This is a genomic window from Candidatus Sulfotelmatobacter sp., assembly GCA_035498555.1.
Classification (GTDB): Bacteria; Eisenbacteria; RBG-16-71-46; order RBG-16-71-46; family RBG-16-71-46; genus DATKAB01.
On the sequence record DATKAB010000081.1, the window covers coordinates 1 to 111,239 of the forward strand.

The 111,239-nt window shown below is 69.6% G+C and carries 83 protein-coding genes, 6 tRNA genes, 1 other RNA gene and 1 other annotated feature; of the genes, 8 read left to right on the forward strand and 82 right to left on the reverse strand.

Translation table 11 applies throughout. From position 1 onward, the window contains the following. Positions 1-236: 236 nt before the first annotated feature. The 29 genes from VMJ70_07070 to VMJ70_07210 form a co-directional block, all read right to left on the reverse strand. Complete coding sequence (locus VMJ70_07070) at positions 237-2,114, reverse strand: tetratricopeptide repeat protein (protein ID HTO90880.1); 1,878 nt, start codon at positions 2,112-2,114, stop codon at positions 237-239. 118 nt (positions 2,115-2,232) lie between these two features. After that, positions 2,233-4,233: a tetratricopeptide repeat protein gene (locus VMJ70_07075; protein ID HTO90881.1), complete on the reverse strand. Its 2,001-nt coding sequence runs from the start codon at positions 4,231-4,233 to the stop codon at positions 2,233-2,235. After that, positions 4,232-4,637, reverse strand: an RNA gene (gene rnpB, locus VMJ70_07080) — RNase P RNA component class A. Before rnpB ends, VMJ70_07075 begins: the two co-directional genes overlap by 2 nt. 467 nt (positions 4,638-5,104) lie before the next feature. Next, positions 5,105-6,520 carry a patatin-like phospholipase family protein gene (locus VMJ70_07085; protein HTO90882.1) on the reverse strand — a complete coding sequence of 472 codons (1,416 nt, stop codon included), beginning with the start codon at positions 6,518-6,520 and terminating at the stop codon, positions 5,105-5,107. A gap of 7 nt (positions 6,521-6,527) precedes the next feature. Further along, complete coding sequence (locus tag VMJ70_07090) at positions 6,528-7,241, reverse strand: C4-type zinc ribbon domain-containing protein (GenBank protein ID HTO90883.1); 714 nt, start codon at positions 7,239-7,241, stop codon at positions 6,528-6,530. Positions 7,242-7,428: 187 nt separating this feature from the next. After that, positions 7,429-7,504 (reverse strand) — tRNA-Val (locus tag VMJ70_07095). A 45-nt stretch (positions 7,505-7,549) separates the two neighbouring features. Continuing rightward, positions 7,550-7,623, reverse strand: a tRNA-Ile gene (locus tag VMJ70_07100). 47 nt (positions 7,624-7,670) lie between these two features. Next, complete coding sequence (locus VMJ70_07105) at positions 7,671-8,876, reverse strand: glycosyltransferase family 39 protein (protein ID HTO90884.1); 1,206 nt, start codon at positions 8,874-8,876, stop codon at positions 7,671-7,673. A gap of 74 nt (positions 8,877-8,950) precedes the next feature. Continuing rightward, positions 8,951-10,753, reverse strand: a complete 1,803-nt coding sequence (gene rpoD, locus VMJ70_07110) for an RNA polymerase sigma factor RpoD (protein HTO90885.1) — start codon at positions 10,751-10,753, stop codon at positions 8,951-8,953. Between the two features lie 57 nt (positions 10,754-10,810). After that, positions 10,811-12,574 (reverse strand): DNA primase, encoded by a 1,764-nt coding sequence (gene dnaG / locus VMJ70_07115; protein HTO90886.1) that lies wholly within the window; start codon positions 12,572-12,574, stop codon positions 10,811-10,813. Then, positions 12,571-14,946 (reverse strand): Smr/MutS family protein, encoded by a 2,376-nt coding sequence (locus tag VMJ70_07120; GenBank protein HTO90887.1) that lies wholly within the window; start codon positions 14,944-14,946, stop codon positions 12,571-12,573. The genes dnaG and VMJ70_07120 overlap by 4 nt, the downstream gene beginning before the upstream one ends. A 29-nt stretch (positions 14,947-14,975) precedes the next feature. Further along, the gene (locus VMJ70_07125) at positions 14,976-15,521 is read right to left on the reverse strand and encodes a CvpA family protein (protein HTO90888.1); all 546 of its coding nucleotides are present in this window, start codon (positions 15,519-15,521) and stop codon (positions 14,976-14,978) included. A 32-nt stretch (positions 15,522-15,553) separates the two neighbouring features. Continuing rightward, a complete protein-coding gene (rpsU, locus tag VMJ70_07130; GenBank protein HTO90889.1) occupies positions 15,554-15,748 on the reverse strand; it encodes a 30S ribosomal protein S21 in 195 nt (64 codons plus the stop codon). Positions 15,749-15,913: 165 nt separating this feature from the next. Continuing rightward, positions 15,914-16,666 carry an RsmE family RNA methyltransferase gene (locus tag VMJ70_07135; GenBank protein HTO90890.1) on the reverse strand — a complete coding sequence of 251 codons (753 nt, stop codon included), beginning with the start codon at positions 16,664-16,666 and terminating at the stop codon, positions 15,914-15,916. Continuing rightward, on the reverse strand, positions 16,650-17,789 hold the full coding sequence (gene dnaJ, locus VMJ70_07140) for a molecular chaperone DnaJ (GenBank protein ID HTO90891.1): 1,140 nt from the start codon (positions 17,787-17,789) through the stop codon (positions 16,650-16,652). The genes VMJ70_07135 and dnaJ overlap by 17 nt, the downstream gene beginning before the upstream one ends. A 2-nt stretch (positions 17,790-17,791) precedes the next feature. Further along, the gene (locus tag VMJ70_07145; protein ID HTO90892.1) at positions 17,792-18,409 is read right to left on the reverse strand and encodes a nucleotide exchange factor GrpE; all 618 of its coding nucleotides are present in this window, start codon (positions 18,407-18,409) and stop codon (positions 17,792-17,794) included. Beyond that, a complete protein-coding gene (gene hrcA / locus VMJ70_07150; protein ID HTO90893.1) occupies positions 18,406-19,452 on the reverse strand; it encodes a heat-inducible transcriptional repressor HrcA in 1,047 nt (348 codons plus the stop codon). The genes VMJ70_07145 and hrcA overlap by 4 nt, the downstream gene beginning before the upstream one ends. Beyond that, the gene (hemW, locus tag VMJ70_07155) at positions 19,422-20,696 is read right to left on the reverse strand and encodes a radical SAM family heme chaperone HemW (GenBank protein HTO90894.1); all 1,275 of its coding nucleotides are present in this window, start codon (positions 20,694-20,696) and stop codon (positions 19,422-19,424) included. Before hemW ends, hrcA begins: the two co-directional genes overlap by 31 nt. 2 nt (positions 20,697-20,698) lie before the next feature. Then, positions 20,699-21,379 (reverse strand): signal peptidase I, encoded by a 681-nt coding sequence (gene lepB, locus VMJ70_07160; GenBank protein ID HTO90895.1) that lies wholly within the window; start codon positions 21,377-21,379, stop codon positions 20,699-20,701. 29 nt (positions 21,380-21,408) lie between these two features. After that, positions 21,409-23,217: a translation elongation factor 4 gene (gene lepA, locus VMJ70_07165; protein ID HTO90896.1), complete on the reverse strand. Its 1,809-nt coding sequence runs from the start codon at positions 23,215-23,217 to the stop codon at positions 21,409-21,411. Then, positions 23,214-23,765: a DUF5683 domain-containing protein gene (locus VMJ70_07170; protein ID HTO90897.1), complete on the reverse strand. Its 552-nt coding sequence runs from the start codon at positions 23,763-23,765 to the stop codon at positions 23,214-23,216. Before VMJ70_07170 ends, lepA begins: the two co-directional genes overlap by 4 nt. 15 nt (positions 23,766-23,780) lie before the next feature. Next, a tRNA-Sec gene (locus VMJ70_07175) sits at positions 23,781-23,878 on the reverse strand. Between the two features lie 71 nt (positions 23,879-23,949). Beyond that, the gene (selD, locus tag VMJ70_07180) at positions 23,950-24,990 is read right to left on the reverse strand and encodes a selenide, water dikinase SelD (GenBank protein ID HTO90898.1); all 1,041 of its coding nucleotides are present in this window, start codon (positions 24,988-24,990) and stop codon (positions 23,950-23,952) included. A 55-nt stretch (positions 24,991-25,045) separates the two neighbouring features. Then, positions 25,046-25,447, reverse strand: coding sequence for a Rid family detoxifying hydrolase (locus tag VMJ70_07185; GenBank protein HTO90899.1), 402 nt, complete (start codon positions 25,445-25,447; stop codon positions 25,046-25,048). 19 nt (positions 25,448-25,466) lie between these two features. Next, positions 25,467-27,299 carry a glutamine--fructose-6-phosphate transaminase (isomerizing) gene (glmS, locus tag VMJ70_07190; protein HTO90900.1) on the reverse strand — a complete coding sequence of 611 codons (1,833 nt, stop codon included), beginning with the start codon at positions 27,297-27,299 and terminating at the stop codon, positions 25,467-25,469. 7 nt (positions 27,300-27,306) lie between these two features. Beyond that, positions 27,307-28,671, reverse strand: a complete 1,365-nt coding sequence (gene glmM, locus VMJ70_07195; GenBank protein HTO90901.1) for a phosphoglucosamine mutase — start codon at positions 28,669-28,671, stop codon at positions 27,307-27,309. A 120-nt stretch (positions 28,672-28,791) separates the two neighbouring features. Continuing rightward, positions 28,792-28,867, reverse strand: a tRNA-Thr gene (locus VMJ70_07200). 89 nt (positions 28,868-28,956) lie between these two features. Continuing rightward, positions 28,957-29,032, reverse strand: a tRNA-Phe gene (locus tag VMJ70_07205). Positions 29,033-29,144: 112 nt separating this feature from the next. After that, positions 29,145-30,989, reverse strand: coding sequence for an ATP-binding protein (locus tag VMJ70_07210; GenBank protein ID HTO90902.1), 1,845 nt, complete (start codon positions 30,987-30,989; stop codon positions 29,145-29,147). A gap of 238 nt (positions 30,990-31,227) precedes the next feature. Between VMJ70_07210 and VMJ70_07215 the strand changes: the two genes are divergently transcribed. Together VMJ70_07215 and VMJ70_07220 are read left to right on the forward strand one after the other, a co-directional pair. Beyond that, on the forward strand, positions 31,228-31,521 hold the full coding sequence (locus VMJ70_07215) for a DUF3467 domain-containing protein (GenBank protein ID HTO90903.1): 294 nt from the start codon (positions 31,228-31,230) through the stop codon (positions 31,519-31,521). Between the two features lie 52 nt (positions 31,522-31,573). After that, positions 31,574-33,244, forward strand: a complete 1,671-nt coding sequence (locus VMJ70_07220; protein HTO90904.1) for a 1,4-alpha-glucan branching protein domain-containing protein — start codon at positions 31,574-31,576, stop codon at positions 33,242-33,244. Here VMJ70_07220 and VMJ70_07225 read toward each other — a convergent pair. The 15 genes from VMJ70_07225 to VMJ70_07295 all read right to left on the reverse strand — a co-directional run bounded on the left by VMJ70_07225 (position 33,241) and on the right by VMJ70_07295 (position 45,453). Continuing rightward, positions 33,241-33,663, reverse strand: coding sequence for a thioesterase family protein (locus VMJ70_07225; protein HTO90905.1), 423 nt, complete (start codon positions 33,661-33,663; stop codon positions 33,241-33,243). The genes VMJ70_07220 and VMJ70_07225 overlap by 4 nt on opposite strands. A 21-nt stretch (positions 33,664-33,684) precedes the next feature. Then, positions 33,685-34,563 carry a lysophospholipid acyltransferase family protein gene (locus VMJ70_07230; GenBank protein ID HTO90906.1) on the reverse strand — a complete coding sequence of 293 codons (879 nt, stop codon included), beginning with the start codon at positions 34,561-34,563 and terminating at the stop codon, positions 33,685-33,687. After that, the gene (gene dprA / locus VMJ70_07235) at positions 34,560-35,477 is read right to left on the reverse strand and encodes a DNA-processing protein DprA (protein HTO90907.1); all 918 of its coding nucleotides are present in this window, start codon (positions 35,475-35,477) and stop codon (positions 34,560-34,562) included. Before dprA ends, VMJ70_07230 begins: the two co-directional genes overlap by 4 nt. Then, positions 35,461-36,123: a HEAT repeat domain-containing protein gene (locus VMJ70_07240; protein HTO90908.1), complete on the reverse strand. Its 663-nt coding sequence runs from the start codon at positions 36,121-36,123 to the stop codon at positions 35,461-35,463. The genes dprA and VMJ70_07240 overlap by 17 nt, the downstream gene beginning before the upstream one ends. Further along, positions 36,123-37,118 carry a GTPase ObgE gene (gene obgE / locus VMJ70_07245; protein HTO90909.1) on the reverse strand — a complete coding sequence of 332 codons (996 nt, stop codon included), beginning with the start codon at positions 37,116-37,118 and terminating at the stop codon, positions 36,123-36,125. Before obgE ends, VMJ70_07240 begins: the two co-directional genes overlap by 1 nt. 46 nt (positions 37,119-37,164) lie before the next feature. Then, positions 37,165-39,009, reverse strand: a complete 1,845-nt coding sequence (locus VMJ70_07250) for an aconitase family protein (protein ID HTO90910.1) — start codon at positions 39,007-39,009, stop codon at positions 37,165-37,167. 9 nt (positions 39,010-39,018) lie between these two features. After that, positions 39,019-39,321: an FmdB family zinc ribbon protein gene (locus tag VMJ70_07255; protein HTO90911.1), complete on the reverse strand. Its 303-nt coding sequence runs from the start codon at positions 39,319-39,321 to the stop codon at positions 39,019-39,021. 39 nt (positions 39,322-39,360) lie between these two features. Next, positions 39,361-40,365, reverse strand: a complete 1,005-nt coding sequence (locus VMJ70_07260) for a phosphate acyltransferase (GenBank protein HTO90912.1) — start codon at positions 40,363-40,365, stop codon at positions 39,361-39,363. A gap of 8 nt (positions 40,366-40,373) precedes the next feature. Then, the gene (gene coaD / locus VMJ70_07265; GenBank protein ID HTO90913.1) at positions 40,374-40,943 is read right to left on the reverse strand and encodes a pantetheine-phosphate adenylyltransferase; all 570 of its coding nucleotides are present in this window, start codon (positions 40,941-40,943) and stop codon (positions 40,374-40,376) included. 22 nt (positions 40,944-40,965) lie between these two features. Further along, positions 40,966-41,526: a 16S rRNA (guanine(966)-N(2))-methyltransferase RsmD gene (gene rsmD, locus VMJ70_07270; GenBank protein ID HTO90914.1), complete on the reverse strand. Its 561-nt coding sequence runs from the start codon at positions 41,524-41,526 to the stop codon at positions 40,966-40,968. An 89-nt stretch (positions 41,527-41,615) separates the two neighbouring features. Continuing rightward, positions 41,616-42,263, reverse strand: a complete 648-nt coding sequence (locus VMJ70_07275; GenBank protein HTO90915.1) for a hypothetical protein — start codon at positions 42,261-42,263, stop codon at positions 41,616-41,618. Further along, complete coding sequence (locus VMJ70_07280; GenBank protein ID HTO90916.1) at positions 42,260-43,060, reverse strand: hypothetical protein; 801 nt, start codon at positions 43,058-43,060, stop codon at positions 42,260-42,262. Before VMJ70_07280 ends, VMJ70_07275 begins: the two co-directional genes overlap by 4 nt. Further along, positions 43,057-43,587: a shikimate kinase gene (locus tag VMJ70_07285; protein ID HTO90917.1), complete on the reverse strand. Its 531-nt coding sequence runs from the start codon at positions 43,585-43,587 to the stop codon at positions 43,057-43,059. Before VMJ70_07285 ends, VMJ70_07280 begins: the two co-directional genes overlap by 4 nt. An 89-nt stretch (positions 43,588-43,676) precedes the next feature. Further along, positions 43,677-44,990, reverse strand: a complete 1,314-nt coding sequence (gene pilQ / locus VMJ70_07290; protein HTO90918.1) for a type IV pilus secretin PilQ — start codon at positions 44,988-44,990, stop codon at positions 43,677-43,679. After that, on the reverse strand, positions 44,977-45,453 hold the full coding sequence (locus tag VMJ70_07295; GenBank protein HTO90919.1) for a hypothetical protein: 477 nt from the start codon (positions 45,451-45,453) through the stop codon (positions 44,977-44,979). Before VMJ70_07295 ends, pilQ begins: the two co-directional genes overlap by 14 nt. On the opposite strand from VMJ70_07295, the gene VMJ70_07300 reads away from it, so the two are divergent. Further along, entirely contained in the window at positions 45,443-45,898 is a 456-nt protein-coding gene (locus tag VMJ70_07300) for a hypothetical protein (protein HTO90920.1), read from the forward strand. The two genes, VMJ70_07295 and VMJ70_07300, sit on opposite strands and share 11 nt — an antisense overlap. 210 nt (positions 45,899-46,108) lie before the next feature. Here VMJ70_07300 and pilO read toward each other — a convergent pair whose 3' ends face one another. The 35 genes from pilO to VMJ70_07475 all read right to left on the reverse strand — a co-directional run bounded on the left by pilO (position 46,109) and on the right by VMJ70_07475 (position 97,498). Then, a complete protein-coding gene (gene pilO, locus VMJ70_07305) occupies positions 46,109-46,756 on the reverse strand; it encodes a type 4a pilus biogenesis protein PilO (protein HTO90921.1) in 648 nt (215 codons plus the stop codon). A 9-nt stretch (positions 46,757-46,765) separates the two neighbouring features. Continuing rightward, complete coding sequence (locus VMJ70_07310; protein HTO90922.1) at positions 46,766-47,332, reverse strand: PilN domain-containing protein; 567 nt, start codon at positions 47,330-47,332, stop codon at positions 46,766-46,768. Continuing rightward, entirely contained in the window at positions 47,329-48,384 is a 1,056-nt protein-coding gene (gene pilM / locus VMJ70_07315; protein ID HTO90923.1) for a type IV pilus assembly protein PilM, read from the reverse strand. The genes VMJ70_07310 and pilM overlap by 4 nt, the downstream gene beginning before the upstream one ends. 228 nt (positions 48,385-48,612) lie before the next feature. Beyond that, entirely contained in the window at positions 48,613-49,359 is a 747-nt protein-coding gene (locus VMJ70_07320) for a hypothetical protein (GenBank protein ID HTO90924.1), read from the reverse strand. Next, a complete protein-coding gene (locus VMJ70_07325) occupies positions 49,356-50,120 on the reverse strand; it encodes an ABC transporter permease (protein ID HTO90925.1) in 765 nt (254 codons plus the stop codon). The genes VMJ70_07320 and VMJ70_07325 overlap by 4 nt, the downstream gene beginning before the upstream one ends. Beyond that, positions 50,117-51,184, reverse strand: a complete 1,068-nt coding sequence (locus VMJ70_07330; GenBank protein ID HTO90926.1) for an ABC transporter ATP-binding protein — start codon at positions 51,182-51,184, stop codon at positions 50,117-50,119. The genes VMJ70_07325 and VMJ70_07330 overlap by 4 nt, the downstream gene beginning before the upstream one ends. Before the next feature lie 114 nt (positions 51,185-51,298). After that, the gene (locus tag VMJ70_07335; GenBank protein HTO90927.1) at positions 51,299-51,736 is read right to left on the reverse strand and encodes a type II secretion system protein; all 438 of its coding nucleotides are present in this window, start codon (positions 51,734-51,736) and stop codon (positions 51,299-51,301) included. 278 nt (positions 51,737-52,014) lie between these two features. Next, on the reverse strand, positions 52,015-52,446 hold the full coding sequence (locus VMJ70_07340; GenBank protein ID HTO90928.1) for a prepilin-type N-terminal cleavage/methylation domain-containing protein: 432 nt from the start codon (positions 52,444-52,446) through the stop codon (positions 52,015-52,017). Positions 52,447-52,728: 282 nt separating this feature from the next. After that, positions 52,729-54,144: a sigma-54 dependent transcriptional regulator gene (locus VMJ70_07345; protein ID HTO90929.1), complete on the reverse strand. Its 1,416-nt coding sequence runs from the start codon at positions 54,142-54,144 to the stop codon at positions 52,729-52,731. Positions 54,145-54,181: 37 nt separating this feature from the next. Further along, positions 54,182-55,915, reverse strand: a complete 1,734-nt coding sequence (locus VMJ70_07350; protein ID HTO90930.1) for an ATP-binding protein — start codon at positions 55,913-55,915, stop codon at positions 54,182-54,184. Then, a complete protein-coding gene (locus tag VMJ70_07355; GenBank protein ID HTO90931.1) occupies positions 55,915-57,132 on the reverse strand; it encodes a type II secretion system F family protein in 1,218 nt (405 codons plus the stop codon). Before VMJ70_07355 ends, VMJ70_07350 begins: the two co-directional genes overlap by 1 nt. A gap of 9 nt (positions 57,133-57,141) precedes the next feature. After that, the gene (locus tag VMJ70_07360; GenBank protein ID HTO90932.1) at positions 57,142-58,218 is read right to left on the reverse strand and encodes a type IV pilus twitching motility protein PilT; all 1,077 of its coding nucleotides are present in this window, start codon (positions 58,216-58,218) and stop codon (positions 57,142-57,144) included. A gap of 26 nt (positions 58,219-58,244) precedes the next feature. Continuing rightward, positions 58,245-59,939 (reverse strand): type IV-A pilus assembly ATPase PilB, encoded by a 1,695-nt coding sequence (pilB, locus tag VMJ70_07365; protein HTO90933.1) that lies wholly within the window; start codon positions 59,937-59,939, stop codon positions 58,245-58,247. A 262-nt stretch (positions 59,940-60,201) separates the two neighbouring features. Next, entirely contained in the window at positions 60,202-60,546 is a 345-nt protein-coding gene (locus VMJ70_07370; protein HTO90934.1) for a ComEA family DNA-binding protein, read from the reverse strand. Positions 60,547-60,605: 59 nt separating this feature from the next. Beyond that, positions 60,606-62,210 carry a hypothetical protein gene (locus VMJ70_07375; protein HTO90935.1) on the reverse strand — a complete coding sequence of 535 codons (1,605 nt, stop codon included), beginning with the start codon at positions 62,208-62,210 and terminating at the stop codon, positions 60,606-60,608. A gap of 92 nt (positions 62,211-62,302) precedes the next feature. Further along, positions 62,303-62,791: a hypothetical protein gene (locus tag VMJ70_07380; GenBank protein HTO90936.1), complete on the reverse strand. Its 489-nt coding sequence runs from the start codon at positions 62,789-62,791 to the stop codon at positions 62,303-62,305. A 184-nt stretch (positions 62,792-62,975) separates the two neighbouring features. After that, positions 62,976-63,815, reverse strand: a complete 840-nt coding sequence (locus tag VMJ70_07385) for a PHP domain-containing protein (protein ID HTO90937.1) — start codon at positions 63,813-63,815, stop codon at positions 62,976-62,978. Next, a complete protein-coding gene (locus tag VMJ70_07390) occupies positions 63,815-65,788 on the reverse strand; it encodes a tetratricopeptide repeat protein (protein ID HTO90938.1) in 1,974 nt (657 codons plus the stop codon). The genes VMJ70_07385 and VMJ70_07390 overlap by 1 nt, the downstream gene beginning before the upstream one ends. 73 nt (positions 65,789-65,861) lie before the next feature. Beyond that, complete coding sequence (gene ftcD / locus VMJ70_07395) at positions 65,862-67,391, reverse strand: glutamate formimidoyltransferase (protein ID HTO90939.1); 1,530 nt, start codon at positions 67,389-67,391, stop codon at positions 65,862-65,864. After that, on the reverse strand, positions 67,388-68,683 hold the full coding sequence (gene hutI / locus VMJ70_07400) for an imidazolonepropionase (protein HTO90940.1): 1,296 nt from the start codon (positions 68,681-68,683) through the stop codon (positions 67,388-67,390). The genes ftcD and hutI overlap by 4 nt, the downstream gene beginning before the upstream one ends. An 8-nt stretch (positions 68,684-68,691) precedes the next feature. Next, on the reverse strand, positions 68,692-70,365 hold the full coding sequence (hutU, locus tag VMJ70_07405; protein ID HTO90941.1) for a urocanate hydratase: 1,674 nt from the start codon (positions 70,363-70,365) through the stop codon (positions 68,692-68,694). Beyond that, the gene (gene hutH / locus VMJ70_07410; protein ID HTO90942.1) at positions 70,362-71,894 is read right to left on the reverse strand and encodes a histidine ammonia-lyase; all 1,533 of its coding nucleotides are present in this window, start codon (positions 71,892-71,894) and stop codon (positions 70,362-70,364) included. The genes hutU and hutH overlap by 4 nt, the downstream gene beginning before the upstream one ends. Beyond that, complete coding sequence (locus tag VMJ70_07415) at positions 71,891-73,945, reverse strand: ATP-dependent DNA helicase (GenBank protein ID HTO90943.1); 2,055 nt, start codon at positions 73,943-73,945, stop codon at positions 71,891-71,893. Before VMJ70_07415 ends, hutH begins: the two co-directional genes overlap by 4 nt. Positions 73,946-73,981: 36 nt before the next feature. After that, complete coding sequence (locus tag VMJ70_07420; protein HTO90944.1) at positions 73,982-75,688, reverse strand: BamA/TamA family outer membrane protein; 1,707 nt, start codon at positions 75,686-75,688, stop codon at positions 73,982-73,984. After that, positions 75,688-79,074, reverse strand: coding sequence for a hypothetical protein (locus tag VMJ70_07425; GenBank protein ID HTO90945.1), 3,387 nt, complete (start codon positions 79,072-79,074; stop codon positions 75,688-75,690). The genes VMJ70_07420 and VMJ70_07425 overlap by 1 nt, the downstream gene beginning before the upstream one ends. A gap of 3 nt (positions 79,075-79,077) precedes the next feature. After that, complete coding sequence (locus VMJ70_07430; GenBank protein ID HTO90946.1) at positions 79,078-80,019, reverse strand: NHL repeat-containing protein; 942 nt, start codon at positions 80,017-80,019, stop codon at positions 79,078-79,080. A 25-nt stretch (positions 80,020-80,044) separates the two neighbouring features. Further along, positions 80,045-80,968, reverse strand: a complete 924-nt coding sequence (locus tag VMJ70_07435; protein HTO90947.1) for a hypothetical protein — start codon at positions 80,966-80,968, stop codon at positions 80,045-80,047. Continuing rightward, the gene (locus tag VMJ70_07440) at positions 80,968-81,771 is read right to left on the reverse strand and encodes a hypothetical protein (GenBank protein HTO90948.1); all 804 of its coding nucleotides are present in this window, start codon (positions 81,769-81,771) and stop codon (positions 80,968-80,970) included. Before VMJ70_07440 ends, VMJ70_07435 begins: the two co-directional genes overlap by 1 nt. After that, positions 81,768-85,178: an FG-GAP-like repeat-containing protein gene (locus VMJ70_07445; protein ID HTO90949.1), complete on the reverse strand. Its 3,411-nt coding sequence runs from the start codon at positions 85,176-85,178 to the stop codon at positions 81,768-81,770. The genes VMJ70_07440 and VMJ70_07445 overlap by 4 nt, the downstream gene beginning before the upstream one ends. 21 nt (positions 85,179-85,199) lie before the next feature. Continuing rightward, a complete protein-coding gene (locus VMJ70_07450) occupies positions 85,200-86,141 on the reverse strand; it encodes a PorV/PorQ family protein (protein HTO90950.1) in 942 nt (313 codons plus the stop codon). A gap of 110 nt (positions 86,142-86,251) precedes the next feature. After that, on the reverse strand, positions 86,252-90,547 hold the full coding sequence (locus VMJ70_07455) for a C25 family cysteine peptidase (protein HTO90951.1): 4,296 nt from the start codon (positions 90,545-90,547) through the stop codon (positions 86,252-86,254). A gap of 44 nt (positions 90,548-90,591) precedes the next feature. Beyond that, positions 90,592-90,759, reverse strand: a complete 168-nt coding sequence (locus tag VMJ70_07460) for a Trm112 family protein (protein HTO90952.1) — start codon at positions 90,757-90,759, stop codon at positions 90,592-90,594. A gap of 107 nt (positions 90,760-90,866) precedes the next feature. Then, on the reverse strand, positions 90,867-91,829 hold the full coding sequence (locus VMJ70_07465) for an acetyl-CoA carboxylase carboxyltransferase subunit alpha (protein HTO90953.1): 963 nt from the start codon (positions 91,827-91,829) through the stop codon (positions 90,867-90,869). Then, a complete protein-coding gene (gene dnaE / locus VMJ70_07470; GenBank protein HTO90954.1) occupies positions 91,826-95,254 on the reverse strand; it encodes a DNA polymerase III subunit alpha in 3,429 nt (1,142 codons plus the stop codon). The genes VMJ70_07465 and dnaE overlap by 4 nt, the downstream gene beginning before the upstream one ends. A gap of 57 nt (positions 95,255-95,311) precedes the next feature. Further along, positions 95,312-97,498 (reverse strand): M23 family metallopeptidase, encoded by a 2,187-nt coding sequence (locus VMJ70_07475; protein HTO90955.1) that lies wholly within the window; start codon positions 97,496-97,498, stop codon positions 95,312-95,314. An 89-nt stretch (positions 97,499-97,587) separates the two neighbouring features. On the opposite strand from VMJ70_07475, the gene VMJ70_07480 reads away from it, so the two are divergent. Next, a complete protein-coding gene (locus tag VMJ70_07480) occupies positions 97,588-98,040 on the forward strand; it encodes a hypothetical protein (protein HTO90956.1) in 453 nt (150 codons plus the stop codon). 21 nt (positions 98,041-98,061) lie between these two features. Here the strand turns inward: VMJ70_07480 and VMJ70_07485 are convergent, their stop codons facing one another. Next, a complete protein-coding gene (locus VMJ70_07485; GenBank protein HTO90957.1) occupies positions 98,062-101,388 on the reverse strand; it encodes a S8 family serine peptidase in 3,327 nt (1,108 codons plus the stop codon). Positions 101,389-101,618: 230 nt separating this feature from the next. On the opposite strand from VMJ70_07485, the gene pyrE reads away from it, so the two are divergent. From pyrE to VMJ70_07500, 3 genes are all read left to right on the forward strand, one after another. Next, positions 101,619-102,176 carry an orotate phosphoribosyltransferase gene (pyrE, locus tag VMJ70_07490; GenBank protein HTO90958.1) on the forward strand — a complete coding sequence of 186 codons (558 nt, stop codon included), beginning with the start codon at positions 101,619-101,621 and terminating at the stop codon, positions 102,174-102,176. 106 nt (positions 102,177-102,282) lie between these two features. After that, on the forward strand, positions 102,283-104,688 hold the full coding sequence (locus VMJ70_07495; protein ID HTO90959.1) for an AAA family ATPase: 2,406 nt from the start codon (positions 102,283-102,285) through the stop codon (positions 104,686-104,688). 105 nt (positions 104,689-104,793) lie between these two features. After that, positions 104,794-104,869: transfer RNA gene (locus VMJ70_07500), tRNA-Glu, on the forward strand. 214 nt (positions 104,870-105,083) lie between these two features. Here the strand turns inward: VMJ70_07500 and VMJ70_07505 are convergent. Beyond that, the gene (locus VMJ70_07505; protein ID HTO90960.1) at positions 105,084-107,669 is read right to left on the reverse strand and encodes a T9SS type A sorting domain-containing protein; all 2,586 of its coding nucleotides are present in this window, start codon (positions 107,667-107,669) and stop codon (positions 105,084-105,086) included. Positions 107,670-108,532: 863 nt separating this feature from the next. Here VMJ70_07505 and VMJ70_07510 point away from each other — a divergent pair. Next, positions 108,533-109,501 carry a hypothetical protein gene (locus VMJ70_07510; protein ID HTO90961.1) on the forward strand — a complete coding sequence of 323 codons (969 nt, stop codon included), beginning with the start codon at positions 108,533-108,535 and terminating at the stop codon, positions 109,499-109,501. 318 nt (positions 109,502-109,819) lie between these two features. On the opposite strand, the gene VMJ70_07515 is transcribed toward VMJ70_07510, so the two are convergent. Further along, a protein-coding gene (locus tag VMJ70_07515; GenBank protein HTO90962.1) for an IS3 family transposase occupies positions 109,820-111,048 on the reverse strand; the annotation gives its coding sequence in 2 pieces (ribosomal slippage) (positions 109,820-110,766 and positions 110,766-111,048; 1,230 coding nt in all). Next, positions 110,654-110,770 (reverse strand) — a sequence feature (AL1L pseudoknot). (Overlaps the previous gene by 117 nt.) Positions 111,049-111,239: the final 191 nt, after the last annotated feature.

Here is a 111,239-nt window from a genome sequence, read left to right on the forward strand (position 1 = left end):
CTCGCGAAGGAGAAGCGTCAGGCAGATCCTCGAGCAGCGCCTCTTCCCCACGCGCATCGAGCTACCGGAGCGATGGGCGCAGTACTACTGGAGAACCATTCGGACGCGAGCCTTCACCCACAACCAGCGCCACACCCTGAAGTACGCGGCGTGAGTCGATCTCCCTCGGGCCCCCATCCCCGGCATCAGCAGGCGCAACTGCAATTTCCGGAGCAGGACCTACGCGAGCCGCCGGTTCATCGCGGATTTCCCACCATCCGTCGCAGCCCCGCCGCTCGCCCATCCACCGCCTCCGGCAAACGCATCGCGCTCTCGAGCGCGCGCGCCGCGCCCGCGCGGTCGCCCATCTCGAGTCGCGCCGCTCCAAGCTGCAGCCAGGCCTCATAGAAACCGGGGCGTTTCTCGACTGCGCGCTCGAATGCCGGGATCGACTCCGAGATGGCGTGCGTGTCGACGCACGCCATGCCGAGCGCGTAGGCGAGGTCGGCATCGTCTGGGAATTGTGACAGCCCGCGTTCGAGAACCGGCCGTGCTTCCGCGGCGTGACCGGTCGCGAGCAGATACTGGCCCCAGAGGGATTCCACCTCGGGATTGCCGGGCATTCGCGCCCGCAACGTGTCGAGCGCCCCGCGTGCCTCCTCGAACCGGCCGAGCGCGGCGAGCGCCGCGGCGCGCGTGAGCCGCGACTCGAGCTGAATCGAGCCACCGGCGATCGCGCGATTCGAGAAATCGAGCGCCGCCGCCGGGTTGCCGGCGCGCAATGCCAGCAGTCCGCGCACCGCGAGCACGTCGGCGCGCTCGGGATCGAGGCGCGACGCGGTCGCCGCGGCGCGCGCCGCCTCTTCCCCACGGCCCCTGGAATCGAGCTCGCGCGCGAGCTGCAGGTAGCCGGTGACATTCCCGGGATGCAGCAGGGTCATGCTGCGAAACAGCGTCTCGTCGTCACGCCAGTCGGGCTGGCGTTGGAGCGTGAACCCGATTCCCGCCAGCAGGGCAAGGGTCGCCACCACGGCGGCGACCCGCCGGCCGGACAGCGGCAGCGCGCAGGCGTGTACGGCGAGCGCCCAGCAGACGCCGGCGCTTGGAAAGTAGAAGAAGCGCTCGGCGAACAGCAGGGTGCCGCGCAGGGCGTTGACCGCCAGCACCGGCGACAGGGTGGCGAGCGCCAGCGACCAGGGCAGTGCGGCCGGCGACCGCCGCGCGACCAGCACGCACAGCCCGATCGCCGCGAGCAGGAGCAGCGCGACACCGCCAGCGATCGCGAGCCCGCCGGGCGGATGGGTCAGATCCAGCATCGCGGCCGGCGAGTGCGGGTACCAGGGCTGCAGGAAGGCGAGGTAGGCGGGCGTCAACAGCCAGAAGCCTCCGGCGGCGCGGGCGCGCGTGGCGGCGACCAACGCCGCTGGCAGCGCTTCGCCGGGGGCGAATCGAAGATGCAAGAGGCCGTAGACGGCGGTGACCGCAGCCGCCGGCAGCCATTCGCGAACCCAGCCGCGGATCGAGAGCCCCGCGGGCGCGCCGGCGACCCACGCCGACACCGCCATCACCGCGAACAACGGCGCCGCCGTCTCTTTGCTGAGCAACGCCGCGCCGAGGGCGAGAAGCATTGCGGCCTCGTCGGTCCAGCTCCGGGTCCGGCGCCAGCGGGACTGGAGCAGCAGCGCCGCGAGCCCGAACGCCGCCGCGAACACGTCGGTGCGGCCCGAAATCCACACCACCGACTCGAGATGCGCAGGCAGGGTCGCGAAGATCAGCCCGGTCAGGGCCGCGGCCGCCCGCGGCAGTCCACCGGCCAGCGCCAGCGCCGCGAGCAGCGCACTCGCGCCGGCGTCCGCCAGCAGATTCACCAGCCTCATCGCCGGCGCGCCGAATCCCAGTCGGTGTTCGATGGCGTAGCTCGCCACCACCACCGGGCGCCAGAAGCCCGAGGCGTGCTGGCCCGCGCCGGCCCAGAAGTCGGCAGTGAGGAGTCTCGCCACTCCCGCGCTCGAACCGAGCAGCCCGTTGTGCTCGATCAGGTAGTGATCGTCCCAGACGAACGCATAGGGCAGCGAGCCGAGATGAACCAGAACCGCGGCGAGGAAGGACAACGCCGCCGGATGGGTGACGAACACGGCCAACGCCGAGGAACGCGGTGCAGAGGTGGCACTCGCTCCGCGCGCCTTCCCCCCGCGCTTCGCCGGCTCGCGAGGGCGCCGGGGATTCAGGCGATCGGGTCCGGGCGTGGCGCGCTCACTTGTCGATGGGCCCCGGCTCGCCGAGCCCGGCCATCTTCTGCCACATCTGTTGAATGCGCGTGGTGTCGGCGCCGGGCAGGCTGGTGGCGTTGGCGAGCGCCTGGTCGCGGGCGGTGAAGTCGCCCTGCAGATGGCAAACGGAGGCGAGCCGCAGCCAGGCCTCGATGTTGCCCGGTTCGAGTCCGGTGGCGCGCTGCAACTCGCGGCGCGCGTCCTCGTAGTTCTTGACCCGCGCGTACGCGTCGCCGAGCAGAATGGCGAGCGTCGCGTCGTCGGGGCTCCAGCCCACCGCGTATTGGAGCGGCTTGATGGCGCGCGCCGGCTTCTTCTCGGCCAGCATCTGCTTGCCGTAGGCGGCCGCGACATCGGGGTCGCTCTTGTGGGTCGCCATCAGCGTGTCGAGCAGCGCGTGGGCCGCCTCGAGGCTGTCCATCGCCTGAAGGGCGTTGACCTCCATCAGCGCGGGATCCGCCTCGGTGGCTCCCCGGGCTCGCGCCAGTCTTCCCCACGCCACCACCTGCGGCCACTGACCGGTGCGCGAGGCGATCGCCGCGTGGTAGGTGGCGATTTCGTAGCGCGTGGAATCGAGCTCCGTCGCACGGCTCAGCGCTTCCAGCGCGAGGTTGTCACGACGGTGGCCGATGCTCACGAGCGCGAGTCCCAGATAGCCGCTGGCGTTGTCGGGCTGAGTCCGGATCATGGCGCGGTACATGGTCTCGTCGGTCCACCAGCCCGACATGGCCACGCCGGTCTGGAAGAGCGAGACGGCCAGAATCGCGGCGTAGATCGCGGCGGGTGTCCAGCGCGGCAGCGAGCTCGGACTCATGCCGCGGCGCCACAACCGGACCCCGGCGACACACACCAGCCAGGTCGCCCCGGCCGAGCCCATATAGAGATGCCGGCCGCCATAGAGCAGCACGCCGCGCGTGAGGGTGAGGCCACCGATCAGGGCCAGCGGCAGCCACAACAGCAGCATGGCCGCCGAGAGACGGCTCTTCTTTCCCCACTCCCGGATCACGAACACGATGGCGACAAGGTGCAGGAGCACGCCGAGGATCACGCGCGGATCGAGCGGCGAGCGCGCCGGCGCGATCAGCCAGTCCGGTCCCTGCGGATGTCCGGGCAGCAGCAGCGCGAGATACGAGGGCAGCGTGGCGACCGAGGTCCACACCCGTTCCATCGGCGTCGAGTGGCGCCAGGCGGCCGCCGGCGTGAGGTCGGCGGGCGCGATGCCCTGATGGACATACGCCCAGACCGCCGTGATGACCAAGTAGGGCGCGGTCTCGACCGCGAATTGCGCCCAGCGCTTCGGCGAGTCGGCGAGGCGCGCCCACGCCAGCGCCGCGAACACCGCCAGCACCGGCGCTGCGCCTTCCTTGCTGAGCAGCCCGGCCAGGAACGCGAGCGCCGCGCCGCTGCGCCACGCCCAGCTCGTTCCGCGCGCGCCGCGCTCGTGCATCCACAGCGCCGCGAAGCAGAACATCGCGCACCACACGTCGGTTCGTCCCGAGATCCATGCCACCGACTCGACGTGCACCGGCATCACCGCGAACCACAACGACGCGAACCACGCCACCGCCGCCCCGGCGCCGATCTCGACCAGCAGCAGCGCGAACAGCGCGGTGGCGGCCGCGTGCGACAGCGCGTTGACGGCGTGGAACCAGCCCGGTTGCCATCCGCCGATCCGGCCGTCGATCCAGTAGGACAGCGTGATGACCGGGCGCCACAGCCCCGATTGGCCGCCCGGCGACGACCAGAAGTCGGTGAGGAGGAGCTGCAGCAGGTAGCGGGGATGCCTCAGGAACTGGTTCTCGGCGATCATCTGGTGATCGTCGCGAACCCATCCGTAGCGAATCGTCGGCAGAAAGAAGAGCAGCGCCAGCAGTCCGGCGCCCAGCGCCGGATGACTCCACCAACGGCGCGCAGGCCTGTGCTCGCGACGCGGCGCCGCCCCGCGCCGGCCACTGCGATCGGCCGGCGCCGGCCGTGACGTCATACCGAGTCTCCCGTAAGCCGAATTCTGTCGGTGTGAACCGTGATGATCATTTGTCTGGGGCGCCCGTTGCCGGAACGCCTCAATGCGACCGACCCTGGGGTGCGAACGCAGCGGGACACACTGCTCCCCCTCTATGCGGTCTTGCTCCGGGTGGGGTTTGCCAAGCCGGCCCCGTCACCGGGACCGCTGGTGCGCTCTTACCGCACCGTTTCACCCTTGCCCGCTGCGCGGCCGAAGCCGCGCCCGCTGGCGGTTTGCTTTCTGTTGCACTTTCCGTGGGCTCGCGCCCCCTGGGAATTACCCAGCACCCTGCCCTGTGGAGTTCGGACTTTCCTCGGACCAGGCCCTGGGCCGCCGCAAAACGGCAGCGTCGGTGCCTCGCCCGCGATCATCTGGGAGACTCGGAACCGAGAATACGATCCAGCGTTTCGTTGACCAGCTGATCGGCGCGGGTGTTCTCCTCGCGCCGAATCGCCGCGAAGCGGAGCCGTGCGATTTTCGTGGCCGCCGCTTTCGCGGCCGCGTGCAATGGCTTCAGCCCCTCGTTCTTGACCCGGTACTCGCCGGTCATCTGGCGAATGACCAGCTCGGAATCCATGCTCACCTCGAGCGACGGAACTCGATGGGCCGCCGCGGCCTCCAGGCCCGCGATCAACCCACGATACTCGGCGACGTTGTTCGTGACCTTGCCGAGATACTCGCCCCGCGCTTCGACTTCGCGCCCGTGATCGTCGAGCAGCACGAACCCGTACGCGCCCGGTCCCGGATTGCCACGGGAGCCTCCGTCACAGCGAAGCCTCCACGGACCGCCGGTGGGAGTGGGCATCGAATGACTCTACCGGTCGCGCGCGCGCGCGCACAAGCCGGGCGCTCAGGCCGGTTTCAGCCAGCCGGCCTGCTCGAGGGCGCGCCATGCGTCGGTCTCGCCGCGATGCATCAGCGTGCTGGCGTGATCGGGTGCGAAACCCAGGACGCCGCCCGGCAGGATGGTGGCGGGCTCGACCACGCAGATGCGGGCCGGGTCGCCGGTCGCGGGGTGCGGCTGGCGCGTCCACTCCGCCGGCAGCGCCAGCAGCTCGCCCTGCAGCTCGCGCCAGCTCGCCAGCTCGAGCAGTCTCCCGCCCAGCTCGAGCAGATTGGGTTCATGAGCGCCCGGGGACGGCCCGGCGCTCGGCGACAGCAGCACCACCAGCACCGCCTCGGCGTCGTCGGCGATCGCGACGTGGATCGGCTGGTTCGAGAACGGGCCGGCGTCCACGAACTCCCTCCCGTAAATCCGCACCGGCTCGTAGAGGATCGGGAGCGCCGACGAGGCGAGCGCCGCGCGCATCACGTCGGCGGCTCGCGCCAGCGGCATCACCTCGCCGAGTACCCGCGCAATGCGCGAGCGGAAGCGCTGGTTCGGCTCCGGCCAGTTCACGAAATGAACGATGCGGCCGCTGGCGAGATCGCAGGCGCTGACGATGAGATGCGTTTCACCGCCGAGCAGACGCTCGGGATCGCCTTCGCCCACCAGGCGCTCGATCAGGCGCCGGCGGGGCTCGGTCCCCCACAGGCCGCGCCCGCGGGTCTCGGGAAACATGCGCATCAGCCACTCGCGCGCCGCTTCATTGGACCGGCCGTGACGGCCGAACAGCCACAGCGCCCCGCCGACCAGCAGCGCGGTGGCGCTGAAGCGATGCGGCCAGGGAACGCCGAAGAACAGGGTGAGCACGTGGATCGCGATGCCGACCAGGAGCACGCGACCGAGCCAGCGATAGGCGCGCGCGCTTTCGATCTTCGAGCTGAGCGCCGCGACCCACTCGTCGGTGGGGCGCGCGAAGAACACCAGCGCAGCGCCGCCGGCCGCGACCAGCACCCAGGCCAGCACGTCGAGCAGGATGGCCTGCACGTCGGCGTGCACCGTGACACGACGATGGAACAGACGTAGCGCGCTCAGCTCTTGCGAGCTCGCCAGCGTCAGCGCCGCCTCGGTGACGCCGACCGCCGCCACCAGGCCGCCAAGCAGTCGCAGCAGCAGCGAAGTCCAGCGGAGCCCGATCTCGGAGCCCCGCAGGCTGCTCCAGACGCGCTCGAGCGAGCGGGCGCGAAAATCGTGAGCGAGCCAGGCGACTGCGTTGATCGCGCCCACCGAGACTCCGGCCAGGATCGCCGGCCGGACGCGAAGCTGCTCGAGTACCCGCAGCACACCGACTTCGTACGCGCCCAGCGCGCCGCCGCCCGACAGCACCACCGCCAGACGGCGACCGCGGAGCGCGGAGGAGAGCACGCGCGGCGTGGAGCTCAACGCCGGCTCACGCCCCCTCCGGCGGCCACACCAGCAGCCGCCCGCAGCCCTCGCAGATGATCAGGCGGTCGCGCCGGCGGGCCTCGGCGACCACCTGCGGCGGCTGGGCGCGATAGCATCCGCCGCAGGCGTTCTTGAGGATCGCCACCACCGCCAGCCCGTTCAGCGACTGGTGCGCGCGCTCGTAGCGGGAGCGCATCGCCGCCGGCAGCGGCGCCATCTGTTCGGCTCGCTGCGCCTGCAACGCGTCGACCTTCTGCTGCGCGGCGCGCTCCTCGGCTTCGATTTCGGCGCGGCGCGTGTTGAGCTCGGCCTCCGCCGATTTCAATGCTTTCTCCGCCACCGGCCGCTCGCGCCCCAGTCCGTCCTCGGTGTCCATCTGCAGCAGCACCTGGGTTTCGATCTCGGAGCGCCGCGTCTTGGCCGCCGAGATTTCCTGCAGCAGCGCCTGGTATTCATCGTTCTTCTTCACCATCGGCAGCTGCGAGGCGAACTTGCGCTCCTGTTCGCCGGCGGTTTCGGCGTCGCGCTCCAGCTCGCGACGTCGCTTCTGAGCCTCGGCGATCCGACCCTGCAGACCCTCGAGCTTCTTCTTCTCGTCGGCGGCGCGCGCCTCGAGCGCCCGCTTCTGCTCCGGATAACGCGCCAGCGCGGCGCGGGCCGCGACCAGCTGCTCGTCCAGACCCTTCAGGGCCCACAGTCGATCGATTTCGTCGCTCACGGCTGCTCCCCCCAAACGAAAGCGGGGATGTCCGAGAGGACATCCCCGCGAGCGGGCGGCGCGACGGTGCCGCGCCGGTGCGCGCCCGATCCCGGGCGAAGCACGGCGGCGCGTCGAAATCCTCGATTCATCGCGATCGACTCCTGCTTCGGGATTCGCGACGTCGCGCGAATCCCGCCGGTGACGATGGTGGGCGAAACAGGACTTGAACCTGTGACCCCCTGGTTGTGATCCAGGTGCTCTGCCAGCTGAGCTATTCGCCCGAATTCGGGTGTGGCGCAACCCTCGCGAGCGTGAGCGACGAACTCTGGGCCCACCTGGATTCGAACCAGGGTCTCGCCGGTTATGAGCCGGCCGCTCTGGACCGCTGAGCTATGGGCCCAGCGCGGGCACGCAGCATCGCTGCGCCTGACAAGGCGTGTGTTTCTATCAACCGTTCGAAAGGGTGTCAAATCGCACCTCGCGCGGCGGCCCCACGCAACCCGGAATGAGCGCGACCAACCCCGCCGCCGTGCAAACGAAGAGCACGGAGTAGAAGGGAACCGCATATCGAACCACGACCACGAACGGCAGGTGGACGGCCGTCCACACCAGCCCGAGCCAGCCGATCAGACGAGCCACTCCACGTCCGGGAGAACCGATTCGCAGACCGGCGGCCGCGAGAGCGACGGCAACCGCCTGGAACGCGGCGAGATCGACCGAGGCCCGCGAAGGCGGCTGGTCGAATCCCAAATTGAACCAGAGCTGGAAGAACTTCCGGAACAGGAGAAATGCGTAGCGACCGGGGTCGGCAGCAATGATCCGTACACCTTCTCGATAGAGCCAGCGGCTTCCCTGGACCTCCCCCATCGCCAGGACCGCGCGCCGCAGGCTGTCGGGGACCGGCGGGTCCGCAAGGCTGCTAATCAGCCGGCCGCCGATGGGCGCGGTTCCTCCCCAGAAGCCGATCCCCCCGTTGGTCACCCCGGGAACGAACGCATGGAACACCATTGCGTTGCGGAGGACCCAGGGAATCGTCACGACGGCGAACGCGAGAGCGAGAATGGCCAGGTCTCGAATCGTTCTCGCGCCCCCCCGTTCAGGCAGCGCGACCAGAGGCAGAAGCACGATCAAAGGAGCGAGTTGCGGCTTGTTGAGCGCGCACAGTGCGAGCGCGACGCCGCTGCCGGCGGCCGCCCTCCAACCCGCGGCCTCGAGGTGGACTTGCCACGCGAGAAGTGCGGCCAGCAGCGTCAGAGTCGTGAACGATTCGGTGAGCAAAGCGCCCGAGTACTGAATGAACGGCGGATAAATTGCGTAGATCGCCGCTGCCGTTACGCCGACTTGCGGCCTTCGAAACCAAAGCCTCCCGAGCTGATAGACCAACCAGCATCCCAGGACGTCGAGCAAGGCCTGCGCCACCAGTGGTCGGGTGAGCGTCCGGCCGAAGATGCGGTAGAACAGCGCGACCTCGAGCACATATGAAGGGCCGCGCATCGCAGTGAGCGTCCCTTCCTCGTTGGACTCTCCCAGCCGGTACCCGTGCCCGCTGACGAGATTGTAGGCAATCGAATCGTACGTGGTTTCGTCGCCGACCAGCGCGCGCGGTGTGGTCGACAGCACGAAGGCGAGGCGAAGCGAGGCCGCGAGCAGCATCGCGACCGCCAGCCATCGCCCGGGTCGCCGCTGGAGCTCCGAACCGATTCCGCTCAGGGCTCCTGCGATTCCGGTCACAGGAGCTCGGTGTAGGCCTTGAGCCGGCGCGAACGCGTCGGGTGGCGCAGCTTGCGCAGCGCCTTGGCTTCGATCTGCCGGATGCGTTCGCGGGTGACGTTGAAGAACGCGCCGACTTCCTCGAGGGTGCGCTGCGCGCCGTCCTCGGTGAGCCCGAAGCGCAGGCGCACGACCTTGGCTTCGCGCGGCGTGAGCGTGCGCAGTACCTCGTTGACTTCGTCGCGCAGCATGGCGCTGGCGGCCGAATGGGCCGGGCTCACCACGCTGGTGTCCTCGATGAAATCGCCGAGGTTCGAGTCGTCGTCCTCGCCGATCGGGCGATCGAGCGAGATCGGCTCCTGCGCCGCCTTGAGGATCGACTTCACCTTGTCGACCGGCAGCTCGAGCCGCTCGGCGATCTCCTCGGGCGTTGGCTCGCGGCCCAGCTCCTGCACCAGCCGGCGCGACACGCGCACCACGCGATTGATGTGCTCGATCATGTGCACCGGGACGCGGATGGTGCGCGCCTGATCGGCGATCGCGCGGGTGATGGCCTGCCGAATCCACCAGGTCGCGTAAGTCGAGAACTTGTAGCCCTTGGTGTAGTCGAACTTGTCGACCGCGCGCATCAGTCCCGAATTGCCTTCCTGGATCAGGTCGAGGAATTCCAGACCGCGATTGGTGTAGCGCTTGGCGATCGAGATCACCAGTCGCACGTTGGCCTCGATCATCTCTTTCTTGGCCTGCGCGGTGGCGCGCTCGCCGTCGCGGATCTGCCGGTGCAGCTCGAGCAGGTGCTCGACCGAGGTCTTCGATTCGACCTCGAGGTCGCGCTGCAGCTTGCGCACGTTCTTGAGTTCGAGCTGGAAATCGGCAATCTGATTGGGCTGGAGCCCCGAGTCACGCTTGACCGCGCGCAGCTCCTTGGGGCCGCGCTTCAGCCGGCGCGAGAACGCGCTCATGTCGTCGGCGCCGTGGCCGTACTTCTTTTCGAGCAGCGCCAGCTGGTCGTCGAGATCCAGCGCGCGCTGAGCCTGCTCTTTCACCGGCGCGGCCAGCCCCTCGACCATGCGCGGATTCATCGAGAGCTTGTGCATCTCCTGGGTCAGCTCGGCCTCGACCTTGGCGAAGTTGGCGTGATAGCTCGAGCGCCGATGATCGGTCATCCGTGCGTTCTGCTTCTCGAGCATGTCGTTGTAGCGCTTCTGGAGCACGAACACGCGCTCGAGGATGCGCACCGCGCGCTGGCGCTCCTTCTTGAGCGCCTGCTCGGTGGCGGCTTCGGCGTCCACCTTGATGAAATCCTCGATCTTGAGCAGCCCCTCCTTGAGCTTCTTCAGGAGTCCGCGGATCTCACGCACCGAGGGCTCGGCGCGGAACAGCGCCGAGACCACCTGGCGCTCGCCGGCCTCGATGCGCCGCGCGATCTCGACCTCACCCTCCCGCGTGAGCAAAGGCACGCGACCCATTTCGCGCAGGTACATCCGCACCGGGTCGTCGTAGCGCACCGGCTGCTGCGGGACCGCCTTCGCCGACAGCGTGCTCTTCTTGTCCTCGATCTTGCGGAGTTTCTTGAGTCGCTCGGCGGCGTCCTCCTCGCTGGCGAAGACCTCGATGTGCATGGTCCCGAGCATGGAGTGGATCTCCTCCATCTGATCCACCTGAACCTCGGGATCCAGCTCGTCGTCGAGCAGCGTCACCACCTGGTCCTCGGTGATGTATCCCTGCCGCAGGGCGAGGGACTTGATCTCTTCCAGCCGCTTGCGCTGCTCCACCTTGAGCTGCTGCTTCGCCACCTTGGTCTTTGCCGTCGCCGCCATTTCGTTCGCCCCCTGTGGAACCTCAGTCGGCCCCGCGCCGCGGAGCCCGCCCCGCTCTTAAAGTGACGCGCTCCAGTCCTTCAAGGACTGTGCGATGTTTCCAATGTCCTGCAGCAGACGCTCCGATTCCTGTGAATCCTGGGCGTGCCGTAGCCGCTGCTGGCGGTCCTTCAGCTCCCCGCGCAGACGGCGCTGAACCAGGATGCGCACGGCGCCCCGAGCCTCTTCCATCCAGTCGAGCGGCCGATCCTCGGCCAGCAGCTCGCGGGCCAGCCCGGCCGCCGGGCCCTCGCCGGGCATTCCCGCCCCTCCCTCCCAGAACCAACGCGCCAGAGCGGCGCAATCGGGATCGCCGAAGTCTTCAAGATGCACCTGATCGCGCGCCGGTGCGAGCGTGTCAGGAGAGTGCAAGAAAGCCGCGAGCAACTGCCGTTCGGCATGGACCTCGCCGTGCCGCCGGGCCTCCAGGGCGGCCCGTACCGGCTTGCGGGCGTCGTGACCACTCTTCCGGAGCTCGAGCGCGCGCGCCAGGAGTGCCGGCGGGAGTCCGAGCACCTGCTCGGCCCGCTCGAACAGCAATCCGCGGCGGATGGGATCGGCGATTCGCGCCGCCAACTCCACCACCGCCTGGAGCGCACGCTCGCGCGGGTCGCCGCTCGCGGCGTTGCGCCCCTCGGTCTGGCGCAAGACGTGGCGCTGCACGAACTCCACCGGATCCGCGGCGGCCGCGCGCCGCTCGGCCCACGCCGACGGCCCGCCCGCCCGCACCAGCGTGTCGGGATCCTCTCCGGTCGGGAGATCGACGATCGCCACCTCCAGTCCCTCCCCGAGCAGCACGCCGAGCGAGCGCATCATCGCCTCGCGCCCCGCGGCGTCGCCGTCGTAGGTCAGCACCACGCGCGGCACCACGCGTCGGAGCAAGGTCGCCTGCTCGGCGGTGAGCGCGGTTCCCGAGGTGGCGACGGTGTGCGGGAGCCCGGCCTGATGGAGAGCGATGGCGTCGAAGTACCCCTCGACCACGATCATCTCCTCCGTCGCTCCGGCCGCTCGCCGTGCCGCGTCCAGTCCGAACAGGAATGCGCCCTTGTGGTACACCGGCGTCTCGGGCGAGTTCAGATACTTGGGTTGATCCTCGTCGGCCAGCGCGCGCGCGCCGAAACCGACCACCGCGCCGCCCGGCGCGACCAGCGGCACCATCAAGCGATTCCGAAAGCGATCGTACAGCCCGCGGCCGCTCTCGCGGCGCGTCGCCAGACCGGCCTGGAGTAGATCCTCCTCGCCGACCTGCGCGCGCAGCCGTTGCAGCAGGGCATCCCAGCCGGCGGGCGCGAGCCCCAGCCGGAATTGCCGGCGCGTCTCGGCCCTGACCCCACGCCGCTCGAGGTAGGCGCGCACCGTCGCGCCATGCTGCGGATCACCGAGCCACTGCTCGTAGGCGCTCGCCGCCAGATCGAGCGCGTGCTGCAGCCGCGTGCGCAGCCCCCGCTCGCCGGGTGCGCCGCGCTCCGGAACCGGAATGCCTGCCCGCCGGCTCAGGATCTCGACCGCCTCGAGAAAGCCGACCTTCTCGGTCTCCTGGACGAACTTGAACACGTCACCGCCCGCCTTGCAGCTGAAGCAGTGGTAGAACTGGCGCTCGGCGTTGACCGAGAACGACGGGGTCTTCTCCTTGTGGAACGGGCACAGGCCCACCCAGTTCCGCCCGACGCGCTTCAGCGCGACCGTCGCGCGGATCACCTCGACGATGTCGGACGCGTCCCGCACCCGCTCCACCCAGTCGTCGGAGCTTCGCGCGCCCGGGAGTCTCGGCGAATCGCTCATCGAAGCCTCGCGATGGTGACGCCCCGTCCGCCTTCGCCCACGCCGCCGAGGCGCTGCGACACGACCTGGGGATGATCCTTGAGATGCCGCTCGACGGCGCCGCGCAGGACGCCGCGGCCCACGCCGTGAACCACCCGCAGCTCGGCGAGGCCGCTGATCACTGCCCGATCCAGCCCCTGATCGAGCGTTCGCATCGCGTCCTCCGAGTCGAGCCCGAGCAGATTCACCTCGAGGGGCAGGCCTTCTTCCGACGCCTCCCAGCTCGCCCGCGGACGGACGTTCGCGTCATGCGTGCCTCGGGGCGACCCCTCGCTGGAGATGGCGGCGAGCCGGTCGACGTGACTCTGGATGCTCCAGCCCCCGCGCTTCAACTGCACCCGACCTTCCGGGTCGGGGCCGCTCACCACCTCGGCCTCGACGCCGAGATCGGTGACGCGGACGCGCATCCCGGGCTTGAGCTCGGCGGGCGCCACGCTCTCGGGGCCCGCGGATTCGCCGGCCACGCTCCGGGCCTCGCGCTGCAGCGACTCGACCTCGCGTTCGACCGCCCCGAGTCGCGACTTGATCTCCTCGGCGCCGGCGCGCGATTTCTCGGCGCGGCGCGCGTCCCGCTGCACGGTCTGCCACAGTTCGCGCGCCTGCGCGAGGATCGCCTCGCTCTCGCGCGTGAGCTTCCGGCCCAGCTCCGAGAGCGTGCGGCGTGTCTCCTGCGTGGCCTCCTGATGTTCGCGGGCGGCGGTCTCGGCCGCGGCGCGGGCCTCGATCAGGCTGCGCGTCTCGGCCTCCCAGCGGCGTCGCGTCTCCTGCAGCTCGGCGATCAGGCGCTCGATCTGCTGCGACTCGGCCGGCGCCAGCGCGCGCGCGCGCGCCAGCACCTCGGCGGGCAGCCCGAGACGCCGCGCCACCGTGAGTGCGTGGCTCGCCCCCGGAACACCGGGCATGAAGCGAAAGCGGGAGCTCATGGTCGGCTCGTCGAACTCGAGCGAGCCGTTGACGACACCCACGACCTCGCCGGCGACGCGCTTGAGACTTCCGAGATGGGTGGTGAGCACTCCCCAGGCGCCGCGCGCGGCGAAGCGTTCGACCAGCGCGCGGCCGAGCGCCGCGCCCTCCTCGGGATCGGTGCCGGCACCCAGCTCGTCCACCAGCAGCAGCGTGCGCGGTCCCGCGCTCTCGGCCATCTCGACCAGCGTCCGAAGGTGCGCGGCGAAGGTCGAGAGTCCCTGATCCACCGACTGAGCGTCGCCGAGGTCCACGCGCACCGCGTCGAGCTCGGGAATCGACGAGCCCTCGCCGGCCGGCACCGGAAACGCGGCGTGCGAGAGCAGCGCCGCGAGCCCGACGGTCTTCAGGAGCACGGTCTTGCCGCCCATGTTCGGGCCCGAGACGAGCAGCAGCTTGCCGCCGGCTTCCAGAGTGAGATCGAGCGGCACCACCTCGCTCTCGGCACGCGTCGCCAGCAACAGGGGATGGCGCGCCGCCAGGAGCCGCAGCCGGTCGCCCCCCGGGGCGAGCGCGATCGCCTGCCGGTCGCGAGCCCAGCGCGCGCGGGCGCGCAGCGTGTCGAACTCGAGCAGCGCGCTCTCGAGCGAGCGGATTTCCGCTTCACGCTCGCGCACATCGTTCGCCAGCTGGAGCAGGATGCGGTGCTCCTCTTCGAGCCGCGCGGCGCGCAGCTCGATCAATCGATTGTTGGCGTCGCAGGCCTCGAACGGCTCGACGAACAGTGATTGACCGCTGCCCGAAACGTCGTGAACCAGCGCTCGCCGGCGCGGGAAGCCGGCGGCCGGCACCAGCACCACGAATCGCTCGGCGTGGCGCGTGACGTAGCTGGTTTCGCCGAACTCCTGTCCCCAGCGCGCGAGCCGGCGCTCGAGATCTCGCTCGCCGCGGTCGATCTCTCCGCGCAGCCGCTTGAGCTCCGGCGACGCGGCGTCGGTGAGCGTGCCGTCCGGCTCCAGCGATTGCTCGAGCCGGCGTTCGAGCACGTCCAGGTCCGGGAGTCGTCCGGCGATCAGGCTCAGAGCCGGCCAGCGGCGGCGGGGCTCCTCCTCGCTCCAGATCGCGCGTGTCCTTCGCCCGGCCGAGAGCCACTCGCGCACCTCGACCAGGCCCGGACCGTCGAGCGGCGTCTCCGACTCGGAGTCGAGCCGCGCCGCAAGGTCCCCGGCGGCAACGTGGCACCACTCGCCAGGCTCCGGCTGTCGCGTCATGGCTTCCGCCAGCGCGGACACCTCGCGCACGCGCGTCTCGGGTTCGAGCAGAGGGCGCCAACCCGCGAGCCGGGCTCGAGCGCGCACACTGTCCGCGCGCTGAGCGATCTCCGCGCGGACTCGATCGAACTCGAGCAGATTCAGGGAACGATCGTCCACGTCACCTCGACCGCGAATGTTGACAGAACCTACGACGCCGTGCGCGGGTTCCGCTCGCGCCGTTCGGCGCTCTGAAGCAGATGATGGAGTTGGGAGCCACCCGGAATGTAGCGATCACCGTGATCCAAGAGGCTCTCTGCGCCGGAGAGCAGCGGCGCCGTGACGCGCGCCTTTCTCACTTCTTCGGACATCCCGCGCGGCCACGGTGTCAGCAGCAATCCAATTAGCGCCGCGCACGAGAGACAAGCCCCCAGCCCGGCTCCGAAAACGAGACCGCCCAGCCGGTCGAGCCAGCCGAGGTCGGTGGTCTTGATCCCTTCGCGCAGTCGGCCTCCCAACCAGGTGAAGAGCGAGGCCACGGCGCAACCGGCGAGAATCGCCACCACCCAGCGCAGTACCCAGAAGACCGCAGCGGGTCGGGCACCGTGCCAATGTGCCGCGACCCACTGGGAAACCACCCACGCCGACCCGAACCCGCCGAACACCCCGGCCAGCGTCATCACCTGCCGAATCGTTCCCTGGCGGGCGCCCTGGATCGCGAACACCAGTGCGACGATCGCGAAGGTCCAATCCAACCAGGAAAGGGAACGCCCGAAGTCCAGAGTCGCTAGTTCTCCTGCTGGCGGCGCGCCAGATTCTTGCGCTTCGCAGCGTTCATCTTCCGCTTCCGCCGCTCACTGGGCTTCTCGAAATGCTGATGCCGTCTCAAATCCGAAAGCACTCCCGCCTTCTCGCACTTCTTCTTGAAACGGCGCAGCGCGCTCTCGAATGATTCGCCTTCTTTTACCCGGATGCCGGGCAAAAACCTCCCCCCTCTCTACCTTGGAACGTTGGGCATGGAACGGGACTCGGCCTCACGCACCAGGGGGAAGCGCGAAGCCAGAATTCGCCGATGGCAATCTAGGGTTGACCCGCATCGGCGTCAAGATCGCAAGCCCGTCATCTTGCCGGACCTCGACGAGCCGAGTCAAGGAGTTGTCGATTCTCGCGAGATTTCGGGTTCAGGGGAGCTTCCGGCGGCCCACAGAGCTGCCCAGGCCACGGCCGCGGTCTCGGTCCTCAGCCTTCCGGGGGCCAGCCTCACCGGCCGAAAACCGGCCTCGCGCAGGGACTCGCGCTCCCCGGCCGCGAATCCCGCCGAGGGCCCCACCGCGCCCCATCCGGGGATCCCCTCACCGAGACCGCGCGCAGGGCCACCCTCCGGGTCGGCGAGCCACCGCCGGGTTCCTGCCGGCAGGCGCTCGAGCCAGTCCCCCACCGAAAGCGGCGACCGGATCTCCAGCAGCCAGGGCTGGCGGGACTGCCGGAGCGCCGCGATCGACAGGCGCTGCCAGCGCTCGATGCGCGAAGCGAAGCGCTCCCACCGGTCGCGACCTCCGTCGAGGGGCTGGACGATGCGCACTCCCAGTTCGGCGAGCTTTTCGAACATCCAGTCGGCGCGCTGGCCCTCGGGTGCCCCGCAGGCCACGCCGGACGCGCCGGGGTCCTGGGCCACCCCTCGCGCCTCGACGCGGGCTCGGACCTCGCCCCGGACCGACAGCAGCGTCAGCCGCGCCAGCGTCCCGCGCCCATCCGTGGCGCTCAAGGCCTGGCCGGCGCCCGCGCGGCAGACGCGGGTGACGTAGTGGGCGTCTTCCGAATCGAGCGCGCACTCCTCGCCCACCGGCGGTAGCTCCGGGAGGTAGAGATACGCCGGAGTCGCGTCAGCCGGTGAAGGCATCCTTCATGCGCTCGAACAGCGACTTCCCGGGGCGCGGCGGCCGGAACCCCTCCTGGCGCTGGAGCTCCTCGAGCACCTTCTTCTCGGCGCCCTGAACGCGGGGCGGCACCCAGATCACCACGCGCGCGACCAGATCGCCGCGCCCGCCGCGGAGCCCCGGCAACCCGCGCCCGCGAAGCCGCAGCGCGCGGCCGCTGGGGGTGCCGGATGGAATCTCGAGTACGGCCGGCTTTCCATCGAGGGTGGGCAGCTCGGCTCGGCCACCCATCACCGCGGTGGGATACGTCACCGGCACGTCGAGCAGCAGATCGCTGCCGTCGCGATCGAAGGTCGGATGTGGCTTCTCTTCGATCAGCACGATCAGGTCGCCGGCCGGACCGCCTCGCGGCCCGATGTCGCCCATCCCGCGCAGCGGGATGAAGTTTCCGTTCGCCACCCCCGCCGGCACCTTGACCGCGATCGTGTCGGTCTCGCTGACGCGACCGTCGCCGCCGCAGGTCGGGCAACGCTCGCGAACGATGCGGCCCTCGCCCTCGCACTGCGGGCAGGTCGAAACGTTGACGAACTGTCCGAAGATGGACTGCTGCACCCGCCGCACCTGGCCGCGGCCCTGGCACTGCGGGCACACCGATTCGCCCTTGCCGCCCTTGCCGTCGCAGGTGCCGCAGGTGCGCAGATGCTTCACCTTGATGCGCTTTTCGACGCCGGTCGCGATCTCTTCGAGGCCGAGCTTCAGACGGACCTGGAGATCGTCGCCACGCTGCTGGCCCGGGCCGGGTCCGCCGAAGAAATCGCCGAAGTTGTCGCCGCCGAAATCGCGCATGAACGCGCGCAGCGCGTCGGCGAGATCGAAGCCGCTGAAGTCGAAGCCCTGAGGCCCGCCTCCCGGACCCGGCATGCCGGGCTCCTGGTGTCCGAACTGGTCGTAGCGCGTCCGCTTCTGCGCATCGCGCAGGACTTCATAGGCCTCGGTCGCCTCCTTGAACTTCTGCTCCGCCTGCTTGTCGCCGGGATTGCGATCGGGGTGAAACTGGAACGCGATCTTGCGATACGCCTTCTTGATGTCCTCCTCGGTCGCGCCGCGCTCGACGCCCAGTACTTCGTAATAGTCACGCCGCGCCACGATCAACCCTCGTCGGCGGCGCGCGCGACCACCACGCGCGCCGGCCGCAACGCACGCCCGTTGCGCGTGTAGCCGCCGGTCACCACCTGCAGCACCGTGCCGGGCGCGGTCCCGGCCGGCGCCGGCAGCTCGGCGAGCGCTTCGTGCAGCGCGGGATCAAAGGTCCTGCCCTGCGCCTCGATCGGCGCCACGCCGTGACGCGCGAGCAGCTCGCGGATCCGCTGGCTGACCAGCTCGACGCCGCGAGTCCAGGAATCGGGCGCGCCGGCCTCCTTCGCGATCTGGCGCGCGCGCGCCACGTCGTCGTCGAGGGCGGCCAGCTCGAGCAGCCAGGCATCCTCCAGCTCGCGGCGCTGCTCGTCGCGCTCGCGAGCGGCGCGACGGCGCACGTTCTGGATCTCGGCCTCGGCGCGCAGCCAGCGCTCGCGCATCTCGACCAGCGCCTGGCCCATCGGCGCGGGCGCCTGCGTGGCCTCGCTGCCCTCCGCCGCTCCGGATTCGACGGATTCCGCGCTCACCGCGTCCGGCGGCGTGCCTTCGTCGACCGCCCGGGCGTCGGCCTCGTTCGCGCCCGGAGCCGTGTCGCCCGGTCGCGGTGACCTCTCGCGATCGGCGTTCACGATCGGATCAGCTCGGCGACCCGGCTGCCGACCGCGTCCACCACCGCCACCGCCAGGCCGTAGTCCATGCGCAGGGGTCCGAGCACTCCCACGGCGCCGTGGACATCGCCCGGCAGCACGTAGCTCACCAGGCTGCAACCGGCCAGCGCGCGATCCTCGTCGAGACCGACGCGAATCGCGGCTACGCCTTCGCCGCTCGCCACCATCAGACGATCGAGCGGGACGCCGGATTCGAGCACCTCGAGCAGCTGCCGGAGCTGCTCGGTGTCGGCGAACTCGGGTTGTCCGGCAATGTGCGCGGCGCCCGAGCTGTAGAGCGGCGTCGAGACCGGATCGGCCCAGCAGGCCGCGGCCGCGCGCGCCACCATGCGTACGGCGCTGTGGCGCACCAGGTCGGGATCCTGATCCAGCCGGGCACGGACCTCGTGGAGCGCACGGCCGAGCAGGCGCTCGCGCAACACCGATTCGACACTGGCCACGTCGGCGTCCTCGAGCGGGCTCTCGAGCTCGAGCGACAGCGTCTTCAGCGCGAGCCCGCCGAGACGAAGCACGAGCAGCAGCCGGCGCTGGTCGAGCGGCGAGAGATCCAGCGCCTGCAGGGTCTCGTGATCGAGCGAAGCGGCCTGCGCCAGTCCGAGCTGGCGGGTGAGCTGGGACAGCAGGCGCGAGGCCTGGCTCAGCAGGTGCTCGACGTCGCGCGCGGCGGCGCGCAAGGTGCGATCGACCTCGGAGAGTTGGTCGGGTGGAAGCGGCGCCGGTGTCAGCAACGTCCGGACGAACAACCGGTAGCCGCGCGAGCTGGGCACGCGGCCCGCCGAGGCGTGCGCGCGTTCGATCAGGCCGAGCCCCTCCAGTTCGGCCAGCGCACCGCGAATGCTGGCCGGAGAAAGCGGGATGCCGGCGCGCGAGCCCAGCGCCTGCGAGCCCACCGGGCGGCCGGTCTCGGCATGCACGGTCAGCAACGAGGCGAACACCCGGCGCTGGCGGTCGCTCAGCGCCGGATCCTCCTGGTTCAGGCGGCCTGGGATCTCGGGTCGGGACATGGCGAGGGAATTATCGGACCCACGGGCCGGCTGTCAAACCGGACGGCGCGCGACTCGATCCAGGCGATGACGTCGTCGGCCACGAACCGGTGCTCGGGCCGGATGCGGAAACCCTCCTCCCGGCGCTCGAGTCGGCCCGCCCGCACCGCCGCGTCCAGCGCAGACCCGCGCGTCCGGAGCACGTCCGACCACGCTTCGGGGGGGTAGTCGGCGGCCACCATTCCGGTCCCGAGCCTCAACGCCAGCATCACGATTTCGCTCGCGCGCGACTCGGGGGTCTCGACCTCGCGCTCCGCCTCGGGATCGAGCCCGCGTTCGAGCGATTCGGCCCAGCGATCGGGCGACCAGTGGTTGGCGTAGCGCTCGCCCTCCAGCAGGCCGTGCGCCGAGGGACCGAGTCCCAGGTACGGCCGGCGCAACCAGTAGCCGAGATTGTGTCGGGATTCGGCGTCGGGTCGAGAGAAGTTCGAAGTCTCGTAGCAGCCCCATCCCGCCCGCTCCGCGCGCTCGCTGAGCAACGCGTAGGCGTCCGCCTCAAGTGCCGCGCCGAGCGGCTCGAGCTCGCCACGCAGTACCCGGTTTCCGAGCGGGGTGCCGGGCTCGACCAGGAAGGCGTAGGCCGAAAGGTGCTCGGGTTCGAGTTCGAGCGCGCGATCGAGGGTGCGCGACCAGCTCGAGAGCGTCTGACCGGGGAAGCCGAACATCAGATCCAGCGACAGGCGCTCGAAGCCCGCCCGGCGGGCTCGCGCGAATGCCAGCGCCGGCCGCTCCGAGTCGTGAAGCCGCCCGAGCGCCTTCAACTCGTGATCGTGAAAGCTCTGCACTCCGAAGGAGAGCCGGTTGACTCCGGCCCCGCGCCAGGCCGCCATCATCCGCTCGCCGGCGTTCTCGGGATTCACCTCGACCGTGAACTCGGCCCGGGGGTGGATCACGAACCGGGCGCGCAGCGCCGCGACGATCCGCTCGAAATGCCGCGCCGGTAGCGCCGAGGGCGTGCCGCCGCCGAAGAAGACGCTCCGAAATTCCAGCGACGCGACGGAAGGAGCGCGCCGCTCGATCTCACGCTCGAGCGCGTCGAGATAGCGGTCGACCGCCGCGGCGGACAATGCGCCGCTCGAGAAGTCGCAATAGCCGCAGCGGGCCGCGCAGAACGGCACGTGCACGTAGAGCCCCGGGCCGGACTCGGCGCGCGCCCGCGCGCCCGGCCCGACCCGAGGGAGGCCCGCCTCCGGCGCCGGAGGCAAATTCACCGAATCGGCTGGAAGATGCGATTCCATCGAGGCCAGTTCTTCTCTCCGTCCCACGACCAGTAGAGGAACATCGCGCGGCCCTTGACCAGGTCCATCTTGAGCGTTCCCCAGTAGCGGCTGTCGTTCGAGTTGTCGCGATTGTCGCCCATCATGAACAGCTCGCCGGGCGGCACGGTGAGCGGTCCGAAGTTGTCGCGGAAGTCGTAGCCTGCCGGACGGATCTGGGGATCGGTATGCTTGGTGTAGGGTTCGGGCAGCGCCACGCCGTCGACGCTCACCTGCTTGTCGCGGATCTGGATGGTCTTGCCGCCGGTCCCGATGCAGCGCTTGATGAAATCCTTGGTTGGATCGAGTGGAAACTGGAACACGATCACGTCCCCGCGCCGAGGCGCTCTCAGCCCGGGCAGCCGGATGTGGGTGAATGGGATCTTCGGTCCGTACTCGAACTTGTTCACGAACAGGAAGTCGCCCACCAGCAGAGTGTCGCGCATGGACTCGGACGGGATGCGGAATGCCTGAATGACGAACGCGCGCAGGAACAGCGTCAGCACCAGCGCCCAAAGCGCGGCCTCGACGTATTCCCGAACGACGGAGCGAGCCGGATGGGCGCCGGAGCCGCCGGAGCGGCCGGACGTCGAGCCGGAGCGGCCGGACGCGAAGTTGGACTTGACGGACATGAGTCTCCTCGTCGGATGCGACGCGGGGTTCAGCGATCGACCTTCAGCACCGCCAGGAACGCCTCCTGCGGCACTTCGACGGTTCCGATCTGCTTCATACGCTTCTTGCCTTCCTTCTGTTTCTCCAGCAGCTTGCGCTTGCGCGTGATGTCGCCACCGTAACACTTCGCGAGCACATTCTTGCGGATCGCCCCCAGAGTCTCGCGGGCGATCACCTTGCCGCCAATGGCCGCCTGGATCGCGACCGCGAACATCTGGCGCGGGATCAGTTCCTTCAGCTTTTCGCACAGCGTGCGACCGTAGTCGTAGGCCTTGTCACGATGGACGATCGCCGACAGCGCGTCCACCACCTCGCCGTTGAGCAGGATCTCGAGTTTGACGACGTCGCCTTCGCGGTAGCCGTCGATCTCGTAGTCGAGCGAGGCGTATCCTCGCGACACCGACTTCAGCCGATCGTAGAAGTCGAGCACGATCTCGGCGAGCGGCAGCCGGTAGGCGACGCGGACCCGCTCGGGCTCGGGATGTTCCAGGGTCACGAACATCCCACGGCGGTCCTGGCACAGCTTCATGACGTTGCCCAGATACTCGCTCGGCGTCAGCACGTGCGCCATGACGTAGGGCTCTTCGATCATCTCGATGTTCTGAGGCGGCGGCATCTGGCTGGGATTGTCGATCTTGATCAGCTCGCCGTCGGTCAGCAGCACCTGATATTCCACGCTCGGGGTGGTCGCGATCAGGTCGATCTGGAACTCGCGGCGCAGGCGTTCCTGCACGATCTCGAGATGCAACAGTCCGAGGAAGCCGGCGCGGAACCCGAAGCCGAGCGCCACGGAAGTCTCGGGCTCGTAGTCCAGCGCCGCGTCGTTGAGTCGCAGCTTGGCCAGCGCCTCCTTCAACGCCTCGTACTGCTCGGCGTCGATCGGATAGAGGCCCGAGAACACCATCGACTGGGTTTCGCGGAAACCGGGAAGCGGGTGGACGGGTTCGCTCCCCGCCGGCCCGACCGTGTCGCCGACGCGCGCGTCGGAGACGCTCTTCACCCCGGCGACGATGTAGCCCACCTGCCCGGCATGGAGCTCGGGCAGCGGCTCGAGCTTCAGCCGGAGTCGCCCGACCTCGGTGACCTCGTGCTCCTTGCTGGTGGAGAGAAAGCGGATGTGATCGCCGGCCTTCACGCGTCCGTCCACCACCCGCACCAGGCACACGACGCCGCGGTACTGGTCGAATTTCGAATCGAAGATCAGCGCCCGCAACCGGCCGTCGGGATTGCCGGACGGGGGCGGCACGTCGGCGATCACGCGTTCCAGCAATTCGGGCACGCCCAGCCCGGTCTTGGCGCTGATCTTCGAGACGCGCTCGGCCGGGACTCCCGAGAGGTGTTCGATCTCGAGCGCGACGTCGTCGGGTCGCGCCGCGGGCAGATCGACCTTGTTGATGGCGCCGACGATCGCCAGGTGCTGGTCGCGGGCCAGGAAGTAATTGGAGAGCGTCTGCGCCTCGACGCCCTGCGAAGCGTCCACCACCAGGATCGCGCCCTCGCAGGCGGCGAGACTGCGCGACACTTCGTAGGTGAAATCCACGTGGCCGGGGGTGTCGATGAGGTTCAGCTCGTAGTCTCGCCCATCGGCGGCGGTGTACTCCATCGCGATCGCGTGCGACTTGATGGTGATGCCCTTCTCGCGCTCGAGATCCATGTCGTCCAGCACCTGAGCCTTCATCTGCTGCGGCGTCAGCGTGTGGGTGATCTCGAGCAGCCGGTCGGCCAGCGTGCTCTTACCGTGATCGATGTGGGCGATGATGCAGAAATTGCGGATCCGCGCCTGGGGCGAGTCGGTCAAAACTTCTTCTCCACCGAGATGCGCGCCCCCGCGGTATGTCCGCGCAGCGCGCGATCGTGCTCGAATTCGAACTTGAAGTTCACGAAATGGGCGTCGACGTAGGCGTCGGCCATGGAGTAGATCACCACGCCGCCCAACCACCACTGATGCGCGACGAAGGTGTTGAGCCGAGCATTATACTGGTCCACCAGCATGTTCTCCGTGTCGAAGTCGCCGGCCGCCTGCGCGGCGTCGATCTGCTCGTTCAGGTCCTTCAGCGCGCGATCGTCCTGAACCAGGCTGGCGATCAAATACCACTCGGCGCCGGCGATGACGACCGCCTTGAACCAGGCGTGATTGTGGGCCTGTCCCCAGCCGGGGAACACCAGTGAGCGCGCCATGACGAAGCGCGGCTGGTCGAACAGCCCGAGCTTGCGATTTCCAGTGGTGTCCGCTTTCTGGGGAATGGTGACGATGCTGTCGCCCCTCGGCACCACCAGCACCGAATCGCTGGGACCGAGATTCTGGGCATGCGCCGAGGCCGGGACGCCCGCTCCGGCGATCGTCACCAGGATGGCGAGAATTGGCGGGAACGCGTGGGAATCGAACCCACCTCGGGCGCTCTTAACGCCCAACCGCAGGATTTGAAGTCCCCGGAGTCCACCAGAACCCATTCGTTCCCGCATCTCACGGAAACCTAGCATCGCCCGCTTCGCCGCCGCCAGTCTCGCGCGGGCGCGTACGGCGCGCCGATCAGGGGCGCTCGAGGAGGATCGCGCGCGCGCCGCGATCGATCGCCGCGCCGATCTCCCGCGTCCACACCCGCCGCCGCCGAAGCGCGCGCGTCATCGCGCCCAGCCTTCGCTCCGGCACGGCCAGCAGCAGGCCGCCCGAAGTCTGCGGATCGTAGAGCGCGTCGAGCACGGCCGCGCTCACGCCGTCGCTCTCGACTCGCGGCCCGTAGAACTCGCGATTCTTGGCGAGCCCTCCGGGCGCCACGCCGGCGGCCGCGAACTCGAGTGCGCGCGGCAGGAACCAGCTCTCGCGCGGATGGAGCCGCAGCGTGACCTGGCTGGCGTCGGCGAGCTGGCTGGCGTGGCCGAGCAGCCCGTAGCCGGTGATGTCGGTGGCGGCGCGCGCGCCGAACTCCACGCCGGCTTCGGCGGCGGCGCGATTCAGGGTGGCCATGCTGCGCGTCAGCCGGCGAAGCGGTCCGGCCTCGAGCTTGCCCTGTTTGAGCGCGGTCGAGAGCACACCGGTTCCGAGCGGCTTGGTGAGCAGCAGCCGGTCGCCGGGCCGCGCGGCGGCGTTGGTCAGGAGGTGACGGCGCTGTACGACTCCGGTCACCGCGTAGCCGAATTTCAGCTCGGGATCGCGCACGGTGTGGCCGCCGAGAATGCTGGCGCCGGCCTCGCGCATCTTGTCCTGCCCGCCCTCGAGAATCGCCCGCACCACCTCGGAACCGACGCCGAAATCCGGCAGGCAGAGCAGCGCGAGCGCGGTGATCGGCCGGCCGCCCATCGCGTAAACGTCCGACAGGGCATTGGCCGCGGCGATCTGGCCGAAATCGTAGGGATCGTCGACCACCGGCGTGAAGAAGTCCGCGGTCTGCACCAGGGCTTCGCCCCGGCCCCAGGCGAAAACGCCGGCGTCATCGAGCGTGCTGTGATCCACCAGCACCCGCCGGTCACGCCGCGGATGCTTCAGCCCGCTCAAAGCTGAGCGCAGGTCCCCCGGACCCACTTTCGAGGCTCAACCGGCGCAGCTCACGAGCTGCGTGAGCAGCACCTCGATTCGTCGGCGTTCGGTCACTTCGACTTCCTGTCGGCCGGAGGGAAACGTTCGAGGACTAGAGATCCCGGCCCACCGCGACCGCCTCGATCTCCACTCGCGCGTTGCGCGGCAATCCCGCCACCGCCACGGTGGTGCGGGCGGGCGGCGAGTCGGAGAATTGTGCGCCGTAGGCCTGGTTCATGGCCTGGAAGTCGGCCATGTCGACCAGGAAGACCGTGGTCTTGACCACGTCGGCGAGCGACAGCCCCGCGCCGCGCAGCACCGCGGCGAGGTTCTTCATCACCTGGGTGGTCTGCGCCGCGACGTCGCCGGGCACCAGTTCGCCGGAGACGGGATCGAGCCCCACCTGGCCGGCGGTGTAAACGATCCGCTGGCCGCCGTGCAGGCGCACCACCTGCGCCTGACTGTAGGGACCGATCGCTCCGGGAGCATCCGCCACGCGAATCGCCGTCCTCACGCCGCCGCCTCGCCCGCGCTCACTCGACCGTCACGCTCTTGGCCAGGTTGCGGGGCTGATCCACGTCGCAGCCGCGCTGCACCGCCACCTCGTAAGCGAGGAGCTGGAGCGGAATCACCGACAGCAGCGGCTGGAGCATGGGCAGGGTCTGAGGCACGTACACCACGTGATCCGCACGCTCGGCCACTTCCTCGTCGCCCTCGGTGGCGATGGCGATGATCCGGCCGCGGCGCGCGCGAACCTCCGACATGTTGCTCATCACCTTGTCGTACGCGCTGTCGCGGGTGCAGATGAACACCACCGGCATGCTCTCGTCGATCAGGGCGATCGGCCCGTGCTTCATCTCGGCGGCCGGATAGCCCTCGGCGTGAATGTAGGAGATCTCCTTCAGCTTGAGCGCGCCCTCGAGGGCCACCGGGAAATTGTAGCCGCGCCCCAGATAGATGAAGTTGTTGTGAGCGTTGTAGGCGCGCGCGATGTCCTGAATCACCGAACGGCGCCTGAGAATCGCCTCGATCTTGGAGGGAATCGCGTCCAGCTCACGAGCCAGCTCGATGCCGGCCTCGCTCGACATTTCGCGCTGACGGCCGAACACCAGCGTGATCAGCGCCAGCACCGTCACCTGACTGGTGAAGGCCTTGGTGGACGCCACGCCGATCTCCGGGCCGGCGTGCAGGTAGACGCCGCCGTCCGATTCGCGGGCGATCGTCGAGCCCACCACGTTGACGATGCCGAGCGCGCGTGCGCCCTTGCGCTTGGCCTCGCGCATCGCCGCCAGGGTGTCGGCGGTCTCGCCCGATTGCGAGATCACCAGCACCAGCGTGCCGGGGCTCAGGATCGGATTGCGGTAGCGGAACTCCGAGGCGTACTCGACTTCCACCGGAATGCGCGCATGCTCCTCGATCATGTACTCGCCGATTAGGCCGGCGTGCCACGAGGTCCCACAGCCGAGGATGATGATGCGTTGCACCGCGAGCATCTCCTCGGGCGTCATGTTGAGCCCGCCGAGACGCGCCAGGCCTTCGTTCAGATCGAGGTGGCCGCGGAGCGAATTGCGCACCGACTCGGGCTGCTCGCAGATCTCCTTGAGCATGAAATGGTCGTAGCCGCCCTTCTCGATCTGGGCGAGGTCCCAGTCCACTTCGTGCACCGCCTTGTCGACCGGCTCGTGGGCGATGGTCGCGGTATGGAAGCCGTCGGGCGACAGCACTGCCATTTCGCCATCGTCGAGATACACCACCTGCCGGGTGTGCTCGACGATCGGCGCCACGTCGGAGGCGAGGAAATACTCGCCATCGGCAACCCCCACCACCAGCGGGCTGCCCTTGCGCGCGCCCACCACCGTGCCGGGCTCGCCGTCGTACATCACGGCAATGCCATAGGTGCCTTCGACCTGCCGCAGCGCTTCGCCGACCGAGCGCTCGAGATTGAGGCCGCGCTTGATGTACTTCTCGATCAGATGCGCGAGCACCTCGGTGTCGGTCTGGGTGCGGAAGCGATGCCCTTCGCTTTCGAGCGCCGACTTGATGACGCGGTAGTTCTCGATGATGCCGTTGTGCACCAGCGCCACGTGGCCGCCGCCGTCGGTGTGAGGATGAGCGTTGACGTCGTTGGGCTCGCCGTGCGTCGCCCAGCGCGTGTGCGCGATGCCGGCGGTGCCGGCGGGCGGATGAGCGCCGAGCCGGCGCTCGAGCTCGCGAATCTTGCCGGCCGCCTTGACCACCACGAGATGACCGTTCTCCTGAATCGCGACGCCGGCCGAATCGTACCCGCGGTATTCGAGACGCTTCAGCCCCTCGACCAGGATCGGCAGACAGGTGCGATGACCTACGTAGCCGACGATGCCGCACATGTGGGGATCAGACCTCCGCGCGCTGCGCCGTCAGGGCGCGCTGCGCCGTTTCGATGAGCTGTCGAGTCCGTTCGAGCTGTGGAGACTCCGCGATCACCCGCACCACCGGTTCGGTGCCCGAAGGCCGGACGTGGATCCATTCCTCGTTCCGGCTGAACCGGAGTCCATCTTCGGCATTCACCTCGTGAGAGGCGAACACCCTGCGCAGCCGTTCGGCCGCGCGCTCCCAGGGTTCCTCGCCCCGATCGAGCTTGGCCTTGACCATATGGCCGGCCGGCAGCTCGTCGGCCAGCTCGCGAAGGCTTCGCCCGCTCGCCGCCATCGCCTCGGCCACCAGGGCCGTGGCCACCAGCCCGTCGCGCCCGAAGTGCGCCTCGGGAAGAATCATCCCGCCGTTGCCTTCACCCCCTGCGACCGCGCCGACCTCTCGCATGCGGGCCACGACGTGCGCCTCGCCGACCGGAGTGCGGTGGAGCGGCACGCCCGCATCGCGACAGATCGATTCGAGCATACGGGAGGTGGAAAGGTTTGTCACCACCGGGCCGCGCTTTCGCTCCAGAACCACGCGGGTTCCGAGCGCGAGCGTGTACTCCTCGCCGAGTGGCGTTCCCGACCCATCCACCAGGGCCGCGCGATCGGCGTCGGGGTCGAGCGCGATGCCGAAGTCGGCGCCGCTCGTCCGGACGCGCTCCCCGAGCGCGCCGAGATGTTCGGGCAGCGGCTCGAGCTCGCGAGTGAACTCGCCGTTCGGCACGCAATCCAGCTCGGTGACGCTCGCACCCAGCTCGCGCAGCAGGCGCGGCACGGCCACGCCGCCGACGCTCGCGCAGCCGTCCACGACCACGCGCAGCTGGCGGCGGCGAATGCGCGCCACGTCGATGACGCCGAGGCTCAGAATGCGCTCGAGGTGCCAGTCGAGCGCGCCCGACTCGGAGCGCGCCGATCCCACCCGATCGCTCTTCACCCACAGCTCACGATCGGCCTCGAATCGGATCCGCACCGCGCGACCCGCCTCGGGGCCGAGGAACTCGCCGCGCGCGGAGAGGAACTTGAGCGCGTTCCAGGGCGCGGGATTGTGACTGGCGGTGAGGATGAGGCCGCCGGCGGCACCCAGGTGCTCGACCGCGACCTGAGTCGCGGGCGTGGTGGCGAGCCCGATGTCGACCAGATCGCGGCCGGCGGCCGTGACGCCGGCGGTGACGGCCGCTGCCAGCATCGGCCCCGAGCGCCTCGCGTCGCGCCCCATCACCACCGCGCCGCCGGGCAGTTCACGGGCGAACGCCGCGGCGAACCGCGCGATCACCGGCGGCGTGAGCGAGTCGCCGACGATGCCGCGCACTCCCGCGACCGAGATCATGAGCGGTGAGTTCATGCGCGGTACGTTACGCGAGCGGGTGCAGACCGACAACGCGAACCGTCGCTTCGGAGCAACCGATCTGCCCGATCAACGATCGAAGCCGCGAGCCCGGCGGGCCCGCGGCCTCGAGGAGAATGGAGCTGGTGACCGGAATCGAACCGGTGACCCCGTCATTACGAGTGACGTGCTCTACCAGCTGAGCTACACCAGCCCGGACAGCTTCTGCGTCCGCTCGCCGGCGGAGCAGATCCCTCGTCACGAGGCGATCGCTCCACCCGCCGAGTCTCAGCGACAAAATAATGGTGCGACCCCCCAGAATCGAACTGGGGACACCGTGATTTTCAGTCACGTGCTCTACCAACTGAGCTAGGGTCGCACCGAAACCGGCGTCGAGAGAAGTAGCACGCGGGCGGAATGGGCGTCAACGCGTTGCCGGCGGGTGAGATGCGGCCGCCGGGTTGGCCGAGCCCGGGGCGCCACGTTCGGCGTCAGGCCTCGACGCCCCGATGGCGGCGATCCCGCGCGCTTCCCCGCCGGTCGGGTCCGGCCTGTCGCCGGTCGCCATTCTCCAGGACCGGCAGCGTCAGCATGACGGTCGCGCCCCACTCGGAGTCCGAGCGCACCCGGATCTCGCCGCCGTGACGCCTCACGATCTGATCGGCGACGTGGAGCGCGGGGCCGCCGGGCGCACCTGCGGCCGGACGAAACGGCACGAACAGCGGCTCGATGAGACCGCCCGGCTCGCGCCGGGCGTCGTAGGAGATCTCGACCACGACGTGGTCGCGCGCCAGCCGCGATTCGACGCGCACGCGCCCGCCGACCGGCACCGCTTCCACCGCGTGCTCGAGCAGATTGGCCAGCACCTGCCGCATGCGGGGTGCGTCGAGCAGCAGGATCGGGGATTCGGGGTCGAGGCGCTTGAGCAGTCGCACCCGCCGGCGCACCAGTTGCTCTCCCACCCCCGGCAGCACCTCCTGAATCACGGCGTTGACGCTCTCGAGCTGGAGCGTACCGGGCTCGGCGGCGGCCAGTTCGAGCGGCTCGCCCAGCATCTTCTCGAGACGCTCGGTCTCGCGAATCACCACTTCGATGTACTCGCGATTGGGATCCGCTCCCGGCAGCTCGCGGTGCGCGCGCCGCGCGAACGCGCCGATCGAAGCCAGCGGATGTCGCGCCTCGCGCGCCAGCCTTCCGGCGATTTCCCCGAGGGTCGCGAGCCGCTCACGCCGGCGGAGCCGAGCCCGCGCCTCGGCCAGCTGCGCCTCCATCCGGCGGAGCGCGTCCCCGCATTCGGCCTGCTCGAGCAGCGCCCCGAGTCCCTCGGCCAGCGCCCGGATCAGCTCGTGATCGCTGCTGGCGAAGCGCGCATGGCGCGCGCCGGGAGTGTCGAACAGCGCCAGCACGCCGAGCGCGCGTTCGCGTCCCAGCACCGGCACGCAGGCGATCCGCGCGAATCGCCCGGCCGATTCAGCCGCCAGCCCGGAGTCCTCGAGCGGCTCGTCGAAATAGCGAGCCCGACCCTGATCGACCATCCGCTCCACCAGCGGATCGAGCGCGCGCGCCAGGCTCTCGCGCTCGGCCAGCGCCCCGGCGGTGAGTTCGAGACGCGGCGACCCGCCGGGAGTCGCGCGCCAGAAGGCGGCGCCTTCGGCGAGCGTGCCCTGGAGCGCGGCGTTGAGGCTCGAGCGAAGCGCATCGACCAGGTGCGGGCTCCCGAGCGCCAGGCGCGACTGCGCGATCAGCGCGGCGCGCTGGCGGGCGCCGCGACGCGCGGCCTCACGCGACTCGAGCTCGCGCGCGGCGACCTGCGCGACGCCGGCCAGCGACGCGAACGCCACCGGTTGCGGCTCGGCCTCGGACGCGCCGAGCGCCGCGACCAGCAACCAGGCCTCGGCGCCGATTCGGTAGTGGAACGCGCCGATGCGCTCCGCTCCCGACCAGGGCATGCGTTCCCCGCTCGCGCCGAATGCGGTGCCGCGATCGCGCCAGGCCGCCAGTGGCACGGCATCGAGCACCGCGAGCGGAATCGCGATTCGCTCGGAAGGCGCCTCTCGTGCGGGGTGCGCGCGCGCGCCGGCGAGTCGCTCCGCGGCGCCGGTGGCGTGCTCGACTTCGAAGGAGTCGGTGTCGTCGGTCAGCCGGAGCAGCCACGCACCCTGGGCGATCGGCGAACTCGAATGTGCGGCCAGGTCCGCCAGCCGCGCGCCCAGCTCGTCGGCATCGGCGCACTCGGCGAGCCGATCGAGCCAATCGAGCGCACGCGCCAGCTCGGGCGACCGCTCCACGGCCTCGATCGCTCCCGGCGGAGTGGGTCCGTCGAAGGAAGAATGCACGGGGGCCTTTCGAAAGGGGGAATCCGTCGCAGAGGGCCGCAACCCCCATGCCACGCGCGGCGGGATCTTCGCGCCCAGCTCTCGGGCCCCGAGACCGCGCCAATCGCGGCTCTAACTCGGCTTTGGGCTTGACGCTAGCGCGAGCCGACCCTACCGTGCCGGGCGTGCCGGTCCCCTTTCGGCGAGCGGGCGGAGGCCCCGCGGGCTCGCGCGGCTGGGTGAGAATGGGAGAAAGCCCGTGGAAAAGCCCCAACCGCAGATGCAGGTCGAGCTGAGCGAGCGCGAAGCCGAGGGCATCTATTCGAACGTGGTGTTCATCGCGCATTCGGCGTCCGAGGTCATCCTGGATTTCGCGCGCGCCCTGCCCGGCCTGCCCAAGGCCAAGGTCTATGCCCGCATCATCGTGACCCCACAGCACGCGAAGTCGCTGCTCATGGCGCTCGAACAGAACCTCAAGAACTACGAGACCCAGTTCGGCGCCATCAAGCTCCCCGGCGAACCGCGCACCAAGGAGATGGGCTTCAAGCCGTGACGGAGCGCCGGGCGGCCGCGCCGTGAGACGGCCCGGGAGATCGCTCCTGCTGGTGCTCCACAGCCACCTGCCCTGGGTACTGCACCACGGGCGCTGGCCACACGGCAGCGACTGGCTGTGCGAGGCGGTCGCCGAGAGCTATCTACCGCTGTGGCGAGTGTTGAGCGCGCGGGCCCGGCGTTCCCGCCCGGTCCGGGTGACGCTCAGCCTGAGCCCGGTGCTCTGCGAGCAGCTCGCCCACCCCGACTTCGCCGGCGAGTTCCGCGCCTACCTCGACATCAAGCATTCGGCCGCCCGCGAGGACCGGCTGCGCTTCGCCGCCGGGCGCCGCACCGAAGAAGCCGGACTCGCGCGGCGCTGGGAGAGGTTTTACCGCGCGACGCTCGAGGAGTTCTTCGGTCCGCACGGCACCAATCTGGTCGCTCGTTTTCGGCGACTCGAAGAGCAGGGCGCGATCGAGATCATCACCTCGGCCGCGACCCACGGCTATCTGCCGCTGCTCGGCACCGCGGCGTCCGTCGAGCGCCAGATCGGGATCGCGCGCGTCACCCATCGTCGCCATTTCGGGCGCGATCCGCGCGGCATGTGGATCCCCGAGTGCGCGTATCGCCCGGGAGGGCCGTGGCGCTCGCCGGTCGAGTCGGACCGCGACGAACCGTGGCGACCGGGCGTCGACGAACCGCTGGCAGGGAGCGGCTTCGAATATTTCTTCGTCGACGAACACCTGGTCGCCGGCGGCGAACCGATTGGCGTCGCGTCGGAATTCGCGACGGCGAGAGTGGGCCCGGCGAGTTTCGCGCGCACCGGATTCACTCCCTCGGGCGCCTTTCGGGTCGAGCCCTCGGGGCTCGCCTGCTTCGCCCGCGACCGTCGAACCGCCGAGCAAGTCTGGAGCCGCATCGGCGGCTATCCCGGCGATGCCGAATACCTCGAGTTCCACAAGCGGAACCATCCGGGGGGACTGCGATACTGGGCGGTGACCGACCCTCACTCGGATCTGGCCGGGAAGCGCCTCTATCGCCCGCGCGTGGCTCGCGACCGCGTGGCCGAACATGCCCGGCATCTGCTCGAGAGCCTGCGCCCCGGCCCGGATGACCACCGCGCCGACTCGCACTCCCCGGTGTGCGCGCTCTATGACACCGAGCTGTTTGGCCACTGGTGGTTCGAGGGTCCCGAGTTCCTCGGCGCCCTGCTCGATCGTGCGCCCGGCCAGGGGCTCACCCCCGAAACCGCCGGCCAGTTCCTCGACCGGAAGGGAACCCACGGCCGCGCGCGCCTGTTCGAGGGCTCGTGGGGAGAAGGCGGGGACCATCGGGTCTGGCTCCAGCCCTCGACACACGAAGCGTGGCGGTCGATCCACGATCTCGAGCGCCGCTTCGAGCGGCTCGCGATCGAGGTGGCGCGCGCCTCGTCGCCGCTGGCCGGACGCGCGATGGCGCAGGCGCTGCGCGAGCTGCTGCTGCTCGAGAGCTCGGACTGGACGTTCCTGATCACGCGCGGCACCGCCGCCGACTACGCCGAGGCCCGCTGGCGCGGGCACGCGCGCGACGCGGCCGAGCTGCTCAAGCTGGCCTCTCGCTCACACGCCGGAGCCCCCGTGACCGCCGTCGAGATGGAGCGCCTGGCGGCGTGCGAAGCCCGCGACTCGCTGTTCCAGGGCCTCGACTGGCGAGCCGGGCTTTCCCCGGCGTCCATCCTCGGCGAGGGGGTGCCCGCCGGCTAGACTCCGCTCCCGGCCTCGGCGCGCGGGGCCGCCTCGAGCAGCTTCTGCAGCGCCTCCGGCGGCCGGCCGGCACGACCCTCGCGGCCGAGAAAGCAGTGGAGCGTCGAGCCGTTAGCCAGCAGTTCGCCGTCGTTCTCCCGCACGATCCGGTAGCCGAACCGCACCGACGCGCGATGGAGCTCCGCCACACCGGTTTCGATCACCACGCGCTCGTCGTAGCGCGCCCCCTCGTGATAGCGGCAGTGCGCTTCCAGCACCGGGAGCAGCGTGCCACCCCGCTCGACGTCGCGGTAGGTCGTGCCCAGCGAGCGGAGCATCTCGGCGCGGCCGATCTCGAACCAGCGGAGATAGTTCGCGTAATAGACCCAGCCCATCTGATCGATGTCGGCGTAACGAACGCGCACTTCGAAACGATGCATCCGCCCTCCCGGTTCGGGTGGTCAGACCGCCAGCGGCGGTCGAGTCTTCCATCGGCGATGGAGCCAGAACCACATCGCCGGGTACCGTCGCACCCAGAATTCCAGCCGCTCGACGTGCCGGCGCGTGAGATCGAGCGCCGCATCCTCGCCGCGCGCGGGGTCGCCCAGCATCGGTGGCTCGACCTCGAGATCGAGCCGGCCGTCGTGCCGCCGGGTCGGGAACCCCATCACGATCGGCACGCGCGCCGCGAGCGCGATCCGGGCCGGCCCGAGCGTCGTGCTCGCCGGACGGCCGAGGAACGGGATGAAGCTGCCGTTCCGGCCGGCGTCCTGGTCGGCGACCAGCGCGATCCAGCGGCCCCGTCGCAAGGCTTCGAGGATGCGCCGAATCTCCGCCTCGGCCCGGAGCGTCCCCAGCCCGGCGTCGGCGCGAAGCCGCGCGATGCGCGCGTCGACCTCCTGATTGCGCTGCGTTCGCACCACCACGTCGACCGGATTGAGGCGCGCCAGACGCGCGGCCAGCAGCTCGAAACTGCTGAAGTGGCCGGTCATCAGGATCGCGCCCTTTCCGATCACGCCGTGCAGGTGCTCGATGCCGGGCGTCTCGCCCACCACCTCGACCTCGGGCGCCGAGGCGAGCCGGGGGAGTTGCGTGTACTCGAGAAACACCCGACCCAGCTCCCGATAGTGCTCGGCGAGGATCGCTTCGCGCTCCGGGTTCGAGCGTTCGGGAAACGACCGGGCGAGGTTGTCGCGCGCCACGCGCGCGCGAATCCCCGCCCACCCCACCAGCGAACCGAGCGCCGCCCCGAGTCGCCGGAGGCCGGGCGTCGGCAGTGGACGCGCGAACGCCGCGGCCGCATCCACGCCCAGCGCCTCGGCGCGATGACGCAGACTCACGCCCGGCCCCCGCGGCGCCAGCGCGCACCCGGTTCGCGGGTCGCGAGTCCCGCCCACTCGAGCTGAATCAGTTCGTTCAGCGTGCTCGCCACATCGAGCCCGGCGGCCGAAGCGCAACTCTCGACCGTGGTCGCGCGTACGGTGAGCGCCGCCAGCACCCGCTGCTGCGGCGATGCGCCGGTCGCGACCGGCGCCGGCGCCTGAATCGAGGCGCGGCGCCCCCGAACCGCCCGCGGCGCATCCTCTCCCAGCGCCGCCAGCACGTCGGCCGCGTCCTCGCACAGGCGCGCCCCGGCGCGAAGCAGCGCGTGACAGCCGCGCGAGGTCGGGCGGTCCACGTCGCCCGGCACCGCCAGCAGCGGGCGCCGCAATCGCCGCGCGAATTCCGCGGTGTGGAGCGCCCCGCTGCCCTCGGCCGCCTCCACCACCACCACCGCGCTCGCCAGCGCGGCGATCAGCCGGTTGCGCTCGATGAACGAACGGCGCCGAACGGGGAACCCGGCCTCGCGCTCGCTGATCAACGCCCCTTGAACCATGATCCGTCGGGCGAGCGCCTGGTGTTGGGGCGGCACGATCTCGTCGAGACTCCCGGGCAGCACGGCAAGGGTGACGCCGCCCGCCTCGAGCGCGCCCTCGTGCGCGGCGGCGTCGATGCCGCGCGCGAGCCCGCTCACCACCGGATGCGAGAGGCGCGCCAGATCGAAGCTCAGCCGTCGTGCGAACTCGCGACCATAGGGAGTCGCGGCACGCGCTCCGACGATGGCCACCGATGGGTTCGCAGGCGGCCACGCTCCCGCGACGAGCACGCGTTCGGGCGGGTCGCCGAGCGCGAGGAGTCGGGCGGGATATTCGGGATCGCCGCGCTCGATGCGGCGTTGCGCGAGAGGCGTCCGGAGCTCAGCGCGGCTCGCCACCGGGACTCCCGCCGGCGTGGGGCGAGCGATCCTTCGGAGGGCCGGTCAGCACTTCCCATTCGAGGCCTTCCTCGCTGGCGCGCACCACCGCGCTCTCGTCGTGGAGGGTGTCCGCCTCTTCGATCGACATGATCTCCTCGCGACGCAGCAGGCGCTGTATGCGCTCTCCGGCCGCGTGGTCCAGGCGTTGGAGCTCCTCGATCCTCTGGCGCTGGACCTCGGCAGGCAGGCGATGGATCGCGTGCGCGATTCGGCTCGCTCCACCCCTGCCGGCGATCGCGATCAACGCCTCGCGCGCCGATTGCGCCACCGTGGCGTTGGCGTCCTCCGCCAGGCGCACCAGCCCCGGCACCGCGGCGCGATGGCCCATGCGGCCGAGCACGCGCGCGGTGCTCGAGCGCGTGTACCACAGCCCGTCTTCGAGCAGCGGCAGCAGCACCGCGGCGCCGGCGTCGCCGAGGCGCAGGAACGCCTGCTCGGCCAGATCCCGCAGGTACCACGACTCGTCGCACAGGCATTCGACCAGCAGCGAGAGCGCCTCGTCATCGTGTCGCTGTTCGAGCCCGCGCACGTATTCGCGCTTGGCGGTGAGCCCGCGCGCATTGAGCACGTCGAGCGGGCGGTTCTGGGCCGAGCGATCGTCCATCACGACACGCCCTCTGCGGCCGGCGGCTGCACCAGCGCCCAGCAGGCCTCGAGCAGCTCCCTCAACCCCTCCCCGGCGTGGGCACTGATCAGCCGCGCATCCGGGAGTCCCGCACGCGCCGGAGCGCCGGCGCGCTCCGCCGGCGGCAGCAGGTCGGACTTGCTGAGCACCACCAGGCGCCGGCGCGATGCCAGCGCCGCGCTGTGACTGCGAAGCTCGTTCTCGAGCACCTCGAGGTCACGCATCGGATCGAGGCTGGTCACGTCGATCAGGAACACCAGCACGCGCGTGCGCTCGACATGGCGCAGGAAGCGATGGCCGAGGCCCTTGCCCAGATGCGCGCCCTCGATCAGCCCGGGCAGATCCGCGATCACCAGCTGGCGCTCCTCGTCGAGCGAGGCGATGCCGAGGTTCGGCTCGAGCGTGGTGAATGGAAAATCCGCGATGCGCGGGCGGGCGCGAGAGACGCGCGACAGCAGCGTGGACTTGCCGGCGTTGGGAAGTCCCACCAGGCCGACGTCGGCGATGAGCTTGAGCTCGAGCTCGAGCCGGCGCTGCTCGCCCGCCTCGCCGGGATCGGCGCGCCGTGGCGCCTGATGGGTGGAGGTGGCGAAGCGCGCGTTCCCTCGGCCGCCGCGCCCGCCGCGCGCGGCGACGAACGATTCCCCGGCCCTGACCAGATCCGCGAGCACCGTGCCGTCCTCGTCCTTGATCACCGTTCCCCGGGGCACGCGCACCACCAGATCCTCGCCGTCGCGGCCCGAGCGCTGGTTGCCGGAGCCCGCGCGGCCCGAAGTCGCACGGTATCGGGGGCGTTCGCGGCAGTCAAGAAGCGTGCGCACGTGCTCGTCGGCCTCGAAACGCACATCGCCACCCCGGCCGCCATCGCCCCCGTCGGGTCCGCCCTTCGGCACGTATTTCTCGCGCCGGAAGCTCACGCAGCCGTCACCGCCCTTGCCGGCGATCACCTCGACCCGCGCCTGATCGATCAGCATTTCGCCTCGTGCGCGACGTTCGCGCTCCGCGTCTCGTCCGGTCGGGTCACCAGGGTTCCCCTGCGCCCGGCCTTCCCCCGTCCCGAACCCATTTCCACTCGGTCTCGTCGTGCTCGGGCAGCACCACCAGCACGCAGGCGCGGGTGAGATTGCGCACCACGCGCGAACGCTCGAGCGCCACGAGATCGAGTCCGCCGACCAGCTCGAGCTCGTCACCACGCCGGATCTCGGCCAGGTCGGCGGCGCGCTCCGCGCGCATCGCCAGGATGCCGGCCTCCGCGCAGCGGCGCCGCGCGCCCGATTCCACGTCTTCGGCGAGCACCGCCCGCACTCCGAGCGCGCGAAGCGCGAGCAACCCGGCCTCGGCGCCCTCGAGCTCGCGCAGAGCGCCGCGCACGATCAACCATCCCGGCGCCCCGTTCGATCCGGGTTCGCGAATCGCTCCGGGAAGCACTTCGCGGACCAGTCTCGCCGGCTGATCGAGCCAGGCTCGAACACGCGGCCCGAGCGGCAGCAGGCGCGCGCCGTCCAGATCGTCCTCCCAGCGCGCCAGCGAAAGCCCGCGCAGCCAGGCCGCGGGCGCCGGCGCCGGGCGCGCCGGGCTCGCCCGCCAGGGGGAGGCGACCGGCAGCGAACCGGCCGGCTCGATCGCGGCGCCGTTCACGGCCGGCGCCGGCACGCTTCGGACACGACGCTGCGGTTCCTCGAGCGCGCCGGCACAGGCCGCCGCCACGCACACCTGAAGACCGGCGCTCCAATCCCCGGCGCGTTCCGGACAACTCCGCGGACTTCCGAAGCGGAGCGCGCGCCAGCCGCGACGCGCGACCGCGCGATCCGGCTCGTCGTCGGCAAGCCAGTGCGCTCCGGCGTCGGCCAGCGCCGCGGTGATGCCGAGGCGCTTCGCCGCCCGCGCGGTCCGCGCGTTCCCGCAACGAACCGTGAACCGCACGCTCGACGCGACGCGCTGGCCGTCCAACAGCTCCACCAGCCGCACCAGGTCCTCGAGCATGGCGTTCGCGCCGACGTGCACCTCGCCCACCGCCGCACCCGGCGCCCAGGCGATCGCGACCGGCCCAAACGGAGCGCCGTCGGGAATCGCGTGCGGCACCACCGAACCGAGGTCGAGCACCAGCGCCGCCACGTCCGGCGGCCCGGGATCGGTGCGTCGCCAGTCCGCTTCACGCCCGCGCGCGCGCAGGAACTCGCGCGTCCGCTCGTCGCTCGGAAACAGCACAGTGCGAGCGCCGGCCGCCGCCAGCGTCTCGGCCAGCAGCTTGCGATCCGAAACGGTCAGAGAATCGAGCGCCGAGTCCTCGATCTCGACATCGGCGCCCCGCCAGGCGTGGGGCCATCGCAGCAGCAACGTGGCCGCAACGTCCGCGCCCTCGCAGCGCGGCGAGAGTTCCCCGATCAGGCGCAGTCGGCGCACCGCGGGCGCCTCGCGCTCGAGAGGCTCGCCACACAGGACGCTGACCGCCTCGAGTTCGCCGAGGCGGCAGGCGATGGCTCCCAGCGCGCCAACGCCGGCGAGGCCCCGCACCGAGGCGAGCAGGCGCCCCGGAGCGGCGAGCGAATCCATCGCGACGCTCTCCACGTCGCCGCTCCTCGCCCGCAGCACGCGGGCGCCGCACTCGCGCGCCAGCGAGAGGAAGCGATCGGCTTCGGGATCGCCGCCGCTCCAACCGGGAAATCCGGCGCGATCCGCGGCCACGATCAGATCCACCGCGGGCGCCGCGGCGCCGACGCGCGCGAATCGCCCCAGCGCCAGCCGGCCGGCTTCCGCGTCGCCGAGCAGCGCATCGGGCCGCGCGAGCCAGCGGGCGCGGCCCACGCTCGCGCGCGCGCTCGAGCGCGGGGCATGTTCTTCGAGGATGGCGAGGATGCCGGGCACGTGCCGCTCTCAGTCGCTGCCGGCGCTCTTGCCGCCGGCCGACGTCCCTCCGCCGTCGGACTTCTTCTTCTTCTCGCCCGACGAGGCGCCTCCGGACGGAGATTCCTTGCTCGCCTTCTCCTGGTAGTCCTTGCTCCGATAGTCGGTGATGTAGAAACCCGAACCCTTGAAGAGCAGGCCCGCTCCTCCGGCCGGCACCCGATCGGCGCGGCCCTTGCACTTCGGGCACCGGCGCGGCCTGGTATCGCGGATCGAGTGGAACTCCTCGAATTCATGGCCGCACTTGCGGCACCGATAGGCATAGGTCGGCATTTGAGTCTCGCGATCTCCTGCGTGTTCCTGGTGAGAAGTCTACTCGCGGCTGGCGCCGGCGGCGGTGGTGGCCAGCGCGCAGGCGATGGTGGCGACCTCGACCACGTCCTCGGCGGTGCAGCCGCGCGAGAGGTCGTTCGACTGCCGCGCGAGCCCCTGCAGGATCGGCCCGTAGGCCTGAGCACCCGCCAGCCGCTGAGTCAGCTTGTAGCCGATGTTGCCGGAGTCGAGGTCGGGAAAGATCAGCACGTTGGCGTGCCCGGCGACCACGCTGTCGGGCGCCTTCCGGCGCGCGACCCCCGGCTCGAGCGCGGCGTCGGCCTGCAGCTCGCCGTCGAAGTGGAGATCGGGGCGGCGCTCCCGGGCCAGCGCCAGCGCGCGCCGCACCTTGTCCACCTTCGGGTGCTCGGCGCTGCCGCGCGTCGAGAAGCTGAGGAACGCGACGTGCGGCACCTGGCGCGTGAGCCGCGCGCACTGGTCGGCCGTGAGACAGGCGATCTCGGCGAGCTGCTCCGGCGTCGGATCGGGAATCACCGCGCAGTCGGCGAAGAACAGCGCGCGCTCGGGATGTCCGGCGACCGGCGGCACCACCATCAGGAAGAAGGACGACACCGAGCGCACGCCGGGCGCGAGCCCGATCAGCCACAGCGCCGCGCGCAGCACGTCGGAAGTGTTTCGCACCGCGCCGCCGACGAAGCAGTCGGCGTCCCCGCGGGCCACGCGCAGCGCCGCCTGGAACAGCGGGTCCCGCGCGTGCTTCGCGAGATCGACGGCCGGGAGCCGGTCGCCGCGCGCCGCCTTCAACGCCTCGGCGGTGCGGTTCAAGGCCGTCGCGTCGGTCGGATCGAGGATCTCGACCCCCGAAGCGTTGACGCCCGCCTGCCGCATCGCCGCACGCACCTCGTCGCGCGCGCCGATCAGCGCCACCTCGGCCCAGCCGTCGCGCGCGATCCGATCGGCGGCGCGCACGATCCGCTCGTCGCCGCCCTCGGGCAGCACCAGCCGCCGCCGCGGCTGGCGCGCAAGCTGGCGGATGCGATCCATCACCGCGCTCAACGAGACTTGCCTTTCGCCGAGGCGACCCGGCCGCGCGCGCGCGTCCGAACCGCCGCGCCCTGCGATTTCGCGGCGGCGGCGTTCGGCCGCAGCCGGCGGCGCAGTCGTTCCTCGACCTCGCGCGGCACCAGACCCCGCACCTTGCCGCCCAGTCGCGCGACTTCCTTCACCAGCGTCGAGTTGAGATAGGTGTACTGCTGGCTCGGCATCAGGAAGGCGACCTCGAGCCCGGCGGAGAGCCGGCGATTCATGAGCGCCATCTGGAACTCGAATTCGAAGTCGCTCACCGCGCGCAGTCCCCGGATCATCACCTGAGCGCCGACTCGGCGCGCGCAATCCACCACCAGATCGTCGAAGCTCACCACCTCGACGCGGCGCAGCGAGCGGGTCGCGGCCACGATCATCTCGACGCGCTCCTCGATCGAGAACAGGGTGCCCTTGGCGGTGCTCTGCGCCACCGCCACCACCACCCGGTCGAAGAGCCGCGAGGCGCGGCGGGTGAGATCGAGATGCCCGTTGGTGAACGGATCGAAGGTGCCTGGAAACAGCGCGGTGGTCTCGCTCATGGCCTCTCCTCTCACCCCCACATTAGATAGATGTGGCGCCCGACCGATAGGCGGTCACGGCGGTCTGACCGTAGCGGCGCTCGCGCTCCTTGACCAGCGTCCCGCTGGTCTCGGGCATCGCTTCGCGCGCGTGATGCTCCAGCACCACCCGCGCCCCCGCCTTCAGCACGCCCGCCTGGCCGAGCTGCTCGAGCGTGTTCCGCGCCAGCTCTCCCCCGTAGGGCGGATCGGCGAACACCACGTCGGCCGCCCCAAGCGGCGCCCGAATCCGCCCGAGACCCCGCGGCAGCTCGAGCCTCCATACCGTGCACTCGGCCTCGAGCTCGAGCGCCCGGAGGTTCTCGCGCAGCGCGGCCAGCGCGAATGAATCGTTCTCGACGAAATCGGCGCGCGAAGCGCCTCGCGACAGCGCCTCGATCCCGAGTCCCCCCGAACCGGCGAACAGGTCCACCACCCGCAGACCGGCGAGAGGCTCGAGCGACATGATCAGCGCCTCGCGGACCCGATCGGACGTGGGCCGCGTGTGCCGGCCGCGCGGAGCCGAGAGACGCCGTCCACCGAGCCGGCCCGCGATCACCCGCATGACGAGCGGCGCAGTCTCATCAAGCCCGCGCTCGGTGTCAAGATCGGCGGCCTGCCTTCCGCGGCGCGCGTGCGCTCCATCTCAGCGCCTCACGGAAGATCCACGACGTCGAATCCCGGCGGCGCCGACAGCGCGTAGGCCGTGCGCCCGCGCGCGGCGACGAATCGCCAGTTGGAAAGATGATACGCCGTGCGGCTCGAGTCGGGCGCGAGCACGGTGAGCTGCCGCGGCAACCCGTGCGCGTCGAGCTCCACCAACACCTCCATGCCCTGGGCCTCGGCAGCCAGCGGGGTCAGCCGAAATCGCCGGGGCGCGAGCGAATCCTCACGGAAGCTCGCCCCGCTCGTGGGCAGCAGGGTTCGACCCCACGACAGCACCGCGAGCGCGCGATCGGCCGGGATGCGCACCAGCTGGCGGTTGGCGGGCTGCAGCCACTCGCCCCCGTCGGCGCGCAGCGTCACCGACTCGCCGGTGGTCGCGAAGTCGAGTCGCACCCGATCGGGTGACTCGAGCGCCAGCCGGCCGCGGATCGAGCGCGCCGGCCCGCCCAGTGGATCGGGCAGCGCATAGGCGACGTCGGCTTCGGCGCGGTGACCGCCGCCGAGTTTCGCGGCCAGCGCGCGAGCGCTCGCCGGGATCGGAGCGTTGGCGGCCGCGCACGCCATCGGCCGGGCGGCCAGCACGCCCAGCATGGCGAGCATCGCGGCTTGCGCGCCGCGCCGCGCGGACCGATTCATCGCGCCTCTCTCATCCGTTCGAGGGCGCGCCTCAGCCGGCTCCAGTCCACCCGTTCGACGCCCGACGGGATCGAGAGCGCCAGCCAGCGCGGATCGGGGCGATCCGCGAACTGGAATCGCTCGATGCGGCAGCTCACGCGCCAGTGCCTGTCGCCCTCGACCACCTCGATGCGTTCGGGCCAGGCCTGTCCTGATTGCCAGCCCCAGTCGGGGTACCGCACCTCGAGCGAGCGCCCGGGGTCGTCCCAGAGCCGAACTCGCTGCGGCAATCCGTCGGTTCCGACCCCCATCGCCAGCGAGTCGCCGCTCTCGCTCCAGCGTGCCCACCACAGCGTGTCGCGCGAAGGCGGAGTCCACTCCGCGTTGCTGGCCGTCCAGTCGGCGGCGAACACCCGACAGGCCCAGGCTCCCGGTTCGCGGACGCCGAGCGAATCGCCGAGACTTCCGGTCTCGATCGCGATCCGGCGCGGCGGCACCCAGGCGCGCAGCGTGTCGTCGCGCACGGTGAGATCGAGGGCGGTGCCGAACAGCGACGCCATCCGCGCTCGGATCGCGTCGGGCCCGGCCAGCGCGACGTCGAGGTCGATCGCCGGCCAGCGGCCCACCGCCTCCCCTTCCACCCACAGCGTTCCGTCGAGCCGCGTGGCGCGCGCCCGCGCCGCGCGGGTCTCGCGCAGCCGTTCGTAGCGATCGGCGAGCGTGGCCAGATCGAGCGGCGCCGGCCGGCGTGCGTTCGGCGCGCACGAGGCCGCGAGCAGCGCCAGCGTCAGCAACGCGCGGGTCCGACGCGCGCTCACCTCGCCGCCCCGACCACGGCCAGCACCTGCTTCGCCACGGCGTCGGGATCGAGGCCCTCGGTATCGACCAGATGATGGGCGGTCTCGCGGTAGAAGGATTCGCGCTCGCCGAGGAGCCGCTCGAGTCGGCGCACCGGAGCGTCTCCCTGGAGGAGCGGTCGCGCAGCGGTCTCGCCGGCCAGCCGCTGTGCCGCCCGACCCGGGCTCACGCCCAGCCAGATCACGTCGCAGCGCCCGCGCAGCAGCTCGCGATGGCGGGGATCGACCACGATCCCGCCGCCACAGGCGATCACCTTCACCCCGTCGGCCAGCACGCGTTCGAGGAGCTGGCCCTCGCGCTGCCGGAACACCGCCTCGCCCTCACGCTCGAAAAGCTCGGCAATGGTGCGGCCGGTCTCGGCTTCGAGCAGGGAATCGAGATCGGCGACGCTCACTCCGAGCCGTTCTCCCAGACAGCGCGCCACCGCGGTCTTGCCGGCGCCCATCAGGCCGATCAGAGCGATGGGCCGAGAGTCCCGCACATTCATGAACGCAGCCTAGCACAGCGTTCGCGCGCCAACGCGATGGGCCGCCGGCGCGAGGCGCCGGCGGCCCGGAGAGACAGTTGCAGCGACTGCTAGTTGTTGGCGAGCGCGTTCAAGAGGCGCGGAGTCACGAAGATGATCAGCTCGCGATTCTCGCGCGTCACGTTGCTCGACCGGAACAGGATGCCGACGATCGGGAAGTCCTTGAGGAACGGGATGCCCTGACGCGTCGAAGAGTCGTTGGTGCGGATCAGGCCGCCGATCACCGCGGTCTGACCGTCGTCCACCATCACGCGCGTGTCGGCCTCGCTGGTGTTGATGATGACGCCGCCCTGCACCGTGCTTCCGCTGGCCAGGTCGCTGACCTCGGGATGCAGGTCCATGATGACTTTCTTGTCGGAGGTCAGGTGCGGGGTCACCTTGAGCTGGATGCCGATGGTCTGCAGCTGCGAGACCGGGTTGCCGGCCACGTCCTGCACGATCAACGGAATCTTCTGGCCCACCAGGATGCGCGCCTCGCGGTTGTCCACCGTGGTGATGCGCGGGTTCGAGATGATGTTGGCCTTGTTGTTCAGCTCGAGCGCTTCCAGCTTGGCGTCGAGATTGCCCCAGTTCTTGGTGATGCCGTAGTGCAGCACCACCGAGGCCGGGTTCTTGGGTTCGCTGACGCTCACGTCGCCGGTTCCGTTCGCCGGATTGTTGCCCGGGCTCAGGCCGCCGACGCTCCACTCGACGCCCAGATCCCGCAGCGCCTTGACCGAGACGTCCACCAGCTTGGCGGTGATCTCGATCTGCGGCGTGGTGGAATCCAGCTGCAGCGCCATCTCCTCGACGCGCTCGACGTTGTCGGAGAGGTCGGAGACGATCATCGAGTTGGTGCGCTTCTCGGTCTGGATGCTCCCGCGCTTGGTGAGCGACGGCGCCAGTGCCGAGGCCAGCTCGGAAGCGTTGGCGTAGTTCAGATGAACGATGCGCGTTTCGAGCGGCGCCAGGTCCATCTGCTTGGCGCGCGCCGCGTCACGCTCGACGCTCTCGGACTGCAGCTTGCCCATGTCGTCGACACGCAGGATGCCGTTTTCGTCGACGTAGTCGAGGCCGGCGCTGCGAAGAATCGTGCGCAGCGCTTCCTTCCAGCCCACGTTGTGGAGATTGACCTTCACGGTGCCGTGGACGTCGTTCGCGACCATGATGTTCCGGCCGCTGAACTCGCCGATCGCGCGCAGCACCGTCCGGATGTCCGCGCCTTCCACGTCCAGGCTGAAGGTCTCGGTGCCGGTACGCACCAGACCCACGTGCTCGGTTGCCTTGGGCTGGTCGTCCTGCGCCGAAGCCGGCTTCACGGCCAGAAGCGCGAGGCAAACGCCCACCATCGTCAAGAGGCCCGCCAGGACCCTACCGGTTCGCATTGCTGTCTCCCTTTCGCGTCAGCGGAATGGTGACCGTCTCCGTCTGACCATCCACTGAGAGTTTGACGACCACTGCATCTCGCTGAAGCGACTCCACGTATCCGTTCATCACCTTGTCGCCCGTGCGCAGCACGCCGCTGTTGCCGCGGGGATCCTCGATGAGAGCGAACTTGTCGTCGGCTCCCCAGACGATGCCGACCACCTTGATTCCGCCGACGTCGGGCGGAGCGTCACCGCCGACGTCCTGGCCGATGAAGCCGCCACCCACCATGGGCTGGAACGGATCCCGACGGCCGAGGGCGTTGTACTGATAGGTGACCTGTTCATCGATCTGCGGAAGCATCGAGGTCGGAACCGGCTTCGGAGCGGGCTTGGCCGGAACCACGACCGGACCATTCGTGGGAGTGGAGGCGGGCTTCACCACCGAGTTCGGCTGCGCCGGAGGCGTTCCCTTGGTCGCCATGCTCGGCGCCGGCAGCTTCACCGACGAGGGTGGCGCGGTCGCGGGCGCGGCATGTGTCGGCGCCGCCGGTTTGGCCGGCGAGCCGGGCGCCGCCGCGTTCGGAGCCATGCCGGGTTTCGCCGCGTTGCTCGCCGCGTTCGGCGCCGTCGTGTGCGGCGGCGCGGGGGCCGGCGTGGCGCGCACGGCCGGGCTCGCCGTGGCCGGGGCCGCCGTCGTCCTGGGCGGGACCGACGCGGACGGAGTCATCGGCTTCGCCGCCGGCATGGAGGCGGCGGGAACCGCCGGCTTCGCCGAGGCGGTCGCCGGAGTCGTTGCCGCCTTGGCCACCGGCTTCGCCGGGGTCGCAGCCGGCTGGCTCGCGGTCGCCGGAGAAGGCATCGACGGCCTGGATGGGGCCGACGCCGGAGCCGCGGGCTTCGCGGTGCTCGGCGTGATCAGGGTGTGATTCGGCGGCACGACCGGGTGCGCCGGCGTCTTCGCCGGAGCGCTGGTCAGGGGCGCGGTGGCAGCTGGCGCGGCCGGAGTCGGCGCAGGCTTCACCGAGTCCGGAGCCGAGGCCGGCGGAGCGTCAGCGGCGAGCGCATGGACCGCCATGCCCGCCATGAGCAGCGCCGCCAGAGCGGACGCCGTGATGAGGCGCGGCCGCGGTGCGGGATCAGGACGACTTGTGCGCATTCGCGGCTCCCCCCTTCTTGCCGGTCGGCGCGGGCGCTGCCGGCGCCGGTGAGGAATTGAGGCTGTAGGCCGAGGCGACGCAATCGGCCGTGGTGGTCAGGCCATCGTCGCCCTTGGTCTGCGCATTCTGGCGCAGGTGCAGATTGCCGACGGTGATGATGCGGCGCATGTTGGCCAGCTCGGCGAGGAACGAGCCGACCTGGTGATAGCCGCCGTTGACCTGAAGCTGCAACGGCATTTCGGTGTAATAGGTCTCGGTGCGCGGGCTGCTCGGGCGGAACACCACGAACTGGCAGCCCGTCTCCTGAGCCGAGAGCGTGATCTTGCGCAGCAGCGCCGCCATTTGCCGGTCGGTCGGCAGCAGCTCGGCCGCCGTCGTCCAGCGCTCGTGCAGCTGGTCGTACTCGGCCTCGAAGCGCGGCAGGTCAGCGACCGTGGCGCGAGCCCGCGCCAGCTCGGCCGCCTTCTTCTCGTAGTCGGCTTTGAGAGCGTCGATCCGCTCGCTCTGGGCCGGATATCCGAACGGCAGGAGATGCGTGAAGTAGAAGACGCCCAGCACCCCGGCCGCAACCAGCAAGCTCAGGAGGGCCTTCTGAACTACCGGATTTCTCAGGTCGACGTTGGCCATCTCGCTCTCCTAGTTCGCCGGCTCGTCAGGCGTGAGCTGACAGGAAACCTTGAACTTCACGACTTCGGCGTCCGAGACCTTCCCGCGCTCGGCGACTTCGAGGTTCACGTTGGCGAACATCGGCGACCGCTCGAGGCGCGACATGAAGTCGGACACCACCAGATTCGAGAACGTCATGCCGTCCAGGTTGAGCGTGCCGCCGTCCTGGGTCGCGCCGACCAGCCACAGGTGATCGGGGATGCAGCGCGCCAGCTCGTCCATCAGGCGCACGGTCTGGGTGCGGCCCTTCTCGAGCTTGTTGATGATGCCGAGCCGGAGATCCAGCTCGGCGCGCTCCTGCGCCAGCCGATTGACCCGCTCGATCTGCGGCGCCAGCGCGCGTGACTGCGCTTCGACGTCGGCGATCGACTTCTCGAGCGCGGCGGCCCGCGAGCGCTGCGCGAGCACGGTCGCGGTCACGATCAGCCCCGAGCCGGCCAGCAGCACCAGCGGCAGCACCAGGTCGTTGACCTTGAGGCTGACGGCGGGCTTCCGCTGAGCCTTTTCCTCACGCGGCAGCAGGTTGATCCGGATCATTTCTTGTCTCCCAGGCGGCGCAGTCCCAGTCCGATCCCGACCGTGAGCAGCGGCGCCACCTTCATGACGTCCTGCCCCGCGAACAGCGACGGGTCGTAGTGGATCCGGGCCAGCGGGTTGGCGATTTCGGACGGCACGCCGAAGCGGCGATTCAGGTATTCGCTCAGCCCCGGTGTCAGGGCCGCTCCACCGCACAACATGATCCGCGAGATTGCGCCGGCCTCTCCGGCGGTGCGCAGGTAGGCCTGCGCGCGCTCGAGCGCGGTCGCGAGGCCTTCGCAGCTCTGCTCGATCACCGGCGTCATCTCCAGATTGGCGCCGGACTCGCCGCGCACCGCGGCCGAGGCCTCGGACTGGCTGAGGTTGAACTTGCGCTGGGCGGCCTCGATGAAGGTGTTGCCGCCGACCTGGAGGTCCTTGGTGAAGTAGGGAACGCCGCCCTGGGTGATGTTGATGTTGGTGATCTCGGATCCGATGTTGAGGATCGCGACCACCTCTTCGGGCGTGAATTCATAGTTGTTGGCGAGCGCGTTCTGCGCTGCGAACGAGTCGACGTCCACGATCAGCGGGTTGAGCCCGGCCTCGCGGATCAGGTCGCTGAACGACATCACCATGTCCCGCTTGGCGGCGACCAGCAGCACCTGCATCTGCTTGGGGTCGGCGGGCGAGGGCCCGAGGATCTCGAAGTCGAGCGACACGTCGTTGATGTCGTAGGGGACGTGCTGCTCGGCCTCCCAGTAGACGGCCTGCTGCGCATCCTCGGCCGAGAGCTTGTTCATGGTGATCTTCTTCACGATCACCGCGCGGCCGCTCACCGCCGCCACCACGCTGCGCGACTTGATGCCGCGCGACTCGAGCAGATTGCTGATGGCGTCGGTCACCATCTGGCGGTCCATGATTTCCCCGTCGACGATCGCTTCGGCGAGCGGCGCGGAGATGCCCCAGTTGGTGAGCCGGTAGCTCTTGTTGGTCTGGCCTTCGAGCTCGACCGCTTTGATCGTGTGACTGCCGATGTCCAGTCCCACCAGGGACTGCTTCTTTCCGAAGAGCATGGCTTCACTCCCTAGACGCGGTGCGAGTTGAGGCCGTCGCGTGCGTGCGGTGCGGTTGACGCGCCGATCGCTCTCCGAGCGTGAGCCCGCGAGGCGCCGCCTCCTGCAGCGTTACGCCCTAGTGATCGGAAGGAGCCTTGCCGCGCTTGAGCGCAATCTTGCGTGGTCCGGACGCCGGGGGGCCGGGGGGGGCCGCGCCGGGCGGAGCCCGGTGTCCCCGGAGGGGCGCTAGCGCCTGATGAGCACCCGCGGGGTGCTCAGACGATGAACCGCCGCCTCCCGGCGGCCGGTCTCGATTGCGGATTCGATCTCGTTCATCTTTTCCTGGGCCATTTCCCGCAGATAGACGTTCGGGGAGTGCAGGCGCACGTTCGACCACAGCTCGTAGGCCACCGCCAGGTCCCCGGACTGCTGCCGGGAAAAGGCGGCGAAGCGAGCCGCCTCGGCAGGTGCATCCGGTTGCCGCGAGGCCTGTTCGAAGTAGCGGGCGGCGTTCCGAAGGTCGCGCTCGCCCGGCTTCACGTAGTAGAGGAAGCCGAGCTCGAAGGCCAGCTCGCCGCTGGTCGGATTGCTGTCGAGTCCGGCGAGCATCAGTCGCTCGGCGGCCGGGAAGTCCCGCCCCTCCTGGGCGAGCGCGAAGCCCCCGAACACGTAGGCCGGGATGAAATGCGGCGAGAGCGACGTGAGGATGGTGAAGACGTGCTCCATTTTCGCGAACTGATTGTCCCCGAGCCGGTGACCGCCGTAGTACTGGACGGCCCGGAGCCAGGCGAGATCCGCCGCGCTCTCGGCGTGCCCGAGGGTCGCCGGTCGCAGCGCCACGCCCGACGGGTAGTACGAGAGTTCGGCGAGGGGCTGCGGGCGGGGCAGATCGCGATAGGCGAAGTGCGCGAGCTGCATCGCCATGGCCCCGCTGAACAGCGCGACGCTCCAGGCCGCCCAGACGCGGGACGAGGGCAGCGGCCTCAGGCTCATTTGAACTCGCGCCGCTCGAGCGCCGCCGAAGCGAGCGCCAGCGCGCAGGCGACGTAGAGCGCGGCGTAGCCGACGGCGGTCAGCACGTGGAGCGCCGGCGCCACCCGACCTTCGGCGGCCAGCGTGCGCAGGTTGAAGAGCGGCAGGTTGGGGGCGAGGTCGGCCACCATCCGGATCAGCCCCTTCAGCCCTGCCGGAAACCTGTCGGCGAACCCGCGCAGATCGTAGGTCCACTGGCCGACCAGCCAGACGCCGAGGGTGTAGAGCGCCGACAGCACCGGAGTCGAGAGCGCCGAGAACAGCACCGCGATCGCGGTCACCACCGAGAGTTCGAGCGCCGAGAAGAAGCCCGCCTGCAGCACCGCCGGCACGTCGGATCCATAACCGCGCACCATCAGCACCGCGCACAGCGCCATCGTCAGCAGCGCGGTGGTCGCCCACAGCGCGCCGCTCAACCCCGCCCACTTGCCGACCAGATAGACTCCGCGCGCGATCGGACGCGACAGCAGGTTGAAGATGGTGCGGCGCTCGATCTCCTTCGCGACCAGCGAAGTGCCGACCAGCAGGATCACGAGCAGACCGAGGAGGGAAATGCTCGACAACCCCAGATCCACGGTCAGACGCCTGGCTTCGCCGAGCGCGAGCGGACTGATGGCCTGAGTGATCAGCATCATCAGCGCGCCGGCCACCAGCACGCCGGCCATCAGGCGGTCGCGCATCGCTTCGCGAAAGGTGTTGTGGGCGATCAGGAGCGATTTCATGCGCTCCTCCGATCGGTCTGGTCCGAAGCGCCTGCCGCCGTCGCCAGGAACAGCGCCTCGAGCGTGGCGCGCTCGGGGGTCACCGCATGCACCGCTTTCCCACGCTGGATCAGCCAGTCCAGCACGCGATTGACGTCGTCGGATGCGCCGAGGTGCAGCTCGGTCTCGCCGCCGCGGTCCTCGCGCTTCACGCGGCTCCCCCACTCCGCCGGCAGCTCGACAATGCCGAGCGGCTCGCAGCGCACGAGGACGCGGCGCACGCCCTGGTCCACCAGCTCGCCGACCGGCGCGATGCGCCGCAGGCGACCATCGAGGATGATCGCGGCGCGGTCGCACAGCGCTTCCACGTCCGGCAGGATGTGGGAGGAGAACAGCACCGTGGTGCCGCGCGCCTTCTGCTCGAGGATCAGCTCGCGCACATCACGACGGCCGAGCGGATCGAGGCCGCTCATTGGCTCGTCGAGGATCAGCAGCTTGGGCTCGTGGACCAGCGCCGCGGCGAGACCGAGCCGCTGCAGCATCCCCTTCGAATACTTGCGGAGCCTGAGCTTCGGCCGCGCGCCAAGGCCGACGCGATCCAGCCAGTGCGAGGCGCGCGCGCGAATCTCGCGAGGCTCGACGCCCGAGAGCCCGGCGGCCAGCTCGAGATACTCGAGCCCGCCGAGGTAGTCGTAGAAATAGGGCTGCTCGGGAAGGAAGCCGAGCGAGCGACGGCACGCGGTCTCGTCGATCGAGACCCCCAGCAGCCAGGCCTGTCCGGCGCTGGGTGTCAGGAGCCCGGTGAGCAGCTTGAGCGTGGTGGTCTTGCCGGCGCCATTGGGCCCCAGCAGTCCGAGCACCTCGCCCCGCTCGACCTCGAGGTCCAGGCTCTCCAGCCCGCGCGTGACCTTGAAGGTCCAGTTGCTGCGGTAGAACTTGCACAGCCCGACCGCCCGGATCGCCGGCGCTGCGACGCGGGAATGGCCGATCTCCCGGTCGCGAACTGGCCGGAGTCCGCTGTTGCTGGTCGAGCTGCCCACCGCCGCTCCCTCCATCTTCCCCTGAAGCCGGTTCAGGACTCTCACTTGGCCCCGGGAGTCCGCTTCGCGGGCCGAGCACCGGGCGCCGCTCCGAGCCGAAACGCAAACGATGTGCCGGCCCCGGGTGGAGCCGGCAGGCAGAAATCGAAGCGTGTGGGCCTATTGACCGGTGGAGAGGACCAGGTTCAGGGAATCGCCCAGCGGGCCATTGCCCTTGATCTGGTAGGTGCTGATCTGCGCCGGATTGATGCCCAGCTCCCCGGGGTGGCCGCTGGTCGGATTGGCGTTGAACATGACCACCGAGGCTGCGTGGGTAAAGGGATTGAGCGGGTAGGTCCCGGTCGGGCAGAGTTGAGCGAGGGTCCGTCCATCGGGGACCGTCGAAGCCGCCGAGGTGGGGTAGAAGCCGTCGTTCAGAACCGAGAAGTCTTCCATGATCAACTGCATCGTGTGCATGTTGCTCTTGACGCTGGCCTCATCGGCCCGGTGCCGCATCGAGATGAAGTTGGGGATCGCGATCGCCGCCAGGATCCCGATGATCACCACTACGATCATCAGCTCGATCAGCGTGAAGCCCCGATTGTCTTGCGTTCTCATGATCGGACTCCGTTCACATGCCACCACGGCATTCGATCCAGAAATAGCGCAACTGGTGTGCCACGCGCCGGTGAAGCGAATCAATGAGTTGCGCGAGCGGAGCTGAACAATTTCCCGCGCATTCCGCATCGGCGATGCAAATTGAGAGACCACCAGGATGACCAGGCGGACCTCCCCATCGCGCGCTGCCCCGGAGTTTGCCCCGCACCTGGGAACGGCGCCCGGAAACACGAAGGGGCGGGACTTTCGTCCCGCCCCGGCGTGAGACTGCTTCGAGCTTACTGACCGGCGGTGAGCACCAGGGTCAGCGCGGCGCTCTTGCCATAGCCCTTGATCGAGTAGGTGTTCAGCGACGAGTCCGCGTACGACACGATGCCCGAAGGACCGGTGTTCGCGGTCAGCGTGCTGCCCAGGTCTTCCCACGCCTGGTTGGGGCCGACGGTCTGGTCGAACGGGTTCTTGAAGTTCGCGCCCGCCGAAGGCAGCAGGGTCGCGACGCTGTCCGCCACGTCGGCGTAGGCGCCGTCGTGCTGCACGCCCCAGTCCTCAGCCGAGAGCTGGAAGGTGTGCATGTTGGCCTTGGTCGAGCCTTCCTTCGCGCGGTTCTGCATCGCGATGAAGTTCGGGATCGCGATCGCCGCGAGAATACCGATGATGACCACGACGATCATCAGCTCGATCAGCGTGAAGCCCTTCTGATTCCGGAACATTGCTGACTCCTCCTGTTGGGTTTCCGGGGTCGCCTCGACTTGATGATCGCCCCTCGGAATCCGCATGCTGCAGAGCGCATGCCAACGAGCATTCTCGCGTCTCTCGGCTCTGCTAACCGCCTGCCCGGTCTGTGATTGCGCCCCCGGTCCGAGTCTTTGCATCTCAACGAGGTGCTCGATTCTGCGGGCAAACTTCAACCATCCCGGGACTGCTGCTTGCACTTTGCGCAGGCCGCGCGAATTGCACGCTTCGAGGGAAAGGCCCCCTCCGCGATCGAGCCGCTACGCCGCGTGTTCCTCGCCCTCGGCGCCGTCGGGCATCCCGAGCTCGGGATCCCGCGCGCCCGGCTTCTCCACTCCGTAAGCGATCAGCTTGCGGTAGAGCGTCGAAGCGTTGATGCCGAGGATCTCGCTGGCCTTCTTCTTCTGCCAGCGCGTCGAGTGGAGCACCTTGAGGATGTACTCGCGCTCCAGCTCCTCGAGCGTCAGGGTTGGCGATTCGATGATCAGGCTGCCCCGCTGGCTGGGGCCCAGTCGGATCTTGTCGGGGAGATCCTCGGGCTCGAGCCTTCCGCTCTCGTCCAGGATCACGGCGCGTTCGATGACGTTCTCCAGCTCGCGCACGTTGCCCGGCCAGTCATACTTCATGAGAATCTCGGTGGCTTCCTTGCTGATGGTCTTGGCGGCGCCGTTCTCGGCGTGCCGCTTGAGGAAGTGCTCGATCAGCAATGGAATGTCCTCCCGGCGCTGGCGCAGCGAGGGCAGCTTGATCGGGATCACGTTCAGCCGGTAGAAGAGGTCGGCACGGAAGCGGCCCTCCGCGACTTCGCGCTCGAGGTCGGCGTTGGTCGCCGCCACCAGTCGGCAGTCGATCTTGACCGGCTGCGTCCCGCCGACCGGGATGATCTCGCGCTCCTGCAGCGCACGCAGCAGCTTGACCTGGGTCGCGAGCGGCATCTCCCCCACCTCGTCGAGGAAGAAGGTTCCGCCCTCGGCGACCTGGAACAGTCCCGCCGAATCGCGCACCGCTCCGGTGAAGGATCCCTTCACGTGGCCGAACAGGTTGCTCTCGAGCAGGTCGCGCGGAATCGCGCCGCAGTTGATGCTCACGAACGGACCACTGGCCCGGCGGCTGCCGTAGTGGACTTCCTTGGCGATCAGCTCCTTGCCGGTGCCGCTCTCACCCTGGATCATGATGGTGGCGTCGCTGTCCGCCACCTTCTCCACCAGCCGGAACACGCGCACGATCTCTTCGGACGAACCGATGATCTCCTTCTCGTCGTGACCCTTCTTGAGTTCGCGCTTGAGGTACTGGTTCTCCTGCCGGACCTTGCGCATCTCGAGCGCGTTCCGAACCACCAGCTTGATCTCGTCGTTCTTGGCGTTCTTGATCATGTACTGGAACGCGCCCATGTTCACGGCATCGATCGCCGACTGCTGCGACGCATACGCCGTCATGATCACGACCGGAAGCGCGGGCTCGTGCTTCTTGATGGCCTGGAGCAGCTGGATGCCGTCCATTCCCGGCATCTTGATGTCGGTGATGACCACGTCGGGCGCGTCGTTCTTCACGCGCTCGAACGCCTCGCGGCCGTTCCCCGCCGTGATCACCTCGAAGCCTTCCTTGCGGAGCACGATGCCCAGGTACTGCGTCATGCTCTGCTCGTCGTCCACCACCAGGATCTTTTCCCCGGCCATCGCCTTCACCTCGTTCCGGTCGTGAACAGGCGTCGCGTCACGCCGCCTGCAATGCGTGCACACCCGCGGCGGGCAGCGTCACCCGAGCGGTCGTCCCTTTTCCCAGTTCGCTCTCCAGCACCAGCGTGCCGCCATGGCGCTCGACGATGCGCTGCGCGATCGCGAGCCCCAACCCGGTGCCTCCCTGCTTGGTGGTGAAGAACGGCTGCGCCACCTGCGCGAGATCTCCGGGTGCAATGCCACTGCCCTGATCCTCGAACTCCACGAACACTCCTTCGCCGGCGGTGGGACGCCAGCGCACCGTGAGCTGACCGCGCGGGCCCATGGACTCGAACGCGTTGGCCGCCAGATTCAGCCATACCTGCCGGAGCTGTTCGCGGTCCACCCGCACCACGGCGTCCGCATCCGGCCGGTCCAGCTTCACCGCCACCTCCTGACCGCGCCGCGGATCGCGCCGCAGATCGTCACAGAGTGCGCCCAGGTGCTCGTCGAGCGAGAGCGGCTCCTTCACCAGATCGCGCTCCTTGGTGTAGGTGAGCAGATCGGTCACGAAGCGATGCAACCTCGTGCATTCGCGACTGATCAGATCCATGAGCACCGCGTGCTCGGAGTCCAGCGTCAAATCCCTCTGCAGCAGTTCCACCGAACCGCTGATCGGGTTGAGGCCGTTGCGCAGTTCGTGGGCGATGCCGGCCGCCAGCGCGCCGACCTCGGCCAGCGTCTGGTTGCGGCGGGCCAGCCGCTCCATCTCGCGCACCTCGCTCAGGTCCTGGAACACCACCACCACTCCGGAGACCACCCCGTCGTGCTCCAGCATGTTGGTGCTGGCGCCGACCGGCAGCGGCCGCCCGGACACCCCGCGCATCATCAGCTCGACGCGCACGCGCTGGGCGCCCTCCTCCAGCGTCTTTTGCACCAGGTCACGCAGGGCCGACAGCCGCTCGGGAAGCGCCTCGGCCGCCGAACGGCCGCGCAGCTCGAGGCCCCGCAGCCCGAGCACCTGCTCGGCGGCCGGATTCAGGAAGGTGATGGTGCCGCGCTCGTCCACCGTCAGCACCCCGCTGGCGAGATGGCGCAGGATCACGTCGTTGTCCACCCTCACGCGATTCAGCTCGCGGGCGGTGCGATGCAGGGCGTCGCGGGTCTTCTGGACGCGCTCGCCGAGCAGCCCCGAGAGCACGCCGACGATCGCCAGGAACGCCACCACCATGCTCGGGCGGAGAATCGCCGGCGTCCCCGCGTCGGGCAGCGGCGCGCCGCAGATCCGCACCACCCAGGGCAGCGCAACGAAAGAGAGGCACGTCGCGACCGCGGTGAGCACCCCTCCCGGCATCCGGCCCATCAGGCCGCCGGTGATCACCACCAGCACGTAGAACAGCACGAACTGGCTGTCGCGGCCGCCGGTCCAGGTCGAGAGCGCGGTGACCAGCAGCACGTCGCCGGCGAGCTGCAGCGACAGCTGCGCCGACAGCCCCTTCTGCATGCGCACGCCGATCCCGTAGGCGGCGGACAGCAGCCCCACCGCCAGCAGCGACCACCACAGCACCCACCAGCTCGACTCGGTGGCCTCGGGACGCAACAGTACCCCCACCGGCAGCGCCAGCGTCGCGACCAGCAGGCGCGCGCGCACCAGCGAGGCGAGCCCCGCCCAGCGGTCCGAGGCCCGCCGGCCGCCGGAAGGCGTCGCCTCGGCCGCGGCGGGCTTGGCACCCGCTGCAGCCAGAGCGTGCTCGCCCGCCGCGCCGACCGGTTGGAGTTGCGGCTTCGACATCAGTGGTTGCCTCCGGAGACCACCGAGATCAGCTTGAACATCGGCAGGTACATGGCGACCACCATGCCGCCGACGATGCCGCCCATGACCACGATCATGACCGGCTCGATGATCGAGGTCAGGGTGTCCACGGCGGTGTCCACCTCGGCCTCGTAGAAGACCGCGATCTTGGTGAGCATCTCGTCGAGCGCGCCGGTCTGCTCACCCACCGAGATCATCTGCACCACCATCGGCGGGAACACGCCCGAGGTCTTGAGCGGCGCCGACACCGTCTCGCCCTCTCGGATAGAGGCGCGCGCCGTCATGATGGCCTCGGCGATGATCTTGTTGCCCGCGGTGCGGGCGGTGATCTCGAGGCCAGCCAGAATCGGCACGCCCGAGGCGATCAGCGTTCCCAGCGTACGCGTGAAGCGGGCCACCGCGCCCTTCAGGAGCACGTCGCCCAGCACCGGGAACTTGAGCATGGCGCCGTCCACGATGCGCTTGCCGTTCTCGGTGGCGTAGTACCGCTGGAACGCAATGAATCCGGCCACCAGGATCAACAGGCCAACCCACCAGAAATGCTGCAGCAGGTTCGAGAGGGTGAGCACGATCTTGGTGGGAAGCGGCAGCTCGCCGCCGAAGTCGCTGAACATCTTGGCAAAGGTCGGGATGATGAAGATCAGCATGAACGAGGTGGCGCCCAGCGCGACCGTCAACACCACCGCCGGATACACCATGGCGCTCTGGATCTTGCGCTTGAGGGCGTCGGCCTTCTCGATATAGGTCGCGAGACGCATGAGGATCTCGTCGAGCACGCCGCCCGCTTCGCCGGCCGCCACCATGTTGCGGAACAGGTCGTCGAAGACCTGCCTGTGCTTGCCGAGCGCGTCGGAGAGGGTCGAGCCCGATTCCACCTCGCGGGTCACCTCGCCGATCACCCGGCCGAACGACGGCTTGCTCGACTGCTTGGCGAGAATGTCCAGGCACTGGACCAACGGCAGACCGGCCGAGATCATGGTCGCGAACTGCCGGGTGAAGATCGCCAGGTCCTTGGTGGACACGCCGGCCCCGCCGAATTTCGGCAGGTTGAAGCCGCCGGTCTTCGGCCGCAGCGACGTGATGAGGATTTTCTTCTTGCGGAGGATGTCGAGGGCCTCTTCCTGACGGCCGACCTCGATCTCACCCGTCTGGGCTTCGCCGGCGAGCGTGCGCCCCTTCCAAACAAAGACCGCCATCGTGTCCTCCTATGCCGCAGCGCGCAGGACCTTGCTGAGCATCGTGTCGAGCTCGACTCGGTCCGTGCTGCGATCCAGCGCATCCTCGGGCGTGAGCTGCTTGTCGAGCACCGCCTGCATCAGCGACTGATTCATGGTCTGCATCCCGAACTTCTGGCCCGCCTGCATCAGGCTGTAGATCTGGTGGGTCTTGCCCTCGCGGATCACGGCCTTGATCGCCGGCGTGCACACCAGCACCTCGGCCACCATGATTCGGCCGCCACCGCGGCTCCGCGGAACCAGCTGCTGAGTCATGACCCCTTCGAGCGTGAACGCCAGCTGGGTGAGGATCTGCTTCTGCTGATCGGCCGGGAACACGTCGACGATGCGGTTCACCGCTTCGTACGTGCTGTTGGTGTGCAGGGTCGCGAACACCAGGTGGCCGGTCTCGGCGATGGTCAGGGCCGCCTCGATGGTCTCGAGATCGCGCATTTCACCGATCAGAATGATGTCGGGGTCCTGCCGGAGCACGTACTTGAGCGCGGTCGGGAACGAATTGGTGTCGGCGCCGATTTCGCGCTGATTGACGATGCACTTCTTGTGGTGATGGATGTACTCGATCGGGTCCTCGATCGTGATGATGTGGCTCTGTCGCGTCGAGTTGATGCGGTCGAGCATCGCCGCGAGGGTGGTCGACTTGCCGCTGCCGGTCGGACCGGTGATCAGGATCATGCCCTTCTGCCGGGTGGTGAACTCCTTCACGATCGGCGGCAGTCCGAGCTTCTCCATCGGCAGGATCTCGTAGGGAATCTGGCGGATCGCCATGGTCACCACGCCGCGCTGCAAGTAGACGTTGGCGCGATAGCGCGACAGCCCCTTCACCCCGAACGAGAAGTCGAGCTCCTTGGTGGTCTCGAATCGCTTGCGCTGTTCGTCGGACAGCACGCTGTACGCGATCTGCGCGCACATCTCGGGGGTCAGCACCTCCGACTCCGACGGCACCACCGAACCGTCCACGCGGAACTCGGGCGGGACTCCGGCGGTGATGTGCAGGTCGGAAGCTTTGCGCTGCACCATGTCCTCGAGCAGCTGGCGAAGGGTGACCACGACGTTCTCCTTTGTTGGGCTGCGGCCTAGAGCTTGTCGGCCGCGGTCTCCTTGAGCACTTCCTCGGTGGACGTGATGCCGCGCTTCAACTTCTCGAGAGCGTCGCGGCGCAACGTGAGCATTCCCTCCTCGATCGCGAGCTTCTTGATCTCCCCCGCCGACGAGCGTTCCAGCACCAGCTCGCGCAGCTTGGAAGACATCGGCATGACCTCGTAGACGCCGGCGCGACCGCGATAGCCGGTGTTGTTGCACTCGATGCAGCCCTCGCCTTCGAAGAACGTGGCCTTGGCGGCCTCCTTGGGGTCGAGCTGCAACTCGTTCAGCACCTCCTCGCTCAGCTTGATCTGCTTGCGGCACTGGAGGCACACCTTGCGCACCAGACGCTGGGCGAGCACCAGGTTGATCGATGAGGCGACCAGGAAGGGCTCGATGCCCATGTCCACCATGCGGCCAATCGCGCTGGGCGCGTCGTTGGTGTGGAGGGTCGAGAGCACCAGGTGACCGGTGAGCGCGGCTTTGACGGCAATCGAAGCGGTGTCGAGGTCACGGATCTCGCCGACCATGATGATGTTCGGGTCTTGCCGCAGGAATGCCTTGAGCGCCGCGGCGAAAGTGAGCCCGATGTCCTCGTGCACCAGCACCTGGTTGATGCCGTCGAGGTTGTACTCGACAGGGTCCTCGGCGGTCATCACGTTCACCTCGGGCGTGTTGACGCGCGAGAGCGCCGAGTAGAGCGTGGTCGTCTTTCCCGATCCCGTCGGTCCGGTGACCAGCACCATGCCGTAGGGATTGGCGATGGCGCCGGTGAATTCCTTCATCGCCATGGGCTCGAAGCCGAGCTTCTCCAGATCGATGTTGAGGTTGCCCTTGTCGAGAATTCGCATCACGATCTTCTCGCCGAAGATCGTGGGCAGCGACGAGACGCGCAGATCGATGGTGCGGTTCAGGACCTTGATCTTGATGCGGCCGTCCTGCGGCACGCGGCGCTCGGCGATGTCGAGTTCGGCCATGATCTTGAGGCGGGAAATGATCGCGGCCTTGAACTTGAAGGGCGGCGCCATCATCTCCTGCATGACGCCGTCGATGCGGAAGCGCACGCGCATCGTCTTCTCGTAGGGCTCGATGTGGATGTCCGAGGCGCCCTTGCGCACCGCATCGGCGATCAGCGAGTTGACCAGTTTGACGATCGGCGCCTCGTCGGCGGCGCTGAGCCCCGAATCGGCTTCGGAGGTGTCCTCCTCCTCGACGACCGACAGGTCCTCCTCGAAGCCCTTCATCACGTCGGCCATGGTTCCGGCCGAGTCGTAGGCCTTGTCGAGGGCCTTCTTGATCATGGTCTCGGAACCGACGCGCGCTTCGACGTCGTAGCCGGTGATGAACTTGATGTCGTCGATGGCGAAGATGTTGTTGGGATTGGCGAGCGCGACCACCAGCCGGCGGCCGCTGCGTGCCACCGGCAGCGCCATGAAGCGGGTCGCGACGTCGGCCGGCAGCAGCTTGGTGAGCGTGGGATCCGGCTCCACCGTGCGCAGATCGACGGACGGCACGCCGTAGTGGCGCGACAGGAACTCGAGCAGCGCCTCTTCGGAAATGGCGCCGCTCTTGACCAGATTGGCGCTCAGGGTCCCACCGGTCTGCTTCTGCTGCTGCTGGGCCTTGAGCAGTGCGGCCTCGTCGATGAGGCGCGCTTCCATCAAGTGCTGGGCGAGTTCTTCTTGCACCGTGGCATTCCGCAGGCAGTGGCGGGCGCGCGGACCACACCCGGTCGGGCCGGGCCACTCCACGCGCACGCCGGTCGAGGGCCCATCGGGACGAAGCGATCCGTCCCGCGTTCCATGACGGCGGCTCCGCACCTGGAATGGTTCACGCGGAGCGTGAGCACCCGGGGGTACGGAGTCGTCTCCGGTATCGGAACGACGCGTGCTCGACTGAACAGGAAACTGCACGGCGCGTGGCGGAAGAGTCGTGCAAGATGCACGACGATCAGCCCGAGGAGACCCTCAGACGATCGCGAATCCGTGCCAGCAGCCGCGGCCCGATGCCCCGCACGGCACGAAGCTCCTCGACGCTTCGAAACGGCCCTTCGCGCTGGCGGTGATCACAGATCCGTCGCGCCAGCACCGGCCCAATGCCCGGCAGCGACTCGAGTTCCTGGGCCGAGGCACGATTGAGATCGAGCGTGTCCGCGGGCTCGGCGGCCTGGGCCCGCGCCTCGATCGGTGCGCCGGAGGGCGCGGCGGGCGGCGCGGTCGCGGGTGTCTCGGGCCATCGCGCGCGCCCGAGATCCCAGGCCAGACCGGCCATTGCGATCACCAGCAGGAGTCGCACCCCCCGCCGCTCATCCGGGGTCAGCACATCCGGAACTCCCCAGCGGGGACGGTGACGCGCTAGTTGAAGATCTTACAGGCGACCGACATCATGATCTCGCGCCCGAGGCCGCGTGCCGGCCGGCCGGTGGTGGGATCGATCCAGACGTCCTCGTAGATCCGGTTCTCGAGATCCCGCGCCCGAATCGTCACCACGAACTCCGAAATCGCGAGACCCAGCGTCATCCCGAAGGTCGTGATGGCGCTGAGATCTTGCGGGACAGCCTCGTCGGTCTGGCGCGGACCGATTCCATCGAGCTGGGCGCCCACCCGCACGGCGAGATCGCCCTTGAAGGCCTTGAACAGGTAATCGGCCTCGAGCCGTCCGGTGAGCGCGGGGTCGACGCGGGCCTGAACGGAGCTGTCGTCGCGAATCGTCGCCGAGCCCTCGCCGATCGCGAGCCAGCGGCCCATCGTGCGCCGCACCCGCGCCACCACCACCCCGAACTCCCACGGATCGGGATCGCGGCCCTGGCCCTCGCGCAGCCACTCCTCCTCGAGCGGCAGGCGCGCGAGCAGGATGCGATCCTGGGTGCGCCCCGCGATCAACGACAGCGAGGCGTTCGACGTGTTCGATCCCGCCTGCGCATCCGCGCCCAGCGCCCAGGTGCTCTGGAGGAAGGGCCTCTGCCCCGGCGCCAGGTCCGCCCAGGCCGGGGTCAGCACCCGGGCGCCCCACACCGACAGTCGCGAGCGATCGAGGGTCCATTCCACGCGCGCGCGCGGCGCGGCGCCGTACTCGTCCGAACCACCGCTGTGACCCCAGCCCACCTCGACTTCGTCGTGGCGTCGCGCGGTCTGGCGATTCCACCACGCCTTGACCCACGCATCCTCGCTGGTGGCTTCGAATGCGTCGCCGCCCGAACGCACCACGCGCGATCGGCTCCAGTCGACGCCGGCGCCGAACCGCTGCTCGCCGCTCGCATGCTCGAGCGTGCCAAACGCGCGCACGTCCTGCGCGTCGCGGTGCGAAAGCGGATCGAGCGTGCCGCCGTAGCTCTCGTGTTCGTCCCACTGGCGCGAGAGCCGCGCGCTGCTGCTCCAGGCCGAGCCCTTCCACTGCCAGCCGAGCACTCCCGAGGCACCACGCCCCGACTGATGCTCGCCGGCCAGCATTTCGGCGGCCAGCCCGGTCTGACGGAAGATGATGCTGAACTCGTTCGCCCCGAAACCTTTGGCGAGTCCGACGCTCCACAGATGCCTCGCGGCCAGGCCGTAGGGACCGGCGGCGGCGCGATTGCCGTCGCGCACCTCGATATGGACGTGTCCGCGCGCATCGCCGCGATCGGCGCTGAGCAGGGACTCGTTGACGCCGAAATCGCCGAGCCCGGCGCCGAACACCGAGCGCGGCTTGCCGCCCGGGTAGACGAGCGGCGCGGGCTCCACCTGCGTGAGCCCGTCACGAAGATCAGAGTGCGGGCTGATGATCCCCGGCGAAATCGTGAGCGAGTCGTAGGCGGCCAGCGCGCGGCGCGACGCGAACAAGCCCGGGAACGGAAGTCCCTCCGCGGTGCCGTCGCCCTCGCCCAGGCTCCAGCCACCTCGCACCAGTCCGCCGAGCGGCAGCGGGCGCGCGATCCCGATTTCGAGCGGCGGCGTCCAGCCGGCGCGCCCCGGCTCGCTCACCCAGGCAACCGCGTCAGGCAGCGCGCTGTCGAGCAGGTCGGGCCGACTCGCGGATGGAGCCTGCGCGCGGGAGGGCGCCGCCAGGACCAGGGTCAGGAGAGCCGCGCGCGATAGCGCGAGAACACCGCCACCAGCGGTGTACCGAGAATCGCGAACAGCACGACGTTCCAGAACAGATGCCATAGGGCGAACGGCACCCCTCCGATCAGAGTGGGAACCAGCTGGCCGAAGATCACGGCAGTCGCCAGATTCGTGATCAGGTCGAAGAAGATCGTCACGACTGCGCCAATTCCAATCAGCGATGCGACCCGCAACCCCACCGGCAGGCCGGGCAGGCCGACCCGCGCCGCCAGCCCGCCGGCGAGTCCCGCAGCCATCATGCCCAGCACCTGCGAGACCGTCACCAGCGGGTGAACCGCGCCATAGGGATTGAGCAGGGAGTAGATCACCTCGGTGACCGCCGCCACCAGCATGCCGTCGCGCACGCCGAGCAATACCCCGGCGCAGAACATGATGAGTGTCAGCAGCTCGAAGTTGGGGATGGATTCGGCGTAGACCCCGGTGAGTCCGGCCGCCACCATCAGTGCGGCGTAGGACAGACGCGTGGAGCTGGAACGGTCGATCGTCGCTCTCCAGCCGGAGTGGAATGGGGAGCCAGGGCCGCGGCAGGTTATCGTCGCGAGGCGCGGAGCGTCAACGAGGTGGGCCGGCGGCGGCGAGGAGCGAACCGGCAAGCAGGCGCTGGGCGCTTCAGACGCCGCCGGATCAGCCGCTGACTCCGGCCGCTTCCTTGAGCTGCGCGAGCACCGAGAGCGGCACCCACACATCGCCCAGTTCCACGCTGCGCCCGCTGCCATGGAAATCGGAGCCTCCGGTTTCGATCAGGCCGAGGCGCCGCGCCAGCGCCTGCAGCCTTCGCACCGTCGCAACTCCGTGCTGCGGATGCCAGACCTCGATGCCGCCGAGCCCGGCTTCCGCGAGGCGCTCGATGGTGGATTCCGCAACCGCGGCGCCGGGATGCGCGATCACGCTGATGCCGCCCGCGGAGTGGATCAGGCGAATCGCTTCGGCCGGACTGAACGCCGGTCGCGCCACGTAGGCGGGAGCGCCCATCGCCAGGAACCTGCGAAAAGCGTCCTCCATGTCGGTCGCGTGCCCCGCCTCGATCAGGGCCCCGGCAACGTGCGGCCGCCCCACCACGCCGCGCGCGGCGCGCTCCCAAACCCGCTGCTCGTCGAGCGGCGCGCCGAGCTCGGCGAGCCGCGCGATGATGCGGCGGGCGCGCTCGGTGCGGTCGGTCCGGAACTGCGCGAGGCGCTCGCGCAGCTCGGGATGCTCGGAATCCACGAAGTAGCCGAGGAGGTGCAGATCCATCCCCTGATGCGAGGTGGACATCTCGAGACCCGGCACCAGCTCGACCGGCGAGCGGGTCGCGCGCGCCAGCGGCAACGCGTCCAGCGTGTCGTGGTCGGTGATCGCGATCGCGGCGAGCCCACGCTCGGCGGCCAGCGACATCAGCTCTTCGGGAGTGAGCCGGCCGTCGCTCAGCGTCGTGTGGGTGTGGAGATCGGCCCGGCGTGCGCTGCGCGAAGCCGGGCGATTCATCAGCTGCTCTCCAACGCCTTGCGCAACATGCGGATCTTCTGCGCGACGTCGGGATAGCTCGGCATCGCGGTGTAGACGCGCTCGAACTCGGCGAGCGCCGCCTCGATGCGCCCGGCCGCCTCGTGGGCGAGGCCGAGCTGGAAACGCAGGTCGAGCGCACCCTCGGAGGTGACGCCGGGCAGCTCGAGCGCCACCATGAACTCCTGCGCGGCCTCGTCGAAGCTTCCCTGATCGAGCAGGCAGCGGCCCACCATCTCGGCGCAGCGCTGCGCGAACGCCGGATCGTGCCCGGCGGCGCGGAACGCCTCCACCGCCTGCTCCAGGAGTCCCATCTCCCGATACGCCATGCCCAGATCATAGTGCCCCTGCGGGTCGCCGGAAATCTGCGACTCGACCCCGCGCTGGAACTCCGACACCAGCGAGCCGAGATCGAAGGTCACCGCGGCGCCCCGTCCCACCGCCACCTCGACGCGTCCACCCTCGGCCGGCGGCTCGGGTTCCGGTGCCGCCTCGCTGGTGGTGACCCCGGCCCCGCGGCCCTCGGACAGCTTCTGCAGCCGGCGCTTCGCGGTCTCGTTGTTGACGTCGAACGCGCTGGCGCGGCGGAACCAGTCGCGCGCCGTCCCCATGTCGCCGTCGTTCAGCGCCCGATCGCCGAGCTCGCAGGCGACCTGCGCCGCTTCCAGGCGATCGTTGCGCGACTCGCAGTTGCGCAGCCAGAGATGCATGACCTCGGGCGTGGCGTGCGAGCTCCGCGAAAGGTTGCGATAGATGGTGGCGGCGCTGTCGAATTGTCCCATCTCGTCGTAGAGCTGCGCCGCGCGCACCAGATCGGCGCTGGCGGCGTCGCGCTCGCCATTGCGGAAGTGCTCGCGCGCCTCGCGCAACAGCTGCTCGACCTGCGCCACCGGGCTGTCGGCGTCCGCCCCTTGAGCGGCCGGCTCGGGCGCCGGCTGGAGCGACTCTTCGTTTTCGAGGGTCGCCGGTTCGGGATCCGCCGGGCTCTCGAAGCGAAGCCCCGGCGAGCGCAGTTCGACCGGAGCCGCCGGTGTCGCGCTCGGCGGAGAGGTGCGCGGATGCAGCGCGGGTGGTCCGAGCCGCGCGTCGTCGCCTTCGTTCGCCAGCTCCATCGAATGCGTGATGTCGGCGGCCAGCTGTGCGTCGGAGGCGAGCTTCAACTCGTCGGTCGCGAACGGGTGCTCGATGTCGAGCCGCGAGCCGTTCTCTTCGATCGGCGCCGCCTCCGGGAGGTCGTCGGAGAGCGACGAGAGATGCGTCGACTCCACGACCAGCGTGCCGTCGCTCGAGGGCTCGAAATCGCCGAGGCCGGGAGTCGCGGCCGGCGACGCTTCGGTCAGCGAATCCATGACCGGCACGGACCCGTTGTTGAGCCCGGCGGCGCGGTTGCGGCAGCGATCCGCGTCCTGCAAGAGCCCGGCGGACTGATAGTGCACCGCGGCCTCGGCGAGCGTGCGCGCGGCGGATTCCTTGTCGCCCTCGAGCACCAGCACCTCGGCCAGACGTTCGAGCGCCCTGATGTTTTCGGAGCTGGCCTCGAACGCCTTGCGGAACGCTTCGGCCGCTTCGGGACCGCGCTTGTCCCGCATCAGATGCTCGGCGTACTGCTGATAGTAGAGCGCGGCTTCGGTCCCGAGTCCGTCGAGCGCGTGGAGCTTGGCGAGCTTGCTCAGCACCAGCGTGGGCGACAGCGACAGCCTCATCATCTTCTTGCCGACCGCGATCGCGTTCTTGTAGAGCGCGGCCTGCTCGTAGGCGTCGATCGACGCGACGTAGCGCTGCGCGGCGCCGATCATGTCGCCCTTCTTGTAGAGCAGATCGGCGAGCAGAACGAAATTGTACGGGTCGGAGTCCTGGACCGCGATCAGCTTCTCGTACTCTTTGAGAGCGCCATCCAGATCTCCGTTCTGGACGCAGCGCTGGGCTCGACGCTTGATGTCGATCGCCTTTTCCAAGTTGGCTGTCCCCCCCAGGACGCCGAATCGGCCCGCTGCACGTGGGCCCGGCGCCGGGCTCGTCACATCCCTATCAAGCGGTCATGGCAGCACGCACGGAATCCCGGCAGGAAGCTCCGGCTCGAGCCAGCGCTTCCTGGAGATCCCGCATCTGCCTCTCCACATCCTCCTTATCGGCCGTGGAATCAAGGCCCTTCAGGTTGATTTCGACGTTCAGCAAGGCCCCTCGCGCCCCGGCCTCGGCCAGCAATCCGGCCACCCCGGCGTCGCTGGCGGCGGCGGGGTTGCCGAGCCGGGCGGCCTCGCCGGCCAGCTCGAGTACCCGAAGGCAGGCGGCGGCGGTGGCGAGCGGAACCCGGGTGGCCTCCAGCTCGGCCCGTTTCAGCTCGCCCGATCGCGCCCCGATCTCTTCGGCCGACGCCTGGGGCAGGCGCCGCGCCCTGAGCACTGCCTCGAACGCCTCGCTGTCGCGACGCCCGAGTCCAAATAGCGTGGCGCGAAGGGATTCCGCCTCGCCCTTCAAGTGAAGCAGCGCCGCTTCGCGATCCGCGAACTTCTTCTTTCCCAGCGTGAGGTTGGCCACCATGGTGGCGAGCGCGGAGGCGATGGCCCCGGCCACGGCCGAGACCGTACCGCCGCCCGGCGTCGGGGTGGGTGAGGCAATCTGCTCGAGCAGGGCGTTCAACGTGACCGCCTCGGACAGCGGGGGCCGCTTCAGGCGCAGCTCCAGCACCTGATCGCGCCGGAAATTCTCGAGTCGCAGGGCGTGCTCGGCCGCGTCCAGCATCGCCGCTTCCGGAATCAGGCCGACCACTTCGCATCCCGACACCATCGCGCCGCGGCGCGCGGCCTCTTCGTGGATCAGGGCGAGCACGCGATGGATCGGCGTCGCCTCGGTGTTGACCAGATTCATGCTGACCTGGGCGCGCCGGCCGCCCTCGATCGAGAAGCCGAGCGCCCGCACGTGCTTCAAGCCCCCGCTCTGCTCGCGGATCGCGGCCGCCACCGCCTTCGCCACCCGCACGTCGGCAGTATTGAGGTTGGCGTTGAACGCGACCAGGAATCTTCTTGCGCCTACGGCGGTTGCCCCGGCAGTGGGATGGATGCGGGAAGGCCCGAAATCCGGCACGCGCTCGGGATCGCTGCCCATCCGTTCCCGAAGCCCCTCGAACTCGCCGCGGCGGACGTCCGCGAGGCTCACCCGGTCCGGGCGCGAGGCCGCCGCCTCGTAGAGGAACACCGGAATGCCGAGCTCGCCGATCCGCTTCCCCACCACGCGAGCCAGTTGCGCGCAATCGTCCAGCGTCATGCCCTCGATCGGCACGAACGGCACCACGTCGGTGGCGCCCATGCGCGGGTGCTGTCCCCGATGGTGATTGAGATCGATGCGCGCGGCGGCGCGTTCGGCGACGCGGACGGCGGCCTCGCCGACCGCCTCCGGATCGCCCGCGAACGTGAGCACCGAGCGGTTGTGATCGGGATCCATCTCGCTGTCGAGCAGCGTGACACCTGGCACCGACGCCACCACCTGGATCAGCTCCTCCACCACCTCTCGGCGGCGTCCTTCGCTGAAGTTGGGAACGCATTCCACCAGTCGGCTCACGGCCACACTCTCCGTTCGATCGAGGGCAGCGCCAGATCCGCGCCACGCATGAACACGGTGTCGGGTCGCACCGCCGGCATCCAGTAGGGCAGCTCCTCCACCGATTCGCACTCCCAGATCACCGCGTCTCCCCACGCGCCGGGATTCAGGTGCCCGACCTCCTGCTCCACTCCCAGCGCCTTCGCGCCGTTGTAGGTGATGGCGAGCAGCATCTCCTCGGCGTTGAAGCCGCACAGCCTGGTCGCCAGCGCTGCGCACTCGAGCAGGGACTGAGCCGGCGCCGTGCCGGGGTTGAAATCGGTGGCGATGGCGACGCGCGCGCCCGAAGCGCGCAGCAGCTTCGCCTCGGGCAGCGTCTGGCGCAGCGTGAGCGCGGCCGCCGGCAGCAGCACGCCCACCACGCCGGCCTCGGCCAGCGCCTTCCAGTCCGAGGCATTGGCGAACTCGAGATGATCGGCCGAGCGCGTGCGCAGCTCCGCCGCCAGCATCGTGCCGCCGATCCGGGCGGTCTGGTCGGCGTGAATGGTCAGCGCGAAGCCCAGCTCGCGCGCGCGGGTGAGCACCGCGCGGCATTCCTCGACCGTGAATCCGGCCGGGTCGCAGAACACGTCCACCGCGCTGGCCAGATCGCGCCGGCGGATCTCGGGCAGCGTGTGCTCGAGGATTTCGTCGATCAATCGCGGGCGCCGCTCGCGATAACTCTCGGGCAGGTGGTGGAGCAGCAGCGCGGTGCGATGGAGCCGCGACGGCACGCGCATGCCGGCGCCGCGAATCAGCTCGAGCAGGCGCAGCTCGCCGCCGGGATTCGGCGCGTAGCCGCTCTTCACCTCGACGGTGGTGCAGCCGGCGGCTCGCCAGCGCTCGAGCCGGTTGGCGAGCGACTTCTCGAGGGTGTCGTCGCGCTCGTTGGCGGTGACCTGCACGGTGGAGCGGATGCCGCCGCCGGCCGCGGCAATCGCGCCGTAGTCCTCGCCCGCCAGCCGGCGCTGGAATTCGAGCGCGCGATGTCCCGCGAAGATCATGTGCGTGTGGCAGTCCACCAGTCCGGGCGTCACCAGCTTGCCGCCGGCATTGAGCGGCCGCGCCTCGCCGTGGCGCTTGAACAGCTCGGTGGCGTTGCCGACCTCGAGCACGCGCCCGTCCTGGAACACGATGGCGCCCTTCGGGTAGCGCAGCAGGCCTCGGCCCGCCGGATCGGGCGTCACCACCTCGGAGGTATTGTGCAGGATCAGGTAGGCGGTGCGTCCCGCCACCACCTTGCCGGTGGGATTGGTGATCGGTCCGAGCGCCACGCGCGTCCCTATGAAGTGATGCCCGGCAGATTCATGCCGCGGGCCCGCGCGAAGGCGATCGCCTCCGGATATCCGGCGTCGGCGTGACGCATCACGCCGGTGCCGGGATCGTTGGTCAGCACGCGCTCGAGCCGCGCATCGGTCGCGGCGCTTCCGTCGCACACGATCACGACGCCGGCATGCAGCGAGTTGCCGATGCCCACGCCTCCGCCGTGATGAAAGCTCACCCACGACGCTCCCGAGGCGGTGTTGAGCAGCGCGTTCAGGATCGGCCAGTCGGCCACCGCGTCGCTGCCGTCTCTCATCGCCTCGGTCTCCCGGTAGGGCGAGGCGACCGATCCGGCGTCGAGATGATCGCGGCCGATGACGATCGGGGCCTTGAGCTGTCCCTCGCGCACCATGCGATTGAAGCGCAGGCCGAGGCGCGCGCGCTCGCCGTAGCCGAGCCAGCAGATCCGCGCCGGCAGTCCCTGGAAGGCGACGTGCTTCTCGGCCAGCGGAATCCAGCGATGGAGCCGCGCATCGTCGGGGAATTCGGCGAGCGCCGCCTGGTCGGTGGCCAGGATGTCCGAGGATTCGCCGGAGAGCGCCGCCCAGCGGAACGGTCCCTTGCCGACGCAGAACAGCGGCCGAATGTACTCGGGGACGAAGCCCGGATACGAGAACGCCTGCTCGTGCGCGAGGCCGCCGCGTTCCGCCTCGCCGCGCAGGTTGTTGCCGTAGTCGAACAGCACCGTCCCGCGCGCCTTCATCCCGAGCAGCGCGCGCACCTGGACCGCCATCGACGCGCGCGCCCGGCGGACGTGGTCATCCGGATCCGAGCGGCGGAGCTCCCCGGCCTGATCGAGCGTGAGCCCGGCCGGAACGTAGCCGGCGAGCGGATCGTGCGCCGAGGTCTGATCGGTGGCGGCGTCCGGGATCACCCCGCGCTTCAGGAGCTCGGGCTCGAGGTCGGCGGCATTGCCGACCAGCGCCACCGACAGTGGCCGGCGCGAGGCCATGCTTTCTCGGCACCAGGCCAGCGCCTCGTCCACCGAATGCGTGATGCGATCGCAGTAACGCGTCTCGACGCGCCGGCGCGCGCGCGACTCGTCGACTTCGACCGCCAGGCACACGCCGCCGTTCATGGTGATCGCGAGCGGCTGGGCGCCGCCCATGCCGCCGAGCCCGGCGGTGAGCACCAGCCGGCCGGCGAGCGTGCCGCTGAAGTGGCGCGCGGCGCACTCACCGAAGGTCTCGAAGGTGCCCTGCACGATGCCCTGCGAGCCGATGTAGATCCACGAGCCCGCGGTCATCTGGCCGAACATCATCAGGCCCTTCTTCTCGAGCTCCCAGAAGTGTTCCCACGTCGCCCACCGTCCGACCAGGTTCGAATTGGCGATCAGCACGCGAGGCGAATGCGGATGGGTGCGGAACACGCCGACGGGCTTGCCCGATTGGACCAGCAGGGTCTCGTCGTTCTCGAGCGCGCGCAGTGCCGCGACGATGTGGTCGAACGCCTCCCACGAGCGCGCGGCGCGCCCGGTGCCGCCGTAGACCACCAGCTCGTCGGGGCGTTCGGCCACTTCCGGATCGAGATTGTTCATCAGCATGCGCAGCGCCGCTTCCTGCACCCAGCCCTTGCACGAGAGCGTGGTGCCGCGCGGCGCGCGCACCGAGCGCGCTCCGGAAACCAGGGTCATGTCTCCAGCACCTCCTCGGCCAGCCGGCCCGGCGCCGGCGACAGCACCCAGCGCGCCACGGCCTCGCACGATTCACTCAGCGGCCGGTCGCCCTCGGGCGCAGGCACGATCCGCCGAATCGCCCCGTAGAGTCGCTCCGATCCCGAGCCGGCCAGCAGCGGGCGCCGGAATTCCAGCGCGCGACAGGCGCACAGCAGCTCGAGCGCCACCACGCGCGCGGCATTCTCCACCACCGCGCGCGCGTGCCGGCCGGCGATCGGCGCCATGCTGACGTGATCTTCCCAGCCGTCGCCGGTGGGAATCGAGTCGACGCTCGCCGGGTGCGCCAGCACCTTATTCTCGGACACCAGAGAGGCCGCGGTGTACTGCGCCAGCATGAAGCCCGACTCGAGTCCCGGCCGCTTCGCCAGCGACGCCGGCAGGCCCTCGGAGGCGTGCGAGGACAGCAGCCGGTCGATGCGCCGCTCGCTCAGCGAGGCGATCTCGGCGACCGCGATCTTCAGGTAGTCGGCGACCAGCGCCACCGGCTGGGCGTGGAAATGGCCGGCTGAAACCACTTCGCCGGCACTGGCGAACACCAGGGGATTGTCGTTGGTGGCGTTGATCTCGATCGAGAGCTGCTTGCCGACGTGCTCGATCGCGTCCCAGGACGCCCCCAGCACCTGCGGCACGCACCGCAGGCTGTAGGCGTCCTGCACCCGGCCGCAATCGGCATGCGAGGCGACCAGCCCGCTTTCGTCCGAGTAGGCGCGCAGCCGCCGCGCCGCTTCGAGCGCGCCAGGGTAGGGCCGGAGCGCCTGGACGTCCTCGCGCGCCGGCTTGAACGAGCCGAGCAGCACCTCGATCGACAATGCCGCGGCTCCGACCGCGGCCTCCCACAGCTCGATCGCGTCGCACCACGCCAGCAGCGCCAGCGCGGTCGAGAGCTGGGTGCCGTTGATCAGCGCCAGTCCCTCCTTGGCCTCGAGCGTGAGGGGCTGGAGTCCGGCGCCTCGCAGCGCCAGCGCCGCCGGCATGCGCCGGTCCCCGAGCCATGCCTCGCCCTCGCCGATCAGGACCTGCCCGAGATGAGCGAGCGGGGCGAGATCGCCCGACGCCCCGACCGATCCCTGCAGCGGGACGTGCGGCGTGACGTCGGACGCGAGCAGCGCGAGCAGCGCCTCGATGACCGCCGGGCGCACCCCGGAGTGCCCGTTGGCGAGCGAGGCGGCGCGCAGCAGGAGCATCGCGCGCACCACGTCGCGCGGCGCCGCCGGACCCACCCCGGCGGCGTGCGAGCGAATCAGGTTGACTTGCAGCTGGCGCACGTCGTCGGGCGAAATCGACTGGTCCTTGAGCGGCCCGAAGCCGGTGGTGACGCCGTAGACGGTGCGGTTCTCGGCCACCGCCCGTTCCACCACCGCGCGGCTGGCCGCGATGCGTGCCGCCGCGGCGCCCGAGATCCGGATCGGCGGGCTCGCTCCGAGCGGGGCACGCGCCACGTCGATCACGTCTTCCAATTCGAGCGGGCGACCGCCCAGTTCGATCACGTCCCGTCCTCCACCACCTGTGCGGCGAGGAAACGCGCGGCCTCGCGAGCGACCGCTTCCGGGTCGCGGAGGCGCTGCGGCTCCACCGGCAGCGCGGCCAGGAACGCCTTCCGATACGAAGCCGTCGCCAGCCGCGGATCACAGACCACCAGCACGCCCCGGTCGTCCGAGCGCCGGATCAGTCGGCCCACCCCCTGTCGGAACCTCAACACGGCTTCGGGCAGGGCATCGTCGCGAAACGGATCGAGCCCGCGCTCCGCCAGCCGCTCGCCACGGGCCTCGACCAGGGGATCGTCGGGCACCGCGAACGGCAGCCGCGCCACGACCACGATCTCCAGGCTCGGCCCAGGGAAGTCGACACCTTCCCACAGGCTCTGCACGCCGAGCAAGATCGCGCCGCGCGCGCTACGGAATCGCTCGGACAGCACGCTCACCGGACCGTCCCACTCCTGCGCCAGCAGCAGCGCCGCGTCGGGCAGCCGTTCGCGCAGGTGCTCGCGGACGCGCCGCAACCGCTCGTGGGCGGTGAGCAGCACCAGCTGATTCCGGTGCGCGGCGTGATGGAGCGCGGCCACCACCTCGGCAAGCGAGCGCTCCTCGTCGCGCGAGGGCTCCGCGATCAGCACTCGCATCTGCTCGGCGAGCGGAAAGGGCGACGGCACGCTCAGCGCCTCGTAGGGCGCGGCCCGCTCCGCGCCGAGACCCAGCCGCTCGGCGAGAAAACCGAATTCCCCGGCCGCCGACAGGGTGGCCGAGGTCAGGATCGCGGCGCGCGCGCGCCCCAGCACGCGCTCGCGCGCGTGCTCGCCGACGCTGATCGGCGAGCCGCGCAGCTCCACGGCGCGAGTGCCGGCGCTCCGCCAGTAGACCCAGCCGGGATCGCGCGCCTCGGTGAGCCGGTCGAGATCGAGGATCAGGGAAGTGAGCCGGCCGGCGAGCTGATCGCATTCCGCGGCCAGCTCGACCGCAGCGCCTCCCTCGGCGGAGAGCTTCGCGGCGGCCTGCGCCAGGGCGCGCGACAGGCCGGCGCCGCCCGCCAGCACCGCCTCCAGCCGGTCGTAGCCGTCGCCGAGCAGCTCGCCGCCCCGGCGATAGCGCTGCCGGAAGCCGTAGACGGCGTGCCGCTCGCCGCCGGGGTCAAGCTGCTCGAAGAGCCTCTCGACGTCGCGGCGCAGCGACTCGACCCCCTCTCCCAGCCGCTCGAGCCCATCGAGTGCGCCGCTGGCGTCGAACGCGCCCGCGCGCCAGCCCTTGACGCGCCCGAGCAAACCGCCGCCGCGACCGCCGCGGCGCGCGCCGGTGCCGATCAGCCGGAGCGTCTCCTCGAAGCGCCCGCGCGAGACCGCGCATTCGAGCTGGCCGAGCAGCACGCTCTCCAGCCGATGGGCTTCGTCCACGATCAGCACGTCGCAGGGCGGAAGCAGGCCCTCGATCTCGCCGGCCAGCGCGAGCAGCGCGTGGTTGACGATCAGCAGGCCGGCCTCACCGGCCTCACGGCGCGCACGCATCCAGAAGCACTCGCGTCCGCGGCGGCAAATCGCCGGCAAGCAGCCGGCCGCGTCGGTGGCGATGCGTGGCCGAACGCGCCGGAACGCCTCGGCATCCTCGGCAGGAAAGCGGTCGAGATCGCCGTCCGAGCCCGCCGACCAGCGGCGCAGCGATTCCAGGATCTCGGTCTCCTCCGGACCGCGGCCCTCGGCCACGTCGAGCGCGCGCGGACAGAGGTAGTTCTGCTTGCCCTTGAGCCGCGCGGCGGGCAGCGCCAGTCCGAGTGCCGCGCGCAGCATCGGCAGGTCGCGCTCGAAGAGCTGGTCCTGGAGCGAGCGCGTCGCCGTCGCCACCATCACGCGCTGGCCGCTCCGGGCGATCAGCGCCGCCGGCAGCAGATAGGCGAGCGACTTGCCGACGCCGGTCGGCGCTTCGGCGAGCAGGATGCCGCCAGCTTCCATCACCCGCGCGATGGCGACCGCCAGCTCGCGCTGCCCGGCGCGCGCTTCGAAACGCGGCCAGCGACGCGCGAGGGCGCCGCCCTCGTCCAGCAGGTCGCGCACCTGCCCGGCGAGCGATGCGTCCAGAAGGAACTCCCGTCAGAAAGTGGTGACGAGCTGCAGGTGGATCTTGCCTTCGAGGGCCGGCCGTCCCGGCTCGAGGCCGTAGTCTACGCCGACCAGCCCTCCGGCCGCTTCGAGCCGCAGGCCGAAGCCGACGCCGTCTCGCTGCGCCGACTGCAGGTGCGCAACGCCCAGCGGATCGAGCGCGCTGGTCTGCATGAAGGCGTGGTCCCAGAACAACGCCAGGCGCTGCCCGCGTCCGCCGAGGAACCAGCGCCATTCGGCGCGCGACAGCGCGTAACGATCCACCATGAACTGCTGCTCGTCGTAGCCGCGCAGGCTGGCGGCGCCGCCCAGCGGATACTTCTCGTAGATCGGGATCACCGACTCCGAGCTGAACCGCCCCGCCAGCGATAGCTCGAGGGACAATCCCGTCGCGCCGCGCAACGGATGATTGAGGCCCAGTCGCCCCTCGACCGCGCTCTCGTGCGCGGTGCCGGTGCCGCTCGGTCTCAGCGTCTCGCGCTTGAAGATCTGGGCCGCCGAGATGCGCGTGAAGGTGCCGCGGCGCGGCGAGAGCGGGTCGTTGAGCGTCGAGCGCTGCAGGCTGAAGGTCGTGTTCTGGATCCATGCCGACTGGACGTCGCCCGCGGGCTGAACCACCTGTTCGGCGTCGTAGGCCAGCTCGATCCGCTCCTGGGCCGAGAGCATGTATCCGGCGCGAGCTCCCCAGCGCGTGCGCGTGTACAGGGTGTCCTGCAGCTGCTGGCTGACGGCGCCCTCGAGCTGGAGCGGCCAGCCGAGGAGCAGCGGCTCGAGATAGCGCGCGTCGAACTGCGCGAGCCCGCGCCCGCGCGACTCCCAGTGGAGTCCCAGCTCGCGACCGGTGCCGAGCAGGTTGCCGAGGTCGAGCCGGGCGAGGCCGGCGGTGCCGGCCGCGCCTTGCACTCCGACCGCGCCTTCGAACTGATTGTAGTGCGGCTCCTCGACGCGGTAGACCAGCCGGCCGTATCGCCAGTCGCCGTCGCCCTGGAGTCCGAGGTATTCCACCTGGCGGAACAATCCGAGCTGCTGGAGCCGGTCGCGCGCCGCTTCGGCGGTGGACCGCTGGTACGGGAGTCCCACCAGCCGCCCCATCGCGCGCCGCGCGAAATCCGGGCGCGTCACCTGAAGCCCGTCGATCTGCACGTGCGCGATCGAGACCTGCGGCCCCCGCACCGCCTCGAGCGAGAGACGAACTCCGGTCGAATCGGCGTCCCAGCCGCTCACCGACAGCTCGGCGTAGGGATAGCCGTGATCCGCGATCTCGCGCAGCGCCGCGGCGATCGCGTCGTCCACCGCGCGCGGCGAAGCCCACCCGCCGGGCTCGAGATCGAGCGCCGAGCGCAGCGACGCCGAGTCCTCCGACGACGCGCCGTGGACCGTGACTTCGCGCAGCCGGAAGCGCGCGCCCTCGCGCACGTCGAGGATCAGCCGATCGCCCGACAGCGAATCGCGCCAGCCACGCGCGCGGGCCTGCAGGTAGCCGAGATCCTCGAGCCGCGCCACGATCGCGCCCAGGGTCTGCGCGGCGGCGGCGCTGTCGCGCGGTGAACGCAGCCAGGGCGCCGCCAGCGCCTGGACCTGGCCGGCGGGCAGCACCCGCCCGCGGTAGTCGAGACGAGTTGCGGCGGTCGCGTGGGGGGCGAGCGCCGAACCGGCGAGCAGCGCCAACAGGGCGAAGGTTCCAACCGGCCGCCTCATCAGAAGAACGCCCTCAGCTCGACGCGCCCCTGGGCGCGGGTGGGAATGCCGGGCCACTGGTTGACCACGTAGGAGCCACCCATGGTGGTGCTGTCGTGGACGCGCACGTCGAGGTGCGCGGTCGCGTTCCAGGCCGGCGCCCCGGCCGGATCCGCGCTCGGCAGCAGCCCGACCGCCGGCGGTCCGCTCACGAATCCGCGCCGCACCGAGACATCGGCGCGGCCGCGCGAGCCGACCGCGAACGAGGCGTCCGGGCCGATCTGCAGCGCGCGCGTGAACAGCGGCTGGCCCTCGGGCCGGCTCCATGACGCGTCCACCACCGCGGCGGCGCGCAGACGGGAGCCCGGCTGATAGATCCACTGCCCGCTTCCTCCCTGCTCGACCAGGTTCCGGCTGTACTGCGCTCCTTCGAAAAGCTGCTGCGCGGCTTCGCGGCGGCGCACGCGCGACTCGATCTCGGCGCTCCACTGCGACCCGACTCGGGCTCGCCAGCGCAGCTGCGCGGTGCGCTCGTCCTGCGCCTGACTGAAGTTCTGATACGAGCGATCGGCGCTCACCCGCCGCTCGAACAGCACGTGCATGTTGCTCACCCGCGCGCCGGGAGCGAGGTCGCTCTCCACCCGCTGCACCACGCTGGCTCGCACCAGGTCGGGATCGCCCAGGGCCGCCCCCGGACTGATCACGAGGTCGCTGCCCTTGAGCTCGCCGAGCCGGCGGGCGTCGCTCTCGAAGGTCACCTCGATGCGCGACCCATGCCAGATTTCGGACTGGCCGAAGCTCCAGGTGGCATGAGCGCTCATCGCCGCACGCGCGATGTGCTGCAGTCCGGGCAGGAGGGTGATGCCCAGCGTGTAGTCCCCGCGCCCGACGAAATTGCCGAGCGCGTCGTAGGCCCCGAGACCGGGGCCGGCGTAGACCAGAGAGCGCGACTGCTGAGTCTGGCCCTCGGTGGTCACCTCGAGATTGTCGCTGCCGGACAGCCCTCGCTTCGGATCTTCGAGCGCGAGGCGCAGGCTGGCCAGGTCGCTGCGCTGGTCGGGCCCCGAGATCAGTGGATGGAGGTCGCGGCGCTGCCAGGTGCCACCCACACCCAGCATTCGCGCCGCCGGACTGTCGAGCTGGAGCCTCACCGTGCGCGCCTCGGTCTGATCGGCCAGCGAGTCGAGCGTGCCGCTGGCGTCGCGCCGCAGGGTGAAGCCCGCCGCCGCGCGCAGCGGCAGGCGGGTCCCGCTCTGCAGGTCCACCCCGGCCTCGCGCGCGCGTGTCACGATCTGCGCCGAGTCGCTCGGCGTCCGCTGCCGATCGAGGAGCGCGCGCACGCCGGGAATCACCCAACCGGTGCGGAGGCGCAGCTCGCCCTGGGCGCGCTCCCGCCCTCCGGCCGAGAAGCGCAGCCCCTGCTGCTCGCCGTCCGAGCGCTCGTAGGAGGCGCGCGTCATCAGCCGGCCGTCGCTGCTCCAGTCGGCGGTGCGGCGCAGGCCCGAGAAACGATCGGGGGTGCGCAGCGCCGCCACCATCCAGCGGAGCTGTCCGCCGGGCGCGGGGCGCAGGAACCCGTTGGCCTCGACGCGGCGCTGGTGTTCCAGATCGCCGCCCAGGGGCAGTCCCCAGTCCTCGTTCGAGAACGGCTGCTCGAGACGACCGAAGGAGGCGAAGCGCGGATCGACGTCGCGCGCGAGCAACGTCATGCCGGCACGTCCCAGGCCGGCGGGTGCCGCGCCCTCGAGCGACATCGCCAGCTTGCCGGCGACGCCGTTGTTGTTCTGATCGTCGAACGGCGAATCGGTGTTGAGATCGTGCTTGGAGACCGCGCCTTCGCTCTCGATCGTGAGCGGGCCGCCCTGCCAGCGACCGCCGAGCGTCCAGAGCTGATGGCTCTCGGGCATGGGCAGCGCGTGACCGATCTGCCAGTCGCCCTGGCCCTGGCCGACGTAGCGATACGCGAGGTGTCCGGCCACGCCCGCCGAATCCACGTAGTCGCCGTGCCCCGCCCCCACCTGAACGAAGCGCACCGCGAAGTGCCCGGAATCCGGGCCCGCGAACGCATAGAAGAACCGGCCCGCGACCCGGACCGAGTCGTAGTCACCCACTCCCACGGTGACGCCCGGCCCGATCGCGCGATCGAGCGAGTCTCCGGCCATCGCCAGCGCCAGCCGATCGCTGGGATCGAGCGGGGCATCCAGGGGACGGCCGGCGTCGTCGTTCTCGGACAGCACCTCGGTGTAGAGCTTGAGCGGGCCGCGGTCCCACTGGCCGCCGGCCGCCGCGAAATTCCGGCGGTAGCGATTGAGGGTGTACTGGTAGTCCACCGTGATGCGCGAAGCCGAGGTGATCGGCCGCCGATTCGAGAAGGTGATCTGGGCGCGGTCGTACTCGATCGAGTAGTCGGCCGCCTCGCCGCGCGTCATGCGCACCCCGTCCACCGTGACGATCTCGCTGCCGGCGACGATGGTGATGCCGGTGCCGCCGTCGCGATCGGTGAGCTGGTAGGGGCCCTGCTGTCCGTCGACACCGTAGAGCTGGAGCCGATTGAACTCGCCCTGCGCGCTGGCCGCGGCCACCGTGCCGCTGAAGCCGCGTGCGTTCCAGTCGGCGCGCATGCCCTGCAGCCGCCGCTCGACCTGTCCGAACTCGCCCTGACGCACGTCGAGCGCGACGTCGCCGAACGCGGCGCCGCCGGCCGGCGCCTTGAGCTCGAGCAGCACCTGATCGAGCGACTGGAGATCCTGCGTGCTGCCGGCGGCGGTCAGCGGCGTACTTCGGTCCGAGAGCACGCCGGTCAGCTGCACTCCGGGGGCGAGGCTTCCGCTCACCGAGAGATCGAGCGACTGGCGGAGGAACGCATCCTGCGAGGTGCCGAAGTCCACTGCGATGGTCTTGTTGCCGTTGACGGTGAGCGAGGCACCGCTTGGCGCGGTGCTGGGATCGCGGGCCGTCACCGGTCGCGTCGCGGCCGGCGCGGTCGCCACCACCGCCGAATCGGCGGCGGCGCGACGCGCCGGCACGTAGCTCTGGCGCTGGTAGTCGAGCGAGGGCGGCGCGATCAGCCAGCAGGCCTCCACCCACAGGGTCTCGCCCGGAACCGGCGCGCGCAGCAGGCGCAACTCGCCGCGCAGGCGATCCACCACGTAGTCGTGCGGCGAGTGGAGCGTCCCGCTTCGGGCCAGGGCCGAATCGGAAACCGAGGTGAGAAAGGTTCGCGGCAGTCGGTAGACCACGGTCCCGTCGGTCTCGACCACCGCGAGCCTCCCGCAGCCCGGGTCGCTGCTGACCGTCGCCGGGCCTCCGTGCGGCGTCGGCTCCGCGGCCCGCGCCGGCGCCACCAGCCCACCCATGAGCAGGACGGCCGCGACGCGAGCCGTGAGGATTCGAGCGCGAACCCCCACTCCCTACTCTCCCGCCGCGGTCGTCGAATCCGTTCGAGCCGCCAGCATCAGGCGCCGCACGCGACCGCCGGACGCCTCCGCCACCCACAGCGCGCCGTCGGGAGCGAACGCCAGCGCCCGAGGTCCGGCCAGGTCGCGGCGCAGCGCTCGCACGCGGCCGCCGCGATCGAACACCCAGAGCGTTCCGCTCAGCTCGTCGGCGACCGCGACGCGCGACGAATCATCGACCGCCACCGGGACGAGCCCGCGCCCCGGCCGCAACGGGAGCTCCCAGGCGGTCACTACCCGTCCGCCGGCATCGAGGGCCTGGAAGCGAGCCCCTCCGCGCTCGGTCACCAGCAGCTGACCGCGCGGCGCGGTGCTGAGGCCGGCGATGCCGCGGAACGAGCCGGGCTTGCTTCCGTATCCGCCGAGCGCGCGCAGGTAGCGCCCCGAGAAATCGAACACCAGGATGCGATCGCGACCGGCCTCGGCCACGTACAGGGCCCCGCCTCGGTCCGAGGCGATCGAGATCGCGTCGATGCGCCCGCCGACCTGATCCTCGAGCGCCGGCGCCGACAGGTCCACCAGCGTCGAATTCAATCGACCGAACAGGTCGTAGACCACGATGCGCCGGTTCTCGCCGTCCAGTACCGCGGTTCCCTGGGTGCCGAGGGTCGCGGCCGAAGACGGGCGCCGCAGCTCGCCGAGATCGCTGCCGAGCGCGCCGGTCTCGTCGAGCCACGCGCCGTCGGCCGAATAGCGGGAGATGCGTGGCGCGCCCGCATCCACCACCGTGAGCCGGCCGAAGGCGTCGACCGCGAGACCGCTCGGCTCGATCAGCTGCGGTCCCACTCCGGCGGCCAGGCCGCGCCGCTCGAGGAGCGTGTCGGGCGGAGGCCGGGTCGCGAGCGAGTCGGGCGCACCGGCTCGAGCCACGCCCGCCAGCAGCATGGCCGCGACCATCAGGAAGCCCGCGGGGAATCCCCGCTCAGAAGCTGGTGCGAAGCGCACAGCGCATCGCCGTCGGGTCATTGCCACCCGCCGGCGCCCACTCGAGATTCCATCCGCTGTGGCCGTCGCCGGCCTTGGCGGATCTTCCCGACACGATGACCACGTGCAGAACGCTCGCCAGCCGGTTCGCGACCATCAGCGCGAGCGAGGTGTTGGCGCGCAGCTCGGCGCGTTGCATGTCCTTTCGCTGCGCGCTGTATCGATCGAAGCTCGCCTGGTCCTGCCAGGACCAGGCCATGTCCCCGGTCAGCGAATGGTCGGCGATGTACTTTCGATACTGCGCGGGATCGTCGTAATAGAGGTTGGCGGCATCGCGATAGACGACCAGTCGGTTGTATTCGTCGCTGCTCGAGTAGGCGCCGACGATCTTCTGGAACTCGTCGTCCCTCCCCTTGAGGTCGACGCCGGCGAAAAGTCTGGCCGTGAGGATCGCCGAGTCGTGCCGCATCTGCTCCTGGATGTTGAATGCCACGAACGAGGCGAGAATCCCGACTTCGATGCCGGCGAAGACCGCGCCCGCCGTCGGGTGTCCGAGCGTTGCCTGACCCCAGCCCGGATAGGTGGCCGAGCGGAGCAGCGCCTGCGCGCGCTCGGGCGTCAGCATCGAGGTCGAGGGGTGCGACGAATTGCTCTTCGGCTTCTTGCCGTGACTCGACGATCCCGAGATGCTGACGCCGAGCTCGGGCGGCCGGACGAATGGAATCGCGAGCGCCAGCGGCGCCTGGTCGCTCTCCACGCTCGAGGAGGCGTCGAGCACGCCGTGCGCCACCGGTGCGGCGGCGGGCGCGAGAAGCAAGGATTCGGTCGCACGCGGGAGCTCGAGCACTTCGGCAGACGCAGTTCGTCCCGCCAGCGCGATCCCGAGCGCCAGCGCCAGGCCCGACCTTGCCGGCGCGCGCATCAGAAGCGGCCCTCCAGCGCCAGACGCAGATTCGCCCCGCGCGGCGTCAGTCCCCCGCCCATCCTCAGCCGGAGGTTCTGGGTGAGCGGCAGATTGTGCGTGCGCGCCGCGTGCAGGGCGTCGATCGCCGACACCACGTGGTTCAGGATGATCGCGCCGGCCGCGTAGCGGGACTTCTTGACCGAGCTCTGGTAGTCGTCCTCGAGCGACTGATATTGCGAACGATTGGCGTCGTAGCTGTTGCTCCACCCCGCGGAGTAGAGATCGTTGAAACCGATCTGATGGTAGAACGCGTCACGATCGCCGGCATAAAGCTGGGCGAGCGCCAGGGTGTCCTGGCCGGTGACGCGGTTGTAGCGGTTGAAGTTCCAGGCGCTGGTCGAGTCGTACGGAGATCCGGCGTAGGTCTGGGAGTCCTGCTTCTGCTGATCGGCGCGATCGCGCAGCACGACCAGCGAAGCCCAGCCCACCACCTCGACCAGCAGGTAGACGAATCCGCTGTGCTCGCCCACGTACAGCTGTCCGGTGCCCGGCACGGCCGCCGACATCATCATCGCCCACCCCTCGGACTTGTATCCGGGCACGTCGACCGACCGGTAGCTCGAGTCCTCCGACTCGCCCCACTCGCGGGTGATGACGCGTTGCGCGAGCAACGGCGAGTCGGAGCTCCCCGCGGTGATCAGGCGAGGCGCGAGCAACGAGCTCTGAATCGAGGAGGCACCGGTCGAACTCCAGGCGCGGCCGCTGCTCAGCGCCAGCAGCGCCGCTCCCGCGAGCGCGAGCCACCGCAGGTCGCGGGTCACTTGAGCACTCCCACGCGCAGCGTCTCGTCGTGCTCGCTCTTCGCGCCGTGAATCCTCACCTGCACCACGTAGAGCCCCGCCGGCAGCGAGCCCGGATCCCAGCTCTCGAGGTTCTCGGCCAGACGCGCGTCGCGCGAGAACGAAGCCACCTCCCGTCCGGCGGTGTTGAGCACGTGGAATTCGACGTGCGCGGGCTCGGTGAGCGTATAAGCGATCGAGATCGGCCGGCGGCGCGCCGGGTTCGGGAACGCCTTGAGCGAGCCCGACACCAGCGGTCCGGCAGCCGGTGCGAGCGCGACCGAAGTGCGCGCGGCCGGCAGGCGACAGGTGCGCTCGGGATCGCCGCCCAGCATGGTCCAGGCGTCGGCCGGGCCGGCGCTCGGCGCCACCGGCAGCGTGTAGGCGTAGAGCGTGCCGAAGCGATCGGGCGCCACCAGATCGAGGTGGCCGTCGCGATCGAGATCGGCCGCCAGCGGCGCGCCGGCGACTCCGGATCCGCTGGCGAGCGGCCAGCCGTCGGGCGTATGGCCATCGGCGCGAAGCGCGGCGATCACCCCGCTGGTGTTGAGCGCCACCACCGAGGGACGGCCGTTGCCGTCGAGATCGATCGCCAGCGGCGGGCTCAGGGAGGGAAAGCGATGATTCTCGTGCTTGCCGGTGAGCAGCGTGTCGTCCTCGAGCACGCCCTCCGGCGAGCCCGGCTTGGGCCATCCCGGCGAGGGCGCGCCGGTGAGGTTCACGAACGCGATCTTCGAGCTCTGGGTCTGGATCAGCACCTCGGGAAGTCCATCGCCGTCGGGATCGCCGGCCCCGAGGCCCGGCGAGAGTGTGTCTCCGAACGAGCGGCCCCAACCGGGAAGCGCTCGTCCCAGCAGGCAATAGCCCCACAGCCGGTCGGCGTCGTGAACGATGAGCTCGGGGCTTCCGGCACCACAGCCACTCGGGTCGCCGGACGCGCCCCCCGCACCATCGAGATCGAGCCACAGGAAATCGGGCGTGAACTCGGCGCGCGCCGCGACCTGCACCGGCCAGCCCTGAACGCGGGTCACCGAGCCCGTCCCTGGCGAACCGGCAGCGGTGAGCTGATAGACGGCGACCGCGCCGGCGGAGTCTCCGGCGCTCACCACCCAGTCGCCCTGCGGGCCGATCGTCGCCGCCAGCCGTCCCGCGACCGGCGCCGACAGCGGCACATCGCCCCGCCCCCACAACGTGCCGTCGAGATTGTAGGCGTAGACGTAGCCGTCGCGCGCTCCCACCAGCACCTGGGCGTTCGGGTAGGCGCCGACGAAAACCGGCGGCGTGGAGAGCCTGCTGTTGGCCGGCGCCACCGGCCAGTTGCTGCCGCTGGTGAGCCCGAAGTGATCCACTACCCAGAGCTGCCCGCCCGCGGCGCTCGGGCCGGGTCCATCGGCGATCGTGGTCGCCGCGAACAGCGCCGGTCCCTGTTCGGGATTGGGACCGCCGGTGGGAATCGCCGCCATCACCGGGTAGGGCCGCCGGTCGAGGCTGGCGAAGACCGGCGAGGTTCCAAGCGGCGTGCCGTCGGCGCGGAGCGCGAACAGGCTGGTGCTGTCGGGGCTGATCGAATCGGCGCCGGCCCAGCACACTTCGAGCTTGCCGTCGCCGTCGGCGTCCACGGCGAGGAGCTGAGGTCCGCCGATCGGGAACTCGTGACCCGGGAACTGCACCGGCCAGCCGGGCAACTGCCAGGTCCGATCGGTCCGGAAGCGCATGGTGGCGAGCAGCGTGTCCGATACGGTGACGCGCAGGTGGGGTCGCGTGCCGATGTGCGGCCGCAGATTGGGCGCGGTGTTGTCGTCGAGCAGCACGTTGTTGCCGACGTAGTAGGGATCGCGATAGCTGCCGAAGATGAAAGGCGAGCCGGGATCGCCGATGTCGGCGAGCCCGTCGGCTTCGACCACTCCCACTCCCAGGCGATTCGGGTTGGTGTTGATCCCGAAGTCGGGATTGGGTCGCAGCGAGTTCTCGAAGGTGATCACGCTGTCGTCGAAGTGCCAGACCAGAATGCCCCCGCCCGGCGCCAGGGCGTCGTACTCGTAACGGTCGGGGAACTTGGGGCCCAGCACGACGCCGGTGGTGTCATCGATGTCGAAGTGGACGGTGTCGCTGTAGGCGTAGGCCTGATGGCGGTTCTCGAGCACCAGGAATTCATCGCTCGAAAGCGTGATGCGCCGGAAGTCGGGATGACGCTCGGAATCCATCAGGCTGTCGGGGGCGCCGTAGGGAGCCTCGGTGTAGTCGACGACGTCCGAGGCGAAGAAGCGATGGAACGGGTCGATGCTCGGCGGCAGCATGCCGGTGGCGAAGATTTCCTCCCCATCCGCCTGCTTGACCAGCGCCCCGACCAGGTTGCCGCTGTCCATCAGGCTCCAGAAACCGACCGCCGGGAAGCCGGTGTCCACGTTGTAGAGATCGACGAACCCGAAGAAGTTGTGGCCGCTCTCGTGGGCGATCACGCCGTTGATGGCGCCGAAGTAGCCGTCCTGGTTCTCGGTCTCGGGAACGAAGCTGGCGCGCGTCACGGGATGGAAGCGATTGCTCGAATCGGGGAACACCACGACGTCGGTGTCGACGACGCCGAGCGTGAACGAGGGGATGTCCTCCTTGCTGTCCTGCTTGACGTCGCTCTGCAGGTCGCTCCCCGCGTGGATCAGGATCACGCGATCGATCGAGTTCCAGGGAATCGTGTCGTTCATCGCGTGGGCCTGGGAGTCGGCCGCGAATAGGAAGGTGCGGAACATGTGGACCGCGGCCGCCTCGATAGCCTGGCTGAAGGTCCAGGGCCCGAAGTCCGCCATGTCGGTCACCGAATAGGCCAGATTCTCGCTGCGCGGCCAGACCTCGCCGCGCACCACCACGCGCCCGTAGGTCATGACGTCGTAGTAGCGGCTCAGGGCCTCGAGATGCTTCCGGTAGAAGGTGCGGTTGTGTGGAGGGCGATCCACCGGATTGTTGATCGTGTCGGCGGGATCGAGATTGAAGCGCCCGTCACCCGTCGAGGCCGCGCCACCGCGATCGTGGAGGAAGTCGATGCGAATCACCGCCACCGTGAGGGTGTCGGGCGGGCCCAGCGCCGCCCGCGAAGCGCTCGGGCTCGCGCCGGTCTTGCGGATGTCGCGCATCATCGCGGCCGGTGGCCGCCAGCCGAGCCGGCGCGACGCGAACGGCGACCAGTCCACGCCCGGCTCGGAGATGACGTGCGGCACCGCGTGCGACCGCTTGAGCAACGCGGACTCGGACTCGCGAGCGCGCTGATCGAGCGCCCGCGGCACGCGCGGATCGCCCGGGGTCCAGCGGCGAATCGTGAGGGGCTGGTCCGCCCGCACGGAGGGCGCGGCCAGCAACCCCAGAGCGGCGGCGAGAACGAACCGTTTGAGGCCGCGCAAGGACGATTCCGGTGTTTGGAACTAGAAGCGGTAGCCCAAAGTGATCTTCTTCACGTAGTCCAGCCCGGAATTCTTCGCCTGGGGGATCGCGCCGAAATCGAGTGCCAGGCTGTGCCAGTTGACTCCGATCCCGTAGGTCAGGTCGCTGATGTCGCCCAGCGGATCGGAATACCAGCCGATGCGTCCGGAGAGCTGCTCGACGATGCGCAGCTCGGCACCGTAGTCATAGGTGCGGAACTTGGTCGTCACCAGCGATTGATTGAAGTCGGTGACGAACAGCATGCCGATCGGCCCCTTGTTGTACGCCTCCCACGCGCCGCCGATCTTCAGATTGCGGCTCAGGGGACTGGCCTGATCCTCGTTGATGAACGTCACGCTCGGCCCGAGGTTCTGCACATTGAGCCCGAAGCTCAGGTGTGCCGAGGGGATCCGGTAGAGGCTGGCAAGGTCGAGACCGAAGGTCGAGCCCACGCCCTGCTGACTGCTGGGAGCGAGCTGGATGCGGATGTACTTGAGCGCGAGTCCCACCGACAGGTCGGGAAGCACGCGGGTGCCGAAATAGATCGAGGGTGAGAACTCGTTGGAGCCGAACTGCCCGGTCGAGACGCCGTTCTCGTCGGAACCTTCGCTTTGCCCGTAGGAGAGGAAGATGATGCCGACGCCGTAGGCGCCCCACCCCTCGATCGGGTGCACGAAGGTGAGATAGTTGTAGTTGACGTCGCTGGCGAGCCCGGGGACCAGCTGCGCGTAGGTCAGCTCGACCGCAGAGTGCTCGACGAAGCCGAGCCCTGCCGGGTTCCACCAGGTAACGCCGGTGGCGTCGTCAGCCAGCGCAACTCCTGCGGCGCCAAGGCCGTTTTGCCTCGCCCCCGGCTGAATATCGAGGGATCGGCCGGTCCCTTGCGCCATGGCCGAACTGGCGATCAGCAATCCCGCCAGGGCTGCCAAAGTCAAGCGTAGCATGTGCATAGAAACAAACTCCTCCTCAACCAGTCGGGGCAAGAGACCTGCCATTCAAGGCTCCTACACCTGAGTTCCACCCTCGGGTCCGATTTTCTTTCGGCCACCACGCCTCAACGGTTGAGGATCACGAATCGGCCCTCCGCCGAGGCCTTCCGCTGGGCGCTGCTCCGGCCCTGATCGTCCCTGCCATTCACGTAGACCTTGAAGAGGTAGGTGCCATTGGCCAGGGGCCCGCCCTCGGCATCGAGCCCGTTCCAGGGGATCTGCACCTGGCCGAAGTCGCCGAAGCTCTCGAGCTCGCGGATCAGCCGGCCCGAAACCGTGAAGATCTTAACCAGCACGTTGACGGAGTCGCCGGGGCCGACGATCACGAATTCTCCGCCGCTCGTCAGCCGGCCCGACTCGGTCGGATTCGGGAACAGGTAGGCGCGGTTGATGACCACCGGGGGCGCGCTCGCCACCTGGAAGCTCAGTGAACTGCTCGAGCGGTGCTCGAACGCGGTGAGCCCGGCGGCCAGATTGTCGGCGGCCGAGACACTCACTGTGTGCGATCCCGGCGACAGATTCGGGAGCTGGAACTGCGCGGTGCCGGTGCTGTACGAGCCCGCGGCGTAGCGGAATGTCGAGGTGATGTCGCTCCGCTGCGTGGTGTTGTTGTCGACCGTCACGATGATCCCGTTCTGGAGCGTGTGGCCGGTGGTGAGAATGCCGCTCGGATCCGACAGGTCGACGTTGAGCGTGGCGTCGGGCCGCACGCTGGTCGCGCCGCCCGGGAACGACAGCGCGATCGAGGGCCCGGCCTGGTCGCCGGCCGGAATGCTTCCCGGCGAGATCTGCATGCGGATGCTCCCGACCGCGTCGGGAATTCCCCTCGTACCCGCGAGCCCGGCGAGGTAGGCGCGCACCTTGCCGCGCGGTCCGCCCAGGGCCTCGAGCGGCACGATGAATTTGCCCTGGAATACGCCACCCGAGACCAGCACCGAGCCACGGAAGATCGCGCCGGCCTTGAAGTCATACTGGGTCCGCGCGCACAGCGAGTCGTAGACGCACGCGGGCGAGGTGGGTCGTGGCTGCGAGTCCTCGATCAACAGATCGCCAACGCCGCTGTAGCCGACCGCGCTGCCGCCGGGCCGATCCAACACGCGACCCTTGAACAGAATCGCGTCGCCGCCGTGGATCTGGGTGACCGGCGTGGTGCCGGTCGCGTCGTACAGCCCGACGTCCACCCACAACTTCGGCAGGTCGAGACGGAGCGCGGCATCGCCCATCAGTCCGTACTTCTCGTTGTTCTGCATCTGGATCAGGTCGCTCGAAGTCTGGAGCTTCGCCGACAGCAACGCCGGCACCACCCCTTCCTGGTACTGGCCAGTGGTGGCATCGCGGCTGTAGAGAAGCGTGTAGAGCCGGTAGGCGAGGTCGACGTTGAAGTCGCTGTAGGCCAGCTCGGTCGCCGAAATCACGCCCACCGAACCCCCGGTCGGCGACATGAGCAGTCGCTCGCCGAGACTCTGCACCCGCGGGTCGTTGAACTTGCCGACGTCGCACGAGGCCGCGATGAACAGGGGCAGCCGGGTGGAGTTGGTGAACGAGCCGGCATCGGTATCGATCAGCACGTTCTCGTCGCTGAGCTTGAACGGGCTGCCGTGGCCGATGAAGTTGAAGATCGCCACCCCTTCCCCGTTGATGTTGTTCTTGATGTCGGCCTTGGCGCCCGGTTTGGTGCGCCCGGGCCCGTCGGGATAGGTGTGCAGATAGACGTAGACCCGATCGAAGTGATCGGGCGTGTAGACGGTATCGAGCACCGCGGTCTGGCGCAGATGCGTCCATTCGAGGTAGTCGGGCGACTCGCCCTGCTGGTCGTCGTCCGCGATCAGCATGACGCGATTGCGGAACGTGCCGGTCGGCGCGGATCGCTCGTAGAAGAACAGCTTCTTCTGCAGATAGTCGAGGGCGCTGCCGGGATCGTCGGCGGGAATGCGCCCGGCGAAGAAATCCGGCAGCACGGTGGTGGTGCCGATCGTGTCCACGTTCATGAGCCAGTCATCGCTCGCGAATTGGCTGGGCGAGGTGTAGTTGTTCTCGAAAGCCGGCATCAGGCATCCCGGCTGACCGGGGAGCGCGAGCCCCAGCAGGTTCTTGAAGTCGAACGAGGCGTCGCCGAGCAGGGTCACGAAGGCCGGCGGCGAGTGGCCGCCCGGACGCCAGTTGAAGAACGCGAAGCGCAGGAAATTGCGGATCGCGTCGGGATCGGTGCGCCCCCCCGAGAACTGGTCGTAGACCGCCGAGATTGGAACGCTCCTCACGTCGTAAGGGCCGGGATTGCCCGGCAGCGGCAGGCGCACGCGACGCCAGTTGAGCAGCGAGTCGGCCGCCTGCTTGAAGCCGTCGTAGTAGATGAGCAGGTAGTCCGCCTGCTGGTTGCTCGACCGCAGATTGAACCGGCTCTCATCCGAGGCCTCGGTGATGTCGTTGGCGGACGGCTTGGCAAACGACGCGCTCGGCAGCATCGCGTAGCGGCGCGGCCCGGTCTCCACGACCTCGAATGACAGCGTCCACTGACTGGTCTGCCCGGAGACCAGTGAATAGTCGAAGCCGATCAGTTCCACCGGCGAGAATGGATCGGTGACATCGAACAACCGCGGCGGCGCCGCGGTGTCAAACGGACCAATCTGATAGATGGCGTTGCCGTTACCCGGTGACTCGAACGAGAGCTGATCGCCGTCGGGCATGAACTGGCGCCGGTACTTGACCTCGATGAAGGACAGCGCGCTCTGATCGATGCGGTTCCCGCTGCAGGTGAGGTTCGGCACCTGCAGCCGGATGACGTCGAGCGTGTCGAGCAACGGGAAGATGCGCGCGGTGACCGGTCGCAGATCGGTGAAGCTCACCTGGGTCGAGTCATTCCCCGCCGCCAGGCTCAACAGGTGCTGGGGATACAATCCGCATGGACCGGGCTGATCCACCTGGACGCCCCACGAGCGAGCGCGCACCTGCGCCGGCAACGTGGGGTCGATTCCTGGCAGCCGCACCTGCACCGCGAAGTTCGCGCCCGTGGTCATGGTGCGCCAGAAGAACTTGTCCCAGTAGAGCGTGGGATCGAGCAGCGCGAAATGGGGCGAGAAGCTCGGGTAGTACTCGGAGCCCACGTCCTGCTCCAGGTGAAGTCGAGTCAGCGACGTGGTGGGACGGTTCTCGGTTCCATTGTTGACCAGGGTCACTCCCTGCAGGCGGATCCGCTGCGGCGAGCCCGGAAACGCCGGCTCGGCGTAAGGCAGGTCGGGCCGGCCGTAGGAGAGATACACGTAGGAGTGCAGGTCGTAGGGGTTGTAGGCGAACACCGAGTCGGCGGCGGTCGGGTCGTAGAGATTGGCCCAGTCCTGCGGCCCGAGGGCGTAGAAGTAAATGGCGTCGGCGTTCACGCTCATGCGGCCGTCGCCGCCCGCATCCTCGACACCAAAGGCGATCTCGCGATAGTCACAGGTGTCACAGGGTGTGTTCTCGGGCAGCACCGGGAGTCCGGGCCAGCCGAACAGGCGCACGTTTCCAAACGCCACGCTCACGCTGTCGGTAAAGGGCACCAGGGTCTTGATCTGGCTGAAGCTCACGCGATAGAAGCCGGTCTGCGGAATCGCGATCTTGAGCCAGCGGTGCCCCGCGAACACGCTCGAGCTGTCGAGGGTGGCGCTCTGGATTCCGGCGCCGAGCCCGAGCAGCGAGCCCACGCCGGCGCGCGCGGAGATCGCCGGCCGCCGCCAGCCCTTTCCCTGCTCGTAGTTGACGAGCGCCGAGCGATACACGCTCTCGAAGGGGTCGGAACGCTCGGCCGGGCTCGAGACCGGCGCCGAGGGCGTCACGTCCACTTCCACTTCGATCCGGCTCCAGGTCGTCAGCCGGCCTGCGCGCGGCTGGTAGTCGACCGGCAGTACGGCAATGCTCGCCACCCGCTGATTGCGAAGCCACGACACGCCCACCAGACGCGCGCGCTCCGGCGCGGCAGAAGCCGGCGACTCGTAGGCCGAGCGATCCCGCCGGTACTCGAGGATGGGCTCGGCGCCGGGGCGCGAGGCGCCACCCGGCGCAACCGGAACCGGCTCGAGCACCACCCCCGATTGGCTGGCCTCGCCGCTCCCGAACCCGCGCACCGTCACCCCCCCGGTCGGCGGCACCGCCACCTGAACGATGCGCGCGGGGATGGCGGGCGCGCCCGGCAGGCCATTGCGGCCCCAGCCCGGAATCACCGGGATCATGGAGCCGGGGCTGTTGGAGGAGGGGATCAGTTGAACCGGCTCGAGCGCGACGCCGAAGCGGATGGTGCCCGGTCCCGCGGAGAGCAGGTCCACGCCTTCGGGCCCGGCCTCTGCGCCGGCCGCGAAGCTGGCGGCGAGCAGCAGCAGCGCGAGCGGCATCAGCCGCCCGCGGTGCAGGTGAGAGGTTTCCGAACGACCTGGGATCAGATCTTCTCCGCTTCGTCCACCAGCATCACCGGGATGTCGTCCACCACGCGATACCGAAGCCGGCAGCGCGGGCAGGTCAGCGACGGCGCGGACGCGTCGTAGTCGAGATCCCCCTTGCATGCGGGGCAGACCAGAATGCGGAGCAGGTCAGGGCTCAGCGCCATCGATGTCCTCGGGATGGGGTCGGAAGAGTAAGGGCGGGGGCCGGGGAGACCCTGCCAAAGTGACGCGGCCCTTCGATGATGGGGGCTCTCCCCCGAGATTTCAAGCCTCAGGCCTGGGTTTCCACGAATACGCCCATGCGCCGGAATTTCTCTCGACGCCCGCGGATTCGCTGTTCGGGTGTTACCCCGCTCAGGGTCGCGAGGTGCCCGGAAACCGCCGCCTTGAGCGTCGCGGCGGCCGCGTCGGGGTCGCGATGCGCCCCGCCCACCGGCTCGGGCAGCACTCCATCCACGATGCCCAGCGACTCGAGGCGATCGGCGGTCAGCTTCAGGGCCTCGGCCGCCTGCGGCGCCTGCTTGCCGTCGCGCCACAGGATCGAGGCGCAGCCCTCGGGCGAAATCACCGAGTAGACCGAGTTCTCGAACATCAGCACCACGTCCGCCACTGCGATGGCCAGGGCGCCACCCGACCCGCCCTCGCCGATCACCACCGTGACGATCGGGACGCCGAGTTTCGCCATCTCGCGCAGATTGAAGGCGATCGCCTCCGCCTGACCGCGCTCCTCCGCGCCCAGGCCGGGATAGGCGCCGGCGGTGTCCACCAGGGTCAGGATCGGGACCCGGAAGCGATCGGCGAGCTGCATCAGGCGGAGCGCCTTCCGGTAGCCCTCGGGATTGGGCATGCCGAAGCGGCGCATCAGATTTTCCTTGGTGTCCCGGCCCTTCTGTTGGCCGATCACCATCAGCGGCCGGCCGTCGAGGCGCGCGAGACCGGCCACGATCGCCGGATCGTCGGCGAAGTGGCGGTCGCCGTGGAGTTCGGTCCAGTCGGTCAGGCACTTCTGAACGTAGTCCAGCGAGTACGGCCGGCGCGGATGCCGCGCGAGCTGGACGCGCTGATAGGCGGTGAGCTTCGCGTACACCTCGCGGCGCAGGCTGTCGGCCTTGAGCTCGAGGTCGCGCAACTCGTCCTGGACCTCGAGACCCTTGGCGGTGGCCTCGGCCCGCAGCTCCTGGATCTTCTGCTCCAGCTCGATCACCGGCTTCTCGAAGTCGAGCCAGGTGGTCACGGTGCCCCCCTGCGGAAGGCGACTCGCACGAACGGAAACTTCTCGCGCAACACCCTGGCGACCGCGCCGTCTTCGGTGACGCGATAGCGCCTCGAACGGCTCGCCTTGCGCGAGTGATCCGGCATGACGATGTGCAGGTAGACCTCGGCCTCGCCGGGATGCGACGACAATACCGTATCCACTTCCTCCAGCCACTGGAGCGAGAGATCCTCCGAGCGCACCTCGACGTGCAGACTCGAGCGGAATTGCCGCAGCGCGTCCTCGAGCGGCAACACCTGGGCCGCGAGCAGCTTGATGCCGCGGTCTTCGCGCACCTCGATGCGCCCCGAGACGCTGACCAGCCGCTCGGGCGCGAGCAACGGCCGCGCGACGTCGTAGACATCGGGGAACAGCGTGCACTCGATCCGGCCGGAGAGATCCTCGAGCGTCAGCACCGCCATGCGCCGGCCCGCGCGCGTCGACAGCGGCTTCACCTCGCTCACCAGCCCCGCCAGCCGCGCCTCGGCGCCATCCTCGAGCTGCAGCGCGTCGGCCACGCGGTGCGTGGCGAGCTTCTCGAGCTGATCACGGAGCGGTGTCAACGGATGCTCGGAGAAATAGAAGCCGAGCACTTCCTTTTCGTGCTGGCTGCGCTCGCGCCCGGTCCACGGCGGGACCTGGGGCGGCGGCGGTGCCACCACCGCGACGCCGCCGTCGGCGTCGCCGCCGAACAGCGAGGACTGTCCGCTCTGGCGCTCGCGCTGGAGCGCCGAGGCCTGCTCGAGCGCGCGGGCGGCGCCCGCGAACAGCGCACCGCGCTCGGCGCCCAGCGCGTCGCAGGCGCCCGACATGATCAGGCTCTCCAGCACGCGCCGATTGATGGCCTGGCCGCCCAGCCGGCAGGCGAGATCGAAGAGATCCCGGAACGGCTGGTCGCCGCGAACCGCCACGATCGATTCCACCGCGCTCTGTCCGACGTTGCGCACCGCGCCGAGTCCGAACCGGATCTTTCCGTCTTCGATCGTGAACCGCCACTCGGAGCGATTGACGTCGGGCGGAAGGACATCGAGCCGCATCCGGCGGCATTCCTCGATGAGCGTGACGATGCGCGCGCTGTCGGACATTTCGCTGGTCAACGTCGCCGCCATGAACTCGGCCGGGTAGTGGGCCTTGAGCCACGCGCACTGATAGGCGACCAGCGCGTAGGCGGCGCTGTGGCTCTTGTTGAAGCCGTAGCCGGCGAACTTCTCCATGGTGGCGAAGATCTTCTCGGCCTTGGCCTGGGCGATGTGGTTGCGCTTGCAGCCGCCGACGAACTCGGCGCGCTTCGCCTCCATCTCTTCGGGCCGCTTCTTCCCCATCGCGCGTCGCAATTCGTCGGCCTGGCCCATGGTGAAACCGGCCAGCACGTTGGCGGCCTGCATCACCTGCTCCTGATAGACGAACACGCCGTAGGTGCCCTTGAGGATCGGCTCGAGCGCCGGATGCTCGTACTTCGCCTGGGCGCGGCCGTGCTTGCAGTCGATGAAGTAGGGAATGTTCTCCATCGGCCCCGGCCGGAACAGCGCGTTCATCGCCACCAGATCCTCGAAGACGGTCGGCTTGAGCCTGCGCAAGTAGTCGCGCATGCCGCTCGATTCGAACTGGAAGATCGCGACCGTGTCGGCGTCCTGGAACACCTGGTAGGCGGCGGCATCGTCGAGCGGGATGGCGGCCAGGTCGGGCCGCGGCTCGCCGCGGCGCTCGACCAGCCGCGCGGCTTCCTCGAGCACCGAGAGCGTGCGCAGCCCGAGGAAGTCCATCTTGAGCAGGCCGGCCTTCTCGACCGACTTCATGTCCCACTGGGTGGTGACGCTCTCGTCCTTCTGCCGGTAGAGCGGCACGTAGTCGAGCAACGGGCCCGGCGTAATGAGCACGCCGGCGGCGTGAGTCGAAGCGTGGCGCGCCAGCCCCTCGAGCACGCGCGCGGAGCGCATCAGCTTGTCGAACGGAGCGCCGCGCTGCGGCAGGCTCTTCAGCTCGGGCGACAGCTCGAGCGCGCGCTCGAGCGTCATGCCGAGCCCGTCGGGCACCAGCTTGGCGATCTTGTCGACGTCGGCGAACGCGATCCCGAGTGCGCGGCCCACGTCGCGCACCACACCCTTCGCACCCATGGTGCCGAAGGTGATGATCTGGGTGACGTTGCCCTCGCCGTATTTCCGGCGCACGTACTCGATCACCTCGCCGCGCCGCACATCGTCGAAGTCGATGTCGATGTCGGGCATCGACACCCGCTCGGGATTGAGGAAACGCTCGAAGATCAGGCTGTGCTCGATGGGATCGACGTCGGTGATGCGCAGCGCGTAGGCGACCAGCGAGCCGGCCACCGACCCGCGCCCGGGCCCGACGCCGATGCCGCGCGTCTTCGCGAAGTGAATGAAGTCGCGAACGATCAGGAAGTACGAGGCGAAGCCCATCTGGCAGATGACGTCGAGCTCGTAGGCGCAGCGCTTGCGGAGCTCCTCGGTCGGCCCGGAGGGGAAGCGCGCGTTCAGCTCCTTCCACGTGAGGTCGCGCAGGTACTCGTCGGCGCTCGCCCAGCCCTCGGGAAGTGGGAACTCCGGCAGCAGCGGCTTGCCGAACTCGAGCTGAAGGTTGCAGCGCTCGGCCACCTCGAGCGTGTTGCGCAGCGCCTCGGGACACTCGGCGAATGCCACGCGCATCTCGTCCGGGTCGCGGAAATGGAGCCCCTCCACCGCGCGCATGCGGTTCGGCTCGTCCACCGTCTTCCCGGTCTGGATGCAGATCAGCACGTCCTGGGCTTCGAACTGGTCCTTCTCGAGATAGTGGCAATCGTTGGTCGCCACCACCGGGATGCCGAGTCGCCTGCCCATCTCGAGCACCTTGCCGCGGATCTTGTGCTCGATCTCGATCCCGTGGTTCTGGACCTCGAGGAAGAAATGATCGGGCCCGAAGATCTCGCGATAGAGGCTGGCGGAGCGGGCCGCGTCCTGGTCGCGATCCTCGAGCAGATCGCTGGCGATCTCGCCCTTGGGACAGGCCGACAGCGCCACCAACCCCGCGCTGTGCGCGGCCAGCAGCTCGTGGTCGACGCGCGGCTTGTAGTAGAAGCCCTCGAGGAAGGCGAGCGACGACAGCTTCATCAGGTTGCGGAACCCCTGCTCGTCGCGCGCCAGCAACACCAGGTGGTAGGTGTTCTCGCGGATGCGATCGCGGCGCTTCCCGCGCGTGACGTAGGCCTCCATGCCCACCAGCGGCTTGACCCCGGCGCGCCGCGCCTCCTGATAGAACTCGACGGCCCCGAACATCGAGCCGTGGTCGGTGAGCGCCAGCGCCGGCATCTTCATGGCCGCGGCCTTCGCGACCATGCCGGAAATCGGGCTGGCCCCGTCGAGCAGGGAGTAATCGCTGTGATTGTGGAGGTGAACGAAGTCGGCGTGCTTCATGGCGCGTCCTGCGCAGAGGTGGAGCCGAAGCGGAGCCGCTCTGGGAAGCGGCGCGACTCAATCTAGCACAAAGCTTCCCTCGAGACGCCGCAGGTTCCCGGCGTGGTCGCGTACCTCCAGCAGGTAGCGGTGCGTCCCGGCGCCGGGCGGCGCGATCGGGCGCCAGACCAGGAGATCGCGCGGCTCGTCCCACTCGGTGGGCACGCGCCGGCCGTCGACGCGGAAGAACGATTCCTTCCCGTCCACCCCGCTGCCGTTCTCGGTGACGCGCGCGCGCAGTCCCCAGGTGGAATACGCCCCGGGAGCGCGATGCCGGGCGACGTCGAGCATCTCGACTCGCGGCGCGAGCGTGTCGGCGAAGGCGGCGAACTCTCCGAGCTGCCGCGAGTCGCCGGCGACTCCGTTCCCGCCGCTCGGCTGCGGCCCTCCCAGCCATTCCCAGCCGTTGCCGAAGTCACCATAGGCGCCGGCGCGCGCTCCCCAGCCCTCGTCGCTCGGCAGCTGGATCGTGGCGGCGTTGCGAAGCGGCAGCGAAGCCGGCTCGATCTCGAGCGCCTCTCCGATCGGCACCAGCTCGAGATCGCCGGCCGCCGGTCGCGGCGCGGGCGCCAGCCCGAGCGTCGCCGGCTCGAACACCGCATCGCGATCGAGCCGCCAGCGCAGGTCCATCAGCGCGCCACGCGCACCCGCCGCGCCCACCCGTCGCAGCTCGAGGCTCGAGCCGCTGTCGGCCCACGCCTCGCCGGCGCCGAGCGCTCCCCGGATCACACGCTCGAGACGCGACCCGGACGAGTCGCGATCGAGCACCACGCTCCACACCCGATTGCGGCGGGTGGCCGGCCGCCCGGCGATCGTGACCTCGCGAAGGCTCTCGGGAGCGCCGCGGAAGGAGAGCCGCAGCGCGTCGTCGGGAAGCCCGGTCAGCTCGAACGCCCGCTCGGGGAGCGACGCGCGAGGGGCAGCAGCCTGGCGCCGGGCGGGCGCCTGCTCGTAGCGCCCCGTGCCGTGTGGCAGGGGGCCCTCCTCGTTCGGACGCGGGCCGCGAAGCCAGACCGTGCGCGAGCTCTTCCTGCCGATCGTGTCCTCGGCTTCCAGGCGAAGCGGCCGCGGCGGAGCGCCGTTCGCGACCTCGATGACGCCGGCCTCGAGCGAGTCCGCGACGTTGGTCCGCAGCACGCGCGGCCGCCAGGAGCGCGGGCTCCACATTTGTATGTAGGGCGCGCCGGGGGGCGACGCGCGTCCCACGTCGTAGACGTAGTCCACGTCATCCATGTCGGTCGCCCACGACGCGCTGTCGGCCCGCCACTCGATCCAGTCGGAGCCCCAGCTCTCGCGCAGCCGCCACGGGGCGAGGCGCGCGCCGCGATCCCCCGGTTGGTCGGCTCGCACCATGGCGCGAACCCGGCCCTCGACCAGCAGGGTCTCGGCTCGGGCGAGCGCGAGCGAAATCGTGAGCGGGCCTGCCGCCCGCTCCACCCAGGAGCGGCCATCGAGCGGTTCGAGCGTGAGCGCGCGAATCTGAGTCGCGAGCGGAATGCGAACCGGGAGGCCGGCGAGTTGCGGATTGAGCGACACGTCGCCGCGACGGATCTCGATGTGGAGGTGAGGCGCGCCGGTGCCGCTCGCTCCGCTCCAGGCCAGCAGTTGCCCGGCGCGCACCGGGAATCGCTCGCGCTCCAGCCACAGATCCTGTTCGTAGCGCGCGGTCGAGTCCTGCGCCGATTGCACGTACGCGGCGAGCGGCGGGGCGAACGCGTCGAGATGGGCGAGCACCACCAGCCGGCCGTCGCGCGCGTGCAGATAGATCGCTCGTCCATAGCCGTTCCCCGCGGTCCGCAGGCGCTCGATCCACCCGTCGAGCGGGGCGCGCACCGGGCGGCCGACTCCGCCCCCGGTCGAGAGGTCGAGCCCGGCATGAAAGTGCCGCGGCCGTCGCTCGCCGAATCCGCCGGTCACGGTGAGCGGCGGCGCCAGCGGCGTGGCGGTGAACTTCGCGAACCACGAGCGCGGCGCCGGCCCCTCGGCTCGCGCCGGCGCGGCGATCAGGCCCGAAGCGACGATGCAGGCGGCGATCAGCGGATGCCTCGCAACTCGCAACAGATCGTGCGCGGCCCGATGCAACGCGCATGGAATCGTGTCCCACGCTCGCAACATCGCGCGCTCACGAGCCGGCAAGAGTGCGAGGGATCGCGTGATCTCGCGCGAATCGCGCACTGGCGTGCGATTGGCACTCGCATTGCTCACTGCCCACCCTCCGTGGCGGATCGCTGGAACTCGCCTCGCGCGTACCCCGGCGCAGCAGAATATCGAAATCTTCTCTTGGAGGTCCGGTCGTGATGAAGCTGATGAAGCTTTCTCTGGTCCTGCTCCCTGCGGCCCTGCTCGCGCTTTCGGGCTGCAACAGCAGCTCGGCCGTGAGTCCTGCGGCGGTGATCGACACCGCGCCGCCGGCGGCCCCCGCGGGCCTGGGCGTCGCGCTCGACGGCTCGGGCAAGCGTGTGCTCGACTGGTCGGCGAACAGCGAGGCCGATCTCGCCAGCTATCAGGTGTACCAGTCCACCACCAGCTCGAGCAACGGTTTCGTGCTGGTCGCGAGCGTGCCGGCCGGCAGCACCGACTGGACGCTGCCCGACGTGAGCGGCACCGTCAACGCCTGGTTCCAGGTGTCGGCGGTGGATCAATCGGGCAACCACAGCGCTCAGTCCAGCTCGCTCAACGTGACGCTGCTGCCGGCGGGCATGAGCGGCGAGGAACCGGTCGAGATCGGCAACGCCAAGCGTCACTGATTCGCGGCGAAACGAGGTGCTTCAAGGAAGGAGCACCACGCGCGACTGAGCGTGGAGGGATCCCGAAACCAGGCGCGCGAAATACAATCCGGCCGGGACGACGCGACCCGCGTGGTCCTGGCCGTTCCATTGGAGCGTCCCCTCGGTGCCGGACGGCAGCGGGAGCCGCGCGATGCGACGGCCGAGCACGTCGTATACGAACACGTCGCGCGCAACACCGGCCGGCTCCCCGGCGAGCTGCCAGTGCCAGCCGACCGGCAGGCGTGAAGGCTGCCGGTCGAGGTGGAGCTGGGCGACCGGGCCCACGATCGGCGGCTGCGTCGAGACCTGCACCACGTTCGAGCTGGCGCCGGCGTTGCCGGTCGAATCCACCGCCCGCACCGCCACGAACAGCGTGGTGTCGGGAGACAGGGCGACCAGGCGGTAGACGTCGTGGGCGCCGGCGGCGCCGGGTGCCGGGCCGTCGGCCCGCACGTAGCCCGGCTTGAACAGGCCGGCCTCGCCCGCGACCGGCGTCACGTTGATGTCGTAGCGCGCCGCGCGCCCGATCGCGCCGTCACCGCCCGGCGCGCTCCACGCGAGCCGCGCTCCGGTCGCACCCAGCGAATCCACCGAGAGATTCGCGATCGTTCCTGGCGGGGTGAGGTCGAGAACCGGGAGCGCGAGCGGCGCGACGCGACTCCCGGTGCGCGCGTAGTCACCGCGCGGCGTGGGCCAGGGAGCGCCGGGCGAAAAGCTGCCGGCGCCGGCGTCATAGATGTAGTAGAGCGAATCCGGCCCGGTGCCGGCCGCGACCTCGGTGCGGCCGTCGCCATCCAGATCGTCCAGCGACGCGCCGACTCCCGCGCCGCCCGGCTTCGGGAACGTGTGCATGATCCGGGCGCTGTCACTCAGAGCGATGAGCGCGGAATTCAGCATGGCGAGGACGCCGTGCGGCACTCCGGCCGCCAGTGGCCCCACCACCGGCGCCGACACCGGACCCCACAGCGCGCGCGGCCAGCCGCGCGCGCTGAGCGGCGCGCCGGTCGAATCGAACGCCGCCAGCTGATTCGGCGTGTTGAGCGGCAGCACGATCTCGTCGGCACCATCGCCGTCGAAGTCGGCGAGCGCGGGGTCGTCGACGACGGTGCCGCCGGTCGCGGCATCCCAGCGCAGCGAACCGTCGCCGCGGTACGCGTGCAGCCAGCCTCCGCCCGCCACCAGGATCGCCGCCGAGCTGCCGAAGCGCGCGATCACCGGAGAAACCGTCGGCACCGCAGAAGCCACCGTCACGGGCCAGCCGGGAGCTTCACTCCCGTCATGGCGCAGCGCGTGCACCTGTCCGTCGCGAGCCGCGACGATGATCTCTTCGCCCGGAACTCCATCCACGTCGGCGAGCGCCACCGCGCCGGCCACGCCAAAGGTGCTGGTCATCACCGGGAAGCCCGAAAGCAGCGTCCCGTCCGCGCTCCACGCCCAGACGTTGCCATCCCCCGAGGCGGCGGCGATTTCGAGCACGCCGTCACCGTCCAGATCTCCGATCGCGGGCCCGACGATGAACTGGCTGAAGTTGCTGGGCGCCGCAAACGGCCAGCCCGGCAGCACCTGGCCGGTGAGATCGAACCCGCACATCCGCGCGTTTCCGGTGCCGATGAACAGCCCCACGCCGTGCCCTCCGCCGAGGTCGGCAGCCGCCAGCTGCCGTCCGGGCGGACCGGGAAGCGCGACGTTGACGAGCGTGTCGCCGGTCACGGCGTCGGTTCCCAGCAGACGCCGGTTGGACGACACCCAGTAGAGGCGCGTGCCGCTCCGCTCGTGCACCACGACGCACGGACCGGATGAGGTCGAACCGGCCCGGTGGGCGTGCGAGACCGGCGGGTCGAGCAGCAGCCGCTCGAGATTCAGCCGCCCGCCGCCGTAGAGCGAGTCGCCCGGGTTGAGCGCGGTGATGTCGTCGGCCGTGTCCCAGAGCCGCAGCGCGAGGTTGATCGGGGACAGCGGGCGCTGCCCGAGCGAGCGGCGCCGCGATTCGAACAGCGCCACGCCGCCCGAGACCAGCGGTGCAGCGAACGAAGTGCCGTCTTCCTGGCCGTAGGTGGGCTGGCGCTCGCCGATGCTGTCGAGCGCCGCGTGGATCAGCGCGGTCGAAAGGATGCCCACCCCGGGCGCCGCCACGTCCACCTCGGGCCCGCGGTTCGAGAAGCGCGCCACCATGTCGCTCCCGTCAACCGCCGAGACCGAGACCACGTCCTCGCGCAATTGAATGTCGTGGACCTGGCCGTTGTTCCCGGCCGCGAACACGATGAACACGCCGGCGCGGGTCGCGGCGGTGACCGCGGCTTCGAGCGGCATCGTGCTGATGGTGGCGAAGGAACAATTGAGGACCCTGGCTCCCATGCGGCGCGCGTAGTCGATGGCTTCGGCGACGTAGCCCATGTCCACCTGGCCGCCGAGCGCCGCATTGGTGGACCAGCCCACGCGCAGCGGCATCAGCCGCACCTGCGGAACCGTGCCGGTGACACCGATCGTGTTGTTGCCGATCGCGCCGATCACGCCGGCCACCATGGTGCCGTGGCCGGCGTAGTCGTTGGGATCGTTGTCCTCGGTGTCGACGTCCTCCGCATTCGGGAACGGACCGCCGCTCGCCGCGTCCACGAAGTCCCAGCCGCCGAAGTCGTCGACGAAGCCGTTGCCGTCGTCGTCGACGCCGGGGAGCCCGCCCCGCTCCGCCCAGTTGGTCCACAGCTGACCGCGCAGGCCGGCGATCGTGCCGCCGAGATCGGGGTGATACGGAATGACGCCGGTGTCGAGGATCGCGACCACCAGCGAGGTGTCGCCGGGCCACACGTCCCAGGCTTCCGGCGCATGGATGTCGTGCCGGGAAGGCTGGTAGAACCAGGTCGAGACGCTGAACAGCGAGTCGTCGGGCATCAGCGAGACCGGCGTTACACCGATCGGCTCGGCCTTCTCGACCTCGGCGAGCGATGAGAAGCGCCCGAGCGCATCTTCGAGGTCGACTCCCGCGGGGAGCTGGACCCGGAAAAAGCCCTGCAGAATCTCGTCTTCCGCGCTCGGCACCGCGCCCGGCCGCGCTCCCGCGAACATGCGCGCGAACGTGACGCCGCCGAGGCTCGCGCCCACCGCGTCGATTCCGGCGAGGCCGAGCGAGGTGCGCGCGGCGCGGAAGTCCCGGGCGGCGCCGCCGCGCAGGGCGGCCCGTGTCGCGTCGGGGCGCAATTTCAGGGTGAGCGCGTCCGGGCGGTAGCCGCCGCCGGCCGGGACTGCCTGGCCCGCCGACAACACCGGCCGATCGAGGGCCGATGCGGGCGCCGCAAGCAGGATGAGGAGGAGCGTGAACCTTACGATCAAGACGGTGTTCCGGTTGGGAGCGCTGACCGTGCACGGGCGGAGAGCGGTCGCCGACGAGTTTAGCCCGCCGGGAAGGGCAGTGACCAGACGCGATTTGCCCGATTTCCGGGCCCGCGGAGGGATCCCGCGAGGCCCCTCCCTTGACTTGCCTTGCGGCCGGTGGGCAAACTCGATCCGCGAATTGCAGTCCGGTTTCGCGCCGCTCGCGCCCCTGATGCTCATGGAGGATCATGGAAAACACCGAAAAGGATCGCCTGCGGCAGATGCTGCTCGATCGCTCGATGCGCTTCGGTGAGTTCGTCTTGAGCTCGGGGGCCACATCGAGTTACTACATCGATGTACGCAAGACCAGCCTGCATCCCGAGGGACTGCGGCTGATCGCTCGCGCGTTCTGGGACGTGCTGTCGCATGACAACATCACCGCGGTCGGAGGATTGACGCTCGGCGCCGATCCGCTGGTGGCGGGCGTGATGCTGCACAGCGCCGAGGTCGGCAAGCCCATCGAGGGCTTCCTGGTGCGGCGCACATCCAAGGAGCACGGCCTCAAGTCGCAGGTCGAGGGCAACCTGGCCGGCCACAAGCGGGTGGCGATCCTCGACGACGTGATCACCAGCGGCGAAAGTTCGCTGATCGCGGCCGAAGCCGCCGAGTCGTACAAGGCCGAGGTGGTGCGCGTGCTGGCGGTGGTGGACCGTGGCCAGGGCGCGGCCCAGATCTTTCAACAGCGCGGAGTTCCTTTCACGGCCCTGTTCTCGATTGGCGAGCTTCTTCCGGCAGAGCGCGGCTAAACCCCTTCCGCGGCTTCCGGAAAGCCCGCAAGCCCGGCCCGCCCCCGGCCGATAACCCTGCCGGGCGTCCGTCGCGAAGGACGCCACGACTCAGGGACGAACCGATATGTTCGAACGACAGTTCGGCCTGCGCGAAAATCCTTTCGCCGCCGGCCATCAATCCAAGTACGTCTATCCGAGCCGCGAGCATCAGGAAGCGCTCGCGCACCTCCGCTTTGGCATCGAGAACCGGGAGCCCTTCGTTCTCATTACCGGCGAGGTCGGCACCGGCAAGACCACCGCGCTCTACGACGCCCTGAGCGAGTGGAAGTCGCGCGCGGTCGTCGCGCTGATCACCAACTCCGCGCTCACCCGCAGCGAGCTCTACGAAGAGATCTGCCTGCGCTTCGGCGTCCAGCTGGTGCCGCCCATCAGCAAGCCCATGCTGATGGGTCAGCTCGAGCGCCATTTGCTAGTAGTGCGCGGGCGCGGCGACTTCGGCATCCTGCTGGTGGACGAAGCGCAGAATCTCGACCGTGGCCTGCTCGAGGAAGTGCGACTGTTGTCGAACCTCGAGACCCAGGGCGAGAAGCTGCTGCAGATCTTCCTGGTCGGCCAGCCCGAGCTGGAGGAGAAGCTGATGCAGCCCGAGCTGCGACAGCTCCGCCAGCGGATCGGCGTCCACTACCGACTGCGACCGTTGAACCTCGACGATACGGAACGCTACATCCATCACCGCATCACGGTGGCGGGCGGCCACGCGCTCACCGTGTTCCCGCCGGAAGCCTGCGCGGAGGTGTTCCGCATGACGCACGGCATCCCGCGCGAGATCAACACCGTCGCCGCGCAGGCGCTGCTGAACGCGTTCGTCGAGGATTCGCCGAGCGTGCGGCCCGAGCACGTGCTGGCCGTCAAGCGCGACACCGAGTTCAAGAGTGTGCTCGACGGTCAGGTGGCGGTCGGCGCGCCGAGCACCGCGACCGCCCCGGCGATGGTGCCGCCTGCGACCGCCGCGCCGACGACGCCGCAGCCGGTCGCCGCGGCGCCGCCGCTTGCCGCGCCGCCGATCGTGGCGCAGGCGCCGCCCGCCCCGCCGATCGCGCCGCGGCCGGTGATGACGCCGCCCGCTCCGCAGCCGCCGCCGGCGCCCGAGCCGGCCATCGCGCAGGCCGAGCCGCCTGCGGCGCCGCCCGAGGATGGCGCGCCGCTGCCGCCCGTGGCGGTGCGCCCAGCCGGATCGGCCGAGACCTGGCAGTCGTGGATGGCGTCGCTGTCGCAGTTTCCCGAGGCCGGAGCGCCACCCGCCGAGGAAAACTTCCGCGAGATGTCGTGGGAGAACGCGCTCGCCGAAGAGCGCGCGACGAGCGCCGCGCAGCGGGCGGCAGCCGAGCCTCCGCCCATGGCGGAGCCCGAGGCCATCGTGGTTCCGGTGGGCGATTCGATCGACGAGCAGCCCGCGGCTCAGCCTCCCGAGCTTCCGAGCTTCGAGGATCTCGAGCCGCCGAAGATGTCCGCACCTCCGGCGGCGGCTCCTGCAGCGCGTCCTGCGCCCGCGCCCGAGCCGGTGGTCGAGCAGCCTCAGAAGTTCGAACTGGAATCGATCTCGATGGCCCCCGCTCCCGCCGAACCTGCTCCGGCACCGGCGCGCGGCGCGCCGCCAATGCCGCCGGCCGAGTCACGGCCGCCGAGGGCGGCGAGCGCGCCCGCGCGCACGCCGCCGCTCAAGCCGACTGCGGCACCGTATTCGCTGCCGCCGCGACTGCGCGAGCGGCTCGAAGCCGGGGATTCGGGCGAGAAGATTCGCGCCAGCCGCGCGACCGGCTGGCTGATCGGACTCGGAGCGCTGGCCGCGGTGGTGATCGCGGTGGTGCTCACGCTGCGCTTCAAGGCGCTGTCGAACGAGCCCGAGCCACGCAGCACTCCCGCGCGCGCGGCGAGCAGCTCGGCGAGGACCGTAACGCCGCCGAGTGCGCCAACCGGTGCTCCCGGCGCCGCGACTTCCGCTCCGACGAGCGAAAAGCCCGCGGCTCCGCCCTCGTCGCCGGCACCAGTCGCGGCTGCGACCGAGAAGCCGGGCGGCGCGAGCGCCGGCACCAGTGAGCCGTCGACTGCGAGCGAGAAGCCGGGTGGATCGGGAGCGGCGAAGGCCGCAGCTGTCGCCGCGGTGCCGGTTGGAGCATCGGTCGCGAGCGGCGCGAACGCTTCCGGTGGAGCGATGACTGGCTCCGGCGCCGCGACGCAGTCGGCCGCGCCCGCCGAGCCCGCGGTGCCGAAGACGCTCTACGGCGTCGCGGTTGGCACCTACATCAACGAGGCGAAAGCCAACACCGAGAAAGCGCGGCTTGCGACCGCGACCAGCCTGCCGGGGCGCGTGGTCGCGTCGAAGGCCGGCGACTTCACCGTGGTGCTGGGCGCGTTCGCGGTGAAGTCGAACGCCGAGAACCAGGCCGGCGAGCTGATCGACAAGAGCATGGTCGAGGAAGCGCGCGTCGTCAGCTTCGCCAATCCCGCCTACAAGCCCGCGTCGAAGTAGCCGAGCGCGGCTGCCGCGCGCGGCGAGCCCGCGAGTCGAGCGAATGTTCGTGGCGCAACTTGCCGCGCCACTTCCCCGCCGCTACCTTGTCCCGCCTCTCTAAGCGTCCCCATCGTCTAGAGGCCTAGGACATCGCCCTTTCACGGCGGTAACACGGGTTCGAATCCCGTTGGGGACGCCACCTTCCTCCATTGTGTTGCAGGCAGTTGCGGGCACTTCGAGGGCTCGTTGTCCCTCGATTGTCCCCGAACTGTCCCTCTTCTCCGCGCCGACGCCTCGCCGATGGCGACGACCCTGCGCGGTCGGGCGCTTGGGGCCGACGGGATACTGCTTCCTCCTTCTCAGAACGCGACAACCACAGTGCCTGATTCTGCTCGACTCGTTCTGGCCTGCTCTCACCTCACGACGACCACGCGCTGCCCAAGATCGACGCCCGGCGCTCGAAGTCGGGCGAAATACAATCCTGGTCGAAGCGCGGAGGCATCGACGTCTGACGAGTGGCGCCCGGCCGGCAGATCGCTGTCGACAATCCTGCGAACGACGCGTCCCTGAATATCGACGAGGCTTAACTCGACTCGGCCGCCACGCGGTAAAGCGTACTTGAGCAGCGCGTGGGATTGGACCGGGTTCGGGAGCGGGGGCGAGAGCGAACCGTTCGGACTGGCAGCCACCAGGGAGGATGCGATGCTGAACGCGGACGCGCCGACCGCGCTCCCGAGTAGACCGGCGTAGTTGCGCGCGACCACCTGCAGCCAAGCCGAGCGATCCGCTTCTGGACCGGCCACCTTCCAGTCATACGCACCCGTGTTGGCCGCGCCGGCTGCCAGCAGCGTCCACGGTCCGGTGGGCCCGGTGCGAGACAGGTAGACGTCGACACTCTGCACCGCGATCGCGTCACTTGCCGACCAGGTGAGTGTGCGAGTCGTGCCGATCGCGAGAACCTCGTCACCGGCAGGACCCAGCACCGTGACGTTCGGAGAGGTCGTCTCTGCCGGCAGCAATCGAACGATGCCGTTTCGAAGCCGACCCGCGATCGACGTGAATTCGCCACCCGCGAGGACTCCCTCGTCGTCCGCGCGGAGAGCGCGCACGGATCCGTCTGCGTTCGGGTTCCACGGCAGGAGAGCTCCAGTGGTTGCATCGAATGCAGCGGCGTTCGCGCGAGACGTCCCATCGATGCTGTTGAACTCACCTCCGACGTAGACGGCCGAACCTGCGGGTGCGATCGTCCACACGTCGAGCCCCACCACGTCAGGTACCCAGGTCGCGGGCGCTCCGGTGGCGAGATCGATCTGAGCCAGCATGCTGCGAGGCTGTCCGCCTACCGATTGGAATCTCCCGCCGAGCCACATCCGATTCGAATCGATCGACATCACATCGACCTCTCCACCGATCGAAGGATTCCAGGCGGTCGGCTGGCCCGTTCTCATGCTGAGCGCCGCGGCCCCCGAGCGAGGCTGGCCTCCGATCGTGGTGAACTGGCCGATGCAGTAGACGGTCGTGTCCCGGAAGAAGAATCCACGCACCAGATTGTCGGCATCCGGCGCCCAGCTCGTGGGCGCGCCGCTCCCGGCGTGGATCGCCCCGACGTATCGACGCGGCACGCCCCCCACCTCGGTGAACGCGCCGCCGACATAGACGGACGAGTCCTGGACAGCGACCGTCGACAGCTCTGTGTTCGGGAACGGTCTCCAGTCGGTCACGAGCCCCGTGGCGAGATCGAGGGATCCGACCTCGGGCCGCGAGGCGCCGCCCACCGTGTCGAACCAGCCGCCGACGTAGAGCTTGCCCCCGCCGATCGCCATCGTATAAACGGTCGGCTCGAGTCCGGTGGTGCGAGGATTCCAGTCGAGCACTTCGTTCGTGCGAAGGTCGATTGCGGCAAGGTTCTCGCAGGCCGGCGCGCGTCCCGGACCGAAGATCCCCGACGCGGCGAGACTGCTCGAGCTCGCGGCGAGCAGCGCGGGGATCGGTGCCGTGGCGCCGGGATCCCACGGCCGCAGCGCTCCGGTCCGCGCATCGAGAGCGGCGATCCCGCGGCGGCTTCCTCCGCCGATCGTCGTGAACGCGCCGGTGATGTACAGCGTTGAGTCCTGCACGACGAGGGAGTTCGGCACGTCGTCCGCTCCGGGGTTCCAACTCAGGACCTGACCGTTCCGTGCGTCCACCGCGGCGATGTGCGCCCGGGGTTGCCCGTCCACAATGGTGAACTCGCCGACGAGATAGAGCACCGTGTCCGCGACGGCGAGTGCATAGGTCCATCCGTTCACAATCGGAGTCCAGGGCAATCCCGCACCAGTGGCGAGATCGAACGCCGCAGGCCCCAAGCCGGAACTCACAAAGACCGCCGACGCGCCGACGGCGAATCCGCTCGGGCCGAAGCCAGTGGCGTATCGGTTCTGCCAGAGCACTTCCTGTCCCGAGGCGGAATCGATCGCGGTTGCTTGCCAGCCCCGCTCGGCACCGCTGGGCGGCGTTGGTATGGAGTAGCGCCCTTGTAAGTAGACCACTCCGCGGCGAGTGGCGATCCTCGTCACGCCGCCAACGGCAACCGGATTCCAGTCGAGCACGGCGCCACTCACCGGATCGATCGCGGCGAGACCGGGGCGCGGTTGGCCGCCCACGTGGGCGAAGCCACCGGCGACGTAAAGTCGCGTGCCGTCCCGGGCGAACGCGGTGATTGGTCCGTCGAACCCGGGATCCCACGAGTCGAGTGTCCCGTCGGCGCGCACGTGAGCGGCGTAAGGGCGCGCGAGGCCCGCCACCGTGTTCAGGGACCCTCCGATGAACCAGCCACCCTGCTCGTCGGACACCGCCGCCACGACCGACCCGGCGACCTCCGGCCAGTTCCGCTTCTGATCTCCAGTCACTGGATCGATCGCGACAAAGCCGCCCGATGCCGGGCCGACGGTGTGGAATTTCCCGCCGATGTACAGAGTGTCGCCCTGCCGAACCATCGACCACACCTGACCATCGGTCATCGGCAGGCGTGGATCGACTGTCTGGGCGGCGGTCACGGAAGCGAGAAACGGAACGACCGCGAAGACGAGCGCAGCGGTTCGCGTTCCGACGAAGCATCGTCGTGAAAGAGCGAGCAAGATCAGCACAGTCCGACGACGCTCGGCACGCATGGCGCAACCCCCCGCAGCCCGACTTCGAAGCAACAGCGATGGTGAAAGGGGGTACCTAGAAGCCTGCGGACCTCGCTCTGCTCGAGGAATGCGTCACGGGAAACCTGCGGAGCAACGAGAAGGCTATGCGCTCAATAGCGGCGAGTCAATCGCTGCGGTCCGCCGCCGACAGTTGTCCTTGAAGCTCCCCGCTCAAGTCGAGTGAAGGATTGGGCGGCAGCGGCGCCGGCATGAACGCACGATAGCCGGTCGATTGGGTCGCGTCGGGACTGAAGCTGACCCCGCCATGGTGCTCTCTTCCTAGTGCATGGCCCGAATCGGAGGCTGCGACCGACGGCCTCCGGGTGGGCCCGGGCAACCCGGGCCCCGGCCGATCGAGCCCTCGAGCGGCAGCACATCCCTCAGCTACTCCCCAAACTGCGAGAGAGATCCCCTCTCCCGTGAGTCTGGCCCCCTCACCCGGCCAGGGCGAGCCGCAACTCAGCCATCTCCTTCAGCCAGGGAGCCATCCGGTTCGAATTCTCGATGCTTGGGGACGCCAACGACCTGCGTGTCGCCGCGCATACACCTTCGGCGCATTGACCCCAGCTCCAACGCTTCGCATCATGGTGCTCGCCCTTCCTCGTGAGGCCCAACTGGCCTGAAGGCGTAACGGCCGAGCATTGATACATCCTCCGGGGAAAATCGAAGCTTGTTGAGAACCGAGGCCCGCCATGAAGCGCCTTCTCGCCCTCGTCGCGTTTCTCGTCGCCCTGCTGCCCGCCGCGGCACTCTCGCAGACTCCCGTCTACCTGACGCAGTGGGGCTCCCCCGGCACTGGCAGCGGGCAGTTCATGCTGCCCACGGGCTTGGCGACTGACGCCAGCGGCAATGTCTACGTCGCAGACATGCGCAACAATCGCATCCAGAAGTTCACCAGCAACGGCGGCTTTCTCGCGGAGTGGGGCGTTGGCGGCAGTGGAGGCGGGCAGTTCAATGAGGCTGCTGGTGTAGCAGTTGACGCGAGCGGAACCGTCTACGTCGCCGACAGGAGCAACAACCGCATCCAGAAGTTCACGGGCAGCGGCGCGTATCTCGGTCAGTGGGGCTCGGGCGGCACGGGAAACGGTCAGTTCGACGGCCCATTCGCTGTCGCCGTCGATGCCACCGGCTTCGTGTACGTGGCCGACGTCGGCAACAATCGCATCCAGAAGTTCACGGTTGGCGGCGACTTCGTCACCCAATGGGGTGGGCCCGGACGCGGCGATGGCATGTTCAACGGACCCTACGGTGTGGCGGTCGACGCATCTGGATTCGTTTACGTAGTCGATAGGTTCAACAACCGCATCGAGAAGTTCACCTCCGACGGCTCGTTCGTCGGGAAGTGGGGTGCCTACGGTTCCGGGAACGGCCAGCTCTCGTATCCACAGGGCATCGCCGTTGATGCCAGCGGAACGCAGTACGTCACGGACGAAGACAACAGGCGAGTCGAGGCGTTCACCAGCGGTGGCGCCTACCTCACGCAGTGGGGCACTCAAGGGACGGGGAACGGCCAGTTCTCGTGGCCATCCGGAATCGCCATCGATGCCAGCGGAGCCGTCTACGTCGCGGACTTCGACCTCGCCACCGTGCAGAAGTTCGGCGCCGGAGTCACGCCCACAAGAACGATCTCGTGGGGCCGCTTGAAGGCCGCGTACCGCTAGTCGCCGGAAGACTCTCCGCCTCGCGCACCCAACTGCGCGACGACCCTCAGGCGCTTTCCAGCGGGTTCCAACCTCGCCCGGGAGTCCGGCAGGGCGCTCAAGTCCCCGGCGCGGGCCATCAGGCAACCGCTCCCGCAACCGATGCCCGCAGCGAATCCATGTCCCGCAGCCAGCCCGTAAGTTGGTTCCAACTCGGCATCGTCGGGGACGCCAGACTCTCGATCTCGCTCTCCATCCCGAGCACGCTCGGCCCCGGTCGACGCATCATGCCGTCAGAAATGAACCGTACCGGGTTCTCCGGAGAGCTCCGGACATGAGTTACGCGACCTCGGTCTGTGCTGCGTGACGCTGATAGTACGCCTGCTCGTATTCGATCGGTGGAACGTAGCCGAGCGGCTCGAGCAGACGCTTGCCGTTGAACCACGCGACCCAGTCGAGCGTCGCGAACTCGACGTCGTCGAGCCCCTTCCACGGTCCCCGGCGATGGATGACTTCCGCCTTGAACAACCCGATCACACTTTCGGCCATCGCGTTGTCGTACGGGTCGCCGCGACTGCCGACCGAGGGCTCGATGCCGGCCTCGGCCAGCCGCTCGGTGTAGCGGATCGACAGGTACTGCACGCCGCGATCACTGTGATGCACCAGCCGCTCCGCGTTGCCGAGTGGGCGCTCGTAGAGCGCCTGCTCCAGCGCATCGAGCGCCAGGTCACTGCGCAGCGAGTTCGACGCCCGCCAGCCCACGATCCGGCGCGAGAACACATCGATCACGAACGCCACGTACACGAACCCGCGCCAGGTCGCCACGTAGGTCAGGTCGGCGACCCACAGCTGGTTCGGTCGCGTCGCCTGGAACTTCCGCGTGACCAGGTCCGCCGGGCGCGGCGCCGTCGTGTCCGGGATCGTCGTCACCTTGAATGTGCGGCCCCGCACCGTGCCGCGCAGGCCAAGACGCCGCATCAGGCGCTCCACCGTGCAACGGGCGACCACGTGCTGCTCACGCTTCAACTGCTTCCACACCTTGCGCGGACCGTAGACCTGCTGGTTCTCGTCCCAGACGCGCCGCACGTGCGGGCACAGGCGTTCGTCACGCCGGGTGCGCAGCGAACGTCGCTCGGGACAGCGCTCGCGAACCTTGTGCTCGTAGTAGACCGATGGGGCGATCGGCAACACTCGGCAGATCGGCTCGACCCCGAACTTCTCCCGCTGCTCGTCGATGAAGCGGACCATCACTTCGCTCGGCGGTCGAGCTCCGCCTTCGCGAAATACGCCGAGGCCAGACGCAGGATCTCGTTCGCTCGTCGCAGTTCGAGGTTCTCGCGCTCGAGTCGCTTCAAGCGTTGTCGCTCGTCGCTCGTGAGCCCGGGACGCTGGCCCTGGTCACGCTCGGCCTGCCGCACCCACCGACGCAGCGCCTCGGCCGTACACCCGACCTTCTCCGCGATCGAGCGGATCGCTGCCCACTGCGACTCGTACTGCTCGCGATGCTCCTGCACCATCCGCACTGCCCGCTCCCGGACTTCTGGCGAGTACTTGCTGGTTCGTGCCATGACTCCATCCTCTCAAGCAATGGAGCCTCCGGGAAAACCGGGGCGGTTCATTAATCGGTCGCGGCTATTCGCTCGAGCTGGAATCTCACGGCTTCCAAACAAACGTGGCCACGCGCGTGATCCCAATTGGCCAACCTACGCCGGCACTCATCGAATAGCCGAATGAGGCCACAACCGTGTAGGTCCCGGGC

Bases quoted from the DNA above. Each gene is read 5' to 3' on its own strand.
- pilQ (HTO90918.1), bottom strand. From the start codon at position 44,990: ATGCGAACCGGTAGGGTCCTGGCGGGCCTCTTGACGATGGTGGGCGTT.
- hutU (HTO90941.1), bottom strand. From the start codon at position 70,365: ATGACCCTGGTTTCCGGAGCGCGCTCGGTGCGCGCGCCGCGCGGCACC.
- lepB (HTO90895.1), bottom strand. From the start codon at position 21,379: ATGTCCGTCAAGTCCAACTTCGCGTCCGGCCGCTCCGGCTCGACGTCC.
- dnaG (HTO90886.1), bottom strand. From the start codon at position 12,574: ATGAGCGATTCGCCGAGACTCCCGGGCGCGCGAAGCTCCGACGACTGG.
- VMJ70_07225 (HTO90905.1), bottom strand. From the start codon at position 33,663: ATGCATCGTTTCGAAGTGCGCGTTCGTTACGCCGACATCGATCAGATG.
- VMJ70_07105 (HTO90884.1), bottom strand. From the start codon at position 8,876: ATGCTGCTCGCGGCCTCGCTTCGCCTCGCCTTCGTGCTGTCGACCACA.
- dnaE (HTO90954.1), bottom strand. From the start codon at position 95,254: ATGAAGCACGCCGACTTCGTTCACCTCCACAATCACAGCGATTACTCC.
- VMJ70_07325 (HTO90925.1), bottom strand. From the start codon at position 50,120: ATGAAATCGCTCCTGATCGCCCACAACACCTTTCGCGAAGCGATGCGC.
- VMJ70_07430 (HTO90946.1), bottom strand. From the start codon at position 80,019: ATGGTCGCGGCCATGCTGCTGGCGGGCGTGGCTCGAGCCGGTGCGCCC.
- VMJ70_07435 (HTO90947.1), bottom strand. From the start codon at position 80,968: ATGCGCGCGCCGGCAAGGTCGGGCCTGGCGCTGGCGCTCGGGATCGCG.
- VMJ70_07510 (HTO90961.1), top strand. From the start codon at position 108,533: ATGAAGCGCCTTCTCGCCCTCGTCGCGTTTCTCGTCGCCCTGCTGCCC.
- VMJ70_07350 (HTO90930.1), bottom strand. From the start codon at position 55,915: ATGTCGAAGCCGCAACTCCAACCGGTCGGCGCGGCGGGCGAGCACGCT.
- VMJ70_07335 (HTO90927.1), bottom strand. From the start codon at position 51,736: ATGAGAACGCAAGACAATCGGGGCTTCACGCTGATCGAGCTGATGATC.
- VMJ70_07135 (HTO90890.1), bottom strand. From the start codon at position 16,666: ATGCCTTCACCGGCTGACGCGACTCCGGCGTATCTCTACCTCCCGGAG.
- VMJ70_07240 (HTO90908.1), bottom strand. From the start codon at position 36,123: ATGGACGATCGCTCGGCCCAGAACCGCCCGCTCGACGTGCTCAATGCG.
- VMJ70_07285 (HTO90917.1), bottom strand. From the start codon at position 43,587: ATGAATGTGCGGGACTCTCGGCCCATCGCTCTGATCGGCCTGATGGGC.
- VMJ70_07320 (HTO90924.1), bottom strand. From the start codon at position 49,359: ATGAGCCTGAGGCCGCTGCCCTCGTCCCGCGTCTGGGCGGCCTGGAGC.
- pilO (HTO90921.1), bottom strand. From the start codon at position 46,756: ATGGCCAACGTCGACCTGAGAAATCCGGTAGTTCAGAAGGCCCTCCTG.
- VMJ70_07505 (HTO90960.1), bottom strand. From the start codon at position 107,669: ATGACCGATGGTCAGGTGTGGTCGATGGTTCGGCAGGGCGACACTCTG.
- VMJ70_07355 (HTO90931.1), bottom strand. From the start codon at position 57,132: ATGGCGGTCTTTGTTTGGAAGGGGCGCACGCTCGCCGGCGAAGCCCAG.
- coaD (HTO90913.1), bottom strand. From the start codon at position 40,943: ATGAGCGAGACCACCGCGCTGTTTCCAGGCACCTTCGATCCGTTCACC.
- glmS (HTO90900.1), bottom strand. From the start codon at position 27,299: ATGTGCGGCATCGTCGGCTACGTAGGTCATCGCACCTGTCTGCCGATC.
- obgE (HTO90909.1), bottom strand. From the start codon at position 37,118: ATGCTGATCGATCAGGCGCGGGTCGAGGTGATCGCCGGCAAGGGCGGT.
- rpoD (HTO90885.1), bottom strand. From the start codon at position 10,753: ATGGCGGCGACGGCAAAGACCAAGGTGGCGAAGCAGCAGCTCAAGGTG.
- VMJ70_07310 (HTO90922.1), bottom strand. From the start codon at position 47,332: ATGATCCGGATCAACCTGCTGCCGCGTGAGGAAAAGGCTCAGCGGAAG.
- VMJ70_07455 (HTO90951.1), bottom strand. From the start codon at position 90,547: ATGCCGCTCGCGCTGCTGCTGCTCGCCGCCAGCTTCGCGGCCGGCGCA.
- VMJ70_07275 (HTO90915.1), bottom strand. From the start codon at position 42,263: ATGAATCGGTCCGCGCGGCGCGGCGCGCAAGCCGCGATGCTCGCCATG.
- rsmD (HTO90914.1), bottom strand. From the start codon at position 41,526: ATGCGGGTGATCGCGGGCCGGCTCGGTGGACGGCGTCTCTCGGCTCCG.
- VMJ70_07340 (HTO90928.1), bottom strand. From the start codon at position 52,446: ATGTTCCGGAATCAGAAGGGCTTCACGCTGATCGAGCTGATGATCGTC.
- VMJ70_07450 (HTO90950.1), bottom strand. From the start codon at position 86,141: ATGCTACGCTTGACTTTGGCAGCCCTGGCGGGATTGCTGATCGCCAGT.
- VMJ70_07495 (HTO90959.1), top strand. From the start codon at position 102,283: ATGTTCGAACGACAGTTCGGCCTGCGCGAAAATCCTTTCGCCGCCGGC.
- VMJ70_07345 (HTO90929.1), bottom strand. From the start codon at position 54,144: ATGGCCGGGGAAAAGATCCTGGTGGTGGACGACGAGCAGAGCATGACG.
- glmM (HTO90901.1), bottom strand. From the start codon at position 28,671: ATGAACTCACCGCTCATGATCTCGGTCGCGGGAGTGCGCGGCATCGTC.
- VMJ70_07255 (HTO90911.1), bottom strand. From the start codon at position 39,321: ATGCCGACCTATGCCTATCGGTGCCGCAAGTGCGGCCATGAATTCGAG.
- VMJ70_07380 (HTO90936.1), bottom strand. From the start codon at position 62,791: ATGGTGGCGGCCGGACTCACCGGGGTCTACGCCGAATCCATCCCCAAC.
- pyrE (HTO90958.1), top strand. From the start codon at position 101,619: ATGGAAAACACCGAAAAGGATCGCCTGCGGCAGATGCTGCTCGATCGC.
- VMJ70_07460 (HTO90952.1), bottom strand. From the start codon at position 90,759: ATGGCGCTGAGCCCTGACCTGCTCCGCATTCTGGTCTGCCCCGCATGC.
- VMJ70_07295 (HTO90919.1), bottom strand. From the start codon at position 45,453: ATGGCGACCAAGGGAACGCCTCCGGCGCAGCCGAACTCGGTGGTGAAG.
- VMJ70_07420 (HTO90944.1), bottom strand. From the start codon at position 75,688: ATGAGGCGGCCGGTTGGAACCTTCGCCCTGTTGGCGCTGCTCGCCGGT.
- VMJ70_07260 (HTO90912.1), bottom strand. From the start codon at position 40,365: ATGGATCGCATCCGCCAGCTTGCGCGCCAGCCGCGGCGGCGGCTGGTG.
- VMJ70_07075 (HTO90881.1), bottom strand. From the start codon at position 4,233: ATGACGTCACGGCCGGCGCCGGCCGATCGCAGTGGCCGGCGCGGGGCG.
- pilM (HTO90923.1), bottom strand. From the start codon at position 48,384: ATGCTCTTCGGAAAGAAGCAGTCCCTGGTGGGACTGGACATCGGCAGT.
- VMJ70_07385 (HTO90937.1), bottom strand. From the start codon at position 63,815: ATGAATCGCCCGGCTTCGCGCAGCGCACGCCGGGCCGATCTCCACACC.
- hrcA (HTO90893.1), bottom strand. From the start codon at position 19,452: ATGTCCCGACCCGAGATCCCAGGCCGCCTGAACCAGGAGGATCCGGCG.